General features: G+C 37.9%; 87 protein-coding genes, 1 pseudogene and 2 other annotated features. Of the genes and pseudogenes, 56 read left to right on the top strand and 32 right to left on the bottom strand.

Annotation, left to right across the window (positions count from 1 at the left end; all coding sequences use genetic code 11):
- The first annotated feature begins 118 nt into the window (after window positions 1–118).
- On the top strand, window positions 119–532 hold the full coding sequence (locus COO03_RS15845; protein WP_097898079.1) for a YjdF family protein: 414 nt from the start codon (window positions 119–121) through the stop codon (window positions 530–532).
- A 443-nt stretch (window positions 533–975) separates the two neighbouring features.
- Here the strand turns inward: COO03_RS15845 and COO03_RS15840 are convergent, their stop codons facing one another.
- The 3 genes from COO03_RS15840 to COO03_RS15825 all read right to left on the bottom strand — a co-directional run bounded on the left by COO03_RS15840 (window position 976) and on the right by COO03_RS15825 (window position 3142).
- Window positions 976–1347: a hypothetical protein gene (locus COO03_RS15840; RefSeq protein ID WP_141523336.1), complete on the bottom strand. Its 372-nt coding sequence runs from the start codon at window positions 1345–1347 to the stop codon at window positions 976–978.
- Between the two features lie 595 nt (window positions 1348–1942).
- Window positions 1943–2485, bottom strand: coding sequence for a phosphatase PAP2 family protein (locus COO03_RS15830; RefSeq protein WP_097898077.1), 543 nt, complete (start codon window positions 2483–2485; stop codon window positions 1943–1945).
- 144 nt (window positions 2486–2629) lie between these two features.
- Window positions 2630–3142, bottom strand: coding sequence for a gamma carbonic anhydrase (locus tag COO03_RS15825; RefSeq protein ID WP_097898076.1), 513 nt, complete (start codon window positions 3140–3142; stop codon window positions 2630–2632).
- A 74-nt stretch (window positions 3143–3216) separates the two neighbouring features.
- Here COO03_RS15825 and COO03_RS15820 point away from each other — a divergent pair, with 74 nt between their 5' ends.
- From COO03_RS15820 to COO03_RS15800, 4 genes are all read left to right on the top strand, one after another.
- Window positions 3217–4020 carry an alpha/beta hydrolase gene (locus COO03_RS15820; protein ID WP_141523337.1) on the top strand — a complete coding sequence of 268 codons (804 nt, stop codon included), beginning with the start codon at window positions 3217–3219 and terminating at the stop codon, window positions 4018–4020.
- Between the two features lie 59 nt (window positions 4021–4079).
- A complete protein-coding gene (locus tag COO03_RS15815) occupies window positions 4080–5141 on the top strand; it encodes a tetraprenyl-beta-curcumene synthase family protein (protein ID WP_141523338.1) in 1062 nt (353 codons plus the stop codon).
- Window positions 5142–5731: 590 nt separating this feature from the next.
- Window positions 5732–6643 (top strand): helix-turn-helix transcriptional regulator, encoded by a 912-nt coding sequence (locus COO03_RS15805; RefSeq protein WP_097898073.1) that lies wholly within the window; start codon window positions 5732–5734, stop codon window positions 6641–6643.
- A gap of 258 nt (window positions 6644–6901) precedes the next feature.
- On the top strand, window positions 6902–7288 hold the full coding sequence (locus COO03_RS15800; RefSeq protein ID WP_097898072.1) for a GyrI-like domain-containing protein: 387 nt from the start codon (window positions 6902–6904) through the stop codon (window positions 7286–7288).
- A 92-nt stretch (window positions 7289–7380) separates the two neighbouring features.
- On the opposite strand, the gene COO03_RS15795 is transcribed toward COO03_RS15800, so the two are convergent.
- Together COO03_RS15795 and COO03_RS15790 are read right to left on the bottom strand one after the other, a co-directional pair.
- Window positions 7381–7674 (bottom strand): hypothetical protein, encoded by a 294-nt coding sequence (locus COO03_RS15795; protein ID WP_141523226.1) that lies wholly within the window; start codon window positions 7672–7674, stop codon window positions 7381–7383.
- On the bottom strand, window positions 7671–7895 hold the full coding sequence (locus COO03_RS15790; protein WP_097898070.1) for a helix-turn-helix transcriptional regulator: 225 nt from the start codon (window positions 7893–7895) through the stop codon (window positions 7671–7673). Before COO03_RS15790 ends, COO03_RS15795 begins: the two co-directional genes overlap by 4 nt.
- Window positions 7896–8031: 136 nt before the next feature.
- Here COO03_RS15790 and COO03_RS15785 point away from each other — a divergent pair, with 136 nt between their 5' ends.
- Both COO03_RS15785 and COO03_RS15780 read left to right on the top strand, forming a co-directional pair.
- Complete coding sequence (locus tag COO03_RS15785) at window positions 8032–8241, top strand: hypothetical protein (protein WP_097898069.1); 210 nt, start codon at window positions 8032–8034, stop codon at window positions 8239–8241.
- 24 nt (window positions 8242–8265) lie between these two features.
- Window positions 8266–8580 (top strand): hypothetical protein, encoded by a 315-nt coding sequence (locus COO03_RS15780; RefSeq protein WP_097898068.1) that lies wholly within the window; start codon window positions 8266–8268, stop codon window positions 8578–8580.
- 36 nt (window positions 8581–8616) lie between these two features.
- Here the strand turns inward: COO03_RS15780 and COO03_RS15775 are convergent, their stop codons facing one another.
- The 6 genes from COO03_RS15775 to COO03_RS15745 all read right to left on the bottom strand — a co-directional run bounded on the left by COO03_RS15775 (window position 8617) and on the right by COO03_RS15745 (window position 14126).
- The gene (locus tag COO03_RS15775; RefSeq protein WP_097898067.1) at window positions 8617–9450 is read right to left on the bottom strand and encodes a COG4705 family protein; all 834 of its coding nucleotides are present in this window, start codon (window positions 9448–9450) and stop codon (window positions 8617–8619) included.
- Window positions 9451–10146: 696 nt separating this feature from the next.
- Window positions 10147–10845 (bottom strand): aspartate/glutamate racemase family protein, encoded by a 699-nt coding sequence (locus COO03_RS15765; RefSeq protein WP_097898066.1) that lies wholly within the window; start codon window positions 10843–10845, stop codon window positions 10147–10149.
- Between the two features lie 75 nt (window positions 10846–10920).
- A complete protein-coding gene (locus COO03_RS15760) occupies window positions 10921–11610 on the bottom strand; it encodes an ABC transporter permease (RefSeq protein WP_097898065.1) in 690 nt (229 codons plus the stop codon).
- A complete protein-coding gene (locus COO03_RS15755; RefSeq protein ID WP_097898064.1) occupies window positions 11579–12469 on the bottom strand; it encodes an ABC transporter ATP-binding protein in 891 nt (296 codons plus the stop codon). The genes COO03_RS15760 and COO03_RS15755 overlap by 32 nt, the downstream gene beginning before the upstream one ends.
- Window positions 12470–12597: 128 nt before the next feature.
- Window positions 12598–13170, bottom strand: a complete 573-nt coding sequence (locus tag COO03_RS15750) for a class I SAM-dependent methyltransferase (protein WP_097898063.1) — start codon at window positions 13168–13170, stop codon at window positions 12598–12600.
- The gene (locus COO03_RS15745; protein ID WP_097898062.1) at window positions 13167–14126 is read right to left on the bottom strand and encodes a TIGR01212 family radical SAM protein; all 960 of its coding nucleotides are present in this window, start codon (window positions 14124–14126) and stop codon (window positions 13167–13169) included. Before COO03_RS15745 ends, COO03_RS15750 begins: the two co-directional genes overlap by 4 nt.
- A gap of 120 nt (window positions 14127–14246) precedes the next feature.
- Between COO03_RS15745 and COO03_RS15740 the strand changes: the two genes are divergently transcribed.
- Both COO03_RS15740 and COO03_RS15735 read left to right on the top strand, forming a co-directional pair.
- Complete coding sequence (locus COO03_RS15740) at window positions 14247–14510, top strand: YtzC family protein (RefSeq protein ID WP_097898061.1); 264 nt, start codon at window positions 14247–14249, stop codon at window positions 14508–14510.
- 15 nt (window positions 14511–14525) lie between these two features.
- The gene (locus COO03_RS15735; protein WP_003208774.1) at window positions 14526–14675 is read left to right on the top strand and encodes a hypothetical protein; all 150 of its coding nucleotides are present in this window, start codon (window positions 14526–14528) and stop codon (window positions 14673–14675) included.
- Between the two features lie 343 nt (window positions 14676–15018).
- On the opposite strand, the gene proC is transcribed toward COO03_RS15735, so the two are convergent.
- The gene (proC, locus tag COO03_RS15730) at window positions 15019–15828 is read right to left on the bottom strand and encodes a pyrroline-5-carboxylate reductase (protein ID WP_097898060.1); all 810 of its coding nucleotides are present in this window, start codon (window positions 15826–15828) and stop codon (window positions 15019–15021) included.
- A gap of 402 nt (window positions 15829–16230) precedes the next feature.
- Window positions 16231–16441: a binding site (T-box leader), on the top strand.
- A 168-nt stretch (window positions 16442–16609) separates the two neighbouring features.
- Here proC and proB point away from each other — a divergent pair.
- From proB to COO03_RS15670, 11 genes are all read left to right on the top strand, one after another.
- Window positions 16610–17713 carry a glutamate 5-kinase gene (gene proB / locus COO03_RS15720; protein ID WP_097898058.1) on the top strand — a complete coding sequence of 368 codons (1104 nt, stop codon included), beginning with the start codon at window positions 16610–16612 and terminating at the stop codon, window positions 17711–17713.
- A gap of 199 nt (window positions 17714–17912) precedes the next feature.
- Entirely contained in the window at window positions 17913–19160 is a 1248-nt protein-coding gene (locus COO03_RS15715) for a glutamate-5-semialdehyde dehydrogenase (RefSeq protein WP_097898057.1), read from the top strand.
- A 245-nt stretch (window positions 19161–19405) separates the two neighbouring features.
- On the top strand, window positions 19406–20167 hold the full coding sequence (locus COO03_RS15710; RefSeq protein ID WP_097898056.1) for an ABC transporter ATP-binding protein: 762 nt from the start codon (window positions 19406–19408) through the stop codon (window positions 20165–20167).
- A 16-nt stretch (window positions 20168–20183) separates the two neighbouring features.
- Window positions 20184–22037: an FtsX-like permease family protein gene (locus tag COO03_RS15705; RefSeq protein ID WP_097898055.1), complete on the top strand. Its 1854-nt coding sequence runs from the start codon at window positions 20184–20186 to the stop codon at window positions 22035–22037.
- A gap of 554 nt (window positions 22038–22591) precedes the next feature.
- On the top strand, window positions 22592–23137 hold the full coding sequence (locus COO03_RS15700) for an RNA polymerase sigma factor SigX (protein ID WP_097898054.1): 546 nt from the start codon (window positions 22592–22594) through the stop codon (window positions 23135–23137).
- A 3-nt stretch (window positions 23138–23140) separates the two neighbouring features.
- On the top strand, window positions 23141–24316 hold the full coding sequence (locus tag COO03_RS15695) for an anti-sigma factor family protein (RefSeq protein ID WP_097898053.1): 1176 nt from the start codon (window positions 23141–23143) through the stop codon (window positions 24314–24316).
- A 65-nt stretch (window positions 24317–24381) separates the two neighbouring features.
- A complete protein-coding gene (locus COO03_RS15690) occupies window positions 24382–25347 on the top strand; it encodes an ABC transporter ATP-binding protein (protein ID WP_097898052.1) in 966 nt (321 codons plus the stop codon).
- Window positions 25319–26191 (top strand): ABC transporter permease, encoded by an 873-nt coding sequence (locus COO03_RS15685; RefSeq protein WP_097898051.1) that lies wholly within the window; start codon window positions 25319–25321, stop codon window positions 26189–26191. The genes COO03_RS15690 and COO03_RS15685 overlap by 29 nt, the downstream gene beginning before the upstream one ends.
- A 398-nt stretch (window positions 26192–26589) precedes the next feature.
- A complete protein-coding gene (locus COO03_RS15680; protein ID WP_097898050.1) occupies window positions 26590–27783 on the top strand; it encodes an MDR family MFS transporter in 1194 nt (397 codons plus the stop codon).
- A gap of 52 nt (window positions 27784–27835) precedes the next feature.
- Window positions 27836–28122: a binding site (T-box leader), on the top strand.
- Window positions 28123–28188: 66 nt separating this feature from the next.
- Window positions 28189–30597 (top strand): leucine--tRNA ligase, encoded by a 2409-nt coding sequence (gene leuS / locus COO03_RS15675; RefSeq protein WP_097898049.1) that lies wholly within the window; start codon window positions 28189–28191, stop codon window positions 30595–30597.
- Between the two features lie 150 nt (window positions 30598–30747).
- Window positions 30748–31626 carry a VrrB protein gene (locus COO03_RS15670; RefSeq protein ID WP_306620541.1) on the top strand — a complete coding sequence of 293 codons (879 nt, stop codon included), beginning with the start codon at window positions 30748–30750 and terminating at the stop codon, window positions 31624–31626.
- Window positions 31627–31931: 305 nt separating this feature from the next.
- Here COO03_RS15670 and COO03_RS15665 read toward each other — a convergent pair whose 3' ends face one another.
- From COO03_RS15665 to COO03_RS15645, 5 genes are all read right to left on the bottom strand, one after another.
- Window positions 31932–32360, bottom strand: coding sequence for an HAD family hydrolase (locus COO03_RS15665; RefSeq protein WP_097898048.1), 429 nt, complete (start codon window positions 32358–32360; stop codon window positions 31932–31934).
- 351 nt (window positions 32361–32711) lie between these two features.
- Window positions 32712–32897 carry a hypothetical protein gene (locus tag COO03_RS15660; protein WP_097898047.1) on the bottom strand — a complete coding sequence of 62 codons (186 nt, stop codon included), beginning with the start codon at window positions 32895–32897 and terminating at the stop codon, window positions 32712–32714.
- Between the two features lie 130 nt (window positions 32898–33027).
- On the bottom strand, window positions 33028–34107 hold the full coding sequence (locus tag COO03_RS15655) for a Ger(x)C family spore germination protein (RefSeq protein ID WP_097898046.1): 1080 nt from the start codon (window positions 34105–34107) through the stop codon (window positions 33028–33030).
- Window positions 34083–35177, bottom strand: coding sequence for a spore germination protein (locus tag COO03_RS15650; protein ID WP_097898045.1), 1095 nt, complete (start codon window positions 35175–35177; stop codon window positions 34083–34085). Before COO03_RS15650 ends, COO03_RS15655 begins: the two co-directional genes overlap by 25 nt.
- Window positions 35178–35193: 16 nt before the next feature.
- Window positions 35194–37155 carry a spore germination protein gene (locus COO03_RS15645; protein WP_097898044.1) on the bottom strand — a complete coding sequence of 654 codons (1962 nt, stop codon included), beginning with the start codon at window positions 37153–37155 and terminating at the stop codon, window positions 35194–35196.
- Between the two features lie 157 nt (window positions 37156–37312).
- On the opposite strand from COO03_RS15645, the gene COO03_RS15640 reads away from it, so the two are divergent.
- Window positions 37313–38437, top strand: coding sequence for an alpha/beta fold hydrolase (locus tag COO03_RS15640; protein WP_097898043.1), 1125 nt, complete (start codon window positions 37313–37315; stop codon window positions 38435–38437).
- Window positions 38438–38468: 31 nt separating this feature from the next.
- Here COO03_RS15640 and COO03_RS15635 read toward each other — a convergent pair whose 3' ends face one another.
- A complete protein-coding gene (locus COO03_RS15635) occupies window positions 38469–38651 on the bottom strand; it encodes a hypothetical protein (protein ID WP_097898042.1) in 183 nt (60 codons plus the stop codon).
- Between the two features lie 209 nt (window positions 38652–38860).
- Between COO03_RS15635 and COO03_RS15630 the strand changes: the two genes are divergently transcribed.
- From COO03_RS15630 to COO03_RS15620, 3 genes are all read left to right on the top strand, one after another.
- Complete coding sequence (locus tag COO03_RS15630; RefSeq protein WP_097898041.1) at window positions 38861–39166, top strand: rhodanese-like domain-containing protein; 306 nt, start codon at window positions 38861–38863, stop codon at window positions 39164–39166.
- Window positions 39167–39242: 76 nt separating this feature from the next.
- Window positions 39243–39467, top strand: a complete 225-nt coding sequence (locus COO03_RS15625; RefSeq protein ID WP_097898040.1) for a spore germination protein — start codon at window positions 39243–39245, stop codon at window positions 39465–39467.
- Window positions 39468–39485: 18 nt separating this feature from the next.
- Complete coding sequence (locus COO03_RS15620; protein ID WP_097898039.1) at window positions 39486–39827, top strand: hypothetical protein; 342 nt, start codon at window positions 39486–39488, stop codon at window positions 39825–39827.
- Window positions 39828–39871: 44 nt separating this feature from the next.
- Here COO03_RS15620 and narI read toward each other — a convergent pair whose 3' ends face one another.
- The 6 genes from narI to COO03_RS15590 all read right to left on the bottom strand — a co-directional run bounded on the left by narI (window position 39872) and on the right by COO03_RS15590 (window position 48203).
- On the bottom strand, window positions 39872–40561 hold the full coding sequence (gene narI, locus COO03_RS15615) for a respiratory nitrate reductase subunit gamma (RefSeq protein ID WP_097898038.1): 690 nt from the start codon (window positions 40559–40561) through the stop codon (window positions 39872–39874).
- Window positions 40562–40578: 17 nt separating this feature from the next.
- Window positions 40579–41109, bottom strand: coding sequence for a nitrate reductase molybdenum cofactor assembly chaperone (gene narJ / locus COO03_RS15610; protein ID WP_097898037.1), 531 nt, complete (start codon window positions 41107–41109; stop codon window positions 40579–40581).
- An 18-nt stretch (window positions 41110–41127) separates the two neighbouring features.
- Complete coding sequence (narH, locus tag COO03_RS15605; RefSeq protein ID WP_097898036.1) at window positions 41128–42603, bottom strand: nitrate reductase subunit beta; 1476 nt, start codon at window positions 42601–42603, stop codon at window positions 41128–41130.
- Window positions 42593–46276: a nitrate reductase subunit alpha gene (locus COO03_RS15600; RefSeq protein ID WP_097898035.1), complete on the bottom strand. Its 3684-nt coding sequence runs from the start codon at window positions 46274–46276 to the stop codon at window positions 42593–42595. Before COO03_RS15600 ends, narH begins: the two co-directional genes overlap by 11 nt.
- 219 nt (window positions 46277–46495) lie before the next feature.
- Window positions 46496–47188, bottom strand: coding sequence for a Crp/Fnr family transcriptional regulator (locus COO03_RS15595; protein ID WP_097898034.1), 693 nt, complete (start codon window positions 47186–47188; stop codon window positions 46496–46498).
- A 343-nt stretch (window positions 47189–47531) separates the two neighbouring features.
- Entirely contained in the window at window positions 47532–48203 is a 672-nt protein-coding gene (locus COO03_RS15590; protein ID WP_097898033.1) for an NAD(P)H-dependent oxidoreductase, read from the bottom strand.
- Window positions 48204–48328: 125 nt separating this feature from the next.
- On the opposite strand from COO03_RS15590, the gene COO03_RS15585 reads away from it, so the two are divergent.
- The 3 genes from COO03_RS15585 to COO03_RS15575 all read left to right on the top strand — a co-directional run bounded on the left by COO03_RS15585 (window position 48329) and on the right by COO03_RS15575 (window position 51006).
- Entirely contained in the window at window positions 48329–48685 is a 357-nt protein-coding gene (locus tag COO03_RS15585; RefSeq protein ID WP_373605257.1) for a winged helix-turn-helix transcriptional regulator, read from the top strand.
- Window positions 48686–48962: 277 nt separating this feature from the next.
- Entirely contained in the window at window positions 48963–49976 is a 1014-nt protein-coding gene (moaA, locus tag COO03_RS15580) for a GTP 3',8-cyclase MoaA (RefSeq protein WP_097898031.1), read from the top strand.
- A gap of 16 nt (window positions 49977–49992) precedes the next feature.
- Entirely contained in the window at window positions 49993–51006 is a 1014-nt protein-coding gene (locus COO03_RS15575) for a molybdopterin-synthase adenylyltransferase MoeB (RefSeq protein ID WP_097898030.1), read from the top strand.
- Between the two features lie 36 nt (window positions 51007–51042).
- Here COO03_RS15575 and moaC read toward each other — a convergent pair whose 3' ends face one another.
- On the bottom strand, window positions 51043–51534 hold the full coding sequence (gene moaC, locus COO03_RS15570) for a cyclic pyranopterin monophosphate synthase MoaC (RefSeq protein ID WP_097898029.1): 492 nt from the start codon (window positions 51532–51534) through the stop codon (window positions 51043–51045).
- A 95-nt stretch (window positions 51535–51629) separates the two neighbouring features.
- Here moaC and COO03_RS15565 point away from each other — a divergent pair, with 95 nt between their 5' ends.
- The 5 genes from COO03_RS15565 to COO03_RS15545 all read left to right on the top strand — a co-directional run bounded on the left by COO03_RS15565 (window position 51630) and on the right by COO03_RS15545 (window position 55359).
- Window positions 51630–52919 carry a molybdopterin molybdotransferase MoeA gene (locus COO03_RS15565; protein WP_097898028.1) on the top strand — a complete coding sequence of 430 codons (1290 nt, stop codon included), beginning with the start codon at window positions 51630–51632 and terminating at the stop codon, window positions 52917–52919.
- The gene (mobB, locus tag COO03_RS15560) at window positions 52883–53401 is read left to right on the top strand and encodes a molybdopterin-guanine dinucleotide biosynthesis protein B (RefSeq protein WP_141523227.1); all 519 of its coding nucleotides are present in this window, start codon (window positions 52883–52885) and stop codon (window positions 53399–53401) included. The genes COO03_RS15565 and mobB overlap by 37 nt, the downstream gene beginning before the upstream one ends.
- Window positions 53398–53868: a molybdenum cofactor biosynthesis protein MoaE gene (locus tag COO03_RS15555; protein WP_097898026.1), complete on the top strand. Its 471-nt coding sequence runs from the start codon at window positions 53398–53400 to the stop codon at window positions 53866–53868. Before mobB ends, COO03_RS15555 begins: the two co-directional genes overlap by 4 nt.
- Complete coding sequence (moaD, locus tag COO03_RS15550; protein WP_097898025.1) at window positions 53865–54098, top strand: molybdopterin converting factor subunit 1; 234 nt, start codon at window positions 53865–53867, stop codon at window positions 54096–54098. The genes COO03_RS15555 and moaD overlap by 4 nt, the downstream gene beginning before the upstream one ends.
- A 91-nt stretch (window positions 54099–54189) precedes the next feature.
- Window positions 54190–55359, top strand: a complete 1170-nt coding sequence (locus tag COO03_RS15545) for a nitrate/nitrite transporter (protein WP_097898024.1) — start codon at window positions 54190–54192, stop codon at window positions 55357–55359.
- A 105-nt stretch (window positions 55360–55464) separates the two neighbouring features.
- Here COO03_RS15545 and COO03_RS15540 read toward each other — a convergent pair whose 3' ends face one another.
- On the bottom strand, window positions 55465–55959 hold the full coding sequence (locus COO03_RS15540) for a CarD family transcriptional regulator (protein ID WP_097898023.1): 495 nt from the start codon (window positions 55957–55959) through the stop codon (window positions 55465–55467).
- A 288-nt stretch (window positions 55960–56247) separates the two neighbouring features.
- Between COO03_RS15540 and COO03_RS15535 the strand changes: the two genes are divergently transcribed.
- On the top strand, window positions 56248–56484 hold the full coding sequence (locus COO03_RS15535) for a DUF2553 family protein (RefSeq protein WP_097898022.1): 237 nt from the start codon (window positions 56248–56250) through the stop codon (window positions 56482–56484).
- A 1-nt stretch (window position 56485) separates the two neighbouring features.
- Window positions 56486–56668 carry a sporulation protein Cse60 gene (locus tag COO03_RS15530; RefSeq protein WP_097898021.1) on the top strand — a complete coding sequence of 61 codons (183 nt, stop codon included), beginning with the start codon at window positions 56486–56488 and terminating at the stop codon, window positions 56666–56668.
- A 34-nt stretch (window positions 56669–56702) separates the two neighbouring features.
- On the opposite strand, the gene COO03_RS15525 is transcribed toward COO03_RS15530, so the two are convergent.
- Window positions 56703–56939, bottom strand: a complete 237-nt coding sequence (locus tag COO03_RS15525; RefSeq protein ID WP_097898020.1) for a DUF3973 domain-containing protein — start codon at window positions 56937–56939, stop codon at window positions 56703–56705.
- A gap of 458 nt (window positions 56940–57397) precedes the next feature.
- Between COO03_RS15525 and COO03_RS15515 the strand changes: the two genes are divergently transcribed.
- Complete coding sequence (locus COO03_RS15515; protein ID WP_097898019.1) at window positions 57398–57826, top strand: SRPBCC family protein; 429 nt, start codon at window positions 57398–57400, stop codon at window positions 57824–57826.
- Window positions 57827–58150, top strand: coding sequence for an ArsR/SmtB family transcription factor (locus tag COO03_RS15510; protein ID WP_097898018.1), 324 nt, complete (start codon window positions 57827–57829; stop codon window positions 58148–58150). It abuts the gene before it with no gap.
- A 94-nt stretch (window positions 58151–58244) separates the two neighbouring features.
- On the opposite strand, the gene COO03_RS15505 is transcribed toward COO03_RS15510, so the two are convergent.
- Window positions 58245–59690, bottom strand: coding sequence for an MDR family MFS transporter (locus COO03_RS15505; protein ID WP_097898017.1), 1446 nt, complete (start codon window positions 59688–59690; stop codon window positions 58245–58247).
- A 109-nt stretch (window positions 59691–59799) separates the two neighbouring features.
- A complete protein-coding gene (locus COO03_RS15500) occupies window positions 59800–61068 on the bottom strand; it encodes an NAD(P)/FAD-dependent oxidoreductase (protein WP_097898016.1) in 1269 nt (422 codons plus the stop codon).
- Between the two features lie 153 nt (window positions 61069–61221).
- Here COO03_RS15500 and COO03_RS15495 point away from each other — a divergent pair, with 153 nt between their 5' ends.
- Together COO03_RS15495 and COO03_RS15490 are read left to right on the top strand one after the other, a co-directional pair.
- Window positions 61222–62874 carry a putative polysaccharide biosynthesis protein gene (locus COO03_RS15495; RefSeq protein ID WP_097898015.1) on the top strand — a complete coding sequence of 551 codons (1653 nt, stop codon included), beginning with the start codon at window positions 61222–61224 and terminating at the stop codon, window positions 62872–62874.
- Window positions 62875–62918: 44 nt separating this feature from the next.
- Window positions 62919–63653 (top strand): pseudouridine synthase, encoded by a 735-nt coding sequence (locus COO03_RS15490; RefSeq protein WP_097898014.1) that lies wholly within the window; start codon window positions 62919–62921, stop codon window positions 63651–63653.
- 82 nt (window positions 63654–63735) lie between these two features.
- On the opposite strand, the gene COO03_RS15485 is transcribed toward COO03_RS15490, so the two are convergent.
- A complete protein-coding gene (locus COO03_RS15485; RefSeq protein WP_000805512.1) occupies window positions 63736–63957 on the bottom strand; it encodes a DeoR family transcriptional regulator in 222 nt (73 codons plus the stop codon).
- A gap of 358 nt (window positions 63958–64315) precedes the next feature.
- Here COO03_RS15485 and pepV point away from each other — a divergent pair, with 358 nt between their 5' ends.
- The 4 genes from pepV (at window position 64316) to COO03_RS15460 (ending at window position 69727) form a co-directional block, all read left to right on the top strand.
- A complete protein-coding gene (gene pepV, locus COO03_RS15480; RefSeq protein WP_097898013.1) occupies window positions 64316–65722 on the top strand; it encodes a dipeptidase PepV in 1407 nt (468 codons plus the stop codon).
- A gap of 115 nt (window positions 65723–65837) precedes the next feature.
- Window positions 65838–66392 carry an RNA 2',3'-cyclic phosphodiesterase gene (thpR, locus tag COO03_RS15475; protein WP_097898012.1) on the top strand — a complete coding sequence of 185 codons (555 nt, stop codon included), beginning with the start codon at window positions 65838–65840 and terminating at the stop codon, window positions 66390–66392.
- Between the two features lie 140 nt (window positions 66393–66532).
- Window positions 66533–68671 (top strand): type I pullulanase, encoded by a 2139-nt coding sequence (pulA, locus tag COO03_RS15465; protein WP_097898011.1) that lies wholly within the window; start codon window positions 66533–66535, stop codon window positions 68669–68671.
- Window positions 68672–68929: 258 nt separating this feature from the next.
- Complete coding sequence (locus tag COO03_RS15460) at window positions 68930–69727, top strand: phosphotransferase family protein (protein ID WP_097898010.1); 798 nt, start codon at window positions 68930–68932, stop codon at window positions 69725–69727.
- 5 nt (window positions 69728–69732) lie between these two features.
- Here COO03_RS15460 and COO03_RS15455 read toward each other — a convergent pair whose 3' ends face one another.
- The gene (locus COO03_RS15455) at window positions 69733–70011 is read right to left on the bottom strand and encodes a YtzH-like family protein (RefSeq protein ID WP_097898009.1); all 279 of its coding nucleotides are present in this window, start codon (window positions 70009–70011) and stop codon (window positions 69733–69735) included.
- Window positions 70012–70278: 267 nt separating this feature from the next.
- Here COO03_RS15455 and trmB point away from each other — a divergent pair, with 267 nt between their 5' ends.
- The 7 genes from trmB (at window position 70279) to COO03_RS15420 (ending at window position 77892) form a co-directional block, all read left to right on the top strand.
- Window positions 70279–70932, top strand: a complete 654-nt coding sequence (gene trmB / locus COO03_RS15450; RefSeq protein WP_097898008.1) for a tRNA (guanosine(46)-N7)-methyltransferase TrmB — start codon at window positions 70279–70281, stop codon at window positions 70930–70932.
- A gap of 74 nt (window positions 70933–71006) precedes the next feature.
- Entirely contained in the window at window positions 71007–71870 is an 864-nt protein-coding gene (locus tag COO03_RS15445) for a YtnP family quorum-quenching lactonase (protein WP_097898007.1), read from the top strand.
- A 162-nt stretch (window positions 71871–72032) separates the two neighbouring features.
- A complete protein-coding gene (locus COO03_RS15440; RefSeq protein ID WP_097898006.1) occupies window positions 72033–73586 on the top strand; it encodes a fatty acid--CoA ligase in 1554 nt (517 codons plus the stop codon).
- A complete protein-coding gene (locus COO03_RS15435) occupies window positions 73576–74721 on the top strand; it encodes an acyl-CoA dehydrogenase family protein (RefSeq protein ID WP_097898005.1) in 1146 nt (381 codons plus the stop codon). The genes COO03_RS15440 and COO03_RS15435 overlap by 11 nt, the downstream gene beginning before the upstream one ends.
- Window positions 74721–75836 (top strand): CaiB/BaiF CoA transferase family protein, encoded by a 1116-nt coding sequence (locus COO03_RS15430; RefSeq protein WP_097898081.1) that lies wholly within the window; start codon window positions 74721–74723, stop codon window positions 75834–75836. Before COO03_RS15435 ends, COO03_RS15430 begins: the two co-directional genes overlap by 1 nt.
- Window positions 75837–75871: 35 nt before the next feature.
- On the top strand, window positions 75872–76744 hold the full coding sequence (locus COO03_RS15425; protein ID WP_097898004.1) for a 3-hydroxyacyl-CoA dehydrogenase family protein: 873 nt from the start codon (window positions 75872–75874) through the stop codon (window positions 76742–76744).
- Complete coding sequence (locus COO03_RS15420) at window positions 76741–77892, top strand: thiolase family protein (RefSeq protein WP_097898003.1); 1152 nt, start codon at window positions 76741–76743, stop codon at window positions 77890–77892. Before COO03_RS15425 ends, COO03_RS15420 begins: the two co-directional genes overlap by 4 nt.
- A 218-nt stretch (window positions 77893–78110) precedes the next feature.
- Here the strand turns inward: COO03_RS15420 and COO03_RS15415 are convergent, their stop codons facing one another.
- Complete coding sequence (locus COO03_RS15415; protein WP_097898002.1) at window positions 78111–78422, bottom strand: PepSY domain-containing protein; 312 nt, start codon at window positions 78420–78422, stop codon at window positions 78111–78113.
- 142 nt (window positions 78423–78564) lie between these two features.
- On the opposite strand from COO03_RS15415, the gene COO03_RS15410 reads away from it, so the two are divergent.
- The 7 genes and pseudogenes from COO03_RS15410 to COO03_RS15380 all read left to right on the top strand — a co-directional run.
- The gene (locus tag COO03_RS15410) at window positions 78565–79638 is read left to right on the top strand and encodes a M42 family metallopeptidase (protein ID WP_097898001.1); all 1074 of its coding nucleotides are present in this window, start codon (window positions 78565–78567) and stop codon (window positions 79636–79638) included.
- Between the two features lie 210 nt (window positions 79639–79848).
- Entirely contained in the window at window positions 79849–80358 is a 510-nt protein-coding gene (locus COO03_RS15405; protein WP_097898000.1) for a DUF84 family protein, read from the top strand.
- A gap of 82 nt (window positions 80359–80440) precedes the next feature.
- Window positions 80441–80755: a thioredoxin family protein gene (locus tag COO03_RS15400; protein ID WP_097897999.1), complete on the top strand. Its 315-nt coding sequence runs from the start codon at window positions 80441–80443 to the stop codon at window positions 80753–80755.
- 79 nt (window positions 80756–80834) lie between these two features.
- The gene (locus tag COO03_RS15395) at window positions 80835–81647 is read left to right on the top strand and encodes a DUF1444 domain-containing protein (protein ID WP_097897998.1); all 813 of its coding nucleotides are present in this window, start codon (window positions 80835–80837) and stop codon (window positions 81645–81647) included.
- Complete coding sequence (gene ytpR, locus COO03_RS15390; protein ID WP_097897997.1) at window positions 81644–82258, top strand: YtpR family tRNA-binding protein; 615 nt, start codon at window positions 81644–81646, stop codon at window positions 82256–82258. Before COO03_RS15395 ends, ytpR begins: the two co-directional genes overlap by 4 nt.
- A gap of 637 nt (window positions 82259–82895) precedes the next feature.
- On the top strand, window positions 82896–83882 hold the full coding sequence (locus COO03_RS15385; RefSeq protein ID WP_097898080.1) for an N-acetylmuramoyl-L-alanine amidase: 987 nt from the start codon (window positions 82896–82898) through the stop codon (window positions 83880–83882).
- A gap of 158 nt (window positions 83883–84040) precedes the next feature.
- Window positions 84041–85113, top strand: a pseudogene (locus tag COO03_RS15380) (DNA translocase FtsK); the annotation flags it as partial.

Raw genomic sequence — 85113 nt, 5'->3', positions numbered from 1 at the left:
TTTAGAGTGAAAAAATACAGTTCGGTTGGTAGTCCGGACGCAATAATTTAATAATTATTGTCAATAACCTTCCCCCCTGGGATGTCCATCACTCATGTAATAAAAAGGGGGATTTTCAATGAAACTTACGATCTATTTTGATGGACAATTTTGGATTGGAATAGTTGAAATGATGGAAAATAATAAGTTGAAGGTATGTAAACGTACTTTTGGATCAGAACCAAAAGATAGTGAAATACTGGATTTTATTTTTCATGATATGATTCTGTTATTAAATCGTACATCAGGTGTTAAAAACTCTATTGATAAAAGAAAAAATAAGACTATCAATCCTAAAAGATTGATAAGACTAGCAGCCAAAGAAATGAAAAATCATGGAGTTTCTAACAAATCTTATGAAGCATTGAGAATAGAATTAGAACAAAAAAAGAAAATGAAGAAATGTATTACACGTCAAATGAAAGAAGAATTAAAAGAACAAAAGAGACAAATGAAAATTCAAAAACGGAAAGCAAAACATCGAGGGAAATAAAAGAACATCCGCTAATTTAGCGGATGTTCTTTTATCCTCGAAAACGGCGATAATATTTTATATGTTCATGATTTAAAGGAAAACTTGAAAGAGAGCCATTTGATTTCACCTAAAAATATCCATGATTTTGCACTCACATCCCTTACATGAAAAGGGGTTTAATACATCTGAATCCTTTCTATACTGATTAGTAATGATGGATAGCCAAGTACGGAATTCTTTATGGTGGGTAAACCCCTGTCCTAAAAACTGTGATAGAGGAATTGGTGCACATGACTTTGTATTTATAACTCCAGCTAAATAAGGATAAAAAAAAGCCCTAGAGGGGGACTCTAGAGCTACTAACAGGGAAATAAAAAAGACAAATGGTAGAGAATGACTTCCTTAGATGTTACAAGTTTAACACGTAAATTATAAAAACGTTATATAAGTATTTTACGAAATTATGAACATATGACAGGATTTGTTCTTGTCATCATGGCTGAGAACTGAATCTGTCTGTAATACCAACTACCTAACCAGTTCTCGACTGTGATGATGCACATAGCATCGATTTGAAAAATGGAAGCGAAGAATGATTTCCAATTTTGATATAACTTCTTCATAACTGCTTGATTCACTTGTGATGGTAGATTTATATAGTCTTGTTGCTTCATTGTTTTAAACAAACAATCTAGGAAGTTATAGGATAGGAAGGATCTCTCTTTTGTCGGTAGCGTAAACAGATTACACTTGATTTCTTTCCGTTCTTCTGCCGGCTTTTCTTTCTGCTTTTGCACACGTTTTTGATACGTACGAAGTTGATTTTCATTCATGATTTCAATATATGCTTGTAATGTATGGAGAACTTCTTGTTGAAGGGGATATAGAGTTTTCTTGCCCATTTTCTGATAAAAAAGTATTGCTATTTTTGTAAGCGCTTACTATAATAGAGGTATAAAGATTTATAAAACTTAATATTATAATAAAAGAGGAGTCAATGTGGAAATCGCAATGGCAGTTTTAAAATTTATAGGTGGAGTAATTCCATTAGTACAAGAGCTTTTAAAAGCATTTATGTAAGTTTATTATTCAGCAATTATGTATAAAAATTATCATACAAATGATCTGTATTTCAAAGACGAATTATTGATGTACAGATCATTTGTGTGAGTAAATTTAAAAAAGAGTCCCAAAAGGAATAAGGGATTCTTTTTTATTTAACGTATTTCCGAAAGAAGTCCCCATCTTCAAGCGCGTGACGTGCAAGAGCCCAGCGGTAAGATGGGGATGAATTTTGGTTAGGCATAGCCTAACTGATTTGTAAGAATTGCCAATGTTCCTGATAATACTCTAAAAGACATTGAGCATGATTGAAGGGCATTAAGGTGGAGGCGGCATTTCCCATTTGCTTCCGCATTTTTTCATTATTTACATGAAAAGTGGCATGAATTGATAAAAAGAGATGATGCCAGAACATGTGCCAAGGCACATACCTACAAATACATCTGATGGATAATGAAGCCCGAGATAAATGCGAGAAATTCCAACACATAGCGCTACTGGAAGTAAAATGACCATTAAGTTTGGATGATAGCAAATAAGTGGAACGAAAACAGAAAAAACAGCTGTTGTGTGACCAGATGGGAAAGAATGATCTGTTAACGGATGCAATGGGTATTTTGCATCTTGGATGGTTAAATACGGTCGTTTCCGCGGATACCACCTTTTTAATAGTTGTACAGGAATATGACTAATCGCTAGTGACAAGCTGGCAGCAATAGCTGCATGATGGAGGAGCTCTTTTGAAAAGATAAGAAGGCACAACGCTAGTGAGATAGAAAAGGTTGCACCACCAATATGTGTAATGGTACGGAAAAAGATATTTAATGTTTTTTGATCAAAGTAACGGTTAATTCCTTGAAAAATGTAACATTCTATTTTATATAAGGAGCTGACGGATTTAGCTTTCATGTAATCTCTCCCCCTCATTTACATATATATTGAGATATTATTTTCTATTGTAATAACATTTTATTGAGGGAATAATAAGATTTTGTAAAGAAAACGTTATGGTTTTAATGAAAAAAGCTGCCAATATAACGGCAGCGAGTGGAATTATTTTTGCAAGGATTTATAGTATTGACCTTTTTCAACATACTGTCTGCGAATACGCTCCATATCTTTTCGGTCTTCGTCTGTTAATTCGCGAATCACTTTCGCGGGACGACCGAATGCTAATGTATTAGGTGGAATTTTCTTACCTTGTGAAACGAGACTACCGGCACCAATGAACGCACCTTCGCCAATTTCAGCACCATCTAAAATAATAGATCCCATCCCAATTAAAGCATCTTTTTTTACCGTGCAGCTATGTAAAATAACTTGATGCCCAACTGTAACATCATCTTCTAGAAGAAGAGGGTACTGTGGACTTTGGTGAAGTGTACATTGATCTTGTACATTTACTCTGTTTCCAATGATTGTTGGAGACACATCGCCACGAATGACAGTATTAAACCAAATGCTTGATTCTTCACCAATTGTGACATCACCTGTAATCGTAACGTAGTCAGCGATAAAAGCACTACTCGCAATTTTCGGATTTTTATCTTTATAAGGATATATCATGTAAAGCCTTCCTTTCCTAGAAACTAGTTTTAGTGTATCAAATTATGAAAAAGAGTGAAATGGAGGAGTTTCGTATGTGGAATTATGAAGCGGAAACGGCAAAAGCTGTAATCGTAATTGTACACGGTGCGATGGAATATCACGGACGTTATGAAGGGATTGCAGAAATGTGGAATCATTTCGGTTATCATGTTGTTATGGGGGATCTTCCAGCTCATGGAACAACTTCAAGAAATAGAGGACATATTGACTCATTTGATGAATACATAGAAGAAATAAAATTATGGGTGAAGGAAGCAAGAAAATATCGAGTGCCTATTTTTTTATTTGGACATAGCATGGGCGGTCTTATCGTTATTCGGATGATGGAAGAAACGAAGAGAGACGATATAGACGGCATTATATTAAGTTCGCCATGTTTAGGAGTTTTAACTGTACCTGCCGCACCGCTTCGAGCTGTTTCAAAGTTGTTAAATATTTTCATGCCAAAATTACAATTCCCAACAAATCTTACAGTCGAAATGTCAACAAGAAATAAAGAAATTCGCGATGCGATGGAAAATGATTCATTGTTCTTGCGCAAGGTGTCAGTTCGTTGGTATAGTGAATTGATAAAATCTATCCAGATTGCTCATGACAAAATTGATGAGTTTCCAGACGTTCCGCTCTTGCTAATGCAGGCTTGTGAGGATAAACTTGTAGATAAAACACGTGTCCGTAAATGGTTTGATAACTTAAAGGTTAGTGACAAGACGTATAAAGAATGGCCGAATTGTTATCATGAGTTATTAAATGAGTATGAGCAAGACGAAATTTTGAACTATATCAAAGCATTTACTGAAGTACATGTCAATAACATAATAGAAACAAATAAATAATGAAGAGAAAGTTTTCTTCTTTATTATTTGTACATTCAATAGAGGAGATGAAGGAAGAAGTGAACGTACCGAGTAATCCCATAACGCTCATGGCGAAAGTATACCGTGATGTGTTTCCGGTAGTACACCATGAGCTAGCGATGTGGAAAGAGCGTGCCTACCATATTCCGAATGATGAGCTTCATAGTCAAGCTATTGCAAGTATTGAACATAAAACGTTTCATTGTGAAGGCGGTGGTATTTTAGCGCTGCTTGCAAATGAACACCGTGAGGAATGTATTCGTTTTATTGTGGCGTATCAGACGATTAGTGACTACTTAGACAACTTATGTGATCGCAGTACATCGCTTGATCCGAATGATTTTGCTGCATTACATGAATCGATGTTAGCAGCATTAACGCCTGAAAGTGAAGGAGCGAATTACTATCGTTATCGAGATGATCAAGATGATGGTGGTTATTTAGATGAACTTGTTGCAACATGCCAAGATGTGCTAAGAAAAACAAAGCACTATAATAAGATTGCCCCAATCCTTCATGAACTTGCTTGTTATTACTGTGATTTGCAAATTCATAAGCATGTGAAATTAGAAGAGCGAGAACCACGTTTGCAAACATGGTTTGAGGCTCATAAGGAAAATGTACCGCCAATGAGTTGGTTTGAATTTTCAGCATGTGCTGGATCGACACTTGGAATCTTTTGTCTCGTGGCATATGCATTTCATGATGAATTACTTGATGAAGATATTGCGAAGATTAAACAAGGATATTTCCCTTACGTCCAAGGTCTTCATATTTTACTTGATTATTTCATCGATCAGGAAGAAGATCGCATTGGCGGGGATTTAAATTTCTGTAGTTATTATGAGAATGAGCAGGTCATATTAGAGCGAATGAAGCATTTTGTGAAAGAAGCAGAAAGAAGTATTGGAGACTTACCTCATGCAAAGTTTCATCGTTTAATTAGCCGCGGGCTACTAGGAATTTATTTGTCAGATCAAAAAGTATCAGAGAAAAAGAATATGCAACATATGGCACGGCGCATTGTGAAATATGGCGGTTTTACTTCACGGTTCTTCTATTGGAACGGGAAGATATACCGAAAGAAAATGGCGCAGTGATAAAGGAGACCGCTCTTTTTAGGAGTGGTCTTCTTTACTATATATACATCAATTAAAAAACTGACATAAAACCCCTCTTTTGGGGTGGGAGAGAGCATCTAGCCATGCATAGAAGCGGTTAGGGCCTTTTTCTGCCACATGCGAAGTAAAAACAGAAAGAGCAAACGAGTGTAGGTTACTTTTTGTTTTACATAGCAGGGATTTAGATGTCGAAAAACTAAAATGGATATATAAATATGAGTGGAAAAACCGACATAAAAACTCCTTTCTTTTACGTGGAAGAGAGCATCTAGCCATGCATAGAAGCGGTTAGGGCCTTTTTTGCCACATGCAAGGGTGAAAACAAAGGGAGAATGCGAGAGCAGGTTATGTTTTATTCTGCATAACAGCAACTTATATGTTGAAAATATAGGTTTGGTTTACTTAAGGTTGAAAAAGAAAGTATTTTGCAAAATAATGGAAGTGAATAGGAGTGAACTGGCCAACATCCGGTTCTTTTTGTATGTAATAACGATCTTGGAAGATAAAAGGCTCATTGAAAGTCGATCTGTTAATCGTTCACATATCCCCCATAGGAGGCCCGGTACACCATGAAAACAGAGAGAATGTTTTCCATACTTATCTATTTATTGAAGAAAGATATTGTTTCTGCTGAAGAATTAGCCAATACATTTGAAGTAAGTAAAAGAACGATCTATCGAGATATAGATGCTTTATCATCAATCGGTATTCCTGTTATTTCTTATTTAGGAAAGAATGGTGGTTTTACTTTAATTGATAATTATCGATTAGATAAATTTACATTTAATGAGGAGGAAAAGAAGTTTTTATTAGAAGGTTTAACATTAAAAAATGAACTATTTGATAGTGATCAATTATCAATTTTACAAAAAAAAATAGAACTGTTGAAAGAAAATAAAGAGGAGTATCATTCCAATATCACAATATCATCATCTACATTACATCGAGAAACGATAGAAGAAGAAACAAAACGAAAGATCAAAAAAATACTTTCTATAATTGATGAAGGAAATAAAATCCGTATTTCTTATGTGTCACAAACAGCGAATATATCTAATCGAATGATTCAACCTTTAAAATTAAATTTTATGAATGGTAGTTGGTATTTAGAAGCCTTTTGCGAATCTAGAAAAGCTTTGAGATTATTTAAGTTGACTAGGATTAGAGATATGGAAGTAATACATGATAATACTAGAACAGCCTATACGGGGAAAAGCGAACGCGTAATGAATAAGGCAGTTAAAGTAGAGAAGATTATATTGTTGTTTTCAAAAAGCGAACTTGGGAAATTATACGATTTTTTTATTGAGGATGAAATAATGGTACTTGAAGACGGGAGTTTAAAAGTAACCTTTCATTATGATACCGATAAAAACTTATTGCCATTTTTATTGATGTTTGGTAGGCATGTAAAAATATTAGCGCCACTATGGCTTGAAAATGCATATAGGAATGAAATTGAATTTATTTATAAAAGCTGACAGACTGTTGTCATACTATGAATGCTATACTTTCCATATTAAGTATATACATCAATTAAAAAACCGACATAAAACCCCTCTTTTCAGGTGGGAGAGAACGTCTGGCCATGCATAGAAAGAAGCGGTCAGGACCTTTTTTTGCCACATGCGAAGTAAAAACAGGAAGAGCAAACGAGTGTAGGTTACTTTGTATTCTGCATAGCGGGGATTTAGATGTCGAAAAATTAAAATGAATTTATATAGTAGGAGGAAGTATAGATGAATAAAGCAATTACTGAAAAAAATATTTATGGAAAGAAAATAAGAACAAATAATCAAAGTACAGATGCCATATTGAATTTGTGGGAAGAATTTCTTCGTTTAAATTTAAAAGGTGATATATATGCTGTTTATAATAATTATGTAAGTGATTTTACAGGGGATTATGATTTGCATATTGGCACGGAAGAGAAATGGAATGATGAAAGTAGTGTCATCATTCCAGCAGGTAACTACCATGTTGTAGAAGTAGATCATACTGATCCAAAAGGTGTGTTTAACGCTTGGGTGGATATTTGGAAAAGTGATATAAAAAGAGCATATAAAACGGATTTTGAATTTTATTCTAAAGATGGTAGTATAAAAATATTTCTGTCGGTTGAATAAATAAGCGTAATTCGTATAAGCCAATTTTTTAAACTACGAACCGGTTCCTGAAGGTACAAGGAACCGGTTGTTTTGTGCCTAAATGTTTTGGATTATACTCGTCTTTTTAATACAGTAATGGTAATAGCATTGCTAGCCATAACAATAGCAATCCACGTTGTCACATATACTTTCATAAATTCTAAATCTACATTTCCATATCTAAACAGAAGACTTTGAACAACAAAACCAACGAGAATGAAAATAAAAGCTACACTGAAAGATTTTCCGAGAATTTGTTGCCCTCGTTCGTCTTTACCTTCTGAAAAGACAAAACCTATAAAGATTCCACTTGTAATAACAAAAATGATTGTTGCGATGATGAAAATTGTATTCCCTAACATCATGATTCCTCCTCTAAGTATTGAAAAATGTCTGTAATCTCGACTTCGAATAGTTTTGCAATTTGAAAAGCAAGCATAAGTGATGGATTATATTTGTTACTCTCTAAAGAGTGGATGGTTTGTCTGCTAACTCCGAGCATTTCCGCAACATACTTTTGTGACCAACGTTGTTCAGCACGCAATAAATATAAATTGTTTTCTAACTTTCCTTTTTTACTACCCATACACACCTCCAGATGAATGAAATAAATTACTTATGTAATATATTTTTAACTTATGTAAAGAATATATTACGTATATCTGTAAGTGTCAACTAATATATGAATTTTATGGTAAATTGGACGTGAAGGAGTGATACCAATGAAACGTTTCTTCCAAAAACTATATGAACATATAGAAATTACATTACTGGTTTGCCTTTCTATCTCATTCATTACTGGAATATACATAATGATGATTAAAGTTGGTGGCCCAGCAACAATGGATTATGTAGCGCAGGTTATTATAGGAGCTATTATTATTGGTGATATTATCTTTTTGATTAACGATAAACAGAAGGAAATAAGTTAATGCAGAGGGGGGGGGAAGCTGACTGTGAGTATGGGGAATATATTTTCGATTCTTTCTATATTAGCATTGATATATGTGTCATGGGGGCGTAGAAAAGAGATAAAAGAGACGTATAAAAAATTGACCATGACACAATTACTAAGCGTTATTATTTCTTATACCGTAGCAATTTTCGTTGCCGTTCTTCTCATATACTATGGTAGGAATTGGCTTGTAAGTTATATTCCATTTGAGCCATTGAAATTTGTTGTTTCAATCATTATTATCATTACTGTTCTAGCTTGTTGTTTACAGGTATTAAATAAGGTTTTAAAGAAAATATCGAATGGTATATTGTGAGTTTTAGAATGGAAAAAGACGTGCATATGCACGTCTTTAGTCAACTGAACTCGAGACCTCGTCTCTTCTTGACTTAGTCAGATAGATGACCAAACCAAAAATTGTTACAAGGAAGAGTATACTTGTTCCTGTAGTACCTAGGCCAAGTCCACCCTCTTTATGAGGCTGTGACAGGTAGTCACCAAGAGAAGCTCCAAAAGGACGGGTCAAGATGTAGGCGATCCAGAAAGACAGCACTGGGTTCAACTTGAAACGGTAGTAAGCGATGGTTACCACCGCAATCACTGTAGCGAACATGAGCGCTGACTTCCAATAACCTAATTGGAGTCCCTCTGATATAAGGTCACCAGCTGCGGTGCCCAAGGCAAAGGTGAACAGGATGGTTAACCAGTAGAACACTTCTCGCTTAGTCGTATAGATGGAGTGAATGGATAATGTCTTCTCACTCGCGTACCATGCTGCAAAGGTCGCCAACAGCGCGAGGGTGAAGATGATGGTAGTTGTCTCGAGAGCAACCCCTAAGTTGTCCGTGAGATTGTCGGTAACCAACGTACCGACAACACTAATCAGCACTACAACAAGCCAGTATATACTTGGCACGTACTTCTTCGATCTAAACTGAAAGAACAATGTGATGAGAAGCAAAACACTCATGAAAAAAGTCGTGTTAGCCAAGCCCCATTTCATATTGAAATTCAGAAAGTCTGCCGCTGTCTCGCCTACCGTTGTTGCCATGATCTTAATAATCCAGAAGAAAATCGTTACTTCTGGAACTTTGTTCAACATCTGCCGAGCTCTTGATGGGCCGGACCCGATTTCATTTGAAATGGATGGCTTATCCTTATTATAATCCTGTCCGTTATATGTCATTTATGAATCCTCCTTATTTTCTCTTTGGAACTACACGATAAGTATTGAGATAATCAGCACTATCTTTTTTTGGTGATATTACTAACCAAATATGTTCACCTGGCTATATGCCCATTCATATATGGGGAATTGTTCACAAGAACAAGAATTTTGTTGAACTACAATTCAAACTATATCTTCTCAATATGAGAAGAACATGAAAATACAATGAAATTTATCTAATACATCGAGTCTTTCTTTACTAAAGGAGACTTAGGTGTGAGAAAATGAAAAAAGGCGAACGCATATTTCCCATGACTAATATGTGTTCGCCTTTATTTTTAGGGATTTTGTGATTTATGTATGGTAGGAATTGGCTTGTAGGTTATATTCTGTTTGGGGTATTGAAACTTGTTTTGAGAAATGTAATCCCTTGCTTCATTTGAGCAAGGGATACTGGCTTTTCATGGAGTTTTTCATCGAATGTATAGCTCATTTCGAAAGGGATGTTTTCGATTTTCATGAAATTCTCCTTCTATCTTTTTTGATTATATAAATCCATGTTAATTTTTCGGCATCTAAATTCCCTGCTATGTAGAATAAAACGTAACTTACACTCGTTTACTCTTTCTGTTTTTACTTCGCATGTAGCAGAAAAAGGCACTGACCGCTTCTATGCATGAACAGATGCTCTCTTCCATCTAAAAAGAGGGGGGGTTATGTTGGTTTTTTAATTGATGTATATATAGATAAATATCTATGGCCAACAGCCTTAGCAAGGCAGACAGATGAATCCACAAAGTAAAGGTTATGTGGATTTGCTCCTGATACAACATTCAAGTCTGTACAAGCTATAATAACGGCATCTACTGCTTCAGCTAATTCTGTGCAAAGTGTACGCCATAATTCCCTTGCTTCTATTATGTTTCCTACTTTTATTTTCGAGATAATTTGAGTGGTATCTCTTTGCCAGTTGTCTTTATGGATATAGTTCATACCACACTTTGAAATACCGTCTTGATATATGCCAGATTGAACAGTCGCATCAGTTGCTAAGAGAGCTACTTTTTTTATATGATTTGGTATTTCTTTTATCGTTTCATCTACCATATTTAAAATGGGAACAGAAACCGAATCTTGTAACTGATTAAAATAGAGGTGTGCTGTATTACATGGCATGGCGATAAAATCGACACCTGTACTTTCAAGTTTTTGTGCACCACTTATAATAGCCGTTTCCATAGCTTGATGATCAATCGGTCTATCCATATAAAAAGGTGTTGGACAAGAATAAATCATCATATGTGGAAAGTCCATATCATGTTTCGCACCGTATATGTTTTGGCATTGCTCGACTACTGTATCAACGAACGGGCCTGTTGACTTTGGCCCCATTCCTGCTAATATTCCGATCATTGTTAGTTCTCCTTATGTGAATGAATTTTGATATATAAATTTAAAATTTCTTGATTTTTATCGTATATTCCTTCTTTAGAAGCGTTTTTTTCGAACGAGAAAAAGGAATAGAGTAATTAACAAGAGCGAGTAGATAAGTGCCCATGCAGTAAGCCAAAGTACGTGAACAAGCAAATGCTGTTCATATTGTCCGAGCATTAGAAAACTATTGATGGGCGGGAAAACCCATAATAGTTCCGGCATTTCTTTTTTGAGACGAATGGAAGCAATTGTGATAAGTAGTACAAAAGAAAGACTAAGCCAAGCTGTACTTGCTTTTTTAATGATATTTCGTGTAAATAATGTTGCGATTGAAATACCGAGTATGGATAAAGAAAAGTGCGAAAGGAGACCAGTGATAAATAATGAAACCGTCATCTTTTCGTTAAACATATGAAAGACAATTGGATATATAACAGATATAAGGGATAGAATGCTGCAAATGATAAGTACCGTTACATATTTACCGAGGTATAGGGTCCATATGTTTTTTGTATGAGAAAGCGTCATTTGTTCTTGAACAGGGTCTTCCGTATGAAATAGTGTAATTGTAATCCAAGCTGAAAGTAAGTAGAGCGTAAGTGCTGTTTCTAAATATGTTGCAACAATTGGATTTGGTGTGTAGGAATAAACAAAGAGTAAACTGACGATATACATCGCGATGGGCGGAACATATTTATATGACTTTGTATAATCAAGAAAATTGTAACGAATGAGTGCAATCATAGCAATCCTTCTTTCTGTTTAGGAATTTAGGTTGTAATAGTGTAATGAATGCATTGTGATGTAATAAATATTGAAGCATGTCATTTGTATACGTCTTTTCAATTTGTAATCGAATAAGGTTTTTGCTTTCGGTGTATGTAACATGTATACAGCCAGATTGTTTCTGTAATTCTGGGATAGAAAAAATGTGCGGTACCGTTGCTTCTATATAGATATGTTCTTTCGGGATTGTATCAGATGTTAAAATATCCGCTGTAATGGTATGGTTCGCTAATGTCACGATTCGGTCAGCAAAGTTTTCTAATAGTTGCTTTTCATGGCATGTGAAGAGAATAGTAAGACCCTGTTCTTTTAATGTAAGTAGTATATGTTCCAGTTCTTTTTGGGACTGTGGATCAAGGCCAGAAAGTGGTTCATCTAAAATTAATACATCGACATCACTAAGGAGTGCCTGCATAATACCTGTTTTTTGTTTCATTCCTTTTGAAAAATTTCTTATAACGGAATGATTGGCGTGTTGTAAATGAAAAGTTTCTAGAAGCAAAGGGATTTTGTTTTGTAAATACTCTTTCGATAAACCATGAATACGGCCGAGGTGGTACAAATAATCTTCTAGTGTAAAACGAATGTCTTCTGGAAAATGTTCGGGTACATATCCGATTTTCATATTTGATGCTTTGTGGATTGTGCCTGTTGTTGGGGCAATAAATCCAGCAATCATTTTGAGTAAAGTACTTTTTCCAGTACCATTGCCACCGATAATGGCAACCGCTTGTCCTTTTGGGATAGATAAATGAATGTCCTTTAGTATCAGTTGTTTGCCATAGACCTTCTGTATTTCCTTTAGTTCTAATAACAAAATGATTGCCTCCTTCTTTATAGGTTCTCTATATCCATTATATGGTATATCTTATTGTTGGAACAATAAAAAAACGTGCAGCACGTGCACGTTTTTTTATAAAGCTTCTTGTCGAATCACCGATATATTTAGCGCTTTTCAATCGCCACAATAAATGGTGGGTTGTTTTGCTGGTTAATGAATCCGTAACGAAGTACGTGAGCTTCTTTTTGATCAAGCTCCTCGGCGAATTGTAAGACAGCATCGCGTTCTACTTGTCCTTCTGGATGCCCGTGATAAATGACAAGAACGATGATTCCTTCTGGCGCCATGACTTCTAATAACTGCTTGATAGCGGCAATTGTCGAGTTCGGTTTTGTGACGATATGCTTGTCGCCGCCAGGAAGGTAACCTAGATTGAAAATTGCTCCCGTTACTTTGCCTTTTGCTTCTGCTGGCAAGATTGATAATAGCGTATCGTGGCTATCATGAATTAAAACTGTTCGTTCTTCTAATCCTTTTTCTTTTAGATGAGTAGTCGAACTTTCAATGGCTTCTTTTTGAATATCAAATCCAAATACTTTCCCGTTTTCTCCAACAATCTCTGCTAAAAAACAAGTATCATGACCATTGCCAAGCGTTGCATCTACGGCATAATCGCCTTCTTTAACAGCTGTTTGCAAAAGTGTGCGCGCAAACGGTAGTACCCGTTCTAATTTCATATTTGCTTCACCTCGTTTGCATATTTTCCTTGCCAACTTCCGCGGCGTACGAATTCCGCATCGATGGCATTTAATACTTCCCATTTATTTAAACTCCACATTGGACCAATCATTAATTCAGGTGGACCGTCACCTGTGATGCGGTGCACAATCATTTCTGCGGGAATGATTTCAAGTTGATCGACAACGAGATTGACGTAATCTTCAAGGGAAAGAAATTCTAATTGTCCTTTTTCATATTGCTTCACCATTGGTGTTCCTTTTAATAAATGAAGTAAATGAATTTTAATTCCTTGTACATCAAGCTTTGCTACTTCACGTGCTGTTTCCATCATCATGTCATAGTCTTCAAGAGGAAGCCCGTTAATAATATGGGAACATACTTTAATGCCGTGCTTACGAAGTTTGTTTACACCTTCCACGTATGATGGATAGTCATGGGCACGGTTAATAAGATTTGCTGTACGTTCATGAACGGTTTGTAGTCCGAGTTCGACCCAAAGATATGTCCGTTTATTTAAATCAGCTAAATATTCAACAACATCATCAGGCAAGCAGTCTGGGCGTGTGGCAATAGAAAGACCAACAACATCTTTTTCTGCTAAAAGCGGTTCGAATTTTTCTTTTAACACTTCTACTGGAGCGTGCGTATTTGTGTATGCTTGGAAATAAGCAATGCACTTTCCATCTTTCCATTTCGAGTGCATTTTTTCTTTCATTTCATGATACTGCGTTATAACATCATCGCGGCGATCACCGGCAAAGTCGCCAGAACCAGCAGCACTGCAAAATGTACAACCGCCATATGCGACTGTGCCGTCACGGTTCGGGCAGTCAAAGCCGGCATCTAATGAGACTTTAAAGATTTTTTCACCAAATTCTTTTCGTAAATGATAGTTCCAAGTATGGTAACGTTTGTTGTCATTTGTATATGGAAAAGGATTTTGAACCTTCATGCTTATATTCCTCCTAAATCTAAGAGCGTACAGTAAAAACAAAATCCATTATAACATACTCATAAGGTCGATATGGAAGGGACACACTAAAGGGGAAGTAACGGCAAGGAGGAATTTGTTATGGCAGAGCGTCAATCACTTGAAGAATACATTACGCAAGCAGAGCAAGCAATCGAATATGCAAAAGAACAATTAGATCTTGGCATGAGACAAGAGCATTACAATACAATGGAATATTCTGATGCGCAGCTAAAATTAGAACAGGCCTATAATGATTTACAAGTTATGCAGCAACATGCGAATGATGAACAGCGGGAGCAGCTAAACCGTGCTCGTATGGCAGTTCGTCAACTGCAGCATCAAATGATTATTACACCGCACTAATAAGGAGTGAATGTAATGGCAAAGCGTTCAGATCAAAATAATCCAGAGCAAAAAACACAAAATGGACACAACGCTGAATTTTCAAATGAACTCGATCCAGTTGTACAAGCAAAACAACGTAATCGTAAAAAAGGACAACCACAAAAATCGAAGCAATCAGAGTAAGCCAGGTCGCAGTAAGACCTGGCTTTACTTTTTGGCATGCCCAGCTAAGCTGGGCACTGCTTACTGGTGAAAGTCCAATCTAGGTAAGAACCAAGTCGCCTAGTAGCTGACAGCTGGTGGAGAAATCCTAAGGTTGAAGCTCTGTGACAAAGTAACTTCTAGTAGAAGTGCGAGCAAATCAGCAGACCGTAACATAAAGTGAACCTTGCCGCCTCGTTAAAAGTAACCTAGCAATAGGACAAAGGGAAGTCGGGCCTAGTGAAGATAGGCGAAGATAATAGTAAATTACCAACAATTTTATAATTGTTGGTAATTCTCTTATTTGTTATATAAGTATAGTTTTTTATAAACTGGATATTTCAACAGATTTTTGAGTACAACGTTTCATAGCTGAAATGATAGCTGTTCTTAAGCCTTTTTCCTCTAATGTTGCTACAGCTTCTATTGTCGTTCCACCTGGAGAACAAACCATATCTTTAAGTGTGCCTGGATGTATTCCTGTTTCAAGTACCATTTTTGCAGAACCTAATACAGCTTGAGCTGCGAATTTATATGCTTGAGTTCTTGGCATACCATCTAGTACAGCAGCATCTGCCATGGCTTCTATAAACATATATACATATGCTGGAGAAGAACCACTTACAGATGTTACAACATCCATTAATTTTTCATTTACTATCTCTGTTTGGCCAAAGCTATTAAATATATTTAGTATATCTTCTAAATCTTTTTCTGTAACCATTTCATTAGAACATAATGCAGACATTCCTTCTCCAACAAGAGCAGGTGTATTAGGCATTACTCTAACAACCTTTAACTTTCTGCCGAAAGCATCCTCAGTACTCTTAATACTTTTTCCAGCAGCAATAGTTACGACTATTACATCGTTTTTTATCTGCTCTTTTATTTGGTTAATTACTGATGAGTATAGGTCTGGTTTGATTGATAAAATTAAAATATCAGCATTGTTAGCTACTTCATTATTATCAGTAGTTGTAGTTATGTCATATTTATCACTAGCATTTTTTAAATTAATGACATTTAAATCTGAACAAATTATTTTATCTGAAGAAACTATATTTTTGTTAATCATTCCACCTATCATAGCGATACCCATGTTTCCGCATCCGATGAATCCTATTTGTTTGTTCATAATAACTCGCTCTTGCTCCTTTTATTATAAATTTTATTGGTTTGAAATTATTATTCTAAAAAAATTAAGGATATCCCGTACAGAAGAAATAAACATTATAAACTATATCGAGATTAGTATAAAAAAACATTTTAAGAGAGTGCATTACTTTTGGCAATACAAAAAATATATAGAAATCACTTTTATTCTGTACTAAATAAGTACATCTTCTATAATTTAATATTTTTTGTTATATACTACTCAATAACATTTCAAATAATTTTGGAGAATATAAACATATCACTATCAATAGCATAATGAATAGGTGGAATTGAAAGGATTGTTACTTATCGCCTTCCTTATTTTCTAAAACATCTCTTGACATAAAAATGCATTATATCGCATAATATATAAAAATTAAAGTGAAAATCGCTGAAGGGAACTAGTACATATATCTTCTTGCGCAAGAGAGTGGAATCCGTAGGCTGAAAGATTCCTCGTATAGAAATTATCGAACCTATCCCTGAGTCTTAAACGAAAGTTTAGGCGTATGCCTGCGTTACAGGCGACAAGCGGATATAGATTTATATCAATGAAGGTGGTACCGCGGAACAAAGACCGTTTCGTCCTTTTTAAGGACGGATCGGTCTTTTTTATTTGGCTCTTTATTGCGGGATCGGCATCATTGGTGAGGTGTTTTTTGTTGCAAATTGCACGTAGTAGAAGAATATTTTGTTTCATCTGAAAAAAGAAGCAGCACAATTTATAAAAAAACTTTTATTTTAGACTAGGGGGTATAAAAGTGAAAAAACAGCGAATTGTCGTAAAAATCGGAAGCAGTTCCTTGGCAGCGAATCATGGAGGCATCTCTGGCGAACAGCTTTCAGATCACGTTGCCGCCTTGGCGCGACTGAAGCAAGAAGGACATGAAATCGTGCTGATTACATCTGGGGCCATCGCCGCAGGCTTTTCCGCTCTCGGGTATCCCAGCCGCCCCGTGACAATTAAAGGGAAGCAGGCTGCTGCCGCTGTCGGGCAAAGTCTGTTGATGCAGGCGTATACGGAGGAATTCCGCAAATATGGCATCGTTACCGCGCAGCTTCTGCTGACAAGAAGTGATTTTTCCAGAAAAGAACAATACAGCAATGCCTACGCCACTTTAGCGGAGCTACTCAACCGCTCCGCTCTTCCTATAATCAATGAAAACGATTCTATTTCTTTGGAGGAGCTGACGTTTGGTGATAATGACATGCTGTCAGCTTTAGTAAGCGGGCTTGTCTCGGCAGATATGCTCATGATTTTTACGGATGTGAACGGTTTGTATGACCGGAATCCCCAGAAAAATCCGGACGCGAAAAAGTATTATTTTCTCCCTGCCGTTACGGAAGAAATCGCCTCTCTTGCTGGAGATGCTGGCTCAAAACTTGGTACCGGCGGCATGAAATCGAAAATCGATGCGGCAAAGACGGCACTATCTCTCGGTGTAAGTGTATTCATCGGAACAGGACGTGGACGGGAGAAGTTTTTAGATGTTTTGAAGGGTAAAGGTGATGGAACGTATATCGGCAATACGCCTCAAAAAGTGATCAAGATGAACAAGCAATGGATCGCGCTACATTCGCTTGTCAGCGGGCAAATCGAAGTGGATGCCGGAGCAGCCGCTGCCATCATTCAGCATGGAAAAAGTCTTCTTCCTGCCGGTGTTACCGGTGTGTTTGGGAGCTTTCAAGCTGGCGAAGTCGTGGAGGTTATCACACAGCAAGGACGCGTGATAGGGAAAGGGCAGTGCAGATATAGCGCAGAGGAATTGCGGGAGCTGAAAGGTATGCAGAGCCACGACATTCAAGCGCGAGGCGAAAGGCATAGCTATGAGGTCATTCATAGGGATAATTGGGTTTCATTTTAAGAAAATCAAGGGGGCTCGTTCAAGCGAAGAGCACAGGGGCCTATGTCCCCAAAGGCGCTGTTTGTTTTTTCTCGCTCTAAGCGTCCGATTGACTCAACTAACATCTATGGAGGAGAGTCTTGGATGATAGTGCCTAGTTGGCGGAGTTGGACACGTCTCAAATTTTATACTTTTTAATCTTTAAAAGGGGGAAACGAAAATGAATGAAGTGTTGGCAAAGGGACAAAAAGCGAAAAAGATTGCGGGGGAGCTTGTGGCCAAATCGACTAATGAAAAAAATAAGGCACTGGAGGCTGTCGCTGAGCAATTAATAGAAGAGACATCCTATATTTTGGAGGAGAACAAACGGGATATCGAACAAGGTAAAGCGAAAGGAATGCCTGCCTCTGTCCTCGATCGCCTCATGCTGAACGAACAGCGCATCATTGATATGACAGAGGGCATCCGGCAGCTGATTGATTTGCGTGATCCTGTCGGAGAATGTGTAGCTGCATGGGAACGGCCGAATGGATTGTCTATTCGGGAGATGCGCGTGCCGCTCGGTGTTGTGGGGATGATTTACGAGGCGCGTCCGAATGTGACGGTGGATGCGGCTACAATTTGCTTGAAAACAGGCAACGCAGTGATCTTGCGTGGTAGTTCTTCCGCCATTTATTCCAACAAAGCCATCGTCGCTGTCATTCACCGGGCGCTCAAACAAACGAGCTTACCTCCAGAGAGTGTACAGCTCATTGAAGACACGTCACGAGACAGCGCAAAGCAGCTGTTTACATTGAACGAGTACTTGGATGTTCTTATTCCAAGAGGTGGCAAGCAGCTGATAGATACTGTAGTGAGAGAAGCATCTGTTCCTGTATTGGAAACAGGTGCGGGAAATTGTCACATTTTCATTGATGAAACAGCGGATAAACAGATGGCATTCGATATTATCGTAAACGCCAAAACACAGCGTCCGTCTGTATGCAATGCTATTGAAACGATTATACTTCATGAGAATTGGGCGCAGCGATTCGGTACCGAGCTGTTTTCTTTCTTGAAGGAAAGAGGAGTGGAGCTGCGTGGGGATAAGAAAGTATTGGCAATGGATTCTTCTCTTGTACCCGCTTCAGAAGAAGACTGGGAAACAGAGTTTTTGTCTCTTACGCTAGCAGTCAGAATCGTTTCCTCTGTTGAAGAAGCGATTCGACACATCAATGCTTATGGCTCCATGCATTCCGAAGCAATCATTACAGAGAACGAGGAAAACGTCAGCAAGTTTTTCATGTCCGTTGATGCCGCGGCGCTTTACCATAATGCTTCGACCCGCTTTACTGACGGCTTTGAATTTGGCTTCGGCGCAGAAATCGGCATCAGCACGCAAAAGCTGCACGTACGGGGACCAATGGGGCTGTCTGCATTGACTTCCACGAAATATGTGATTCGCGGGAATGGGCAGATTCGGGGATAAGAAGCAAAAGGACAGATGCAAAGCCCTCTTATTTTATTTTCGCTTTTAGTTTCTACCTCTTCTTTAGTATTATGGAGATATCTTAAAATAACAAACGGCGTCATATGCTACGTGTTTACATGTAACATATGACGCCGTTTTATGTATCTTACAAAAATGTAAGGTAAATGTCATGTAAAACAATGGAAGATAATACGGAAAAGGCGCAAAATAGGAACTGGAAAAAGAAGTGTAGGAGGGTTTATATGAACAAACCAGTTGTAGATGTCAAAGACGTTCAAAAAGTATACGGTAAAAAAGGTGAGAGCCAATCACATGCTTTAAAAGGTGTATCGTTCTCCATTCAAGAGGGTGAATTTGTTGGAATCATGGGACCATCTGGTTCAGGGAAAACAACGTTATTAAATGTAATTTCAACATTGGATAAAGCAACGGGCGGAGTTGTTGAAATTGCAGGTACAGATATTACAAAAATGAAGCAAGGTGAGCTTTCTGATTTCCGTTCACAAAAGTTAGGATTCATATTCCAAGACTTTAACTTATTAGAAAACTTATCAATCTATGAAAATATTGCTCTGCCACTTTCTCTGCAAGGTGTTCCATCACGTAAGATAGGACCGAAAGTAGAAAAGGTAGCTGAAATGTTAGGAATTTCAGAAATACTTCAAAAGTACCCATCTGAAGTATCTGGTGGACAAAAACAGCGTTCAGCAGCAGCGCGTGCGCTTGTACATGAACCAGCGATCATTTTAGGAGACGAGCCAACAGGAGCGCTTGATTCTAAAAATGCAGCGAGTCTTTTAGATGCGATGACAAACTTAAATGAAGAACAAGGTGTATCGATTATGATGGTTACCCACGATCCATATAGTGCAAGTTACTGTCAGCGTATTTTATTCATTCAAGACGGAGAGTTATACAAAGAAATTCACCGCGGTGGTACGCGCGAAGCGTTCTATAAAGAAATTTTAGATGTGCTTGCAGACTTAGGCACACAAAAAGCATAAGAAAGGAGGTTCAAGAATGTTATTTAAGCTTTCTATGTCAGGACTAAAAAGTAAGCTGAAAGATTACATTGTCTTACTTGTTGGTCTTGTAATGTCCATTTCGATCTTTTACATGTTCCAAACATTAGCATTGAATAAAGCGTTTATTGAAGCGAATTCTGTAATCAGCAGTATTCAATTCGTCTTCCATGCTGGTGCGGTACTATTAGCTATCATTACATTCTTCTATATTTTATATGCTAATTCTTTCTTACTATCACTTCGTCAAAAAGAATTTGGTATGTATATGATGTTAGGAGCCAAAAAGCATAAGGTAACAATGCTTATGTTTATTGAAACAATTGTATTAGGAGCAGCATCTCTTGTAGTTGGTATTGCAGTCGGTGTAGGGCTCGCGCAAGGAATTGGTAAACTACTTATGCACCAGCTTGAATTTACTGCAGGTGGCTATCATGCATTTTATGTTCCATCTATGCTTGTCACATGTATTTTCTTCTTAGTACTATTTGTTTTATCAGCAATTATGAATAGTATCAAATTATCACGTATTACGGTTCTGCAACTGGTTCATGCAGATTCTAAAACGGATCGTGTTTCTAAATCAGGAGTAAAGACTGTTATAGCTGCATTCGTTGGAATTATTCTATTAGCAATCGGTTATGCTTCTATGATCTACATGGATAAGTTGGCGCAAATGGGGATTATTATTGCATTAATCACTGTAACGTCCGGAACTTACATGTTATTTGGAACATTCCTTCCACTTATTATTAAAAAGCTAAAGAGTAATAAAAAGCGGACTGAAAAAGGACTTAATGCTTTTACATTTGCACAGTTAAATTTCCGTATCAATAGCTTAACAAAAGTACTAGCGACAGTAGCGATGTTAGTTGCGCTTGGAGCAGGTGCGATTTCAGGCGGTATGGCGTTCAAAAATAACGTTATGCTTATTGTTGATGGTTTGGCGATTTATGATGTTGCGATTCATAATCCAACAGCCGAAGAGAAGAAAATTTTAGATGGTATTACATTTAAAGAGAAAAGTGAATATCGTTACAAAACAGACGATAAATACGTGTATTATTTAAAAGAAGATTTAGAGAAAAATCGTCCTTTAGTACAAGATTTAAAAGATTTTAAAGGAATGAAAGATGTCGGTAAAGTGAAACGAGCTTCTGAAGAATTACCAGTAGGTGCGATTTCGAGTTCCGGTCAAGAAAAATCTGATAATGTGATTCCAGAGGAGTGGGGTCAGGCATTAAGCACGATTCATCCAATTTATGTATCCCCTAATCAAACAATCAAAATTGTAGACCAAAAAATGTATGATGGTTTGCAAGGAAAAGAGGGCGTTGCATTCCTTGGAAAAGTAGATAATTTCTTAACATATAAAAAAGAGTGGAAAAAAATTGACGAGTTGCAGCTAGCTAAATATGAAAATGTACAAGAAACTTCCTTGCAAAGTAAAAACCAATTTTATACTGGATTTTACGGCATCGCTAGTGGAACAGTATTTATGGGCTTCTTCCTAGGAATTGCTTTCTTAGCAATGATGGCAAGTTGTTTAATGTTTAAAATTCTATCTGGTGCATCTAGTGATATTACGCGTTACCAAATGCTTCGCAAAATCGGTGTTCGCCGTGAATTATTAACGAAGTCTATCTATAAAGAATTATTCTTAGTATTCTTATTCCCAGCAATTGTGGGGATTGCCCATGTATTAGTTGGTATGAACATCTTCTCGTTCATTTTAATTGACCCGTATTTCCGTGTATGGCTTCCAATCTTGATTTTCGTAGTCATTTACGCAATTTACTATTTCGTCACAGTCCAATTATATAAAGGAATTGTTCTTCCGAAAGAAGACTAAGAGTTAGAAAATACCGAGCAGAGGGTGCTCGGTATTTTTTAGCATTCATTTGCTTCTCCTTAAAAATGGTTACATGTATTTTATACCATTTCATGGATAGATTCTATATCTGGCCAGATGTCCTTGCTAAACTAAAAAAGAGGGTTTTTTATTTATCCCGCATTAACGGGCAGTAATACTCCCACTTCAAAATTCAGTGAAGGCATTGTCCAGCTCTAGCGGCTAGAATCTCCGGTCGTTTCACCCCCTCGGACGAGGCAAAAAGCGCCTCTCTGTCGGTGGCTCCAACGTCCTGCGATTCTGAGCGAGCCGCTTCTGCTTTTCTAAAGAAGTTAGGTGGGAGATAAACTGCCCGTAAAAGCCCGATTGGTGAGGGCTGATTAAAGCTTCACTTTATAGATTTGTGCTTTGGACGTACTTCTAGGAAAAATCTCTTAGAGGACAAGGGAATAAAATTGGTTTCCATACAAGAAAATATTTTTTATCTTTTTGTCACAAATCGCAAATTTGTGGTTTCTTTATAGTGACAGTAGCTAATAAGGAGGAAGAAACGAGTGGAGGTGAAAGCTTCATTGTTAAATATATATGAACAAGATTCAGTTTCAAATATACAGTTTCAAGATGTATTTAAACAATATTACGCTCACGTGGTTAGACAAATTATGCGGACTGTGCGAGATCAAGCAATTGCTGAAGATTTAGCGCAAGAAGTATTTTTGCAATTATATCATACAGAATGGAAACAAATTGAAAGCTTATCAGCATGGCTTGCAAAAGCATCTATTTATGCAGCATATAACTATTTGCGATCTGAAAAAAGGCATCAAGCAAGAGTTGAAAAAGAAGCAAATTATAAATATTCAATTAGCAGTCCGTCATCGGAAGAACAATGTATTCAAAAAGAAGAAATTACCCGTGTACAAAGTACATTAAAAGAAATGGATGAGCGGGAACGTACTCTCTTATTAATGAAGTTTTCAGGATTTCAATATAAAGAAATCGCGGATGCTGTTCATATTGAAGTATCCTCTGTTGGAACACTACTAGCACGAGCGAAAGCAAAATTCCGGAAAATGTATAGAGGGATGAAGGAGGGGTAACAAATGAAATGCCAAGATATTGGATTTATTCAGGCGTACTTAGATGGAGAGTTAAACCGCGATGAAAGAAAGCAATATATTCAACATCTTGATCAATGTCAAGCATGCCAAAAGATGTTAGAAGAAGTAAGCAAACTTAATCAATGGGAACAAGTGATATTGGATGATGAATTTGCAAACTTTAGTCAAGAGATGGATATCGACGTTGATAAAGCTTGGAAAACCTTTGAACAAAATATACAAAATCATAAAACGGAAGAAACAAACAGTGAAGAAAGTAAAAAGAAGGGAAGATGGCATAATATGAAGAAATCATCTAAACGTTGGATTACTGCAGCAGCAGCAGCGGCAGTTGTGTGTGTGTCTTTAACAGTTCCAGAAGTACGGGCAGGAGCAAGTAACTTGTTATCGATTTTTCGAGTAAAGGATGTGCAGTTAGTTCAACTTACAGATTCGGACTTACGTGAAATTGAAGGATGGATCTCTAATATGGAAGAAGGAGAAAAGTCCATTAAGGGAATTGGGAAAATAGGAATCAAAGATAATGGAAGCAAAAAAGATGCTCATTTTCAGTCAGAACAACAAGCAAGAGAAGCTGGATATGCTGTTCCAAAAGTGCCAAATGGGTACCGTGTAACGAGTGTGGATGCGAATCCGTCATTTATTATGCAATTTGAACTCGATACAGAAAAAGCAAATAAATTGTTGAAACAACTACAAAGTAATACTCAGTTTGAAAGTACTTTGAATGGCAAGCAGTTTTCAATCACAGTTCCGGAATCAGTACGTACACAAATAGAAGTTGAGGGCAATCGAACATCAAGTGCTTTTTCTTATAATGTGATTGATGCACCAAAAATCTCTGTTCCAGAAGGTGTAGATGTTACGAAATTACAAAAAACAGTTTTAGAGCTTCCGATTATTCCTACGAATGTGAAAACACAACTTGCAGGTATTCAAGATTGGACACATACATTGCCGATTCCTTATGTAGCAAAAGGTGCAAAAGTATCGGAGACAAAGGTTCAAGGAGTAAAGGCCGTTTTATATAATACAGATTATGAAAACGTGCTGATTTGGGAGAAAGACGGGAAAATGCACATGATCGAGCAATATAAAGAGCAAGGAAAAGATATGAATGCAAGTGATCTTATTAAACTTGCAAATGAATTAAAATAATGATTGAACAAGAGCGGCTCCGTGAAAAGGGGCGGCTCTGTTCCTATATGGGGCGGGGGTAAAACATGAACGAAGACTGGATTATACAAACAAAGAACTTAACAAAACAATATAACGGAAAAGGCGGTATCCGCAACATTTCATTAGATGTGCCGCGCGGTACTGTATTCGGATTTATAGGTCCTAACGGTGCAGGAAAAAGTACGTTTGTGCGAACGATGCTTGGCTTAATTCATCCAGATTCCGGAACGGCGCAAATGTTAGGACAGCCGATTGGGACAATAGAATCAAAACGGCGTATTGGCTATTTACCTGAACTGTTTCGCTATCCTGATTGGCTGACTGGTTGGCAGTTGCTTGAAACGCATGCGAAATTATGTGATCTTCCTTTTCGAGAGCGGAAAGCAAAAATGAATGAGGTTATTGAAAAAGTAGGTCTAAAGGGAAGGGAGAAAGAAAAAATTCGCGGTTATTCAAAAGGAATGCAGCAGCGTATTGGACTTGCCTGTGCCCTGCTTTCTGATCCAGAATTGATTTTTTTAGATGAGCCAACATCAGCACTTGATCCAATTGGGCGAAAAGAAGTGCGTCATCTAATGGAAGAGCTTCGTGAACAAGGGAAGACAGTATTTTTAAACAGCCATCTATTAAATGAAATTGAACATGTATGTGATCACGTGGCGATTATTAATAAGGGAGAGTTAGTTGTACAAGGAGATTGGCGCTCATTAATGATGATTCAAACAGAAGTTGAAGTAACACTTGGCGAAAAGAGCGAATTATTTTTTGAACAATTGCCTTCGTTTATTAAAAACGTAAGGAAGATAGAAGAACAGCAAAATCGTAAACGGTGGATTATCACGTTACAACAAGAAGATGATATTCCTAGATTGTTAGAAGCATTTGTATCACTACATATTCCTGTGTATCAGTTAAATCCGGTTCACCCGCATTTGGAAGATGTGTTTATGTACTGGGTAAATAAGAAAGAGGGGACGCAGCATGTGGACAATCGCCAAGTTATCGTTTAAAGAAATTCTGTTAAAGCGCATTTTTACCATTACGTTATGTATGACTTTTGTCTTTTTAATTTTTTATGGAGTAGCCATTCATTACGCTGTCAGTGAAATCCTTCCAGGAGAATCTAGCGGTCTTTCGGCAACTCAAGATTTTATGAACAAAAGTTTTATTTCTACACAGCTTCTTGGAGTGGGTTTATACTTTTCTTCATTTATTACTGCGTTGTTAGCTATTTTAAGCAGCGTTGGCAGTATTGCAAATGAAATTGAAAGTCATCAAATTGATACGTGGCTAACGAGACCGATTTCACGCTTTTCCTTTTTAATGGGAAAATGGATCGGCTTATGTTGCTTACTAATTGCGTACGCAGCCTTTCTATTTATAAGTATCGTGCTCATCCATCAAACAATGGGAGGGAGTACGTTTCATTTAGATTTCACGGCCACGCAAATTATAAAAGCATTGGCTCTTTTCTTGTTACAGCCCGTTATTTTAATTAGCATCGCGATATTACTAAGCACGCGCATGGCGACATTAAATGCTGGCATTGTGTTAATTATTTTGTACGGAACTGGATTTATTGGTGGATTTGTTGAACAAATCGGTACATTGGCACAAAAAACAGCACTTGTAAACATGGGCATAATCGCAAGCCTTTTATTCCCAATTGATACGATGTATCGTAAAATGACAATCTATTTATTTGATTCAGGAGACAATCCTTTATCAATCGCCTCACAAGGAGTGTTCGGCAGTATTTCAACACCGAGTAACATGATGATTGTTTATGCTGTTTTATATGTGTTAGCAGCTATTTTTATAGCGATTCGTACATTTAAATCACGTGATTTATAAGGGGGATGAAACTTCAGTGTATTCTCCCAATGCTGTAAAGCGTGAACTAAAACCCACCTCTTTATGTAGATGTGGGTTTTATATATATTCATTTTAATTTTTCGACAGATAAGTCACTGCCGTGGAGAATACACCATGATCGCTACCTGCATTCTCCTTTTGTTTTAAACCTTGCATGTGGCAGGAAGAGGCCCTGACCGTTTCTATGCGAGGCCAGATGCTCTCGCCTGCCTAAAAAAAGAGGGTTTTTATATCGCTTTTTTAATTTGTGTTTATATAGTCTACATCTCATTATCTGAATTTCACCAACTATTAATCAGTTGCCTTCCTATTTAAAAAAGACTACAATTTTACTGTTATAGATAGAACGAAAAACAACAGAATAGGAGGGGGAAACTATGCCAAGAAAAGTATGGCTATTAGTAGCCGGGATGATTATTAATGTCACGGGTGCTTCTTTTTTATGGCCTTTTAATACAATTTATCTACATGATCACTTAGGAAAATCATTATCTATGGCCGGAATGGTATTGATGATTAACTCACTTACTGGTGTAATCGGAAATTTACTCGGTGGTGTTTTATTTGATAAGTGGGGCGGATATAAATCAATTTTAGTTGGCATTGTCATTACGCTATTATCGATTTTTGGTCTTGTATTCTTCCATGGCTGGCCAGTTTATGTTATTTGGCTTGCGTTAATTGGATTTGGTTCTGGAATGGTATTTCCATCGATGTATGCGATGGTCGGAACGGTTTGGCCAGAAGGTGGCCGAAGAGCATTTAATGCGATGTATGTTGGGCAAAACGTCGGGATTGCTGTTGGGACGGCATGCGGTGGTCTAGTTGCTTCTTATCGATTTGATTATATTTTCTTAGCGAACTTTATTTTATACTTTGTTTTCTTTTTAATTGCTTTTATTGGATTCCGTGGTATGGAAGATAAAGAAGATAAGCGTGTAGAAGTAAAAGAAAAAACGAAAAAAGGTTGGTCACTTACACCGGGATTCAAGGCACTTCTTATCGTATGTGTAGCATATGCTTTATGCTGGGTTACATATGTACAATGGCAAGGTGCGATTGCAACGTATATGCAAGAGTTAAATATTAGCCTTCGTCACTATAGTTTATTATGGACGATAAACGGGGCGATGATTGTTTGTGCGCAGCCATTAATAAGTATGATTATTCGTGCGATGAAACGTTCTTTAAAACAACAAATTATGATTGGAATCGGTATTTTTGCAGTGTCATTTATCGTATTAAGCCAAGCGCAGCAATTTACAATGTTCCTCGTTGCGATGGTGACATTAACAATTGGTGAATTATTCGTATGGCCAGCAGTTCCGACGATTGCGAACATTCTTGCACCAAAGGATAAGCTCGGTTTTTATCAAGGTGTTGTAAATAGTGCGGCGACTGTTGGTAAAATGTTTGGACCAGTTGTCGGCGGAGCGATTGTTGACTTATACAATATGGAAGTATTGTTTATTGCAATCATGGTAATGCTTGTAGTAGCGCTTATCGCAACAAGTATTTATGATAAACAAGTCAAAGTTGAAGAAACAGTCGAAGAAAAAATTGCAGTTTAGTTTGACGGAACATGTAACATGTTTTAGAATATATTTTAAATAACTCATATGTATAATAACAGTGAGAAGGAGTAGTAGTAATAGAAGCTGGTTTAGAGAGTTGACGGTTGGTGCAAGTCAATCCACGTTTCGTTATGAACTCGCCTTTGAGTTGCAGTTGTGAAATGAAGTAGCAATTGCCGTTTATCCACGTTACGGATCTAAGCGAATGTATATTAGTGCTTGTTCAAAAAGAAGGATAAAGAAATCGGGTAGCGATCTTTACCGGACGTTTTGAACATTCTTTATTACATTAATTTAGGGTGGTACCGCGGGAATCTATAACCTCTCGTCCCTTTCTAGGGATGAGAGGTTTTTTGTATTTTAGGCGGTGAAAATAAATACAATTTGAATGGAGGGTATCTCATGAGCTTTAATCATCAAGAAATTGAGAAGAAGTGGCAAGCGTATTGGGAAGAGAATAAAACATTCCGTACGCCAGATGAGACAGAAAAACCAAAATTTTATGCACTAGATATGTTCCCATATCCATCAGGGGCTGGTTTGCACGTAGGACATCCAGAAGGATATACAGCAACGGATATTTTATCTCGTATGAAACGTATGCAAGGATATAATGTTCTTCATCCAATGGGATGGGATGCATTCGGTCTTCCAGCAGAGCAATATGCACTTGATACTGGAAATAGCCCAGCAGAATTTACAGAGAAAAACATTAACACGTTCCGTAATCAAATTAAAGCATTAGGCTTCTCTTATGATTGGGACCGTGAAGTAAATACAACAGATCCAAACTACTACAAATGGACACAATGGATCTTCTTACAGCTATTTGAAAAAGGATTAGCTTACGTAGATGAAATCCCTGTAAACTGGTGCCCAGCACTTGGTACAGTACTTGCGAACGAAGAAGTAATCGATGGCGTGAGTGAGCGCGGTGGACATCCTGTTGAGCGTCGTCCGATGAAACAATGGATGCTAAAAATCACTGCATATGCAGATCGCCTACTTGAAGATCTAGATGAGCTTGATTGGCCAGAAAGCTTAAAAGATATGCAGCGCAACTGGATCGGTCGTTCTGAAGGTGCAGAAGTACACTTCAACATCGACGGTACAGATAAGAAATTTACAATCTTTACAACGCGTCCTGATACACTGTTTGGTGCAACTTACTGCGTACTTGCTCCAGAGCATACACTTGTCGCAGAAATTACAACTGCGGATCAAAAAGAAGCAGTGGAAGCGTACATTGATTCTGTAAAAGCGAAAAGTGATTTAGAGCGTACAGAACTTGCAAAAGAAAAAACAGGCGTATTCACTGGTGCTTATGCAGTTAACCCAGTAAACGGTGAGAAGTTACCAATCTGGATCGCTGACTATGTACTTGCTACTTACGGAACAGGTGCTGTAATGGCAGTTCCAGCTCATGATGAGCGCGATTACGAATTTGCAAAAACATTTGACCTTTCTATGAAAGAGGTTGTAAAAGGTGGAGACATCACAAAAGAAGCACATACAGGTGATGGCGCACACGTAAATTCAGCATTCCTAGATGGTCTAAATAAAGAAGAAGCAATTGTAAAAATGATTGAATGGCTTGAAGTAACAAGTGCAGGAAATCAAAAAGTAACATACCGTCTTCGTGACTGGTTATTCAGCCGTCAACGTTACTGGGGTGAGCCAATTCCAGTTATCCATTGGGAAGATGGCACAATGACAGCTGTGAAAGAAGAAGAATTACCATTAGTTCTTCCAAAAACAGAAAACATTCGTCCATCTGGTACAGGTGAATCACCACTTGCAAATATTGAAGAGTGGGTAAATGTTGTCGATCCTGAGACTGGTAAAAAAGGTCGTCGTGAAACAAATACAATGCCGCAATGGGCAGGTAGCTGCTGGTACTACCTACGCTACATCGATCCAAACAACAGCGAAGCACTTGTCGATCCTGAAAAAGTAAAACAATGGCTTCCAGTTGATATTTATATCGGCGGTGCAGAACACGCTGTACTTCACTTACTATATGCTCGTTTCTGGCATAAAGTATTATATGATATCGGTGTGGTTCCAACGAAAGAGCCATTCCAACAATTATTTAACCAAGGTATGATCCTAGGTGAAAACAACGAGAAAATGAGTAAATCAAAAGGTAACGTTGTAAATCCTGATGATATCGTAGCGAGCCATGGTGCAGATACACTTCGTCTTTACGAAATGTTCATGGGACCATTAGATGCTTCAATCGCTTGGTCTGAAAATGGTCTTGATGGAGCTCGTCGTTTCTTAGACCGTGTATGGCGCCTATTCGTTCAAGATAACGGTGAACTAAGTGAGAAAATCACAGATGCACCTAATAAAGAGCTTGAAAAAGCATATCACCAAACAGTGAAGAAAGTTACAGAAGACTATGCAGAGCTACGCTTTAACACTGCAATTTCGCAAATGATGATGTTCATCAACGATGCATATAAAGCAGAAACACTTCCGAAAGAATATGTAGAAGGCTTTGTGAAAATGATCGCACCAGTTGCACCGCACGTTGCGGAAGAACTTTGGAGAAAGCTTGGATACAATGAAACAATCACATATGCAAGCTGGCCAACATTCGATGAGTCTAAACTTGTAGAAGATGAAGTTGAAATCGTTGTTCAAGTTATGGGTAAAGTTCGTGCGAAACTGAAAACGAAAAAAGATGCATCAAAAGAAGAAATGGAACAACTTGCTATCGAGGCAGTTAAAGAGCAAATTGAAGGGAAAACAGTTCGTAAAGTAATTGTTGTTCCTGGTAAACTTGTTAATATCGTTGCAAATTAATAAGAAAGAGCAGTCCTTACGAGAAGAGGGCTGCTCTTTTTTTAGAGACAACTGAAAAAAGAGCGGAATTCAAGCATAGACAAACACCTATTCTTCTATGTGAAATATGATAAAAAAGGTAGGCTAAATTGTGAAGAAGAGGTGAAAGAAATGAAAGGGATGGATAATAATGCGCCGCATGGCTTTATGATAGGTAGTGGGGAAGGTGGCTATGCACAAATGATGATGGGGGGATTTGGCCAGCCAGGATATGGCGGGATCCCAACATGGATGGGAGGGGCAGCAGGAGGAATGCCCACATCTGTAGCAGGAGCACAAATGGGGATGCCTTCGCTTGCTGGAGGGGCAGCAGGAGGAATGCCTACATCTGTAGCAGGAGCACAAATGGGAATGCCTTCGCTTGCTGGAGGGGCAGCAGGAGGAATGCCTATATCTGTAGCAGGAGCGCAAGCGGGAATGCCTTCGTTTACTGGAGGAGCACCAGTCCCTACATCTGTAGCAGGTGTGCCAACAGGAATGCAGGCAGGAGTACCGGGAGGAGTGCCTGCAGGCGCACCAACTACATTTCCTTCTTTTGTAGGAGGTGTACCTACAGGATTCCCTGTACCAGGAGTTGGTGTTGTAGCAGGCGGGTATCCACCTGCCCATCATGTACATCACGTGCACCACGCACAACACCATGGTCAGCAGCCACACCATGTACACCATGCACAACACCATGGTCAGCAGCCACACCATGTACATCATGCACAACACCATGGTCAACAGCCACACCATGTACATCATGCACAACACCATGGTCAACAGCACCACCACGGACATCATCATGGCCACCATCCAGTTCACCCGCAGGCTGTTCTATATCAAATACATCAACACGGTCATCATGGTCACCATAGTCACCAACATCATCATGGCCATCAGCATCACCACGGACATCATCATGGTCAACAACATCATCATGGTCAACAAACTGGGCATAGTGGAACAGGGACTTCGGCAGGAGCAGCAGGACATATGGGGTATTAATGAAATCAAAAACATATTAAAAAATTCTCTTGCGCGCAAGGGGATTTTTTATTTGGGAATAGTAAGAGTAAGGAGGTGTTACATATGGGAAAAGGCAGAAGTAATAATGCTGGTAAAAAACAACCGAATTTCGATGATTCATCTAATTTCGCTAAACAAAGTCAACCGACAGAACCGAAGAAAAAATAAGGAAAAGGAGCTATCTATATAGAAAGATAGCTCCTTTTTCATCATATACTGACGCTTCGAAAAAATGAGACGTACAAATAAAAGCTGTTGGAATATTCCTAGCAGCTGATGTCATATTATTTTTCCGCTTTAGCTAAGGCTTCTTGACGTTGACGCTCAATTTCAGCTCGAAGTTGTGGTTCTGGTGCTTGCCAGCCTTCTGGTTTTAGAATTTTGCCGTCTCCTTCACGGAAGCGTGGTTTTCCATCAGGGAATAGTTTTGCCATATTGGCATTGTTTACAATTTCAAAACCTTTATCTGGACGTACTCCCATTTCCGCAAACGTTCCAAATGCAAAATAAATAAGATCAATCAACGCATCATATTGGTCTTCCACAGTCGTTGCTTCTAAAAATTCTTCCAGTTCTTCTTGCATAAAGCTCGCACGGATTTTTGCGCGCTCTTCTGTTAATTTTGTTGGTACATCTGTAACAGGGTGTCCGAATACCTCGTGCATTTTTGCAACGAGTTCATATCCTTTATCTAAACCTTTTTCATTAGTCATGTTGTTTCATCCTTTCTTACTTTGTGACGAGTTTCATTGTAACATAAGGAGATTGTTTATTGAACTTATCCCCACCTACCTCTATATGAGCTTGAGGTGGGGGATTCTAGTGTTTCTGCCCTCGCAAAAACAATTCCTCTTGTTCAACAAAAAGGATACAACGATTTAGGAATTCAGTAGTGTCCTTAGGCAAGACGATCTCCTTCTGTCTTCCGAGGAAAACAGAAAAGGTATAGCCACTTTCTTCCTATATCGAGGAGAAGACCCCCACCTTCACTTCGTTTAGAGGTAGGGGTCTTCTCGGTTAAAATGATAAAAAGAACATTGTATATGATATAAGATGCTCGTTCGCTACTCCTCTTTCTTTATTAAAAATGATAAAGCGAGATCAATACCAAACATTCCAACAAGTAGCGTTGGTATGACAATAAGTAAATAGCGGGTGAAAGAAACATTTTTTAAGTATGTATGAGCAAATAAAAAGACGCCGAGAAATAAAATCCCATTTAAAATAGGCTTTACTAATTTTGTAGACATAAGCTCCCCCGTAAATATCTTTTTTCTCTATATAAGTAATAAAAAACTCCTCTCTCCGTTGTATCACGCTTGAGAGAGGAGTTCAATCTTTATCTTACATTTTGTGGATGGTGTATATGTTTGCTTTCATTTATTCAATGACTCCTGAATTTGTAATATCTACTTTATATTTAACGGTAATAGGTACATCTTTGTACATTTTTTTCCATTCTTTTAATTTGAATGGGCGATAGTTTTGTCTAAATTTAGCTCCAAGTCCAAGAGGATCAACATCTAAAGACTTAAATTGTTTAATGAGCTTTGCAGCCGTAGCATCCAACTGTTTTTCAACGGATTTCGCGGTTTTCTTCGTGTTTTTTTTGTTTTCTAAATTAATTTGTTTTGAAATTTCTTGAATGCGTGCATCTAGTTTTACTGTAATCAAAAAAGAGGGCTTACCCTTCTTTATATCTAAATGGTAAGTAGGAGTGGAATGGATATTGTTAATAATTGTATATCCAGAATCGACTTTGAACTCTTGTGAGTCTAGCCGATGTTTTTCTAGTAACCCTTTAAAAACAAACATATCTTTGTAATCAATTTTTCCAACGTACTTATCTTTTTTTAAAAGGCCAATACCAGTAATTTTAATCTTATCTTTACTTTTTTTAAGGATAGGCAAATAAGAATCTTGGCCTGTACGGTAATAGCGAAATGCATCTAAATGTAAGTTGTCTGTAGGTAAAGGGCCGGCTTTCATATTATGTTCTAACATTTTTTTTATATAAATAGCCACATTAGAAGCTGTTGAATACTTTCCTTTTAGCAGATCGAGTCCCTTTCCTTCTAATAATCCTATATACAATGAGTTTCCAATATTCACATCACGAATCAGCGTATCAAAAGTAGTAGATAATCCCTTTTTAGCGAGTTTTGTCGTGAATAAAGCAACGCGCATTTGTCCGCTTGCAAACGGGCGAGAAGACTGTAAAGAAGTATTAGCTTTTACTTGTTTTGATGCATTCCCTGTTCCTTCAAAGACTTCTACTGTATTTCCTTTTTTCTGAACGGGACAAACAAAAGTCACTTTTATTTTATTATCTTTTTCTATATCAAAAACAGTTCCTTGAATAAGCTGAATATCATCGACAATATTTTTGGGTAAGCAGCCAGTCAGACTGAGTAGACAAATACAAGAAAGGAGCGTTAGTTTTCTTTTGATTTTTTCCATTTTCTTTTCACCCACACAATAAGAAATAAGATTGGGATGTATATATACATAAGCCAAAAGCTAGTTTTAGATATATAGCTAATAAAGTCATTAATATCATGCCTATTTGTTAACAGGTGTGAAATGATAATTGTAATGAACATAAAAGTAATCAAAATCTTTCTTTGTTTTACATGAAAGACTTCGTGAGTGCCTCTAGTAGCTGCCCATAAAGGAAGAATAGCACTTGTAAGAATAACAAGAGCATATCCGGAAATCGCAATGTACTCTAACCGTTCTATAAATGGAAGATTAATGACTTGGGTCATAGAAAGCTGAGACCAAATGGTTTTTGATAACTGTTTTTCACTAAAGAATGCAAAGGCTAAAATTGTACTAAATAAATATAAAAAGGTAGAAAATAATGCACCGTATTGTGCGAATTTATGAGATTTTCTAGGGTCTTTCACAAATGGATAGATCATAAGAAAAATCTCAAAACCAGTCATACTGTAGACGGATAATTTAGCTGCTTTTAAAATGTCGTTAAATGAATGAGAAAAAATAGGTAGCAAATTGTCCCAACGAGCGTATTTTAGGATGAATAGGCTGAGGAAAATATATCCTAATGTTCCAGTGATAGAGATGACACAAATACCGGTAATGACACGGAATCCTGATGAAATGATGTAATAGCCTACTAAACATATAAAGAATGTTAACACCCAAGTAGAAGCAGTGGGAAACATCCATACTTGAATAATTTCAACGTATGTTCGAACAACGGTAACACTTAATAAGAAAAAATAAGCTATAAAGATCACGCTAATTCCATTTCCAAGCCATTTGCCAAAGGTTTTCCTGTGCAAATCGATTAAGTTACCTTCGCTATCCTTTAATAAGAAATACATCATCCATATGAGAATTTGGATGAAAATTCCTGTAATAAGAACACCGATCCAAGCATCGTATCCTGCAGCTTTGGCAATGATACGGGCGAATCCAAGAACCCCGGCACCAAATTGTGCACTATGAATTAAGAAGAAGACGAAAATGGGAGAAATTTGATATTCTGTTTTAATTTTACTCATAGATGCACCTCTCTTCTTAGTCATCAAAATCCGATGTATGTTTTGTTGAGATTCCTTTTGCTGATTTTTTTACATGTTGTGGCCGTGCTTGAATATCTCTTGTATCAATCATGGATAACGGTAATCTAATCCAAGAATCTTTTAATGATTGTTGTCTTGCTGGATAAATGAGTGCGAATGGTTTCCGTAAAGAAGAAAGTCTGAATAGATGAGTAAATAAAAGGGTAAAGCCTAACGAAATTCCTAATAGACCACCTAGTTCTGCAAATAAAAGGAATGGAAATCGTAGTAAGCGAACTGCATTCCCCATCTTATAAATCGGCGTGATAAAAGAAGCCAATGCGGATAGAGCGACAATGATTAATAAAATATTACTTGTTAGTCCTGCTTGAACAGATGCTTGTCCAATTACGATACCGCCTACAATACCAAGAGTTTGTCCTACCTTCATTGGCAGTCTAGCCCCGGCCTCTCTAAGCAAATCAATAGCAAGTTCTAGAAAGATAGCTTCTATCAAAGGAGGAAAAGGAACTTGTGCCCTTGATAAAATTAATGTTTCTAGCAGATCGCTTGGAATTAATTCGTAATGATAACTTAAAATGGCAACGTATAATGGTGTCGCACAGATAGAGAACAGAACAGCGATAAGTCGTAAAAATCTTGAAAACGTAGCGTAAAGCCAAGATACGTTATAATCCTCTGGTGAAACGAAAAAGTCAAAGTATGAAACAGGAGTGAGTAAGACGTTCGGTGAACCATCTACAAAAATAGCGATTTTCCCATCAATTAATGCGGTTGTTACTCGGTCTGTACGTTCTGTATTAATAAATAATGGGAAGATTGATTTTTCTCCCATCAATTCTTGAATATAAGAGCTGTCGTTAATTTGATCATATTCAATTATACGAAGCGATTCTTCTAAATAATCAACATTTTCTTTTTCAGCCAGATTCTCTAAATACATCATGACAACTTTTGTTTTAGAGAATTTTCCAATGATAACTTCCTTTGTTTGTAGCGCTAACACCGGAAGGCGTTTACGTACTAGGTTAATATTGGTATCAATATCTTCTACAAATCCCTCTTGAGGACCAATGACTGTCGATTCATTTAGTGGAACGGTTGGAGCTCGGTAATTATCGATAGCAATATTTGCTAGTATGCACTTTTGATCTTGGTTATGTAGCTGGACAATGGCGTGTCCTTTTAGAACCATATCCTCAATTTTTTGCAGGTCATTTGTGATGGTAACGCCGCTCATTGGAATATGTTCCTTCAATTCCTCAAGTGAAGAACAGGTTCGCTCTAATAGTGCGGGCATTAAATACTTCTGTAATTTCTCTCCATCAAGTGACGGACGATAATAGGAAATCCAATAGGGCATCGTTTCATCATCTGACGTATGGTAACTCACAAAATCACTAGATGCTTTTAACTTGTCTAGTAAATCTTGCAGAGAATGAACATGTTCTTGTTCTGGTTTACTAAAGTTATAAATGCTGTTACCACTATTGTTTTTCTCAGATTGTTGTTGCTTGTCTGGTGTCCGCTCCTCATGTTTCGTAGCGTAAGCTGGTTGCTGTTGCTTGTTTTGTGTTTGTGCCTCATGTTTCGTAGCGTAAGCAGATTGCTGTTGTTTGTCTTGTGTCCGCTTCTCATGTTTCGTAGCATAAGCAGATTGCTGTTGTTTGTCTTGTGTTTGCGCCTCATGTTTCGCAGTGTAAGCAGACTGTTGTTGCTTGTCTTGTGTTTGCGCCTCATGTTTCGCGGTGTAAGCAGACTGTTTTTGTTTGCCATTGGTTTGTGCTGCTTGTTTTGCATCCTGAACAGATAGTTGCTTATCCTTCTTTGGCTCGTGTTTATTCTTAGGCTGTTTCATATCTTGCGTTTTATCTTCTAGTTTGTTTTTTTGTTTTGCCTTTACATTAGCAGTTTGTTCTTTTGATTTTTTTTTCTTTCGTAACCATTTCCAAATCATATGTATTCCCTCTTTGGTGATGTAAGATAATGTTATTTTGTGGACGATTTTGTATATTATGCACTTATTTCAGAAAAGAAGCAGGAGAATGATTTTCTAGGGAAAAAACCTCTTTAGTGGGTAATTTTTTAAAACTATAGTGAGGGAGGAGAAGCTTGTGCAAGATGTAAAAAAAGAAAGGTTCCAATTGAAAGAATTCACCTTTGAAAACGGCAGGAAGATACCTGTCCAAATTGGATATGAAACATATGGGAGATTAAATAGAGAGAAATCAAATGCCATTTTAGTTTGTCATTATTTTAGTGCAACAAGTCATGCGGCGGGAAAATATAAAGAGGAAGATCCTGTACCAGGTTGGTGGGATGGGCTAATTGGACCAGGGAAAGCAATTGATACAAATCAATATTTTGTCATATGTACCGATAACCTTTGCAATGTACAAGTGAAAAATCCTTACGTAATTACAACAGGACCAAAATCAGTAGACCCAATAACAGGTTTTGAATATGGAATGGATTTTCCTGTATTTACATTTTTAGATGTGGCACGTGTACAATATGAGTTAGTGAAAGATATGGGAATTGAAAGGCTGCATGCCGTAATGGGGCCGTCAGCTGGTGGGATGATTGCACAGCAATGGGCTGTTCATTATCCACATATGGTGGAGCGGATGATTGGAGTGATTACGAATCCGGAAAATCCGGTTATAACATCAGTGAATGTATTGCAAAATGCGATTGATTCGATTCAGCTGGATCCAAAGTGGAATAATGGAAACTATGGTGATAAGCAACCAACGCAGGGGCTGTATTTAGCTAGGAAAATGATGTTTATGGGTGCTTTTGATGCGCATTATTATGAAAGGACATTTCCGCGTAATCATGCAGAAACAGCACCTTATAAAGAATTTGCTACACTGACATCATTTGAGAAAAATATAAATGAATTGACACTGCAAAACATTGCTTTTGTGGATGCAAATTCATGGATGTATATGGCAAAAGCGACGTTATTACATGATATTGCACATGGTTTTTCTTCTTTAGATGAGGCTCTTTCGCAAATAGAGGCTAATGTACTGATGATTCCATGTAAACAAGATTTACTGCAACCACCGCGTTATAACTATAAGATGGTAGATATACTGCAAACGCAAGGGAAATATGCAGAGGTTTATGAGATTGAAAGTATAAATGGGCATATGGCTGGAGTGCTAGACGTTCATTTATTTGAAAAGAAAGTGTATGAGTTTTTGAATCGGAAGATATCTAGTTTTGTATAAAGGGTGCGAAGTCAGCAACAAGCACCTTTCTTTATACAACTTTTAAACGGAAAATATATGTGGAAATGCATACTCCAAAGAAAGCTATACCGAGCAATAGAAATAGGAATGATATTTCTTGAAAAGATAGCTTCTTGTAATTTTTCTTCATGCTAAGCGTAATGATTGCGAGAATAACAAAAATAAGGCCTATCAAGAAAAGTAAAAGTGTTATTTCAATCGACTCCTTTCGTCAAACAGGTATATTGAGGATACAATGTGAAAGCATGATTTGTAAAGAAGAGAGATTTGCAGCAAGGTTGAGAAAGAATGGGACAAAGGAGCGCTTCAATTCTTTGCGTTCCTTTGTCTGCATGCTAAAATTGGTGAGTAAAGAAGAAATGTACTACTTAGAGTTTCAATGTATATAAGGAGGAAAGACATATGACAGAAGTAAAAATAATTACAACAGAAGAAGTGCAAGAACGTTTAGAAAATGGAGAAACGTTATTTTTAGTAGATGTACGTGAAGATGAGGAAGTGGCGCAAGGGAAAATTCCAGAAGCTGTACATATTAGAATGGGAGATATCCCAAATAAAGTGGATTTCTTTGATAAGGAAAATGAATATATTTTTATTTGTCGATCAGGAATGCGCAGTGAAAATGTATGCCACTATTTAAATGAACAAGGATTTAAAACAGTGAATATGGTCGGCGGTATGCTGCAGTATGCAGGGGAAATCAAATAATTTGTTTAAAAACTTGAAACGTGTCTGTTTCAAGTTTTTTTTTTGTGCATACAGTGTACAAAAGGAGGTAGGTGAATTGAGTGCGCGAATTCGTAAGATAAAAATTATAAATAATACAGGAGCGGTGAATGTTGGTGATTATTACAATGTTTCACCTGTAGCTGTACAAAAAACATTTGCTGGATCTGGTGGATCGAGTATAGCTAATTTTTTAAATGGACAACGTCAGCCGCCGGTTACACCTAGAACACCAGAATTTCTTCCACCAGTAGAAACGAGTGAGGTAGCATTAGGTCGATAAAAGAAAGGTTGAGTACGTATGCCTGCTAATATTAAAGAATTTGTAATTGTAAATAATTACGGAAATCTATTTACGGGAGATAATTTGAGAGACACCTCATTTGTTGCATCTAAAACATATAGCGGAGCAATTGGATCGACTTGCATTGATGTTGTAACGGTAATTGGAACAGCGACGAATCTTTGCTTACAGCCAGGTGATACAGTCACAACGACGTTTACGAGGGGAACAACACAAGCAGGAGCACAAATAGGAACACAAACAGGAACAAATATAAATGCTCCTTTAAGTGGAAATACGTCTAATATTCAACAGCCTGTGCCGAATACAAATAGTACGGATTCAGTTCTTGGTATGTAAAGTTATTTTGGTATGTATAAATAAAAAAATAATCCCCTGAAGGATTATTTTTTTATTTGCACTGGCATGCGTTTTCGGTAAATAACATAGCTGCGGTGTAAGTATTTTACAGGGGCGCTAAAAACATGTACAAGTCGTGTAAATGGCCACGTTGCAAAAAGTCCCATCGCTGCAATGATATGAATTTTAAACCAAAGAGGTACGTCCGCCATATATTCCACTTTCGGCTGGAAAATGAAGAGGCTGCGGAACCACGGGCCAATTGTTGTACGATAATCAAACCCTTTTGAATCAATATTTAAAAAGGTAGAAGAAAGTCCGGCTAACATGACAACGAATAGTAGAATGAGAGCTACATAATCTCCCTTCGTACTTGTTGCAATAATGCGTTTTACTGTAAAGCGGCGGTACATTAAAATGAATAATCCAAGGATAGAAGCAATCCCGGCTGGAAGCCCGAAGCCAATGGCCATTATATGATAGGTATGTTCCGAAATACCGAGTGAGCTATACACAGATTCTGGGATTAAAATACCCATAACATGTCCGCCTATGACAAACATAATCCCGAAATGAAAGAGCAAACTCCCAACTCGGAGCATTTTCTTTTCTAATAGTTCACTAGACTTTGATGTCCATCCAAATTGATCATAGTTGTATCTGAAAATGTGCCCACCAATGAAGATTGCGAGAATGATATAGGGGAACAACACCCATAAAAATTGATCCATCATGTTTACAACACTCCTTTCTAATCCGTTTGTAATCCCCATGCATCGATAGCAAGTAGGATGGAAGCGACAATTGGTTCATACATAGAATTTGCTTCTTTTAGCTGTCCATGCAAAGCTTGTATATTTTGTGTGTATTTACTCATAATTGGCTCACTATCTTCTTCATTGGCATTTGCTAGAAATTCGAGTAGAAGTGGTAAGTAATCAGGAAGCTCCTTGTCTGTTACTGCAAATCCCGCCTTTTGATAGTGTTGTTTTAATTCTAGTAATTCAATCCCACGCTCTCTTTGTTCACCTGTGTTCATATAAGTAAGGTACATATTTGTCTTTTTTCCGAAGTCGAATGTGTATATATAAGAGTCGATGAGTTGATCGTCTGTTTTTTCTTGCACTTGTTTAATAAAAGTTGTAAGCAGCGTGTGAATTTCTTCATGCGTAATGGTATCGATTGTTTCTTGCAGTTCTGATAAAGCTTCTCTCCATCCTGTTTCAGGATAGGAGAGAAGGAAGGAAGCACAAGAAAAAGCAGTTTGTAAACGTTGTTTCATAGTTGTTACCTCCTTAGTTTAAGAGAGTGTCATGCAAGAACCTGGACCACCGGCGAAGGAAAGGCCGCAGCTTCCTTGTTCACTATATAAATCTGCGACTTGTTCACGGTGAGACGTAGGAATAACAAAGCGGTCTTTATATTTTGCAATCGCAAGAAGGCGATACATATCTTCTACATCTTCTTTCGTTAAGCCTAAGTTTTTTAATACAGTTTCATCCGGTTCTTTATTAATTTGTAATGCTCTCATATGAGTCCGCATAACAGCCATTTTTTTCAATGTAAGACGAATGTGAGATTCATCTCCCGCAGTGAGTAAGTTAGCCAAATATTGAATCGGAATTCGCATATTATCGATAGCAGGGAAGATTTCTTCTGCTCGCCAGTTACTTCCTTTTCCTTCCACCATATTCATAATTGGACTAAGTGGCGGGATATACCAAACCATTGGCATTGTTCGGTACTCAGGGTGAAGAGGCAGAGCGATTTTCCAATCGATAATCATTTTATAAATAGGTGACTCTTGAGCCGCTTTAATCCACTCTTCCGGAATACCTTGTTTTTTTGCTTCTGCTGCTACTTCTGGATCGTTTGGATCTAAGAAGACAGTCAGCTGAGATTCATATAAATCTTTTTCATCTTGAACGGAAGCAGCTTCTTTTACTTTGTCCGCGTCATATAACATAACGCCGATATAGCGAATGCGCCCTACGCATGTTTCAGAACAAATCGTTGGCATACCAGCTTCAATACGTGGAAAGCACATTGTGCATTTTTCTGCTTTATTTGTTTGCCAGTTAAAATACACTTTTTTATAAGGACAAGAAGATACACAGAATCGCCAAGCGCGGCATGCGTTTTGATCGACAAGAACAATCCCATCTTCTTCACGTTTATACATAGCGCCAGATGGACAAGAAGAGACGCAAGATGGGTTCATACAATGTTCGCAAATGCGAGGTAGATACATCATAAAGACGTTTTCAAAATCTGTTTTAATATCTTCTTCCATTTTCTTAACGTTCGGATCTTGTAAGCCTGTTATATGTCCGCCTGCTAAATCATCTTCCCAGTTTGGTCCCCACTCGATTTTGTCGATAAACTCTCCTGTAATTGCTGATTTTGGGCGAGCGACAGGCTGATGCTTTCGCTGCGGGCTGTTTGTTAATGTTTCATAATCATAGTTCCAAGGTTCAAAGTAATCATCAATTGTAGGTTGATCAGGGTTATGAAAAATGTTCATGAGACGTTTCATTTTGGATCCGGATTTTAGCTGGATTTCACCGTTCTTTAATTCCCAGCCGCCTTTGTATTTTTCTTGATCTTCCCACTGTTTTGGATAACCAATACCAGGTTTTGTTTCCACGTTGTTGAAATACATATATTCAGCACCTGGACGATTCGTCCAGGTGTTTTTGCATGTTACGCTACAAGTGTGGCAGCCAATGCATTTATCTAAGTTCATTACCATTCCGACTTGCGCCTTAATCTTCAAGCCAATCTACCTCCTTCAGTTTGCGGATCACGACATTTAAGTCACGTTGATTTCCAGTTGGACCGTAGTAGTTAAAACCGTAGCTTAATTGACCGTATCCTCCAATCATATGTGTTGGTTTGACATGAATACGAGTCGGACTATTATGTGTTCCGCCACGGTTACTTGTTAAATTTGTACCAGGTACGTTAATATGACGATCTTGTGCGTGGTGCATAAAGGCCATTCCTCTTGGTATACGGTGCGTTACAACAGCGCGTGCTACGACAACGCCGTTTCGATTAAAGCATTCGATCCAGTCATTATCATTAACGCCAGCTTCAGCAGCGTCATCTTTGTTCATCCAAACAGTTGGACCACCGCGGAACAGTGTTAACATTGGTAAGGAATCGAAGTACATACTATGAATCGACCATTTATTATGCGGTGTTAAATAGTTCAGCGTAATTTCTTTTCCTTCTACTTCAGGACGTGATTTACGGAACGGTTTATGCTGCAGAATTGGCTTAAATGTTGCCATTGTTTCACCAAATTCTTTCATCATATCGTGATCTAAATAGAACGATTGTCGTCCGGTTACCGTTCTCCAAGGGATGAGACGCTCAACATTTGTTGTAAATGGTGAGTAACGGCGTCCGCCTTTTTCAGAACCAGTAAATGCAGGAGAAGTAATTACCGTTTTTGGCTGCGCTGTAATCTGCTCGAATGTAAAGCATTCTTCTTCGCGTTCTTCCGCTAAATCACGAAGTTGTAAATCTGTTTGTTTTTCAAGAGCCTCCCAAGCTTTTACAGCCATATGACCGTTTGTTGTAGAAGAAAGAGTTAACACTGCTTCAGCAGCATTGATTGCCTCTGTAATGTCAGGGCATCCTTTTGCGATAGAATCAGTACGAACAACGCCTAATCGACTCTTTAATTGTTCATATTCTTTTTCTGCTGACCAGGAAATCCCTTTCGTACCAATTGGTTGTTTTCCGGCATTTGGCCCAAGTGCAGTCATTTTGTCGTAAATCGTTTTATAATCCCGCTCTACAACATGAATTTGTGGCATTGTTTTTCCAGGGATCGGTTCACAATCGCCTTTGCTCCAATCTTTAATCTGACCGAGCGGCTGTGCTAATTCTTGCGGTGTATCATGAAGAAGCGGTGTTGCTACAACTTCTTTCATTGGCTCAAGATCAAGTTCTGTTGCTAAATCAGAGACTGCTTTAGAAAGGGAACAGAAAATATCCCAGTCAGAGCGTGCTTCCCATGGTGAACCGATGGCTGGATTAAATGGATGTACAAACGGATGCATATCTGTACTACTTAAGTCGTGTTTTTCGTACCAAGTTGAAGCTGGAAGGACGATATCAGAATAAAGAGCTGTTCCGGCCATACGGAAATCTAAGTTGATAAGTAAATCTAGCTTTCCTTCAGGTGCTTCTTCATGCCATTTTATTTCCTCTGGTCGTAATGAATCGCTATCATCGTTCAATAATCCGTTTGTTGTACCGAGTAAATGTTTTAAGAAATATTCGTGTCCTTTACCAGAACTTGAGATTAAATTCGCGCGCCATACAAATAAATTGCGCGGGAAGTTATTTTTGTTATCAGGGTCTTCAATTGCAAATTTAAGTTCTTTTTCTTTTAATTTTTGTGCAACATATTTTCCGATTTCTTCCCCCGTTGTTGCGCCAGCAGCGACTGCTTCTTTATATAATTCAATGCCATTCTTTTCGAATGTTGGATAAGAAGGTAACCAGCCAAGTCGAGCAGCTAACACATTATAATCACCGTGATGTTGATATCTTGAGTTACCAACAACTGGCGAGGCTAGGTGACCGACTGGTGTATCTTCATAGCGCCATTGATCTGTAACGAAATAGAAGAAAGATGTACCGTTTTGCAGTTTTGGTGGACCTTGCCAGTCTTTTGCCATTGCGATGGTTTGCCAACCTTCTGCTGGACGTAACTTTTCTTGACCTACATAATGCGCCCAGCCGCCGCCATTTACACCTTGTGCACCAACGAGAAGAACAAGGTTCAGAACAGCACGGTAAATCGTATCTGAGTTAAACCAATGGTTAATACCAGCGCCGACAATAATCATCGAACGACCATTTGTATCAACAGCATTTTGGGCAAATTCACGAGCAATTTGAATAATCAATTCTCGTTTTACACCTGTTATTTTTTCTTGCCATGCTGGTGTAAATGGAACATCATCATTGAAGTCTTTTGGTTCTTGCCCGCCAAGACCTCGGTTCACGCCATAGTTTGCTAACGTTAAGTCGTATACAGTTGTAACGAAAATGTCGCCGTCTTGCGTTGTAATTTTTTTCACTGGAATTGTACGCTCTAATACTTTGTTTCCATCATCAGAGAAGTATGGAATTTGTACAGTTCCAACAGCATCTTCCATACCAAGTAGTGAAAGACGTGGGTCAATTTTTTCGCCAGTTTGCTCGTCTTCTAAACGTAAGTTCCATTTCTTTTCGTTATCCCAGCGTGAGCCCATCGTGCCATGTGGGGTAGCGAAATCGTTTGTGTTATCATTCCAAAGAACAGGTTTCCATTCACCAAGTTTTGTTTCGCGTCCAATATCATTGGCGTTTAAGAAACGATCTGCAACGAATTGGTCCCCTTGTTGTTTGAGTGTGACAAAGAACGGGAAATCCGTATATTGCTTCGCATAATTTATGAAGTATTCCACTTGTTTGTCTACGTAAAACTCTTGTAAAATAACGTGTCCCATTGCCATTGCAAGCGCTCCGTCTGTACCTTGCTTGACGCTAATCCAATCATCGGCAAACTTTGTAGATTCAGCAAAGTCAGGACTTACTGAAACAACTTTCGTTCCCTTATAGCGGACCTCGGCTAAGAAGTGAGCATCTGGTGTTCGCGTCATTGGTACGTTTGAACCCCATGTCATAATGTAACCAGCGTTGTACCAATCACTACTTTCAGGCACATCTGTTTGATCACCCCAAATTTGCGGGGAAGCTGGTGGTAAATCAGCGTACCAATCATAGAAGCTAAGCATAGGTCCACCCATAAGCTGCATAAAGCGGCTACCAGCGGCATGACTTAACATTGACATGGCCGGAATTGGAGAGAAACCAACATTTCGGTCAGGGCCATATTTGATTACTGTATATAGTAAGGAAGCAGCGACAAGTTGTAATACTTCATCCCAGCTAGCACGAATGAATCCGCCTTTACCGCGCGCACTTTTATATGTGCGTGCCTTTTCAGGATTTTCTACGATGCTTTTCCAAGCGTCTAATGGTGACTTATGATTTTGAAGTTCTGCTTTCCACATATTCCACAGGACGCCGCGTACGTATGGATATTTCACGCGAAGCGGACTATAAATGTACCAAGAAAAACTTGCTCCGCGCGGACATCCTCGTGGTTCAAAGTCAGGCATATCCGGGCCGGTAGATGGATAGTTTAATTCTTGTCCTTCCCAAGTGACGATTCCATCTTTTACGTAAATATTCCAACTACAAGAGCCAGTACAGTTGACGCCGTGTGTAGAACGGATTACTTTATCGTGTTGCCATCTTTTTCGATATACGTTTTCCCATTCACGATCTTCGTATGTTTCTTGTGTATGGTTATCGTTATAGCGATCTATTGGAGAAAAATATTTTAAACGTTTCATTAGTGCTGAAGGTTTCTTTTTCATACTGTTCACTCCTTTATTGCGTCTCTTTTTCTTACTCTCACTATAAGAGGACGGAATAAATAGAGATGTGATATCTATCACAGTTCAACAGATTGTCAAAAATTAGATTCACAATATTTTTTTGGCAAAAGTGTGGTCTTTTTCACATTACAAAATGTGTTTTTCATGTAGGATAAAGGAGAAAGAAAAAGAAAAAGAGCAGCATCTCAAATAGAGAGGCTACTCAATACTACAAATAGAGGAAGGGCAGTCTTCACAAGAAATTTCACATTTTAAAAATTGTAAGTCATGAACTGTGATCTTTCCTTTATGAATAGAAATCGTCCCTTGTTTTTTTAAATCATTTAACATACGGTTTACGCTTTCACGTGAAGTTGCGCAGAAATTGGCAAGTTCTTGGTTTGTTAAAGGCAGATCGATAAGGATGCCATTTTCTTTTAAGACGCCATAGCTATTTGTCATGCGAATCAATGTAGAATAAAGGGCACCTTTTTTTCCATGTAATACTAAATCACGGAATTTTGTTTGCATTCTACGCAGATGTTCACTAATCCATTTCATAAATTCAAATGCAAGAGCAGGTTTTTGCAGCAATGCTTTTTCTAAAGCATCCCGTCTAATTACGCCAACCTCAACCTCTTCTAGGCATTTTGCATTTAATAAGTACTTTGCATTGTCCGTAAATAATGTTAATTCTCCGATAATATCGTCCTTTGAACAAATGCGAAGTGTTAACTCCTGTCCATCAGCGCTAATTTTACTAATTTGTACTTTCCCAGAGCGAACGATATAGAGTTCTTTTGCCTCCATTCCTTCTTGGAAAATGTAACTTCCTTTATTGATTTGCATTTTATATTCAACAGATGCAAGTAATTCCTTTAAATCATTTGATAATGCCGTACGATTTGTCACAGCAATCACCTTTCTTTTTAAAGCAGTCTATCCCTTATTTTGAATGTAAATATGATGAAAATGCAAGAGATATTTTCTATATATAAATCCATTTTAATTTTTCGACATCTAAATCCCTGCNNCTTCGCATGTGGTAGAAAAAGGCCTTGACTGACCGCTTCTATGCATGGACAGATGCTCTCCCACCTAAAAAGAGGGGAGGTATGTCGGTTTTTTAATTGATGTATATATAGTATAAGGAATGGCGTAATTTTTATCTGTGAACAAGCGCACTTTTGGAAATGAAAAAAGATGTCTTTTGTAGACATCTTTTAATCCTATTATGAATAGGGAAGGCGTTTATCTATTTAGTCCATTCCACAACTTTATCCATTGTTTGACGAGTTTTATTATGTTTTGGTTCTTCCGCGCGATAACCAAAAGCAGCGAGAACAGAAACGCCAAATGTATCATCTGAAATAATGCCTTCTTCTTTTAAAATCGCAGTAACTTTTTCTTGATGGAAGCCCTCGATCGGACAAGAATCGATACCAATCTGAGCAGCTGCAGTCATCATATTACCAAGAGCGATGTATGTTTGTTTAGAAGCCCAATCGAACATTGCACGGTCGCTTTCTAATAATTGAAAATCAGATTCTTGAAACTCCTTATAAAAGCCACGTTTCATTGTTACTACTTCCTCGGGAAGCTGCTGAATATTTTTCATGAAATTTGAAATATAGGAAGAGTTATAAAGCATCTCTTCTTTTTTGCGAGCTAATATGACTATAAAGTGACTTGCTGTTGGTAATTGTTTTTGAGCGCCCCATGCTACAGGTAGTAGTTTATTGCGCAGTTCTTGGTTTTGAATCACAACAAACTTCCAAGGTTCAAAGCCAAATGAACTTGGAGAAAGTCGACCTGTTTCTAAAATAAAATGAAAATCTTCATCAGAGATTTTTTTATTTACATCAAATTCTTTACATGCGTGTCTAAAATGATAAGCTTTTAAAATTTCTTCTTTTGTATGTTCCATTTATATAACCGCCTTTTCGTAATTTGCTTTTTTATAGTAAGTTGATTACAAAATAGATTCTACAGTAGTACAATGAATGATGTAAGTACGCACATTTTTAGCATATAGTATCAATTTGTATACTAATGGAGAGTGATGAAATGAAAAATGAAGAAATATATCGTTGTTCGGTAGAATTAACACTAGATGTAATTGGGGGGAAATGGAAAGGGGTTATTTTGTTTCATTTAATGAATGCGGAAGAAATTCGTTTTAATCAATTTTTACGATTAATGCCTGGCATTACGCAGCGTATGTTGACAAGACAGTTGCGAGAGCTCGAGGCTGCAGGTGTAATTCATCGGGAGGTATATAAAGAAGTTCCGCCAAAAGTGGAGTATTCTTTAACAAAGTTCGGAAAATCCCTTACGCCAATTATTACACTTATGCGTGGGTGGGGTGATGAATATCGAACGCAAATACAAGTGGATCAAAAGCAGTAAAAAGGTACAGCTTAGATTGCACATTTTTTGTAATGGGTTAGGTATCGAGCTTTTTCATAACAATGTGAACAAAATACGAACAGATTTGTGAAGAAATGTTGAATGGCATAGATGATGTGAGAAATATCACAACATATATTGTTTTCGTTTATTATCATGAAGGCAAATAAAAAACATGGAAAGTGAATAAAGAGACTGAGTAAAAACATCGCAGTTTAAAAATATATTATAATAGAATGAAGGCAGATATGAATTTAGCAGAAAAGGAGGGGTGATGATGCACGAGAAAGTTAGAGATTCTTTAGGGCGCCCACTTCAAGATTTACGCATCTCTGTCATTGATCGTTGTAATTTCAGGTGTACTTATTGTATGCCGGCTGAAGTGTTTGGACCGGATTATGCATTTTTACAAGAAGAGTTTTTGCTTACCTTTGACGAAATTGAAAGACTAGCAAAATTATTTGTAGGTATGGGCGTAAAGAAAATCAGGCTTACGGGCGGTGAACCATTACTACGTAAAGATTTAACAAAACTCATTGCACGTCTTGTGAAGCTTGATGGCTTAACGGATATTGGACTAACGACAAATGGTATTCACTTAACGAAACAAGCAAAAGCGTTAAAAGAAGCAGGATTACACCGAGTGAATGTTAGTTTAGATGCGATAGAAGATGATGTGTTTCGTAAAATCAATGGCCGAAATATTAGTACAAAACCTGTGCTAAAAGGAATCGCAGCCGCAAAAGAAGCAGGGCTCGAAGTAAAGGTAAATATGGTTATAAAAAAGGGAATGAATGATAGCCAAATTCTTCCGATGGCCGCTTATTTTAAAGAACAAGAAATTCCACTTCGCTTTATTGAATTTATGGATGTTGGAAGTACAAATGGATGGAATTTTGAACAGGTCATTACGAAACAAGAATTGATTGAGAAAATCGGTCAAGTATATCCAATTGAGCCTGCTGAACCTCATTACTTTGGAGAAGTTGCCAAACGTTACCGCTATGTAGGCAGTGATGCAGAAGTTGGATTTATCACTTCGGTGTCTGAGTCTTTCTGTTCTTCTTGTACGAGAGCACGGATTTCAGCAGACGGTAAGTTTTATACTTGTTTGTTTGCTACAGAAGGTACGGATTTAAGGAATTTACTTAGGAAAGATATATCTGATTCGGACTTATTAAAGGTATTACAAGATATATGGAAATATCGAAAAGATCGGTATTCAGATGAACGGACTGAAGAAAGTGCGAGAAATCGTCCAAAAATTGAAATGTCTTATATTGGAGGATAAGAAAGGGGGAGCCGCATTGCAGGAACGTTATTCAAGGCAAATATTATTTTCAGGTGTTGGTGAGAACGGACAAAGGAAGATAAGAGAGAAGCATGTGCTTATTATCGGTGCTGGTGCACTCGGGGCTGCAAATGCAGAAGCGGTTGTTCGGGCTGGAATTGGAAAACTGACGATTGTGGATCGTGATTATGTTGAGTGGAGTAATTTACAGCGGCAGCAGTTATATACAGAGGAAGATGCAAAACAGTACAAGCCGAAAGCAATTGCAGCGGCAGAACATTTAAGAAAGATTAATTCTGAAGTGGAAATTATACCAGTTGTAACAGATGTAACAATGCAAGAAATGGAAGAATTAATTAAAAATGTAGATTTGATATTAGATGCGACTGATAATTTTGATACGCGTCTTCTCATTAATGATATTTCGCAAAAATATAATATTCCTTGGATCTATGGAGGGTGTGTTGGTAGTTACGGAGTCACCTATACAATTCTTCCAGGGAAAACGCCGTGTTTCCGTTGTTTGATGGAGCATCCGACAAGCGGGGCGACATGTGATACGGCAGGAATTATACAGCCAGCTGTCCAAATGGTGGTTGCACATCAGGTGACGGAGGCTTTGAAAATATTAGTAGAAGATTTCGGTTCGCTTCGTGAGACGATGCTATCATTTGATATTTGGAACAATCAGCATATGGCGTTTAAAGTAAATCGACAGAAAAAAGGTACATGTCCATCTTGCGGAAAACTGCGTACGTATCCGAGTTTAACATTTGAATCACAGATGAAAACGGAAGTGTTATGCGGACGAAATACGGTTCAAATCCGTCCAGGAATATCGCAATCTCTTAATCTAGAAGAAGTGAAAAAACGCTTACAAAAAAGCGTGGATGTACAAACGACACCATATTTATTATCATTTCCGATTGAGGAATATCGTTTTGTCTTATTTACGGATGGTAGGGCATTTATTCATGGAACGAATGATATGAAAGTAGCGAAGCGATTATATGCAAGATATATAGGCTGAACCTAAAGGAAGCTCCTTTAGGTTCAGGGGATTGCGTTAGGAGTGTGGATTTCTAACATAATCTCCACTTTTCCCGCCTGTTTTCTCAAGTAAATATGTTTCGCCAATAATCATTCCTTTATCGACAGCTTTACACATATCATACACGGTAAGGGCGGTTGCAGAAGCAGCTGTTAGAGCTTCCATTTCAACACCAGTGCTACCTTCTGTTTTGACTTTTACTTCAATGAGTAAACGATATTGTTCTTTCGCTAATTCCCAGTCGAAGGAGACGTCTACTCCTTTTAGAAGTAAAGGATGGCACATTGGAATAATGTCAGAAGTGCGCTTGGCAGCCATAATACCGGCGATTTGTGCGACGGCTAATACATCGCCTTTGCCGATTTCATTACGGGAGATTTTATCATAAATTTCTTTTGTAACAAGGATGCTAGAGCAAGCAATTGCGGTACGCACTGTCACCTTTTTATCGCTTATGTCGACCATTTTGGCACGGCCTTGGTCATTAAAATGAGTGAATGAAGACATGGAATTCCTCCTTGAAGTAATTGCTAGTATGATTAGCATTGTACAATATAAAGTGTAATCAAGATGTGATATTTTGCAAACATGGGGTGAAAAAGATGTTAGAAAAACGAGTACCAATTCCAGTAGCTGAAGCAGTGGAGAGGGTTATGAAATATGCTCAGCAAGGTGAAAATGAAGAGGTTTCGATTATCGAAAGTTATGGAAGAGTTCTTGGAGAAGATGTTGTAGCAGATCACGATGTTCCGCATTTTGACCGCTCTCCATATGATGGTTTTGCGATTCGAGCGGAAGATACAAAAGAAGCAAGCCAAGATCATCCGATTGAATTTGAAGTAATAGGGGAAATTGGAGCTGGCTCTGTTTTTAAAGAAGAAGTGAAGGCTTTTGAGGCGGTTCGGATTATGACAGGGGCAGCTATTCCAGAAGATTGTAATGCGGTCGTGATGTTAGAGCTAACAGAAGGATGTAAGAAAAACGGAAAGACATATATGAAGCTAAAGCGCCCTTTTGCAAATGGTGACAATGTTTCATTTCGAGGAGAAGATATAAAACAAAACCAAGTCCTTGTGGCAAAAGGTACAGTGATTAATCCAGGTGTAGCGGCGCTATTGGCGACTTTTGGTTACAGCTCAGTAAAGGTTGTAAAACAGCCTGTAGTTGGGATTGTTACAACAGGGAGCGAATTGTTAGAAGTACATGAGCCGCTGGAACCAGGGAAAATTAGAAATAGTAATTCCTATATGATTGCAGCTCAAATTGTGAAAGCAGGCGGGAAAGTACGCTATTATGGACAACTTGCTGATGAGCTGGATGCTTGTTATGAAGCAGTGAAATCTGCGATGGATGAAGTAGATATTTTAATTACAACTGGCGGTGTTTCGGTAGGAGATTATGATTATTTACCTGCTATTTATGAAAAGTTACATGCAAATGTGTTATTTAATAAAATTGCAATGCGGCCAGGTAGTGTTACAACAGTAGCTGAAGTAAATGGAAAGCTGTTATTCGGCTTATCAGGTAACCCGTCCGCTTGTTATGTAGGATTTGAATTATTCGTTCATCCGATCATTCAAACATATCTTTATGCGAAAGAACCACATGCGTATCGTGCAGATGCAATTTTACAAAAAGATTTTCCAAAGCCTAATCCATTTACGCGATTTGTAAGGGCGAAAGTAAACATTGTAAATGGCGTGCTGCAGGCAATGCCAGTAGGCTTAGATAAATCAAGCGCAGTATCTTCTCTTGCAGATAGCAATGCTTTTATTGTTCTGCCAGGAGGAACAAGAGGGTTTGAAGCGGGAATGACTGTGTCGGTATTATTATTAGAGTCGAGTCAAGGAAGTGAGTGGCCATGGGCAGAACCGCTTCAATCTTACAAATAGTAGGTTATCAAAATAGCGGAAAAACAACGCTTGTGGAAAAATTTGTTCGCATTTTGACTAATGAAGGAATGAAAGTTGCTACAATTAAGCATCACGGACATGGCGGTTTCCCAGAAGTACCGCAGAAAGATAGTGAACGTCACAGGCATGCTGGAGCGGTTGTAAGCAGCGTAGAAGGAGCAGGGTTGTTATCCCTTTCTTCTCTTCGTGATAAGTGGTCTTTAGAGGAAATCATTCATTTATATGAATTCTTTGAAGTAGATATAATTTTAGTAGAAGGTTATAAAGCGAAAACATATCCGAAAGTAGTTCTCCTTCGTTCAATGGAAGATGCTGCTTTATTAAATAAAGTGGAGAATGTGATGGCCGTTATCACATGGGATGATGTACAAAGCCTGCAAGAAACATATAAAACATTTCATATAACAGAGGAAGAATCGTATATGAAGTGGCTCGTAGAAGTGGTAAGGGGTGCAAAATGACATATATGTATTATGAAGTAATCGATACACCTATTTCGATTGAAGAGGTAACAAATAAAGTGATTCGCCGTGAATGCGGTGCTGTAACAACCTTTATTGGGACTGTTAGAGAATTTACGAAGGGGCGCCGTACATTATATTTAGAGTACGTAGCCTATAAGACAATGGCAGAGAAAATGCTAGCGAAAATTGGTGCTGAAGTGAAGGAGCAATGGCCTGAAACACACGTTGCGATTACACATCGCATCGGTACATTACAAATTTCTGATATCGCCGTTGTTGTTGCGGTATCCACACCGCACCGAAAAGCAGCCTATGAGGCAAATGAATATATCATGGAACGGATTAAGCAAATTGTTCCGATTTGGAAAAAGGAGTTTTGGGAAGATGGCGATTCATGGATTGGTGATCAGTTAGAAAAAACACCGTATCCAGATGGAGAACCAGGAAAGGAGATGAGAAAATGATTCGAGTATTATTGTTTGCGCATTTGCAAGAAGAAGCAGGGACAAATGAACTGAAAATAGATTGCGAAAATATTACTGTTACAGAGTTGAAAGAGATAATCACAAAAGAATATCATGTAACAGTTTCAGAACAAATTATGGTTGCTATCAATGAAGAGTATGCAAATCATGATGATAAAATACAAGCTGGTGATGTTGTAGCACTCATCCCACCAGTGAGTGGTGGTTGATTTTTTCCAGTCTAATCACGAAACTACGTGATTAGACTGGAGGGAATTAATATATATTGTGAAATGTTGAGCAAAATAGGAGGCGAAAAAGATGAAAAGTCCGAATTTTCAATTAGGTTTACAAACTTTTAATCTTATTATTGGTTTTATGGTATGGGTAATTCTATCTTCTTTAATGCCGTTTATCAAAGCAGATATTACATTAACGGCAGGACAAATTTCCCTTGTTACAGCAGTACCCGTTATTTTAGGATCGGTACTTCGAATACCAATTGGGTATTGGACGAATCGATACGGAGCAAGAAAATTATTCTTTATCAGCTTTATTATTTTATTATTCCCTGTCTTTTATATTAGCATTGCGAGCTCTATGATGGATTTAATTATTGGTGGTTTATTTGCAGGGATTGGCGGTGCTGTGTTCTCTGTTGGTGTAACGTCCTTACCGAAATATTATCCGAAAGAACGACATGGCTTTGTGAATGGAATCTATGGCATCGGTAACGCAGGAACAGCAGTTACATCTTTCTTAACACCTGTAATTGCCACTTCATTTGGCTGGAGAGCAACTGTACAATCTTTTTTAATCTTACTTGCTCTGTTTGCACTTCTAAATTTCTTATTGGGAGATCGTAATGAGCGAAAAGTGAATACCCCATTAATGGAACAGTTAAAAGGTGTGTATAAAAACGAAAAGCTTTGGTTCTTATGTATTTTCTATTTCTTAACTTTCGGTTCGTTTGTTGCATTTACAGTATACTTACCAAACTTCTTAGTATCTCACTTTGGATTAGAAAAAGTAGATGCGGGCATGCGGACAGCTGGATTCATTGTATTAGCAACAGTAATGCGTCCAATTGGTGGTTGGCTTGGTGATAAATTTAATCCATTTAAAATATTAATTTTTGTCTTCATAGGTTTAACGCTATCTGGTATTATTTTATCGTTTATGCCAAGTATGAACGTGTATACATTTGGTTGTTTACTTGTTGCATTGTGTGCAGGAACTGGGAATGGGACAATCTTTAAACTTGTGCCGATGTATTTCTCTAAGCAAGCTGGGATTGTGAATGGACTTGTTTCAGCTTTAGGCGGACTAGGTGGGTTTTTCCCGCCGCTGATCTTAACTTTACTATTCCAATTAACAGGTCATTATGCGATTGGATTTATGGCGCTATCAGAAGTAGCACTTGCTTGTCTAATCATTACAGTGTGGATGTATAGTCAAGAGAAACTATTAGCGATGTTAAACGGTAAATAATAGAGGAAAAAGATGTCTGTAAATAGACATCTTTTTCTTGTTTAGGCAAAAAAAAATAGCCAAATGCTATTTTAAATTTGTATATGCAAAGTAGGAGTTCATGTATTAATGATCGATGGTAACTTGTAGGAAATCAGTTGCTTGATTTTCAGAAACATTTTGCACGAGTGTCACTTCACTAATTAAAATTCTGCGCGCGTTGTCTAACATTTGTTTTTCACTCGTATTTAATGCTCTTTCTTTATTACGACGGATTAAATCACGAACAACTTCAGCGCCGTCTAAAAGCTTTCCGTTTTTCATTTTCTCCATATTTATGGTATATCTTTGTTTCCATGAGAGTGAGTGGTCACCTTCACCATTATGAACGTCAACTAATACATCGTTTAATGTATCTTTGTCGACAACATAACGTATGCCTGAATCTTCTACTTTGTCCATAGGAATCATTACTTGCATATCGCTAATAACCATGTGTATCACACAATACTGACGTGTTTTTCCTAACACTTCTTTATCCTCAATTGCTTCGATTATTCCCGCGCCGTGCATAGGATAAACAATTTTATCACCAATTTGAAACAAATCATCCACCTCCATATGTGGTAACTATATGTATATGATAATATAATTGAATAAAAATGTCAAATTTATTATATTATCATATGATTTATATCTGTGTCAATGATTTTTGTTTTGGATTTTTATATTATTTTTAGATGGAAAATCACATCACATTTTGCTGAAAGGGCCGCAATTAAAAAGGGATGATATTCTGGGAAGCTCTCGTGGAAAAATACGAGGCATATCCACTTATTTTTAAGCATAAAATGCAAAATCGCTAATACAATATACATAAATCCGTTCTTTTTAAAGGAGGGAGAGAAGGTGGGGCGCACAATTAAAATTGATATTACAAATAAAGTAGTAGCTAAATTTAGAGCAGATTATTTGGAATTATATACGAGTAAATTTATGATAGGGAAGTTTTATGTCTATACTGAAGAGAAACAGTATGTGTTAGAAGACGGATATATATATGAAAATGGCAAGTTTTATCGCATCATAGATACGCACCGTGGCAATAATTCAGCGGCGGAGGGCTGCGATCTAGGATGGTGTTAAAATGATTCGCGTTAAGATGTTTGATGAAAGTCATGAAAAAGATTTGGAAGACGCTGTGAATACATTCTTAAAGAAGATAAATGATGAACAGCTTGTAGATATTAAGTATCAAGTTGGTGTCTCCATCAATGATGATGAAAATCAAATTTATTGTTTTTCGGCGATGATTGTCTATAAAACATAAAAAAGAGCTGGGGAGCCAGCTCTTTTTTATGCTCTTAAGTGGACATTACATGGGTTGGTAAAGCGTTCATAATGGATTGTGGTGTTTCATTTTCTTTTATAGATAAACTGATTTCTTCTGTTTCATAGTTTTGGAAATTTTTACACATGCCAAGATGGTAACGTTCACCTAAAAATGGATCAATATAAAAACCGTTTTTAAATATTTTATCATTCGCATTTTTCTCATGATGAATTTCAGAACAATTGATGCAATAGAACATATCTTTCATCCCCTTTATTTTATTATGAAAATTTTTCCTTACTACCTTTAGCGAAAAAGAGTGAGCAGGTAGTGAATTCTCTCCAAAATTCATTGTTTCTAAAAATGTTGAGGAGGTGAGAAATGACTACCTGCTCATAGTTAAATACAAATTGTGGGCATATCTCTTCTGAGTCTTAGACACATCTCACTTATACCGATATGCTTTCTAATCCCGAGGGAAGGAGGAGAGGCTAAAAGCAAGCGAGGTATGTTTTGTTGCTCTCCGCGCATTATAAATGATGGAGTTTCATAATGTTTGGAGTTTCTATATGTGATGTATCTTTGTGAGTATATTATGAGGAAATGTTGAGAGTGTGTTTGTCCTGTTGAAAAAATGTTGAGAATTTCTCAACGGACATTGAATAGCATGTCTTGACGTGAAACCAAAAGGTGTTATATTTTAATGCCTAATAAAGGAGATATCATATGGAACAGCAAAATACATTGCAAGATATTACACAAACCGTTATTTTTGAAGCACCTATTCAAAAAGTGTGGAATACGGTATCAACTGCAGAAGGAATTGCATCTTGGTTTATGCCAAATGACTTTGAAGCAAAAGTAGGGCATGAATTTCATGTACAATCACCTTTTGGCCCATCACCATGCAAAGTATTAGAAATCGATGAGCCTCATCGTATATCTTTTTCATGGGATACAGATGGCTGGGTTGTTTCGTTTATTTTAAAAGATTTAGGGGATAAAACGGAGTTTACTCTTATTCATGGCGGATGGAAACATCCAGATGCAATTATTACGAAAGCGAACGCGAAAAGTTCTGTTATCCGCGATAATATGGCGGGCGGCTGGGTAGCAATTGTAAATGAAAAACTGAAAAAGGTTGTTGAAGGATAAGTGTCCTCATCAGCAGCGAAATATGATGTTTTTCAAGCGATTGCTGATCCAACTCGCCGAGAAGTACTCCGGTTATTAACACAACAAGAATTACCGATTTCTAAAATAACAGATCATTTTCCGATGAGTCGCACAGCTGTAGTAAAGCATCTTCACATTCTTTCAGAAGCAAAGTTAGTGAGCGGAAGAAAGGTTGGGAGAGAAAAGCTGTATCGTTTGCAACCTGAGCCGTTAGCTGAATTACAGCAGTGGCTTTCCTATTATGAAAAATTTTGGAATAATAAATTGTCCATTCTTAAATATGTGGTGGAAAATGAAGAGTAAGTATTGTTACATGGTGTCGAAACGCCGATATATCATGAGAAGCGGTTGATATATGTAAAGAGGATGATCGTTATGAACGATCATCCTCTTTTTTTTACTGTTCAGTTGCTTCTGCTTTATTTTGAGAAGGCTTTAAAACAAACCATACGATCAATAACGTAAGCAGTGCGAGTGCGAAAGTGCTCATATAGATTACATGTATGCTCGTAGCGAGTGCCTCTTGTGATCCTGTTACTATATTCGCACTAGTACCGTGCCCTCCAGAAGATACAAGATCAAGGTTTTTAATGCCTTGCGCATGAATCATTGTATTAAAGATTGTTCCGAAGACTGCAGCACCTAATGTTTGGCTAAATGTATTAATAAATGTGTTTAAGCCGACTGCTGTTCCGCGTGTATGTGCAGGGACAGCTGCTTGAATGGTTATCATATAAATTGGTGTAATAAGTCCCATTCCGAAACCGAGTAGTCCGACTGCAACATAAATAAGAAACGCTGGTGAATGAGTTGATAATATAGATAGTAAGAAGGTAGCGATTGATAAAACGCTAGCTCCAAGTAAAATGATTTGTTTTGTTTGCAACTTACCAACTAAATTCCCAGAAAGCATCGCACCAAATGTCCACATAACGGGAACTGGCATGAGAATAAGTCCAGCTTCGGTAGCATTTTTTCCTAATACACCTTGACTCCAAATTGGAAGGTACATTGTAATACTAATGGTCATTGCGCCAGCAATAAGCGTTAGTACATTTATTGTTGATAATGTACGGTTTGAGAAAAGTGTTAACGGGATTAATGGTTCCGGAGATTTTTTCTCAACGAATAAGAAAATAATGAATGAAACAGCTGCAAAGATTAAGAGGCTAATAATTGTAATGTCCCCCCAGTTTTGCTTACTGCTCCCTGTTAAGAGTGCGTAAAGTAAAGCGATTGTACTTAGTGAGAAGATAATCGCACCAGGATAATCGATATGGTGTTTCGCTGGTTTGATCGACTCTTTATAAGAAGTGGCAATCATCACACAAGCTAGGATTCCAAATGGAACGTTTAAGAAGAAGATGTAGCGCCAAGAAAGAGAGTCAACTAAAAATCCGCCTACTAACGGTCCTACAACACCTGAAACACCCCAAACAGCGCTCATCCAGCCTTGTGCTTTTGCGCGGTCTTTTGCTTCGCTATATAAATCACCGATAATCGTCATTGTGATTGGCATAACAGCGCCTGCACCTATACCTTGAAGAGCGCGAAAGACGATTAATTGTTCCATCGATGTAACGATTCCGCATAGTACAGAACCGATTAAAAAGATACCTGCACCAATGAGCAGAATTTTTTTTCTTCCGAATAAATCTGCTAGCTTTCCGTAAATCGGAGTTGAGACAGCTGTTGCTAGCATATAGATTGCATACACCCAGCTAACAAGTTCGACACCAGATAAGTCGCTTGTTATGCGGGGGATTGCTGTACTAACAATCGTTCCTTCCACAGCGGAAAGAAACGTCATTAGCATTAAAGATATCATGACTTTTTTTCGCATATGTTTTCCCCTTTGTTACAATTATTCAACATTATAAAATATAAAGGTACTACGCTATATAAAGCAACAAAAAAGAAACAGAGAGAATCTCCTCTCTGTTTCTTTTTGCCTACTGTGCCTTCACATTTTGTCCGGCAGTTGTACCAGCAATTCGACCTGTAACAAGAGCAGAAGTAATATTATATCCACCTGTATAGCCGTGAATATCAAGAACTTCTCCGCAGAAGTATAAGCCATTCATGAGCTTAGAAGCCATTTCTTTCGGATAAATTTCTTTAACGGAAACACCGCCGCCTGTAACGAACGCTTTGTCAAGGGGCTGTGTGCCGTTTACTGCTACTGTAAACTCTTTAAAGTCTTTCACAAGTGCGCGGATTTTTTCGTGTGAAACTTGTCCAGCTTGCTGACTACCATCAATTTCGTTCTTTTCTAATAGGAATAAGAAATAACGCTCAGGAACGTATCCCTTTAAAACATTTTTGATTCCTTTTTTTGGATCTTCTTTAATTTGTTTCATCATGCCCTGGAAGATTTGTTCGCTATTTTCTTCTGGCAGTGCATCGATGCTCATTTGAACGGTATTTGTCTTGAACTTTTTCATCGTTTTTACGACGAATTGGCTACAGCGAAGAGCTGCTGGACCAGAAATACCAAAGTGGGTAAAGAGCATATCCATTTTATGAGAAATGACAACTTTCCCTTTTGGATTTAATACGCTTAAGTTTACATCACGTAAAGCAAGTCCTTGCAATGTACGATTACGAATAAATGGTTCATTTGAAGTAATGGGTACTTCGGTTGGGAAAAGTTCTGTAATCGTATGTCCTGCTTTTTCAGCCCAAGCGTAACCGTCCCCAGTTGAACCAGTGTGAGGAACAGATTTCCCGCCTACAGCGATAACAACATGATTTGTTTCCAAAACTTCGCCTGTTTGGAGAACAACGGCTTTCGTTTGTCCATTTTCATATTCTATCGTTTCAACAGGAGTATTGGTACGTATTTTAACACCTAGTTCTTGTAATCGTGTTAATAAAGCATCCACGACAGATTGTGCTTTATTTGATACAGGGAACATGCGCCCGTGATCTTCTTCTTTTAGTTTTACGCCAAGGTTTTCGAAGAATGTAATAATATCTTCATTATTAAAGATGGAAAAAGCACTGTATAAAAAGCGACCGTTTCCTGGTATATGTTTGACAATTTCATCAAGTGGTAAGCGGTTTGTTACATTGCAGCGACCACCACCAGAAATCGCAAGTTTACGTCCTAGTTTATTTCCTTTATCAAGAAGTAAGACGTGCGCACCTTCTTCAGCAGCACCGATTGCGGCCATTAACCCTGAAGGGCCTCCGCCGATGACAATAACATCATAATGCATAGTATATCGACCTCATTTTCTACATTTCCTGCCTAAAAGAATAGCATGTTTTCATAGAAAAGAAAAATACAGTGAGGTACTGTTTCATTCATAAAGTGTGGTACAATACAAAAGTTAGAGTTCAGCGTTATATATATGTAGGAGGATTATTTTATGTCCGATTCAAAATTTCTGCGCGGAACGCTTATTGTGACGCTAGGAACATTTTTAGTAAAGTTCTTAGGCATGATTTACGTCTTTCCGTTTCATGCATTAGTTGGCACAGAAGGCGGAACGCTCTATACATATGGATATATTCCATATACGATCTTTTTAAGTATTGCAACGGCTGGGGTACCACTTGCTGTTTCAAAGTTTGTTTCCAAATATAATGCGCTTGGGGATTATAAAACGAGCCGGAGAATGTTCCGTTCGGGAATGGTTCTGATGATTGTAACGGGAATCCTTTCTTTCTTAGCCCTTTACATGACCGCACCATTATTTGCAGAAGCCATGCTTGGTAAACAAAGTGTACACAGTAGTGTCGAGGAAGTTACGATGATTATTCGTCTCGTAAGTTTTGCACTTATTGTTGTACCAGCAGCAAGTTTAATTCGAGGTTATTTCCAAGGTCACCAATCAATGGGACCGACGACGGTATCGCAAATTATTGAACAGATTATTCGCATTGTCTTTTTATTAGCGGGTAGTTATATCGTCATTAAAGTAATAGGTGGATCGGTAGCGACAGCAGTTGGAGTAGCAACTTTTGCTGCTTTTGTTTCAGCAGTGGGAGCACTCGGTGTTTTAATTTGGTACTGGTTAAAACGCAGAAATCATCTAGATCAATATTTGATTGAACAAACTGTACCAGAATCGACAGTAAGTACGGTTCAATTATTTAAAGAGTTATTTGCATATGCAATTCCTTATGTTGTAATTGGATTAACAATTCCTTTATATCAACAAATTGATACACTGACATTTAACGCAATTATGCAAGCGATTGGGCAAGGTGATATTGCAGAACGAGCACTTGGTATCTTTACCATGTGGACGCATAAATTAATTATGATCCCTGTTTCGCTTGCGACAGCATTTAGTTTAACGCTTGTTCCAGCAATAACAAAATCGTTTACAGAAAAACAATTTCGTTATTTAAAACTACAAATCACACAAACATTCCAAGCAAATATGTTTTTAACATTACCTGCGGTAGTTGGTATTTCTATTCTTGCATATCCGATTTACACAGCGTTTTATGAAGCAGATCCATTAGGTGGACAAGTACTTATGTGGTATGCACCGGTTGCGTTATTATTTGCTTTATTTACAGTAACTGCGGCTATCCTGCAAGGGATTAATCAACAAAAACATGCGATTATTGCACTTGCTATGGGTGTTATTTTGAAGTTTTTAGGCAATGTTATTTTGATTCGTTACTTCGGTACCATTGGAGCTGTTTTAGCAACAGGTGTTGGATTCCTAGCTTCTATTTGGTATACGAATAAACAAATTCGAAAACATGCACACTATTCATTCGATGTTGTATATAAGAGAACATTCCAAATTGCAGTGTTAACACTTGCAATGGTAGTTGTAGTAAAACTTTCACAAGGAGTTCTATCCTTGCTGATTTCGCCTGATGGCCGTATTGGAGCGCTTATTACCGTTGTAATTTGTGCAAGTATTGGTGGCCTTACTTACGGATATTTAGCAATCCGCACAGGTGTACTAGAACGAGTATTTGGCGGAGAAGCTTTAGCGAAGATTCAACGTAAGCTTGGTGGTAGATTAAAAATAAAGGTGAAATCGAAAGGGGCGTAAAACACGTCCCCTTTTCTATGATAAATATAAAGAAGGTGAAGAAGATGAGATTAGATAAGTTATTAGCAAATATGGGATACGGAAGTAGAAAAGAAGTAAAGAAATTATTGAAAGACGGCGTTGTGAAAATTGATGGAACACCAGTGAAAGATGCGAAATTTCATGTGAATGTAGAAGAGCAAGAGGTTATGATTCACGGAGAGATTGTTGAATATAAAGAGTTTGTATATTTAATGATGCATAAACCACAAGGTGTTATCTCAGCAACGGAAGATGATAATCATGAAACGGTTGTTGATTTATTAGAATTAGAAGATGCAATCTTTGATCCGTTTCCAGTTGGAAGACTTGATATTGATACAGAAGGTTTTCTGTTATTAACAAATGATGGGAAACTGGCGCATCAGTTATTATCTCCGAAAAAGCATGTGCCGAAAAAATATTATGCACATGTAGCTGGTGTTGTGACAGAAAAAGATGTCGAAGAGTTTGCAAAAGGTGTTATTCTAGACGATGGTTATGAAACGAAGCCAGGTGCGCTTACAATTTTGAAAAGCGACGATGTTTCTGAAATTGAACTTGTGATTACAGAAGGGAAATTCCATCAAGTAAAGCGTATGTTTGAAGCGGTAGGGAAAAAAGTTGTCTACTTAAAGAGAACAGAGATGGGACCTTTAGTGTTAGATGATGAATTAGAGCTTGGTCAATATCGTGAACTGACAGATGAAGAGCTTGAAATGCTAAAAACATATCAAGTTCAAACTGAGAATCAAGAGTGAGACCGATTCCAAAATATAGAAAGAACCCCTTTCTAATTTGATAGAAAGGGGTATGTATTTATCTTACATATAATTGTTTTCGTTATGAGGTCATTCTCACTTTCTTTCCTGTTGTTGTCCACTTACCGCGGCAAGGGCTATACACGAGCTCATTAAACTGCAACACATTCAGATCACGTTGTATTGTTCGCGGTGTGATCCCGAACTCATCTACAAGGTCTTTCGTCGTTACCGTACCATTTTCATTGATGTACATATAAATTGATTTAATGCGTGTTAGCATACGAGTAGTCGTAGGTTTCAAGAGAAAACCACTCCTCTACTAGTTTTTTTGACCCCATTCAGGAAAGAAGGCCTTTACTACCATTGTACTCCACATGACAAATTTCATGCTTTAACTTACTTAAATTTTACAAAAGTTTAACAAATAATGAAACAGGAAAACTTTAGTAGTTGACATTCTATATCTCTTCTGTCAACTACCAGATAAATTTCTACGTAAAACGCCAAATTCCTGCAAATTTTTTTAGAAAAATAAAAGAAAAACTAATAAGAAATATCTGAAGTATTATAATTGTTCGTTATTAAGTGGTTCTGTATTGGCATAAGGGATTTTCGTTTGCTATGATGAAAGAGAGAATATAGAAGAAGGTGAGTACGTGATGACAGTAATAAATTGGACAGAAGAAGTTGAAAAACGTAAAGATGGCTTGATTCATGACATGCAGCAATTTCTGCAAATTAAGAGTGTATGGGAAGAAGAAACAGCAAAAGAAGGAGCACCTTTTGGAGAAGGTGTAGCGAAAGCGCTATCCTTCATGTTACATAAAGGAGAAGCAGAAGGCTTTGTTTCGAAAAATTTAGAAGGGTATGCAGGGCACCTTGAGATGGGACAAGGAGAAGAATTAGTTGGTATTCTTTGTCACGTTGATGTTGTGCCAGAGGGAGATGGTTGGACAACACCTGCATATAGCGCTGATATTCGTGATGGAAAGATTTTTGCACGCGGTGCAATTGATGATAAAGGGCCAACAATAGCCGCTTATTATGCAATGAAAATCGTAAAAGAATTAGGATTACCTCTTTCAAAGCGTGTTCGCATGATTTTAGGAACGGATGAAGAAAGCAACTGGAAGTGTGTCGATCATTACTTTAAAAATGAAGAAATGCCGACGGTTGGTTTTACACCAGATGCAGATTTCCCGATTATTAATGCTGAAAAAGGAATTTCTGATATACAGATTGTGCAAAGTGGTAGTGAAGCAAAGAGCGGGGAATATGAGCTTGTTTCATTCTCTTCTGGCCTTCGTTTAAATATGGTTCCTGATTTTGCAGAGGCAGTTATTACGACTGAAAAAGCAGAGGAGCTTGTACAGGCTTACGAACAGTATTTACAAACTGCTAAGAAAACAGGGAAACGAATGATAGAAGGAAATACTGTAACATTACAAGTAGAAGGTATATCAGCTCACGGCTCTACTCCTGAAAAAGGTGAAAATGCCGGATTGTTACTAGCTCAGTTTTTAACAACAGTTGCTCTTGATGAAAAAGGAACTGCATTTATAGCGTTCGTAACAGAAACATTTACAGGTGATACGCTTGGAGAAAAAGCGGGTATTGCTTATAAAGATGAAATTAGCGGACCATTAACAGTTAATGTTGGTCGCCTTTCTTATACGAAAGCAGAAGGCGGAAGTTTAGGATTAAATGTACGCTATCCAGTAACAACAAATTTTGAAGAGACAATTGAGAAGTTGAAAGATTATGTGAGCAAGAAAGGGTTCCAAGTAGCGGATTATTCTAATTCTCGTCCACATCATGTTGATAAAGATCACGTTTTAATTCGCACGCTGCAACGTGTGTATGAGGAACAAACAGGGGAGCAAGCCGAACTATTAGCAATCGGCGGTGGTACATACGCGCGTTCATTGAAAGCTGGTGTAGCTTTCGGTCCGTTATTCCCTGGAAAAGAAGATCTCGCTCATCAAAAAGATGAATATATTGAAATTGAAGACTTATTAAAAGCGACAGCAATTTATGCACAAGCGATTTATGAATTAGCGAAATAAAATGGCTTACGCTTGTAATGAGATATGACCGCTCTCCATTTGGAGGGCGGATTCTTTTTAATGGTTGAATGAGATAAGAAAGAAAAGCAACAATAACAAAGAGGAGACGATGTACATGATCCCACATTATTTTATAGCGGTTACTCTGCCGCGGCATATAAAAGAAACACTTGCAAATTATAAAGAAGAAATGAAGTCTCTGTTACCGTTTCGTTCGTGGGTACATGAAGAGGACTATCATATTACACTTGCTTTTTTAGGAAGCGCAGAGCAGGAGCAATTACAAGGAATAAAAAATGAGTTAAGGCGACTTGCAACTGAGCAGGAGTTATCACTTACACTACAAGGGTTTTCTACATTTGGGCGCACGGAGCACCCACGTATATTTTGGGCAGGTGTAAATGAGAACCCAGCATTATTCGCTTTGCAAAAACATGTCCATATGATTTGTGAAAATAACGGTTTTTCTCTTGAAACACGCCCCTATCATCCGCACATTACAGTAGCGCGTAAATGGATGGGGGAGGAAGAATTTAATATGAAAACATTAAAGCGGTTACATTCAGTGTTATTTCAAGCTGATACTGTGACATTGTATGAATCGAATGTGAAAGAAACGCCCAAGTATAAGCCTATTGCTGAAATAACATTACAGAAATCTAAAGTATGAAAACGTTTCTTATGAACGTGAATATACTATAGGAAATAGTAAGTTACTGTATAAAGTCTCATTCGTAAGAGTAACTTTTAGGCGAATCTTATCGCTTACAGATCGTTTCATTTTAATTTCGAGAATGATGGTGATTTTTTATGCTGAAAGTAAAACGTCCATTTGAAGCTTACTTAGATGAGATGAATAAGATTACAATTTTGCTCCCGCATGCGTATGGAACAAGCCGGACATTTTGTTTACAGGAAGGAAAGAAAATATGGGAGCTTCCTATCGTCCAAACAATTTCACTTCCAAATGCAACAAAGTATGAATGTTATATAGAAGAGCAGCTTGATGTGGGGAAGTATTATACAGTACGAGATGAGCGAAATGAAGAAACAGATTTACAAATTGGAGCGGTAATTCGAACGGCTGCATTCGACGAAAAATATTATTATGAAAATACAGATTTGGGAGCGTACTATAAAAAAGAGGAAACGACTTTTAAATTGTGGGCCCCAACTGCAAGGCTCGCCAAAGTTCGGGTTTATAAAGGCGATAAAGATTATATGGATTATGAGATGAATAGAGAAGAGAATGGAATTTGGTCTCATATTTTAAAAGGTGATTTTGCTGGCGCGCAGTACACATTTCTTGTTTGTATTAATTTAATATGGAATGAAGCGGTAGATCCGTACGCAAAATCAGTATCAGTAAATGGGAAATACGGAATTGTCATTGATCTTGAGAAGGCTTATGTGAAGCGACATACATTGCCTAAATTAGAGTCATCTGCAGATGCAATATTGTATGAACTTCATATTCGTGATGCGACCATGCATTCAAATAGTGGTGTAAAACGAAAAGGGACGTATATGGGACTTGCAGAAGAAAACACGAAGGGGAAACAAGGGACGCCAACGGCTTTATCTCATATAAAAGACTTAGGAGTTACACATGTTGAAATATTACCACTGCATCATTTTGCGGGTGTAGATGAAACGAGACCTTTTGCGGCCTATAACTGGGGATATAATCCGTTATATTACAACGTTCCAACGGGAGTGTATGCTACAAATCCTTCTGATCCGTATAACCGAATTTTAGAGTGTAAACAATTGATTGAGAAATTTCATGAGAACGGAATCCGCGTTATTGTTGATGTTGTATATAATCACGTATATGACAGAGAAACATCGTCGTTTGAAAAGCTTGTACCAGGATATTATTTTCGCCATGGTGAAAACGGAATGCCATCAAATGGAACTGGAGTCGGGAATGATTTAGCATCCGAACGAAAAATGATGAGGAAATTTATGATTGAGTCTATTTTATATTGGCTTACTGAATATAATGTTGATGGATTTCGGTTTGACTTGATGGGGATTTTGGATATAGAAACGATGAATGATATAGAAAAGGAAGTAAGAAAAAGAAAGCATGATGCACTATTGTTAGGGGAAGGATGGGATTTACAAACACCGCTTCCAGCAGAAGAGAAAGCGATGTTAAGGAATGCGAGTAAAATGCCGTACATTGCACAGTTCAACGATCAATTTCGTGATGTGATAAAGGGTAGTACGTTTGACGTGAATAAACGAGGTTTTGCATTTGGTGGTAGTGTAGATGTAAATGATTTGCAATATGTATTAAAGGGAAGTCTTTCAAGTGTGAAGGAACAAGGGCTTTTTTTAGAGCCTATTCAGAGTGTGAATTATGTGGAATGTCATGACAATATGACGATGTGGGATAAACTCGTGCGCAGCAATCAAGAAGCAGAGGAGATGTTAAAACGTCGTCACCTTTTAGCGACAGCGATGGTAATTTTCTCACAAGGGATTCCATTTTTACATGCTGGACAAGAATTTTATCGTTCTAAGAAAGGGAATGAAAATAGCTACAATGCACCAGACGAAATTAATCGAATGGATTGGGGTCAAAAAGAGAACGAATTGGAAACGGTTGCTTATATAAAAGGGCTAATTGCAATTCGGAAGGCGCATGGCGCATTTCGATTACGAACGGCTAACCTCATTCAGAAACATATGAGTTTTCTGCAAGCACCTCCTGCTATCGTTGCTTACCATTTGCAACATGTGGAATCGTTTGGACCATGGAGAGAAATTGTGGTTTTATTTCATAGCGGTTTTCAGACAGAAACAATTGCACTTCCAAAACAGGAAACGTGGCACGTATTAGTGAATGAAAAACAAGCGAAATTACAACCAATTTCTTCATTTCAAGGAAATGAACTTCAAATGGCTCCTATTAGCACGTATATATTGGCGAAAATGTGACAAATCGCTACTTGACGATGAGAATGTAATAAATGTAGAATTGACAAAGGTGACGATTTGAATAGGTTGTCATTCTCATACAGGTTTTATAAAATAAAGTAAAAGAAGGGGCAGTCTGTCCGTATATCTTGGCACATGCCAAGTTTTCTTTTTCTTGCATTCAACTACAGTAAAAAAGATATGAATCCACAACATGTTCAAAAGGTGTTGCGGTTTTTCTTTTCATAACTATAAAAGATAAGGATTTGTTAACGGGTAATGGATATGGAATGGTTGGAACAATTATTAGGAAAAGAATGGAGTCTTATACCGGCTGGTGGAGTAACGGGCGATGCATATATTGCGCAAAATGGACAACAAAAGCTATTTTTAAAGCGGAATACATCGCCCTTTTTAGCGGTATTGTCAGCAGAGGGAATTGTTCCAAAATTACTTTGGACAAGAAGGATAACGAACGGTGATGTAATTTCAGCTCAAAAATGGCTTCCAGGTCAGAAGCTAGAGCCGGAGGACATGAAATTAGAACGTGTTGCAAAACTTTTAAAGAAAATACATTCTTCTAAAGCACTTGTGCAGATGATACAAAGGCTTGGAAAACAGCCGCTTCATGCACAGGAGCTATTGCAGCAATTGTATTTTGTTTTAAGAGGAGATATAAAAGCAGATAAAACCATTCAAGCGGGTCTTCAATATTTGAAAGGTTCATTAAAAGATATTGAATATGATGAGTTTGTCGTATGTCACTGTGACGTGAATCATAACAATTGGTTATTATCGGAGGATGATGAATTATTTTTAATTGATTGGGACGGCGCTGTGATTGCAGATCCTGCTCTTGATCTTGGCACGTTATTATATTGGTATATACCACGTCATCAATGGGACGAATGGTTATCATATTATGGGATTGAAGTGACTGAATCATTGCTTCAGCGTATGAAGTGGTATGTAGTGGCGCAAACCATTCTATCTGTTCAATGGCATACAACAAAAAAACAGCAAGCAGAAGCTGAATATTGGCATCAATATTTACAGCAACTACTTGCCTCAGAGTAAATGATTTAAGAAAAATTGTCCATTCCAGCAATCCATTGCGTGAGTTGTTCTTGATTATTGGAAATATGATTGTCCAAATCAGAGGAATATTTACCCGATTGACTATAATAATATACATCGTTTAGCATTGCTTTCACATCGTTGTTTATACTATCGTTTGCAAGCAATGATTGAATGAGACGTTCTAATTGTTCGCACTCAGAAACCGTTCCACAGCAATCGCTTTGGTGATTGACTAAAATATCTTTTAAAATTTCTAATTGGTGTTGTTGATTAATCGGCATGGCTGAATCATCCTTTCGATTGTTGTTCTTCTTGAACAAATAAGAGAAAACGCTGTTTCGTCATGAGGTAGTTAATCGTAGACTCACGAAACGATATGGAAGTTTCGTTTTATGCTCTATGTAGTTTTTATCAAAATGGCACATTTTATACTTGAAAGAAACGGACCGAGTGCTCGTACGTACTTGGTTTTTTGTTTGATAGATTGATTGAAAAAGAAAGAAGGAATAATCCTTTTAAAATAGTCTGGTAAAGAGAGGGAGACATCTATGCGTTTAAGACATAAACCGTATGCAATGGATCGAATCAATGAATATTCACAGTTTGTAATTGGAAATCCAGAGGAGCATCGCGGCAATTGGAAAGAAGTTTTTGGTAATGAGCAACCAATTCACATTGAAGTAGGAACAGGCCGTGGTCGTTTTGTTTATGAAATGGCAAAAGCAAATCCACATATTAACTATATCGGAATTGAAAAGTTCACGAGTGTTATTGTAGATGCACTTGATAAGTTAATTGAAGAAGAAGTACCTAATTTAAAATTAATTAATAAAGATGCGGAAGATTTAACAGTTTTCTTTGCAGAAGGCGAAATTGACCGTGTATATTTAAATTTCTCAGATCCATGGCCAAAAAATCGTCATGCGAAGCGTCGTTTAACATATAAAACGTTTTTACGTAATTATGAAGAAGTATTAGTAACGGGCGGAGAAATTCATTTTAAAACGGATAACCAAGGTTTATTTGAATACTCTCTTATGAGCATGGCTGAGTATGGTATGTTATTAACATTCTTGAGTCTAGATCTTCATAATAGTGATTTTGAAGGGAATATTATGACGGAATACGAAGAGAAATTTTCTGGTAAAGGCCATCGTATTTATCGCGTAGAAGCGAAATATCGTACGGAACCTGTGCAGTAATGCGCAGGTTTTTTTATATGGAAAAATAATCTGAATTTTATGTTAAAATTAAAATAGAAAAGGGGGAATGAGAAATGGAATGTTTACAAATTGGAGACATCAAAGTGACGTGGCTGCGCGGCGGAAACACTCATTTAGATGGAGGCGCGATGTTTGGTGTTGTACCGAAAGTTCTTTGGTCACGCAAATATAAACATAATGATACAAATCATATTTATTTACGGACAGACCCGCTGCTTGTGCAAACGAAAGAAGGAAATATGCTCATTGATTCAGGAATTGGAAACGAGAAAATGAATGAAAAGATGAAGAGGAATCAAGGGGTGACAGAAGAGTCATCGGTCTATGAAGCGTTAGAAAGCCTTGGACTTCAGCCAGAAGATATCCACTATGTATTAATGACGCATCTTCATTTTGATCATGCATCTGGTTTAACAAAATGGGAAAATAGTCAGCTTGTCCCTACGTTTCCAAATGCAAAAATTTATGTGTCAGAAACAGAATGGAATGAAATGAAAATTCCAAATATAAGGTCGCGTAATACATATTGGAAGGAAAACTGGGAGCCAATTGTAGATCAGGTTGTTACTTTTAAAGAAGAAATCCAAATTACGGACGAAATAAGAATGGTGCATACAGGTGGGCATAGTGATGGACATGCTGTGATTGTTCTTGAGAGTCAGGGAGAAACGATGCTCCATTTGGCGGATTTATTGCCAACGCATGCACATCAAAATGTATTGTGGGTGATGGCGTATGATGATTATCCAATGACTTCTATTGAACATAAACAGAAGTGGATGAAGTATGGTGCAGAGAAAAAGGCTTGGTTCACATTTTATCATGATGCATATTATCGCGCGGTGAAGTGGGATGAGGAGGGGAATATGGTAGAGAAGGTAGAACGAAAAGAAGCGAATGTATCAAGTGAAGTATGAGAAAAAACTGTAATCAGTGGAGGGGTGACCCTCCGCTGCAAAAGTAATATTCTTTATATTTTAATGTAAAAGTGTGTCGAAAGAAATTATTTTTAAAATTTTCTGAATATTGATACAATGTTCTTGAGTTGTTATACGCTTTATTTGAAAGGGGGAAACATATTGTATATAACGATTGGGAATTTGCTTGAACGGACTACTAGAAATTATCCAAATAGGGAAGCAATTGTTGAATCGGAAAAAAATATTCGCTGGACGTATACAAAATGGAATGAAAAAGTGAATAAGCTAGCTTATTCACTTCAACAAAGTGGAATACAAAAAGGGGACCGTGTCTCCACGTTTCTTTTCAATAGTAGTGAATTAGCAACTACATGTTTTGCTTGTGCAAAAATTGGAGCCATATTTAATCCGATTAATTTTAGATTAAAACCACAAGAACTCAGTTATATATTAGAAGATGCTTCTCCAAAAATCGTACTTTTTGAAAAACAACTATCCTCTCAAGTACAAAGCATTCATAAACAATTTCCTCATATTCAGTTCTGGTACATTGACCAAAATCATCCACCGTTTTCTATTTCATATGAAGAAAAACTATCCAATGCATTACCGAATTTTAAAACAGTAGAAGTAAAAGAAGATGATATTTGTTCCATTATGTATACAAGTGGAACAACTGGTGATCCGAAGGGAGTACTTCATCGTCACCGAGAAATTATTGAGCAAAGTTTGCTAGGAATTGAATATTTACATTATACCGAGAAGAGTCGAGGTCTTGTAACAGCGCCAATGTTTCATTGTGCTGAGCTTCATTGCTGCTTTATTCCAAGGGTACATAGTGGCGGGTCGAATGTTATTTTGCATCATTTTGATGCAAAGAGTGTACTTGAAACAATTGAAAAAGAGAAGGTTACTGTTATGTTTGCTGCACCCACAATGTGGAATATGATGTTGCAGGAAGATTTAATGCAGTATGATTTATCGTCTCTTAAGTATGGGTTATATGGTGCAGCTTCAATGGCGCCAGCACTTGTAAAAGCTTGTGATGAAAAGTTGAATGTTTCATTAGTACAAGCTTACGGTATGACAGAGATGGGACCAGCAGTTACCTTTTTACGAGAGGATGAACAGCTCACGAAAGTTGGTTCTGCAGGCAAAGCCGCTTATAATCATGAAATTCGTATTGTTCGTCCAAATGAAGACGGTCCATCCGAGCCAAATGATATAGTAAAGCCGTATGAAATCGGAGAAATCATTATGCGCGGTTCCTGTCTGATGAAAGGGTATTACAACAATGAAGAGGCGACAGCAAAAGCGTTATATAAAGGGTGGTACCATTCTGGAGATTTAGGTTATGTAGATACTGATGGTTATTTGTACGTTGCAGATCGCCTTGACGATATGGTTGTTAGTGGTGGAGAAAATATTTATCCGCGTGAGGTAGAAGATTTTTTATATACGCATGAAAGTGTTTTAGATGTAGCGGTACTTGGAGAAAAAGATGATTTTTGGGGAGAGTGTGTTCTCGCATATATCGTTTCAAAAAATAAATCCCTTACTGCAGAGGCATTAGATGCGTACTGTAAAGCGAGTGATAAGCTTGCAGATTATAAGCGCCCGCGTCGCTATGTGTTTGTTGAACAACTGCCAAGAAATGCAAGTGGTAAAATTCAAAAGTTTATTTTGCGGAAGGGAGGATATGATGAAGCATAAGTACTTACAGGAGGAGCATCACATTTTTCGTGATGCTTTTCATAAGTTTTTAGAAAAAGAAGCTTATCCACATTATAACGACTGGGAAAAAGAAGGAATGATTCCTCGTTCTTTTTGGAGAAGCATGGGAAGTAAAGGTTTTCTTTGTCCTATGGTAGATGAGCGGTATAGTGGAGCAGGTGCTGATTTTGGATATTCGGTCGTCATTAATGAGGAGCTTGAAAAGGTTGGCTCCAGTTTAATTGGTATTGGTTTGCATAATGACATTGTCGTTCCATACTTCACGCAGTATGGAACAGACGAACAAAAAAAACGCTGGTTACCAAAATGCGTAAGCGGTGAATATATAACTGCAATTGCAATGACGGAGCCAGGGGCGGGTTCTGACTTGGCGAGCATTCGAACAACAGCAAGAAAAGAAGGGAATCATTATATCGTCAATGGTGAGAAAACATTTATTACAAATGGTATTCATGCCGATTTAGTCATCGTTGTTTGTAAGACAGATACAAATATGAAACCCACACATAAAGGCATGAGTTTGCTTGTTTTAGAACGAGGAATGGAAGGGTTTAAGAGAGGGAAAAAACTAAAAAAAATGGGTTTACATAGTCAAGATACAGCAGAGCTTATTTTTGAAGATGTAAAAGTCCCAGCTGTAAATTTGTTAGGAGAAGATGGGAAAGGCTTTTATTATCTTATGGAAAAGTTGCAGCAAGAACGTCTCATTGTTGCAATTGCAGCTAAAACAGCGGCGGAAGTGATGCTACATATAACCAAAAAATATGTGCAGGAGAGAAAAGCGTTTGGAAAAAGTATAAGTGATTTTCAAACAGTACAGTTCCGATTAGCAGAGATGTATACTGAAATTGAAATTGGTAGAACATTTGTAGATGAATGTATTGCAAATCATATGGAGGGTGAAGACATCGTAACGAAAGTATCAATGGCGAAGTGGTGGTTAACTGACCTTGCAAAAAAAGTATCAGCAGAGTGCATACAATTACACGGTGGTTATGGCTATATGGAAGAATACGAGATTGCGCGGCGTTATCGTGATATTCCAGTCAGCACGATTTACGCTGGAACGAATGAGATTATGAAAAGCATTATTGCGAGGGGGATGGGCCTATGATGTTGGAAGGAGTAACAGTTGTTGATTTTTCTCATTACTTACCAGGTCCATATGCAGCGCTTCGTCTGGCTGATTTAGGTGCAGAAGTGATTAAAGTAGAACCGCGTTACGGGGATTTAGCAAGGGGATTGGAATCTGGCAATCAGGCATTTTTTTATGCGAATAATCGTAACAAGAAAAGTATTGCAATAAATGTAAAGCATCCTGAAGGGGTTGAAGTGGTGAAAAAACTTCTTCAAAAAGCTGCTGTTTTAATAGAAAGTTTTCGGCCTAACGTGATGAATCGCCTTGGCCTTGGGTATCAAGAAGTGAAACGAATCAACAAAGGTATCATTTATGCCTCGTTAACTGGATATGGACAGAAGAAAGAACATTCGAATCTTGCAAGCCATGATATAAATTTTATGGCAGTCAGCGGAGTATTGGCACAGTTGAAAGATCGAGAAGGAATTCCGGTTCATCCTAAAATTACACTTGGTGATGAAGTAGGGGGGATGATGACTTCGGAAAAAATTATAGCAGCATTGTTTCAAAGGGAGCAGACTGGAGAAGGGAGTTATCTTGATATTTCTCTCACAGATAGCTTAGTGATGTTAATGAACAATCATATTATGCTTGAAAAAATGTACAACAAACGTCATGGGTTAGATTCGCTTAGCGGTAAGGTGGTATGTTATTCCATCTATGAAACGAGTGATAGGAGGTTTGTTGCGCTCGGAGCAGTTGAACAGAAATTTTGGTATGCCTTTTGCGAAGCGGTAGGAAGAATAGAGTGGAAAGATAAGCAACATGAGCTAGCTCAAGATGGTCAAATGATTTATGAACAGATGAAAGCGACCTTTGCGAGTAAGCCATTGGTGTATTGGACGGAATTTGCGATGGAAGTGGATTGTTGTTTGTCGCCTGTTTTAGAGACAAATGAATTAGCATCCTCCCCCTTTACGAGTCATTTAGTAAAAGAGAAAGGATTTGTATTTACACATACAAATGATAGATTTACGGATCCCCCAAAGCTTGGTGAGCATACAGAAGAAATTTTGCAAAGTCTCGGATTATCAAGGTTAGAGATTGAAAGGTTGGAACAATTAGAAGTAATCGACCGGATTCCTGTATAAATAGATCAAAGTGAGATAAGTAAAGGAGGGAAATCATGATTGAAAATATTGCAGTCATTGGGGTAGGAATTATGGGGAGTGGAATTGCTCAAGCGTTAGCGATGGGCGATAAATATGTGAAAATGTATGATGTATCCGAAGAAAATTTACAAAAGGCTCATGCAACAATCAACAAAAGTTTGAATCGTTTTGTGAACGCAGGACGTATAACAGAGGAAGAGAAAAACCACATTCTAACTCGTATTACTTCTACAATTATATTAGAAGAAGCTTGCCAAAATGTAGAGCTTGTTATTGAGGCGGTACCAGAAATATTACAGTTAAAGAAGGAAATTTTTCAAAAGTTAGATTCCTATACATTGCCATCTACTATTCTAGCTACGAATACGTCTGAATTAAGTGTAACTGCGATTGCAAGTGTGACAAGCCGTCCAGAGAAAGTAGTAGGAATGCATTGGTTTAATCCTGCTCCTGTTATGAAACTCGTTGAAATTGTACAGGGTGTCGTTACGGCAGAAAGTACGATACAAGCAGTAAAAGCAATCTCAGAAGAAATCGGAAAAGAAACGGTTGTTGTGAAAGATATGCAAGGATTTGTTACGTCACGAGCAATTGCTATTCATGTGCTAGAGTGCATGCGTATGTATGAGGAAGGGATTGCAAGTAAAGAAGAAATTGATAAGGCGATTAAGTTTGGCTTGAACTATCCAATGGGGCCACTTGAATTAGCTGATTATGTTGGACTAGATACGCTATTATTTGCGAGTAAAGGACTAATGGACGCATTTGGTGATAGGTTTAGGGCGCCGCAAACACTCGTGAAACTCGTAGAGGCAGGGCATTTTGGAAGGAAGACTGGGAAAGGTTTCTATGATTATTCAAAAGGGAAAGTAGGTGAGAAAATATGAAGCGAGATGTTGTCATTGTTGAAGCAATACGTACGCCAGTTGGGAAAAGAAATGGTGCATTTCGTCTCATTCATCCGGTACAACTTGCGGCGGTTGTGCTGGATGAAGTAACAAAAAGGGTGAATATAGAAAAAGGGTTCATAGAAGATATTGTTATGGGGTGTGTCACGCCAATTCATGAACAAGGTTTTAACATTGGAAGACTTTCTGCGCTTGAAGCCGGTTTTCCTATAACGGTCCCAGCAGTAACGATTAATCGGCTATGTGGTTCTGGACAACAAGCTATACACTTTGCTGCGCAAGAAATTAAATCAGGTGATATGGATATTACGATTGCAGCTGGCGTTGAACATATGACTAAAGTTCCTATTTTAAGTGATGGAAATGAGCGAACAATCCCAAGTAGTTTTTACGAAAAGTATCAAATCGTGCATCAAGGTGTATCTGCTGAGATGATTGCAGAAAAATATGGTATAACCCGTGAACAATTAGATGCTTATGCGTTAGAAAGCCATAGACGAGCACTTCAAGCAATTGAATCGGGACATTTTGAGGGAGAGATTGTACCACTGCGAGGTATAGATAAAGATGGTAATGAAATGCTGGTTGAGAATGATGAAGGACCAAGAAGAGATACTTCTTATGAAGCGCTAGCAAATTTAAAAACAGTGTTTAAATCAGGTGGTGTAATTACAGCAGGGAATGCAAGTCAAATTAGTGATGGCGCTGCAGCAATTTTGCTGATGGAGCGTGAAAAGGCAAAAGAGCTAGGGTGTACAGCGCGTGCCCGTATTGTGAATCAAGTGGTTGTTGGCTCTGATCCGACGACAATGCTTGATGGTGTGATTCCTGCAACGAAAAAAGTGCTGCAAAAATCAAATTTAACAATTCACGATATAGATGTTGTAGAAATCAATGAAGCATTTGCATCGGTTGTTTTAGCATGGCAAAAGGAAATGGGAGCGGATTTAGAAAAGGTGAATGTTAATGGTGGTGCAATTGCATTAGGTCATCCACTTGGGGCAACGGGTGCAAAATTAATGACTTCTCTTCTTTATGAACTAGAGAGAAGAAAGGGAAGATATGGTCTGTTAACAATTTGTATCGGACATGGGATGTCAACAGCGACGATAATTGAAAGAATATAAAAAAGCGTGCAGAAATTCATCTGTACGCTTTTATTCCGCATTAACGGGCAGTAAGACCCTCACGTCAAAGTTCAGCAAGAGCAAAGAAGGGGGCGGGAGATTAACTGCCCGTAAAGCCCGATTGGTGAGGGCGAATAATCAGCGGATGATAAAGTAAACCAGTATTAATTAAAATTTTGCTTTATTTAAACCTATGCTTTCGGAGTAGCTAACGCCTTTTACGCAGCTTTTACTTCTAAAACAGTACCTGTTTTTGCATCTACTAAAAATTCAAATCGTTCTTGTATATCATTTAAACTCGTTGTGAGGCCACCACGGTATACTTCGTACGCGACATCATATTTTTCAAACGTCTCTGGAACCATATGTACCCATGAGCCAGTAATTTCGCCTTTATGACTTAGTGCTTGTTTGACCATTTTTAATGCTTTCTCTGAAGAAATATGGGATTGTTCTTGAACTTTGTTTGCAACAAGATAACCAGCTGCAAAGCCAATGCCAAGGCCAGCTAGTAAACCTTTCCAGCGCATATATTCACCTCGCTTCTGTAAAATAGTGTATCGATAATAATTATAATGCAATTTTAACGAAAAAAGAAGAAACTAGAAACATTTCGAAAATTTCGTTACAATAAAGAAGGTATTCTACTAAGGTTTGAAAGAAGGGGACTTCGTGAATAAAGAGACATTAGAATTATTTCGTACGTTAACAGAATTACAAGGGACATCAGGGTTTGAACATGATGTACGCCGTTTTATGAAACAAGAGCTAAGTAAATATGCGGATGAAATTGTCCAAGACGGTTTAGGCAGTGTGTTTGGTCTTAAAAAAGGTGACGAAAATGGCCCACGTGTACTTGTAGCGGGCCACATGGATGAAGTTGGCTTTATGGTTACGCAAATTACGAAAAACGGGATGATTCGTTTCCAAACGCTAGGTGGCTGGTGGAGTCAAGTATTGCTAGCACAGCGTGTACAAATTATGACGAAGAATGGCCCTATCGTTGGGGTTGTTGGTTCAATTCCACCTCACTTACTAAGTGATGCGCAGCGTGCAAAACCAATGGATATAAAAAATATGCTAATTGATATAGGTGCAGATAGCTATGAAGATGCGCTGGAAATTGGCGTGAAGCCAGGACAACAAATCGTTCCAATCTGTCCGTTTACACCAATGGCAAATGAAAAAAAAATCATGGCGAAAGCTTGGGATAACCGTTACGGCTGCGGTCTTGCAATTGAATTATTAAAAGAATTAAAAGATGAGACTCTGCCAAATACACTATATTCTGGTGCGACTGTACAAGAAGAAGTGGGTCTTCGCGGGGCGCAAACAGCTGCTAATATGATTCAGCCAGATATCTTCTATGCGCTTGACGCAAGTCCAGCAAATGATGCATCCGGTGATACAACGCAGTTCGGTCAATTAGGAAAAGGAGCGCTCCTTCGTATTTACGACCGTACAATGGTAACGCATAGAGGAATGCGTGAATTTATTTTAGATACAGCAGAAACACATAATATTCCGTACCAATACTTTATTTCACAAGGTGGTACAGATGCAGGCCGTGTACATACAAGTAACTCAGGCATTCCATCAGCAGTAATTGGTGTTTGTGCTCGTTACATTCATACACATGCATCTATTTTACATGTTGATGATTATGCAGCGGCAAAAGAATTAATTACGAAGCTTGTGAAAGCAACAGATAAGACGACGTTAGAAACAATTAAAAATAACGCTTAAATAAGGAAGGAGGGAAAACCTCTTTCTTTTTTTAGGTTGGAGAGATGACCCAGCGATGTGTGGTAGCGGTCAGTGCCTAATTGGTGCTCGCTCGATGTAAACCCCGGCATAGGAAGAGTGTAGAATCCTATTTTTATGTACGAGGCTAGGAGTTATGTGGACGTGTAAGGTTAGAGCACAATTGTGAATTTATATATGGAGGTGAATGAAATGAAGGTAGTAGTTGGATCGAAGAATAAAACAAAGGTTGGGGCTGTGGAGAAGGTTTGGAAAGATGTTACGATTACGTCTCTTTCTGTTCCTTCAGGAGTAGCAGCACAGCCATTTACTGATGAAGAAACGATGCAAGGAGCAATCAATAGAGCGAAGCGAGCATTGAAAGCAGAAGAAGCTGACATTGGATTTGGATTAGAAGGCGGCGTCATGAAAACAGAGCACGGCTTGTTTATGTGTAACTGGGGTGCTTTAGCAACAAGCGCTGGAAAAGTATTTGTAGCGGGCGGTGCGCGCATTAAGTTACCAGATGAGTTTCTTGCCCCTCTTGAGAGCGGAAAAGAATTAAGTGAAGTAATGGAGGCGTTTGTACAGCGGAAAGACATTCGCAGTCATGAAGGAGCGATTGGTATTTTTACAGATCATTACGTGGATCGTACAGAGTTATTTGTACATGTTGTAAAGCTATTAATTGGACAATATAAGTATGACGAAAAACAAGCATAAACCTTGCACCGTGCGTGATGTATGGTAGTATAAAAGAAGATTAGACATGAAAAGATACACTTCGTTAGAGGAGGAAATATAGATGAAATCATTAGAAAGTATGGAGCAATTCCAAGAGTTGAAAAATGAAGAGAACATCATTTTTATGTTCTCAGCAGAATGGTGCCCAGATTGCCGCTTTGTTGACCCGTTTATGCCAGAAGTAGAAGAGAAATATAGTGACTTCTCATTCTACTATGTAGATCGTGACGAGTTTATTGACCTTTGCGTGAAGTTAGACGTATTTGGCATTCCTAGCTTTGTAGCGTACAATAAAGGTGAAGAAACTGGACGCTATGTAAACAAAGATCGTAAAACACAAGAACAAATCGAAGCGTTTATTGAAGGTTTAAAATAAGGCGATTAGCCAATTGAATTGTAAAAACAACCTCTACCTTCGCCGGGGAGGTTATTTTTTTGGAAGGGAGGCAAACGAAATGAAAATGACAAATAAAAAGATGAAAGAAGAGTTAATGAAAAAATTATCTCGCCCAGAATGGGACTTTCATTACGATAGTGAAAAAGATGTCCTCCGTATTGAACAAAAGGATACGAAAAAGGGCATTAGCGTATCGCTTCCAGGAGTTGTAGCAAAGTGGGAAGTAAAAAAAGAAACAGCAATTGAAGAGGTTGCTTATTACGTGCAAGAAGCGTTAATTGCCATGCATAAAGAAGAAACTAGCACAGCGAAAATTTTACCTGTTATTCGTTCAACTTCTTTCCCGAAACAAGCGGAAGCAGGAAATCCATTTTTAATGACGGATCATACAGCAGAAACGCGCATTTATTATGCATTAGATTCCAATAAAACATATCGATTAATTGATGAGCATTTATTGCAAAAATTAGAGCTTACAGAGCAGCAAGTACGTGAGATGGCATTGTTTAATGTACGTTCATTAAGTCATACATTTAAACAAGATGAAGTGGCTGGAAATACATTTTATTTCTTAAACACAAATGATGGCTATGATGCGAGTCGTATTTTAAATGAATCGCTCTTACAATCAATGCGTGAGAAAATTTCTGGCGACATGGTCGTGGCTGTTCCGCATCAAGATGTTTTAATTATTGCTGATATCGTGAACGAAATCGGTTATGATATTATTGCACAAATGACAATGAAATTTTTTGCCGAAGGGCATGTTCCGATTACATCACTTTCATTTGTATATGAAGATGGTGACTTTGAACCAATCTTTATTTTAGCGAAGAATCGGAAGAAGACAGATGGAAAAGAGAAAGGATGAACGAAGTGAACGTTTTTTACAACCTTGAAGGAATTGGTGACACGTTAATTGTTGCCTTACAAGATATTACTTTAGAAAATCGTACGTTTGATCGTAAAGGAGATGTTGCTCGCGTTTATGATCGTGAAAGCAACGTAACAGGAGGATTTAACATCTTTAATGCGTCTTCTTACTTAGAAGTAACAGAAAAAGGAAACATTACGTTAACGAAAGAGCTTGTTGAGAAAATCAATGAAATTTTAGCAAAGAACGGCTTTGAAGAAAAAGTAGAAGCAGATCTTTCACCAAAATTTGTTGTTGGTTATGTAGCTGAAAAAGAAAAACATCCAAATGCTGATAAATTAAGCATTTGTAAAGTAGAAATTGGTACAGAAACATTACAAATTGTATGCGGTGCACCAAACGTTGATGCAGGACAAAAAGTTGTTGTTGCGAAAATTGGTGCTGTCATGCCAAGTGGTATGTTAATTAAACCAGCTGAGCTTCGTGGTACGCCATCTTCTGGTATGCTTTGCTCTGCACGTGAATTAGAGCTTCCAGATGCTCCTCAGGAAAAAGGTATTCTTGTATTAGAAGACAGCTATGAAGTTGGACAAGAATTTAAATTTTAATTGATATATATCAATTAAAAACCGACATCCCCCCTCTTTTTAGGTGGGAGAGGGCATCTGGCCATGCATAGAAGCGGTTAGGGCCTTTNNGAGCAAACGAGTCTAGGTTACTTTTTATTCTGTACAGCAGGGATGTAGATGTCGAAAAATTAAAATGGATTTATATAGAAGAAATGGTCTCATGATGAATGAGGCTATTTTTTTTGCATAAATGTTCTTAGATTGTAACGATTTTTCCAAAAGACTATATTGTATTTTAAAAACAAATTAGTTAAAATTTAGAAAAAATAAGAAATAGAGCGTATGAGACAACAACCGAAAGTGAAAGAACGTCTTCAGCTAACCAGTCTGTATTGCTCGTAGTATATATACATCAATTAAAAAACCGACATAAACCCTCTCTTTTTAGGTGGGAGAGAGCATCTAGCCATGCATAGAAGCGGTCAGGGCTTTTTTCTGCCACATGCGAAGTAAAAACAAAAAGAACAAACGAGTGTAGGTTACTTTTTATTCTGCATAGCAGGGATGTAGATGTCGAAAAATTAAAATGGATTTATATAGATGAAGTTATGAAGCAATTCAAAGAAAAATAGAGTGTTTTAGGCGGAGCATATGCAGGGGGATGGGGAGAAAATATATGAAGTATATAAAAATGATGTGTGTGATTGCATTAATTGGAGTATATATGGGGGCATGTTCGAAGGAACAAGAAAAAACGTCTTCCCAAAAAGAACGAGCATCTTCCGTACAAGATAACGGTGAAAAAAATATTGAACAAAAGCAAGACACTCCATCAGAAAAACAACTTGAGAAACAAGAAAATAAAACGGAATCAGAACCGCAAGTTGTAGAGCCGAATGAACAAGCAGAAAAGACGCATGGGGAATTATCGGCTGAAGAGCTAAAACCTGAGCAAACATCTCCTGCCGGACAAATAGAGCAACAAGCAACTAGTAATGAGGCAAAAGCGGATATGAATGAAGAACAAGGGAAGTTTCTTGTTGTGATTGATCCTGGTCATCAAGAGAAAGCAAACTTAAATCTAGAACCAATTGGTCCAGGGACAACGGTGCAAAAATATAAAGTAACCGATGGAACAACAGGAGTCGTGACGAAAAAGAGAGAATCCGTTCTTGCGTTAGAGGCAGCTATGATATTGAAAAAGAAACTCGAAGAAAAAGGGATTCAAGTGCTTATGACAAGAACGTCGCATGATGTTGATATAAGTAATAAAGAGAGGGCAACATTTGCAAACGATCACCAAGCAAATTTATTTTTACGCCTCCATGCGGATGGTTCTGAGGACCAAGGACAAAAAGGATTTGCCGTGTTGGCACCAGCAGAAGGAAATACATATACAAAAGGAATTTATACTGAAAGTTTACAAGTCTCTCAAATTATCGTAAAGAAAATGAAAGAAAACAGCCAGGTAAAAGTAAACGGGATTCAGTTTCGAGATGATCTTTCTGGATTTAATTGGTCGAAAGTTCCAGGGGTTTTACTTGAACTCGGATTTATGTCGAATCCTGAAGAGGACCGGAAATTATCTGATCCAAAATATTTACATTCATTGCTGCAAAGCGTAACAGATAGTGTAGAAGAATATCGAAAGAGTAAATCATAAACAGCAGTCTGATAGAGGAGATTGCTGTTTTTTCATGCAGTACGGACTAAGAAATGGGAATATGGTAGAGAAAGTGAATGAACGTAATTTTACCTGCACTTTTTGCTGAATGCTGATACAATAAAGGATGTTACTATTTAGTAGAAAGAGTGGTAAGCATGCTAGATTGGATGAAAAAGCTGTTTAACAAAGAGGAACATCAGGAAGAAAAAACAGCGATGAATAAAGAAGTACCGAAACACACTGAAAGTCAGCCGAAAATTCCTCGTGTGAACCACTACACTGAAGCAAGAGAAGCACAAATGGCGAGTCGAAATCAAGCTGTAAAGTGCCGTTTCCCATTAATACCAGATGATGGGTTTAATGAAGAGGTTGTCGGAGAGTCAACACATGTTGAAGAACAGTCTTTCCAAAGAAAAATAAGCACGGAGGGACGTAGACGCAGATATGTGGAGGAAGAACCAACTCCTACATTCAGAGAACCAGAATTTGAGCCTGAACCAGAGCCTGTCATCCCAAAAGCATCTACAGTGGTGCAAGAAAGTAATCGAAGACCGTTTCGCCCAACGGAAATGATTTCGCCTATCTATGGATATAATCGTCCTTCGGTAGAACCAAAACATGTTCAGGAGGAAGAAAAAGAAAGCGAAGATCTTGAAATATCCGCTGAAGGAAAATCAGTTGTTGATGCTTGGTTAGAGAAAAAAGGGTATTCGCTATCAGAGTTCTCAGAAGAATCTCGTATTCCTTCTAATCGTTATGAAGAAGTATCAGGACAAGATCAACAAGAAAATAAAGAAGAAAAGTCAGTTGTTGATCAATGGCTAGAGAAAAATGGTTATGAGACTGAGCGTTCCATTCCTTCATTAGAAGAGCAAGAAAAAGCGCAGGAAATTAGAGAACCTCGTGAAGAATCAGTTGATTACTTACTCCATAAACCGGATTTACAGCAAAAGGACGAGGAAGGCAAAGAAGAGCATACCGCCAAAGACGTACAAGTATTTGAGCAAAAACAAGATGTAGTGGCGTTATCACAAGATGATAACAGAGGAAACGAAGAATCTCTACAAGAGGAATTACTAGATTCAAAGGTAGAGAATATGGATACAACGTTAATGGAAGAAATTGAATGTAAGAAAGAAATAGAAGAACAGCAGCCAGTTGAGAAAACTATTTTGGGAGAGAATGTTGCTGAAATAGTAGAAAAAGCTTCTGAAGAAGAGCTAGTAGA

Origin of the sequence: Bacillus sp. AFS098217, assembly GCF_002551815.1 — a bacterium.
Lineage (GTDB): Bacteria > Bacillota > Bacilli > Bacillales > Bacillaceae_G > Bacillus_A.
This window is presented reverse-complemented; position numbering and strand designations above follow the sequence as displayed.

Coding starts and splice junctions, on each gene's coding strand:
- COO03_RS15845 (WP_097898079.1), top strand. CDS start 119: ATGAAACTTACGATCTATTTTGATGGACAATTTTGGATTGGAATAGTT.
- COO03_RS15840 (WP_141523336.1), bottom strand. CDS start 1,347: ATGAATGAAAATCAACTTCGTACGTATCAAAAACGTGTGCAAAAGCAG.
- COO03_RS15830 (WP_097898077.1), bottom strand. CDS start 2,485: ATGAAAGCTAAATCCGTCAGCTCCTTATATAAAATAGAATGTTACATT.
- COO03_RS15825 (WP_097898076.1), bottom strand. CDS start 3,142: ATGATATATCCTTATAAAGATAAAAATCCGAAAATTGCGAGTAGTGCT.
- COO03_RS15820 (WP_141523337.1), top strand. CDS start 3,217: ATGTGGAATTATGAAGCGGAAACGGCAAAAGCTGTAATCGTAATTGTA.
- COO03_RS15805 (WP_097898073.1), top strand. CDS start 5,732: ATGAAAACAGAGAGAATGTTTTCCATACTTATCTATTTATTGAAGAAA.
- COO03_RS15800 (WP_097898072.1), top strand. CDS start 6,902: ATGAATAAAGCAATTACTGAAAAAAATATTTATGGAAAGAAAATAAGA.
- COO03_RS15795 (WP_141523226.1), bottom strand. CDS start 7,674: ATGATGTTAGGGAATACAATTTTCATCATCGCAACAATCATTTTTGTT.
- COO03_RS15790 (WP_097898070.1), bottom strand. CDS start 7,895: ATGGGTAGTAAAAAAGGAAAGTTAGAAAACAATTTATATTTATTGCGT.
- COO03_RS15785 (WP_097898069.1), top strand. CDS start 8,032: ATGAAACGTTTCTTCCAAAAACTATATGAACATATAGAAATTACATTA.
- COO03_RS15775 (WP_097898067.1), bottom strand. CDS start 9,450: ATGACATATAACGGACAGGATTATAATAAGGATAAGCCATCCATTTCA.
- COO03_RS15765 (WP_097898066.1), bottom strand. CDS start 10,845: ATGATCGGAATATTAGCAGGAATGGGGCCAAAGTCAACAGGCCCGTTC.
- COO03_RS15760 (WP_097898065.1), bottom strand. CDS start 11,610: ATGATTGCACTCATTCGTTACAATTTTCTTGATTATACAAAGTCATAT.
- COO03_RS15750 (WP_097898063.1), bottom strand. CDS start 13,170: ATGAAATTAGAACGGGTACTACCGTTTGCGCGCACACTTTTGCAAACA.
- COO03_RS15745 (WP_097898062.1), bottom strand. CDS start 14,126: ATGAAGGTTCAAAATCCTTTTCCATATACAAATGACAACAAACGTTAC.
- COO03_RS15740 (WP_097898061.1), top strand. CDS start 14,247: ATGGCAGAGCGTCAATCACTTGAAGAATACATTACGCAAGCAGAGCAA.
- COO03_RS15735 (WP_003208774.1), top strand. CDS start 14,526: ATGGCAAAGCGTTCAGATCAAAATAATCCAGAGCAAAAAACACAAAAT.
- proC (WP_097898060.1), bottom strand. CDS start 15,828: ATGAACAAACAAATAGGATTCATCGGATGCGGAAACATGGGTATCGCT.
- COO03_RS15715 (WP_097898057.1), top strand. CDS start 17,913: ATGAATGAAGTGTTGGCAAAGGGACAAAAAGCGAAAAAGATTGCGGGG.
- COO03_RS15710 (WP_097898056.1), top strand. CDS start 19,406: ATGAACAAACCAGTTGTAGATGTCAAAGACGTTCAAAAAGTATACGGT.
- COO03_RS15705 (WP_097898055.1), top strand. CDS start 20,184: ATGTTATTTAAGCTTTCTATGTCAGGACTAAAAAGTAAGCTGAAAGAT.
- COO03_RS15695 (WP_097898053.1), top strand. CDS start 23,141: ATGAAATGCCAAGATATTGGATTTATTCAGGCGTACTTAGATGGAGAG.
- COO03_RS15690 (WP_097898052.1), top strand. CDS start 24,382: ATGAACGAAGACTGGATTATACAAACAAAGAACTTAACAAAACAATAT.
- COO03_RS15685 (WP_097898051.1), top strand. CDS start 25,319: ATGTGGACAATCGCCAAGTTATCGTTTAAAGAAATTCTGTTAAAGCGC.
- COO03_RS15680 (WP_097898050.1), top strand. CDS start 26,590: ATGCCAAGAAAAGTATGGCTATTAGTAGCCGGGATGATTATTAATGTC.
- leuS (WP_097898049.1), top strand. CDS start 28,189: ATGAGCTTTAATCATCAAGAAATTGAGAAGAAGTGGCAAGCGTATTGG.
- COO03_RS15670 (WP_306620541.1), top strand. CDS start 30,748: ATGAAAGGGATGGATAATAATGCGCCGCATGGCTTTATGATAGGTAGT.
- COO03_RS15665 (WP_097898048.1), bottom strand. CDS start 32,360: ATGACTAATGAAAAAGGTTTAGATAAAGGATATGAACTCGTTGCAAAA.
- COO03_RS15660 (WP_097898047.1), bottom strand. CDS start 32,897: ATGTCTACAAAATTAGTAAAGCCTATTTTAAATGGGATTTTATTTCTC.
- COO03_RS15655 (WP_097898046.1), bottom strand. CDS start 34,107: ATGGAAAAAATCAAAAGAAAACTAACGCTCCTTTCTTGTATTTGTCTA.
- COO03_RS15650 (WP_097898045.1), bottom strand. CDS start 35,177: ATGAGTAAAATTAAAACAGAATATCAAATTTCTCCCATTTTCGTCTTC.
- COO03_RS15645 (WP_097898044.1), bottom strand. CDS start 37,155: ATGATTTGGAAATGGTTACGAAAGAAAAAAAAATCAAAAGAACAAACT.
- COO03_RS15630 (WP_097898041.1), top strand. CDS start 38,861: ATGACAGAAGTAAAAATAATTACAACAGAAGAAGTGCAAGAACGTTTA.
- COO03_RS15620 (WP_097898039.1), top strand. CDS start 39,486: ATGCCTGCTAATATTAAAGAATTTGTAATTGTAAATAATTACGGAAAT.
- narI (WP_097898038.1), bottom strand. CDS start 40,561: ATGATGGATCAATTTTTATGGGTGTTGTTCCCCTATATCATTCTCGCA.
- narJ (WP_097898037.1), bottom strand. CDS start 41,109: ATGAAACAACGTTTACAAACTGCTTTTTCTTGTGCTTCCTTCCTTCTC.
- COO03_RS15600 (WP_097898035.1), bottom strand. CDS start 46,276: ATGAAAAAGAAACCTTCAGCACTAATGAAACGTTTAAAATATTTTTCT.
- COO03_RS15590 (WP_097898033.1), bottom strand. CDS start 48,203: ATGGAACATACAAAAGAAGAAATTTTAAAAGCTTATCATTTTAGACAC.
- COO03_RS15585 (WP_373605257.1), top strand. CDS start 48,329: ATGGAGAGTGATGAAATGAAAAATGAAGAAATATATCGTTGTTCGGTA.
- moaA (WP_097898031.1), top strand. CDS start 48,963: ATGCACGAGAAAGTTAGAGATTCTTTAGGGCGCCCACTTCAAGATTTA.
- moaC (WP_097898029.1), bottom strand. CDS start 51,534: ATGTCTTCATTCACTCATTTTAATGACCAAGGCCGTGCCAAAATGGTC.
- COO03_RS15565 (WP_097898028.1), top strand. CDS start 51,630: ATGTTAGAAAAACGAGTACCAATTCCAGTAGCTGAAGCAGTGGAGAGG.
- COO03_RS15555 (WP_097898026.1), top strand. CDS start 53,398: ATGACATATATGTATTATGAAGTAATCGATACACCTATTTCGATTGAA.
- moaD (WP_097898025.1), top strand. CDS start 53,865: ATGATTCGAGTATTATTGTTTGCGCATTTGCAAGAAGAAGCAGGGACA.
- COO03_RS15545 (WP_097898024.1), top strand. CDS start 54,190: ATGAAAAGTCCGAATTTTCAATTAGGTTTACAAACTTTTAATCTTATT.
- COO03_RS15540 (WP_097898023.1), bottom strand. CDS start 55,959: ATGGAGGTGGATGATTTGTTTCAAATTGGTGATAAAATTGTTTATCCT.
- COO03_RS15530 (WP_097898021.1), top strand. CDS start 56,486: ATGATTCGCGTTAAGATGTTTGATGAAAGTCATGAAAAAGATTTGGAA.
- COO03_RS15525 (WP_097898020.1), bottom strand. CDS start 56,939: ATGAAAGATATGTTCTATTGCATCAATTGTTCTGAAATTCATCATGAG.
- COO03_RS15515 (WP_097898019.1), top strand. CDS start 57,398: ATGGAACAGCAAAATACATTGCAAGATATTACACAAACCGTTATTTTT.
- COO03_RS15505 (WP_097898017.1), bottom strand. CDS start 59,690: ATGCGAAAAAAAGTCATGATATCTTTAATGCTAATGACGTTTCTTTCC.
- COO03_RS15500 (WP_097898016.1), bottom strand. CDS start 61,068: ATGCATTATGATGTTATTGTCATCGGCGGAGGCCCTTCAGGGTTAATG.
- COO03_RS15495 (WP_097898015.1), top strand. CDS start 61,222: ATGTCCGATTCAAAATTTCTGCGCGGAACGCTTATTGTGACGCTAGGA.
- COO03_RS15490 (WP_097898014.1), top strand. CDS start 62,919: ATGAGATTAGATAAGTTATTAGCAAATATGGGATACGGAAGTAGAAAA.
- pepV (WP_097898013.1), top strand. CDS start 64,316: ATGACAGTAATAAATTGGACAGAAGAAGTTGAAAAACGTAAAGATGGC.
- thpR (WP_097898012.1), top strand. CDS start 65,838: ATGATCCCACATTATTTTATAGCGGTTACTCTGCCGCGGCATATAAAA.
- pulA (WP_097898011.1), top strand. CDS start 66,533: ATGCTGAAAGTAAAACGTCCATTTGAAGCTTACTTAGATGAGATGAAT.
- COO03_RS15460 (WP_097898010.1), top strand. CDS start 68,930: ATGGATATGGAATGGTTGGAACAATTATTAGGAAAAGAATGGAGTCTT.
- COO03_RS15455 (WP_097898009.1), bottom strand. CDS start 70,011: ATGCCGATTAATCAACAACACCAATTAGAAATTTTAAAAGATATTTTA.
- trmB (WP_097898008.1), top strand. CDS start 70,279: ATGCGTTTAAGACATAAACCGTATGCAATGGATCGAATCAATGAATAT.
- COO03_RS15445 (WP_097898007.1), top strand. CDS start 71,007: ATGGAATGTTTACAAATTGGAGACATCAAAGTGACGTGGCTGCGCGGC.
- COO03_RS15435 (WP_097898005.1), top strand. CDS start 73,576: ATGAAGCATAAGTACTTACAGGAGGAGCATCACATTTTTCGTGATGCT.
- COO03_RS15430 (WP_097898081.1), top strand. CDS start 74,721: ATGTTGGAAGGAGTAACAGTTGTTGATTTTTCTCATTACTTACCAGGT.
- COO03_RS15425 (WP_097898004.1), top strand. CDS start 75,872: ATGATTGAAAATATTGCAGTCATTGGGGTAGGAATTATGGGGAGTGGA.
- COO03_RS15420 (WP_097898003.1), top strand. CDS start 76,741: ATGAAGCGAGATGTTGTCATTGTTGAAGCAATACGTACGCCAGTTGGG.
- COO03_RS15415 (WP_097898002.1), bottom strand. CDS start 78,422: ATGCGCTGGAAAGGTTTACTAGCTGGCCTTGGCATTGGCTTTGCAGCT.
- COO03_RS15405 (WP_097898000.1), top strand. CDS start 79,849: ATGAAGGTAGTAGTTGGATCGAAGAATAAAACAAAGGTTGGGGCTGTG.
- COO03_RS15400 (WP_097897999.1), top strand. CDS start 80,441: ATGAAATCATTAGAAAGTATGGAGCAATTCCAAGAGTTGAAAAATGAA.
- COO03_RS15395 (WP_097897998.1), top strand. CDS start 80,835: ATGAAAATGACAAATAAAAAGATGAAAGAAGAGTTAATGAAAAAATTA.
- ytpR (WP_097897997.1), top strand. CDS start 81,644: ATGAACGAAGTGAACGTTTTTTACAACCTTGAAGGAATTGGTGACACG.
- COO03_RS15385 (WP_097898080.1), top strand. CDS start 82,896: ATGAAGTATATAAAAATGATGTGTGTGATTGCATTAATTGGAGTATAT.